The organism is Pseudomonas halotolerans (assembly GCF_039581215.1).
Lineage (GTDB): Bacteria > Pseudomonadota > Gammaproteobacteria > Pseudomonadales > Pseudomonadaceae > Aquipseudomonas > Aquipseudomonas tehranensis.
The window spans coordinates 56,810-170,279 of sequence record NZ_JBCNTJ010000015.1 but is presented as its reverse complement, the minus strand read 5'-3'; the positions used below and the strand labels follow the sequence as shown (position 1 = coordinate 170,279).

The following is a 113,470-nucleotide window of genomic DNA, read 5'->3' as shown; positions in this document are numbered from 1 at the left end:
GGGGTGGGTTCTCAAGCCTGGCTCATGTGTGGCGAGGGGGATTTATCCCCGCTGGGCTGCGTAGCAGCCCAAGTCATTGCTGGCTGATAAGTCGGGGCCACTGCGCGACCCAGCGGGGATAAATCCCCTCGCCACCAGTGCTTCGTCGACAGCTCACAGCCTGAAATGCCCCACCATTCCCTTGAGCTCAACCCCCAACTGCGCCAACTCAATGCTCGACGCGGCATTGCCCTGCATCGCCAGGGAAGATTGATCGGCACTGGCGCGGATGCTGGTGACACTGCGGTTGATCTCTTCAGCCACCGAACTCTGTTGCTCAGCCGCCGCCGCGATCTGCTGGTTCATTTGCTGGATCAGCGACACCGCCGCCGCAATGCTCCCCAGGGCGCTTTCGGTTTGCAGTGCATCACTGACCGCCATCTTCACCAGCTCGCCACTGCTCTGGATCTGCTGCACGGAGGTCTGGGCTGCTGAACGCAAAGCGCTCACCAGTCGTTCGATTTCCTCGGTGGACTGTTGCGTGCGCTTGGCCAGTGCCCGCACTTCGTCGGCCACCACCGCAAAGCCCCTGCCCTGCTCACCGGCCCTGGCGGCTTCGATGGCCGCATTGAGCGCCAGCAAGTTGGTCTGTTCTGCCACACTCTTGATCACGCTCAACACCGTGCCAATGTTCTGGATCTCAGCGCTGAGGCTTTCAATACTGGTGCTGGCTGAAGTGGCCGAGTCGGCCAATTGCTCAATGCGTACCATGCTCTGACGCACCACCTGCTGACCGCTTTCAACCTTGTCATCGGCGGTCTGGGCGGCCTGGGCCGCTTCCTCGGCATTGCGCGCCACGTCGTGCACGGTGGCGGTCATCTGGTTCATGGCCGTGGCGACCTGCTCGGTCTCCTCCTTCTGGCTGCTGACTTCCAGGTTGGTCTGCTCGGTCACGGCCGACAGCGATTGGGCGGAGTTGGCCAACTGTTCGATACCGGCCTGCAAACCGCTGACGATGCTGCTCAGGCCTGCCCCCATCTGTTGCATGGCGAGCATCAGTTGACCGATCTCATCCTGGCGCGTCACCTGCACCGTGGCACTCAAGTCGCCCGAGGCAATCTGCTGTGCAACGCGGATGACGCTACGCAACGGCCCGACGATCAGCCGGGTAATGACCCAGGCTGCAATCAGTCCCACCAACAGCGCAAGGGCCGACGAGCCAATGATCAGCAGCGAATTCTTCTTCAGTTCCGCCTGCATGGCCGCGTCTTCGGCGGTGTAAGCCTGGTCAACCCGCTCCACGACTTGGGAGGCACGCTCGTGCAGTTGCTGGTAGACGATTTTCTCCTGGGCCAGCAGGCCGGTGTATTCAGCAAGTTTTTCGTTGAAACCGGCGATGTGCCCGGCCACTTCGTTAAGCACCGTCTGGTATCCGGGGTCCTTGACGGTAGTCTTGAGCACCTCGGCCTGCTTCATGGCTTGCTCGGCCTGTTCGATCGTGCCCTGTCCGCCCTCTTCAGAGCCTTTGCGGCTTTGATCCAGGCGTACCCGCGCTTCATTCATCGCCTGTAACATCAACCGTGACACTTCGCTGACCTGATTGGCCTGCTCAATGAACTCGGCGCCCTCCTTGCCTTCGGATTCTTTCAGGGTATAAGCGCCATCATCCGCCAACCCCGCTTGCAGCACATCCAGGTTGTTGGCAACGCTGGACACTGACCAACTGGCCATTTCCAGTGCCAGGTCTTTGCTCTGGCTCAGCTCGACGAATTCGTCGAACGCCTTGCGATAGGCCCCCAGGGCCTGCTCCACATCATTCATCACTGGCACGTTGGCCGCCGATTGCGCCTTGAGTGCGGTGGCCTGGGCAATCAACCCGTCCACGCCCAGCCGTAAGGCATCGACCGTTTTCGGGTCGGAACGCAAGGCGTACTCCTGTTCAAGCAGCCGGACCTTGAGCAAGCCGCTGTTGAGGGATGACATCTGCTTCAGACCATCGAAACGATGACTGATGGTCTGCAGGGACCAGACACCGATGGCCGCCACCACGGCGGTAAGCAGCAGCACCAGGACAAACCCCAGGCCCAGTTTCTTTGCCATACCCAGGTTGGCAAAACGTCTTTGCACGGCCGAAATCATTGCGCCCAGTCCTCTGCCAGTGTGTGTTGATTGCAGATTCGCAACGAGACACCCTGTAGCACAAGATGCTGGCGTCGGAATAATGGCAAAAAGCTACAGCGCCGTCGTTTTCAGGACAATTGAGGTCGATCCAGAGCCGCTGCCCGGAAGAATGCCAGGGCCCTCGAATCGCAGGCGTGGGCCACATTGATCCGTAGCCAGTCGCTGACAGCCCCCGACGGGCTGAAGGCTGTACGGGAAGAAAGCACCACACCGAACCGCTTGGCCAGGCGCTGCAATGCAGCGTAGTCGCACAAGGGTGGACGCGCCCAAATGAACAGACCGCCGGCGGGTCGGCCAAAGACCTCCCAATCCGCATCCTCCAGCACCTGCAACACCGCTGCCATGTCGACACTCAAACGTTGCCGCTGACGCTGGACCAGTTTGCGATAGGCGCCGCTGGCCAAAAGGTTGGCCAGCACTGACTCACAGAACCGTGAGCTGCCCATGCTGGTAATGCCCTTGACGTCCCTCAGGCGCGTGATGACAGAGGAGCCGGCCAGGATGAAACCGACTCGCAATGAACTGCTCAGGGTTTTCGAGAAGCTGCCCACATACACCACGTCGGTATCCAGCGCTGCCAGCCGGGTCCGGGTTGAACTCTGAAAATCGGCATAGACATCATCTTCGACCACCAAAATGGCGTGTTTTTTCGCCAGTTGCAGCAGTTGCTGAGCCACGGCCGGGGCCAGGCTGCTGCCGGTCGGGTTGTGACAGGCGCTGTTGACGAACAGGGCGCGGGGCTGGCGCGTCGCCAAGAGGCATTGAAGTGCCTCGACATCCGGGCCGCGCGGAGTCCTGGGCAGTTCAATCATCTCGATTTTATGCAACCTGAGCAGGTCGAACAGCTTCGAATAGCCCGGACTCTCCACCACGACGCAGCATCCTGGCTCAAGCAGCGTGCGCACAATCAGGTCCAGACCGTGGGTCGCGCCCGAGGTGGTCAGGATCAGGTTTGCATCGGCCTGGATGTTGAATTGTTTCAGGCGCCTGGACAGTTGCTCCCGCAGAGCGGGCAGCCCCATCGGCGTACTGTAATTGAACAGCCCTGCCATGTCGGTGCGGGTGACCTGACGGATCGCATAGCCCAGATCATCGCTTTCGCGCCAACTTTCGGGCAGCCCGCCACAGCCCAACTTCAGTTCCCACTGTGAGCTCCGGGGCACACTGTCCTGAGTGATCTGCGCGTCTTCCAGCCAGTCTTTGTCGGAAGGCTCGTACCTGGACAATGGCCGCGGCGCGACGAAAAAACCCGAACCATGGCGCGACGCCAACACCCCTTGGGCCACCAGGCGTTCACACGCCTCATTGACGCTGGACTGACTGAGCAAATTCTCCCGAGCCAATTGGCGAATGGAGGGCAGTCGGGTTCCCGGTTGCACCGCATCCTGTCGAATCCAGCCGGCAAGGGCGTCGACAATTTGCTGCACGACAGGCACCAGGGCCTGCCGGTCGATTCTCAACTCCATGAGTAACCAAGCTCCTAAGCAACTGTTTTAACTCTGGAAACAGTTAAGCACAGGCTGCCTCGGGAGGATGTACGACAACGCCACCAAAACGGCCGATTCTCACCCTTTGAAACACATTCAGAGGCTGACACGGGGGGACTCTCAAACTCCAAAGAAAAAGCCCACAACAAGTGCGGGCCTAGTCCTACGAGCTAAACACTAGTTTCTTTAGAAAGCGGTGACGCCGCCGTCCACCGCCAACGAATGACCCGTGGTGAATGCAGCGCCATCGCTGCACAGATACAGCACCGCGCTGGCGATTTCCTCGACCTTGCCGATGCGTCCTACCGGGTGCATGGCGTTGGCGAACTCAGCTTTTTTCGGATCCGCTTCATAGGCACGACGGAACATGTCGGTGTCGATCACCGCCGGGCAAACCGCGTTCACGCGGATTTTCTTCTTGGCGTATTCGATGGCCGCCGACTTGGTCAAACCGATCACCGCGTGCTTGGACGCCGCATAGATACTCATCTTCGGCGCCGCCCCCAGACCCGCCACCGAGGCGGTATTGACGATGGCTCCGCCCCCCTGGGCCAGCAGCAACGGCAACTGGTATTTCATGCACAGCCAGACGCCCTTTACATTGACGCCCATGATTGCGTCGAACTCATCCAGGGTGCCGTCGGCCAGCTTGCCCTTTTCGATTTCGATTCCGGCGTTATTGAACGCGTAATCGAGGCGGCCGTAGGCATTGATCACTTCGTTCATCAGGTTCTGCACATCGCTTTCCAGCGTTACGTCGCAGCGCACGAACAGCGCTTCACCGCCCGCCTCACGAATCGACTGCACCGTGCCCTCGCCACCCGCCACGTCCAGGTCGGCCGCCACCACTTTCAGGCCCTGCGCCGCGAATGCCTGGGCCGTCGCACGGCCAATGCCGGCGGCTGCGCCCGTGACCACGGCGACCTGTCCGGAAAACGTCATGCTCATTATTAATTCCTCGAAGAATGCGGGAGATGGCGCCAGTCTAGTCACAGGTCCGGACGATGCGGCAGCACTATCCAATTGCCGTTTGGGCATTCATGGGCGCCAGTGATAACGGCCCCGGCGTCATTATCACTGGCTTCGATCGAACTGCATTCGCTGCATCAGCAAACCTTGCGACAAACGCGTCGAAGGTCTATCAACAAGGCTTCATTCATCTTGAGTGCCAGCCATGACTGCCCAGACCAATCGCCAGTTCCTGCTCGCCAAACGCCCGGTGGGCGCTGCGACCCGCGAGACGTTCACCTATCAACAAGTACCGGTCGGCGAGCCGGCAGCCGGCCAGATTCTGGTGAAGAACGAATATCTGTCCCTGGATCCGGCCATGCGCGGCTGGATGAACGAAGGCAAGTCTTACATCCCGCCGGTAGGCATTGGAGAAGTGATGCGCGCCCTGGGCGTCGGCCAGGTCATCGCCTCGAACAACCCGGGCTTCGCGGTCGGTGACTACGTCAACGGTGCGCTGGGTGTGCAGGATTATTTCCTCGGCGAGCCGCGAGGTTTCTACAAGGTCGATCCGAAACTGGCGCCATTGCCGCGCTACTTGTCAGCATTGGGCATGACCGGCATGACCGCCTATTTCGCCCTGCTGGACGTGGGCGCGCCCAAGGCTGGCGAGACGGTAGTGCTCTCGGGGGCCGCCGGTGCGGTGGGCAGCATCGCCGGGCAGATCGCCAAGATCAAAGGTTGCCGTGTGGTGGGCATCGCCGGCGGGGCCGACAAATGCAAATTCCTGATCGATGAGCTGGGCTTCGACGGTGCCATCGATTACAAGAGCGAAGACGTCCATGCCGGTCTCAAGCGCGAATGCCCCAAAGGCGTGGATGTGTACTTCGATAACGTCGGCGGCGACATCCTCGACGCGGTGCTCAGCCGCTTGAACCTCAAGGCCCGCGTAGTGATCTGCGGTGCCATCAGCCAATACAACAACAAAGAAGCGGTGAAAGGCCCGGCCAACTACCTGTCGCTGCTGGTCAACCGGGCGCGCATGGAAGGCTTCGTGGTCATGGACTACGCCTCCCAGTTCGCCGCCGCCGGGCAGGAAATGGCCGGCTGGATGGCCAAGGGGCAGCTCAAGAGCAAGGAAGACATCGTTGAAGGGCTGGAGACATTCCCCGAGACACTGACCAAGTTGTTCAGTGGGGAGAATTTCGGGAAGTTGGTACTTAAGGTCTAGTCACAAAAACACCTGTGGGAGCGGGCTTGCTCGCGAAAGCGGTATGTCAGTTGGCATAAATGGCGCCTGACACTCCGCTTTCGTGAGCAAGCCCGCTCCCACAAGGGATCTTCAGGCCAGTTCGGCGACTACGGCCGCCAGTGCCTTGGCCGGATCAGCCGCCTGGCTGATCGGGCGGCCGATCACCAGGTAATCGGAACCAGCATCCAGTGCCTGACGCGGGGTCAGGATGCGGCGCTGGTCATCCTGGGCACTGCCCGCCGGACGAATCCCCGGGGTCACCAGTTGCAGCGAAGGGTGCGCGGTTTTCAGGGCCTGGGCTTCCAGGGCCGAACAGACCAGGCCGTCCATGCCGGCTTTTTCGGCCAGCGCCGCCAGGCGCAGCACCTGTTCCTGGGGCTCGATATCCAGGCCGATGCCGGCCAGGTCCTCGCGCTCCATGCTGGTCAGCACGGTCACGCCGATCAGCAACGGTTTCGGGCCGCTGCGCTGATCCAGCACTTCGCGGCAGGCCGCCATCATGCGCAGGCCGCCGGAGCAATGCACGTTGACCATCCACACGCCCATTTCAGCAGCCGCCTTGACGGCCATGGCGGTGGTATTGGGAATATCGTGGAATTTCAAATCCAGGAATACTTCAAAACCCTTGTCACGCAGGGTCCCGACAATTTCCGAAGCACAACTGGTGAACAGCTCCTTGCCGACTTTGACCCGGCACAGCTTGGGGTCCAACTGATCGGCCAGCTTCAGGGCGGCGTCACGGGTAGGGAAATCCAAGGCAACGATGATGGGCGTCTGGCAGGCGGACATGAGCGGGCTCTCAGGCAAGTCGAAATCGGCGCGCAGTGTAGCGCAAGCAGCGCCCGTGCGGGACCCGGTGATCGGTAAATCATCAGCGAGCCCGCACAGCACGGACGATGCCGGCCTTTGTGTCGAAGCCGATACATTCATGACATGTGTGCAACACGCCGGCACGCTACCGTGCGCGGCCGCACCCCGTCCTTTCAGCGCTTCCCGCCTCGCGGCCCGAAGCCTATGCTGAAGCCACTACCTCGCCGCCTTCTTTGTGGTTGGCAGCTTACCTGGCAGATGATGCACCCATGCAGAACACCCCTGATGCCCCTTCTGACGATCTAAAAACCTGCGTCGATGAAAAGCGCTGGAGCACCCGGGCGTTGATCGTCGATGACGACGTGCCGATCCGCGAGCTGCTGATCGACTACCTGGCCCGTTTCAACATACGCGCCAGCGGCGTAAACGATGGCGCGGCCATGCGCCGGGCGATGCAGGCCGAGCGCTTCGACGTGGTTGTGCTCGACCTGATGCTGCCGGGTGAAGACGGCTTGCAATTGTGTCGCTGGCTGCGAGCCGAATCGGACATCCCGATCCTGATGCTCACCGCCCGTTGCGAACCCACCGACCGTATCATCGGTCTGGAACTGGGCGCCGACGACTATATGGCCAAGCCCTTCGAACCCAGGGAGCTGGTGGCGCGGATCCAGACGATCCTGCGCAGGGTACGCGACGACCGCACCGAGCAACGGGCCAATATTCGCTTCGATAACTGGCGACTCAACAGCGTACTGCGCCAACTGATCTCCGTCGATGGGTTGGTGGTGCCGCTGTCCAATGCCGAGTTCCGGCTGCTTTGGGTGTTCATCGAACGACCGCGCCGGGTACTGAGCCGCGAACAATTGCTGGACGCCGCGCGTGGGCGCTCCATCGAGGCGTTCGACCGCAGCATCGATCTGCTGGTCTCGCGCCTGCGCCAGAAACTGGGTGACGACCCCAAGGCGCCGCAACTGATCAAGACCGTTCGCGGTGAAGGCTACCTGTTTGATGCCAGGGACATCGGCTGATGCGCTTGCGCCTCGACACCTTGTTCGGCCGCCTGTTTGGCGTGCTGTTATTGGCGATCGTCCTGGCACACCTGTTGGCCTTTGCCTGGTTTTCTCAATACGACAAACCGCCTTTGGGGGGCCCCCCCGAATTTTCCCGGCAAGGCCAGCAAAATCCGCCCATGGGTCCCCCACCCAACCGCCCTCCGCGCCCTTGGTTCGGTGGGCCGGTGGTACCGCTGACGTTTCAGTTTGTGTGCCTGATCGTCGCCGCCTGGTACGGTGCCAAACTGCTGACCCGGCCTATCCAGCGCCTGAGCGATGCCGCCGAACGCCTGAGCGAAAACCTCGACAGCCCACCGCTGGAGGAAACCGGCCCCCGGGAGGCCCGCCAGGCTGCCCATACGTTCAACCTCATGCAACAGCGAATTCGCGAGCAGGTGCAGCAGCGTTCGCGCATGCTCGGCGCGGTATCCCATGACCTGCGCACTCCGCTTTCGCGGCTCAAGCTGCGCCTGGAACAGATCGATGACATCAAGCTGCAGGGCCAGATGCGCCAGGACCTGAACGATATGATTGGCATGCTCGACGCCACCCTCACCTACCTGCACGAGCAACGGACCAGCGAAGCGCTGCAATGGATGGACGTGCAGGCATTGGTGGAATCGCTGAGCGAAAACGCCCAGGACCAGGGTGCCGACGTGCAAACCAGCGGTGCCTGCGCGCCCTTACCGGTCATGCCGATGGCGTTGCGCTCGTGTATCAACAACCTCATGGACAATGCCTTGCGCTACGCCGGCCATGCGTTGATTGCGCTGCAAGACCAGCCCCATCAGGTCGTGATTCGAGTGATCGACCACGGCCCCGGGATTGCAGCGGATAAACGCGAAGCGGTGTTCGAACCCTTCTATCGCCTGGAAGGCTCACGCAACCGCAACTCCGGCGGCGTCGGCCTGGGCATGACCATCGCCCGGGAAGCCGCCGAACGCCTGGGCGGGCAGTTGAGCCTGGAAGAAACGCCGGGGGGTGGGTTGACGGCAGTGATCCGCTTGCCGCGCGCCTGAAACAACCTCAATCCCATGTGGGAGCCGCGCCGGAGGCTGAGTTTGTACACCCGCTGGTACAAACTCCACACACCCACGACAACTGCCCCGCCGACGCTGCATAAGCCGGTGCACCCACCGGCATTCCAGCCCAAGGAGAGCGCCCATGATCGGCAGCGTCAGCAATTACTCGCCCTATACCAGTACCAGCAGCACCACGACCAGCAGTGCCCGTAGCCAGCAGTTTCAAAAGGAGTTGCTCAGCAAGCTCGACAGCAACGCCGACGGCTCGGTCGATCAGGATGAATTGAGCACTGCCCTGTCGCAAAAGAGTGACGACGGCATCCTGGTCAGCCTGAGCGATAATTTCAGCGACCTGGACAGCGACAGCAGCGGGGACCTGAGCAGTGATGAGTTGGCCGCGATGGCACCACCGCCTCCGCCACCGCCACAACAGGCCTCCGGTGAGGCATTGCTCAGCCTGCTCGACGCCGATGCGCAGAACAGCCTCGACACCCGCGAACAGACCAGCGCTTTGCAGGCCAACCGCAACAGCGACAGCTCCACCGAGCAGCCCCATGTCAGTGAAGCGTTGAACAGGATGATCGCCAACCTCAGCCGACAATACTCACTGGATGATGTAGCCCCCGTGGGGAAATACCTGAACGTGGCCACTTGATTGACCCGCAAGCCTGGCCTTTCGGAGCCGGGCTTGCCTGCCTGGATCAAAGCCCGTTTGTGCTGGACTCAGGCGTGGGATTATCGCGCCTGACTCTTGCTCCAGTCCGTCAGCAAGCTGTAGGCCACCGCCAGCAGGGTCGGGCCGATGAACAACCCGATGAAACCGAAGGCAATCAAGCCACCGAACACCCCCAGCAACACGATCACCAACGGCAGGTTTCCGCCACGGCTGATCAGGTAGGGTTTGAGCACGTTGTCCACACCGCTGATGATGAAGGTGCCCCAGATCCCCAGGAACACCGCCATCCCGTATTCGCCCTTCCAGGCCAGCCACGCCGTGGCTGGGATCCAGACCAGAGGCGGCCCCATGGGAATCAGGCTGAGCAGGAAAGTGACAATGCCCAGTACCAACGCCCCCGGTACGCCGGCGATCAGGAAACCGATCAGCGCCAGCACCGCCTGGGCCGCTGCGGTGCCGATCACGCCGTTGACCACACGCTGCACCGTACCGGCCACCAGTTCAATGTAGTAACCGGCACGGTCGCCAATCAGGCGTTCCAGCAACTTGTGCACGAACACCGCCAGGCGTGGGCCGTCGCGATAAAAAAAGAATACGAACACAATGCTCAGGGTCAGCTCGAGAATGCCACCGCCGATTTGGGCACTACGGGCCAGCAGCCAGTTACCGACCTGTCCCAGGTACGGCCTGACGGAGACCATCATGGCCGCACCCTGCTGATCGATGCTGTTCCAGATGCCCACCAACCGCCCGCCCACCAGCGGTACACCCGCCAGCCATACCGGGGCATCGGGCAGCCCATCGACCTGCACATTCTTGATAAATGCCGTGGCATCGCGCACATGGTCGGCCAGGTTGAAGCCCAGCCACACCAGCGGCACCGCCACCAGCACCATCCAGCCCACGGTCAGCAAAGCCGCCGCCAGCGATTCGCGACCATTGACCCAGCGGGTCAGCAGGCGCATCAGCGGCCAACTGGCAAACGCCAGCACCGCGCCCCAGAACAGCGCCGACCAGAACGGAGCCATCACCCAGAAGCTTGCACCGAACAACACCAGGAGCAGGATCTGCACCAACAGCCGATCGTTATTGAGCATGTCAGGTCTCGAAATAAAAACAGGGCCGGGATGACGGCGTGAAGCGCGTCACCCGAAACAGCTTAACGCAGCAACTCAAGATGCAGGCCCGCCGCATCGCCCCTGGCGGCTTCCATTCGCGCCGCCCGGACACCCTGGTCAATCAATGCTTGCCGCCAGGCCTCGGCCTGGGGTCCGGCGACAGTGACCCGAAGGCCCGTGTCCAGGTTCAGCGCCCGGGACAGCAGGCGCAACCAGGTGTCGTCCGGTTCGCCGACCAGACGCGGCAAGTCCAGCACGCCGGTATCCTTGAGCTGGCGCAACAGCGTGGCCGATGTGGGCAGCAGGTTCCCCAGCGACGCGTTTGCCTCGAACTGTTCGACGTGCAGGTAGGCCTTGCGATTGCCGCGAGTAATGCCATACAGCGCAATCAGCGTGTTGTCCGCCGGGGGCGCCAGGCGCAGCAGCAGGTAAGCCTGGCCGTTGTCGGCGCCATAGAGCTTGGCATTGCCGAAGACCTCATTGGCCCACAGGCTGCTTTCGCCGCAATCACGGGCCTGGCACCAGAACAATAGCTGCGCGTCCTGCTTCTGCAAGGCTTCGCGCGCGGCGGTGAAGGCCTGGGTGGCGGAGTGCTCCGGCGGCAGTTCGTAGGTCACCGAGGTCGTGTTGCCACGGGCATCGACCTGGCCATCGAAGCGCAACTGGCCGCTGATCTTGCGGATCGAACCCAGGGGATAAATCCGCTCCAGGTCAGTGGTTTGTCGGTAATCGACTATTTGCGCGTCAGGCATGCGAGGCACCCGCTCCAGGTCCCGACTGCCGGGAACATCGGCGGCAAATGATGCCGGGCTGACGCAGGCCAGCGTAAGCAAGGCGAGTGAATGAATGGATAATTTCATCGGATCGGCATGGCCTGGGTCTCTGGGGTGAGGCCGGTGTCATCGATGCATTGCGAGGCCGCTAAACAGAGATCTGTCATGGTTGTCTCCCTTTTTCAACCCGCCCAGCCTCGACAGTTGCCAGACGCAAGTCAAGAAACGGTGAAGAACCGATTGAAACAGTCTGCTACAAGCGCCGCGCCGACCTCGTCGTTCAGGTGCAAATGATGGCCGCCGGGCAAGCGTTCATGACTGAAGGGTAGACGCTCCAACAACTCAGGGTGGCGGGCAAGCATGCCGTCGGCTGCCACCACCAGATGCGCAGGGCACGCGACCCGCGCCACGAAGGCCATGGCCTGCTCATCGGTCAGGCGCAGCGGCGAGGGCAAGGTCAGGCGATTGTCGGTGCGCCAAGTGTACCCCCCCGGCACCGGCATCAGGCCGCGCTGGGCCAGTAACTCGGCTGCTTCACGGCTGACCGCCACCAACCCTTTCATGCGGGCCTCAATGGCCCGGTCGAGGGTTTTGTAGACCGGTTTTCGTTTCTGTTGCAAATCCAGCTGTGCCTGCAGAGCCATGCCCATGCGTTCGGCGGCGTTTTCGCCTTTGTCCGTTGGAGGGATCACCCCGTCGATCAGCCCCAGGTGCGTGACCCGTTCGGGCAAGGCGCCGGCGAGCACCAGCGAGACGATCGCGCCCATCGAATGCCCCAGCAGGGCGAAACGCGCCAGGCCCAGTTGTTCGGCGACTTGCAGCACATCATGGGCATAGTCCCACAAGGCATAGCCGGCACCGGGCGGACGATGCCCGGAGTGACCGTGACCGGCCATGTCCAAGGCAATGACCCGCAGGCCCTCAAGCCGGGGGGCCAGCCGGGCGAAGCTGTTGGCGTTGTCCAGCCAGCCGTGCAAGGCGATCACCGGCCGGCCATCCTCCGGCCCGAACAGGTGGGCCGCCAGTTCAATGTGCGGCAGGCTCAGACGGACTTCTTCAACCCCACTCATAAGCTGCGCCCTTCCCAGCGCTGAAAGAGATCCTTGAGCAACATGGCCGTGTCCTGCGGACGTTCCAGGGGGAACATATGGCCGCCGGGCATGCTCAGGGATTCGCCATGGGGCATACGGCTCACCGAACGGGTGTGATGGCGCATCACCACGCGACTCTGCCGGCCGCGCACCACCGCCAGCGGCACTTTGAGCATACGGGCCCGGCCGGGACTGGTGTGCGGCACGCCGCGGTAAATACTGATTTCCGTGGCCGGATCGAAGCGCAGTCGCAAGCGGTCGCCGACTGGCTGCAAACCATGTTGCAGGTAGGCGTCGAAGCATTCCGGGTCAAACCCGCGGAACAGCGTCTTGGCGGAAAAATATTGCCGGGCAGACGCCAGGTCAGCGAACTCCTCACGCCGCCCCAACGTCCGTCCCGCCGGAGTCAGACGATCAATGAACCCCAGGCGCTTGGCCGCCAGAATCACCCACTGATCGGCGCGGGTCAGCACCGGCGAATCGAGCATGACCACGCCACGATATAACTGGGGGCAGCGCAATGCGGCATGCAGATGCAGAACGCCACCCAGGGAATGGCCGACGCCCCACACCGGTTCAGGTTGTTGTTCCAGGTGATGGATGAGTTCGTCCACGAGGTTGTGCCAGTTATCGTCCGCCGGAAACCGCGGGTCATGGCCGTGCAGTTCCAGATGCGCGACCTCGTACTGCGGCGCCAGCGCGGCGAACAGCTTGCCGTAAGTGGCCGAGGGAAAACCATTGGCGTGGGCGAAAAACACCTGTTGCGACATGACGGTGGATCCATGGGGAAACTCGGACCGATTGTCCGCACATCCCGACGGCGCGGCAATGACCGTAACTGACAGCAATGGTGACAGGCACGGTTGGGTTATGAACCCGGCCCCATGCAAGAAGACGCGGCCCTCTGTAGGAGCTGCCGAGTGCAGCGAGGCTGCGATCTTTTCCCAGGCAACTGAGGCGAGAGTGAACGCTCATGGGTCAGGATCAAAAGATCGCAGCCTGCGGCAGCTCCTACAGGGACGGCGCCGCATGGTTCAACCAGGCTTCAGCGCGCCGGCGGCTGTTCGCCCAGCGGCACCACGGCCATGGTCAGGCGCGACACACAGTTGACCTTGCCCTCGTCGTTGGTCAGGCGGATGTCCCAGACCTGGGTGGTACGGCCCAGGTGAACCATCCGGGCCGTGGCCGTGACCCGACCGCTGCGCACACCGCGCAGGTGGTTGGCATTGATTTCCAGGCCCACGCAATAGAACTTGCTGGTGTCCACGCACAGATAGGCCGCCATGGACCCGACCGTTTCAGCCAGCACCACCGATGCGCCGCCATGCAACAGGCCAAATGGCTGATGGGTGCGGTGATCGACCACCATGCTGGCGGTCAGGGACTCGTCGTCGAAAGATTCGAAACGAATGTCCAGCACTTCGCTGATGGTGTTTTTACCAGCGGCGTTCAACTGCTCGATGTTGGGGGTGGTGCGCCACAGACTCATCGTTGCCTTTCCTTTGAGATTTTCAGGGTGCTCAATCTTATGGGCGCTTGATGCCCTTGAGCGTCATAGACCCAGCCAAGGGCAGATCGCCCTCCAGCTCCGCCAGCCCGGCCGTTTGTACCTGCTCCGGTTGTTGCAAGTGCCCATGCTGCAGAAAGCCCAAGAGACTGCCCACCAGCGGGTTATGGCTGACCAGCAGCACATCATCCTGGTCCTTGAGGTGTTCCAGGACGGTTTGCGGCCGGGTTTCTGGCGTAAGCCAGTCAACCGTGATCAGCGCCGGCTCGAAACCCAGCGCTTCACGCACCAGTTGCGCAGTCTGCTGTGCTCGCACATACGGGCTGGCGTAGATGGCCCGTAAAGGCTCACCCATCAACCGGCCGGCGCTGCGCAGCACCTCTTCACGGCCATGGAGGGTCAGGGTTCGCTCGGGATCAGGCCGGGCGCCATGGGGCTCTGCCTCACCATGACGCAATACCCAAAGTTTCATAGTTTCGGCTCCTCGTCCCGAACCGGATGCGGGGCCGGAGCCACGGCGTGCGGTGCTTCACCTTCCGGCGTGCGCGGGGTGGGCCAGTCCGCGAATGGCCAGGGTTTCTGGTCGCTGTGAAAAGTGCCGAAACGGCCGATCTGCGCCAGGAACTGGCTCAGGCTGTCACCAAAGTTCATCAGGCTGGCACTGGGCGCGCCATAGATCAGCCGGTAGATCAGTTGCACCAGCACCACGGCGCCCAGGATGAATTGCGCCACCTGCCACACCAGCAGGTAAATCACCATCCACAACACACGCAGCAGGATGGACTCGTATCGGGCCTGCTCTTTTGGATCGTTCATGGTTTGCTCCCGCTTCTGATCAATAGAGGCTCAGTTGAAGCCACTGGTGGAAATGAAATCGACGTCGGTCTTGGGTTCGCCGCGCATCAACAGTTCGATCACCTGTTCCAGCGTGCGCCCTTCGAACAGAATCGCATGCAGCCCCGCGACCAGTGGCATGTAGACCCCGGACTCCTGAGACTTGGCCTTGAGCACCTTGAGCGTATTGACCCCTTCGGCCACTTCACCCAGGCGCGACACAGCCTCGTCCAGGCTCAAGCCCTGACCGAGGGCGAAGCCAACCTGATAGTTGCGGCTCTTGGGCGAGGAACAGGTGACGATCAGATCGCCAACCCCGGCCAACCCCAGGAAAGTCATGGGATTGGCGCCTTGACTGACGGCAAAACGGGTCATTTCCGCCAGCGCCCGGGTGATCAGCATGCTCTTGGTGTTCTCCCCCATGCCCAGCGCCACCGCCATGCCGGCGATGATGGCATAGACGTTCTTCAGCGCCCCGCCCAGTTCCACCCCGAAACGGTCGGCACTGGCGTAGACCCGAAACGTGCGGCCATGCAGCGCGGCCTGGACCCGCTGGCACAGTTCTTCGTCTTCACTGGCGACCACGGTGGCGGTCAGGGCATGCTCGGCGATCTCACGCGCCAGATTCGGCCCGGAAATCACGCCGATTCGAGCCTTTGGGGCGATTTCTTCGAGAATCTCGCTCATCAGCTTGAAGGTCTGGGCTTCGATCCCCTTGGTCAGGCTCACCAGCAGTTTGCCGCTCAAGCGTTCGGCATGGGGCGCCAGGACCGAACGCAGGGCGCTGGACGGCAAGGCGACGAAAAACAGGTCGCAGTCCTGCAAGGTGGCCTGCAAGTCAGTCACCGGTTCAACTTCAGGGCGGATCTTGATGCCCTTGAGGTAACGCGGGTTCTCGCGATTGACCCGGATGGCCTCGGCCTGCTCCGGGTCACGCATCCATTGGCGCACCGGGTGGCCGTTCTCGGCCAGCAGATTGGCCACGGCGGTACCGAAACTCCCGCCCCCCAGGACCGCAATCGGGCGCTGTTCAGTCATATGCAATCCGTTCATCCATACCAAGTGGCAATGCCGGGCATTATACGGAGCGGCCACACCGCGACCAGCCCCGACTACAATTACCGGCAGTTGTAGGAAGCTGACCATCAATTCCTAGGAAAATGCTGTCAACGTGAATGGAAAAGTCGCTCACCTCGGTTAACATGCCCGCCATCCTTTCCCTAATCAAAGGCTGTGTCGTGTCCGTTGGCCCCTCCCGTTCAGGCTCGTCGCTACTATTGGCGCTGTTCATCAGCCCGCCAGTGCTGGCCGACGACCTGTTTGTCGACAGCCAGCCCCTGCCCCAAGTGTTGACCGCTACGCGCCTGAAGCAATCGCCGGCGGCGGTCCCCGGCAGCATGACCGTGCTGGACAGCGAATTGATCAAGGCCAGCGGCGCCCGGGACATCAGCGAACTGCTGCGCCTGGTGCCAGGCATGATGGTCGGCAATATCAGCGGTAACCAGGCCGCCGTGAACTACCACGGCACCAACGCCACCGAAGCCCGGCGCATGCAGGTGCTGATCGATGGCCGTTCGGTGTATCGCGCCGGCCTGGCCACGGTGGACTGGAGCGATATTCCAGTGGCCATGGAGGACATCGAGCGGATCGAAGTTTTCCGCGGCCCCAACACCGTCAGCTACGGCGCCAATGCACTGATGGCGGTGGTCAATATCATCACCCGCGCGCCGGCCGACAGCCACGGCACCCGCCTGAAAATCACCCGGGGCCAGCGTGGCATCAGCGACTGGTACGCCAGCCAGGGCAGCGGTTGGGAGGGCGGTGACCTGCGGCTGTCACTGTCCGGCCAGGAAGACGACGGCTTTGACAGTAACCGCAACGGCGCCGATTACCGCGACAGTCGACGCTTGAACCGTTTCAACCTGTCTGTCAGCCAGACCCTGAACGAACAGCAGAGCATCGACTGGCAACTGAACGCCAAAGACGGGACCAATCAGCGGCCTTATACCTACCGCCCAGTGTTCGCCGGGATTACGGCTGCCGGGGATAACTCCGATGTCGTCGCCAAGGACTACGCCGGTTCGTTGCGCTGGAACCTGGACCTGAACCCCAACCACAGCCTTTATGTACAAGGCTCGGTCCAGCACTGGGATCGCCAGCAGACCTGGCGCGCCTGCGATGCCGAGGTCTCCTTCAGCCCGCAGTTGACCGATCTGTGGTTGCTCAACCCTAACTACGCCGAGAAGCTGGCGCGCAATATTCCCAGTTTCACCGGCACCGGTGCGCCGCCCGGCACCCCGCAGGAACAGGCGCTGGCCAATCAGGTGCTCGATCAATGGCGCAACGGCGCCTCGCAAACCTTGTGCGGCGATATCGACCAGAGCGCCCGCGAGTCGCGCTACGACCTGGAAATCCAGGACACCCTGAGCCTGTCCGACAGCCTGCGACTGGTCACCGGGGCAAACTACCGCTACGACCGGGCCGACTCCGAGACGTACTTCAACGGCACGCTGGACGACACCACCTGGCGGTTGTTCGGCCAGTTGGAGTGGCGGGCCAGCGAGCATTGGCTGGTACAGGGCGGCGCGATGTTCGAAGACACCCACCTGACCGGCAGTTCACTGACGCCGCGGGTGGCGGTCAACTACCTGATCACCCCCCGCCATGGCCTGCGGGCGGTGTACTCCGAGGCGGTGCGCTCGCCGGACATGTTCGAGAACAATGTCAATTGGAGTTATCAGGTCACCAACCTCAAGCCCACCGCCTTCGGCCAGAGCAGTGCCCGTTATTTTGTCCAGACCAGAGGGCCGGGGAACCTGGACCAGGAGCACATGCGCTCCCGGGAACTGGGCTACAACGGTTATTTCATGAACCTGGGGCTGACCGTCGATGTGAAGCTGTTCCATGACGAGATCACCGGCATGATCAGCGAACCCCTGCGCAACAATCAGTACATTGCCAGCAACGCCAATGAGTCACAGTTTTCCGGGGCCGAAACCCAGTTCGACTGGCGCATCAGCAGTGCCGACCGCCTGCGCCTGACCTATGCCTACGTCGATGCCCAGGCCAGCAACGCCCTCGACGAACAGCCGACCGCACGCAATAGCGGTTCGGCCGGCTGGCTGCGGGACTGGGGCCGAGGCTGGAACAGTGCGGTGTTCTATTATGGCGCCGACGACCTTAACGGCTATCGCTTTGAACGAATCGACACCCGCCTGGCCAAGCGCATTGCTTTGGGCAAGGCCAACCTGGAACTGGCGGGCATCCTGCAACAGCGCCTCGACAATCAGCCCACCACGTTTGTCGACAACCGCTACGACTCCCGTCATGTGCTGTATTTCACTGCGGAGCTGTCGTTCTAGATGTTCCGGGGTCGATCGCGCAAGACGCCCTTTCGTGGCCGCCTGCCGCTGGCGCTGTGCCTGGTGTTTGCCGGTTGGCTGGCAACGATCCAGGTCCGGGCGGCCGAGATTGTACTGACCGGCGTTCATAACAGCCCTGGGGTGCAGTCTTTCACTCAGGCCCTCAAGGCCCTGCGTCCCGAGGACGAGGTCAGGTTTACTCCGCTGGCCAGCCTGCCGGCACCTGGCAAACTACCGCACAATGTCCGCCTGGTCTTGCTTGACCTGCCCAGCCTCGACTGGCGCCTGCAGGAAACCCATGGGCCGGCCACCCTGGTATTGCGCATCAGCCGCCAACAAGCTCGGGACCGCCTGGGCGAGACAACCCCCGATCACCTGAGCCTGTTGTGGAGCGATCCGCCGCTGGCGCGGCAATTGCGCCTGATTCACGCAATCCTTCCGCAAATGCGCAGGGTCGGCGTGCTGTTTGACGGGCACAGCGAGTTCCTGCTCAAGGAAATCCGCCAGGCAGCAACCCCGTTGGGACTGGAAATCGTGAGTGAACGCTGGGACGACACCAGTGACAGCCGCCCTCTGCAGAAACTGCTGAGCCGCAGCGAAGTGTTGTTGGGGCTCGACGACCCCGATCTGTACAACCCCAAGACGGTAAAGAATCTGTTGCTCAGCAGCTACGCCCGGCAACGTGCGCTGATCGGGCCCAACGCCGCCTTCGTCAAGGCCGGCAGCCTGGCCAGCACCTACAGCGACCAGGAGGATTGGCTGGCAATTCTCGACGATTTGCTTGACCGCCCCGCCACCACCTGGCCCCGCACCCTGTATCCGGCCCGCTTCAAAGTCCTGAGCAACCAGCAGGTCGCCCGTTCACTGGGAATCGAGCCGATTGACGCCGAATCCGTCGCTGCACAGCTGGCCGAAGGAGAACCACGCCCATGACCTTGCGTCGCCGCTGGGACATCAATACCCGCACCCAGCTTATCGCCCTCGGCCCGGCCTTGCTGCTGACGGTGCTGTTGATCAGCTTCTTTACCTTCGTGCGAATCCAGGACCTGCGCCAGGAACTCAACCACACCGGGCAGTTGATCGCCAACCAACTGGCCCCAGCCACGGAATATGGGGTGATCTCGGGCAATAACGAGGTGCTGGAAAGCCTGCTCACCGCCACCCTGGCCACACCTCATGTGCGTTTCCTGGAGGTGCAGGACAGCTCGGACCGGGTAGTGGTGTATGTCGAACAGCCCGCGCAAAGCCGCAATCACTCCCAGCAAATCGAGGTATTCCAGGCGCCGGTTCGCCTGCAGCGCATTGCCTTGAACAATGATTTCCTGCAAGGCAACAGCACGACCATCGAGGCCCCCAGTGAGGATTACCTGGGCCGGGTGATCGTCGGCATGTCCAGTGACGCCTTCAGCCAGCGGCAGCAGGAAATCCTCCTCAAGGCCGCGATCCTGGCGCTGTTCGCCCTGCTGTTCACCTTTCTGGTGGCCCGTCGCCTGGCGTCCAACCTGTCCCGACCGATCCGCGACATCGGCAACGCAGTCATGGCGATCCAGCAGGGCGACTACGGCACGCCGCTACCCATCGTCGACGATGCCGAACTGGGCGCCTTGTCGCGGCATATCAACAATCTGGCCGACGGTCTCGAGCAAGCCAGTCGTGAACAGCACCAGGCCATGGCGCAGTTGATCAAAACCCGGGAAGAGGCGGAGAAGGCCAACAGCGCCAAGTCCGAGTTCCTGGCGATGATGAGCCATGAACTGCGCACCCCCATGAACGGTGTACTGGGCATGCTGCAACTGCTGGAAACCACCGACATGACGGAGGAGCAATTCGAGTACACGGCGCTGGCCAGCGAGTCCACTGAGCACCTGCTGAAGGTCATCAACGACATCCTCGACTTCTCGCGCATCGAACGCTCGGCCCTGGAGTTGGAACACATCCCGTTCAATCTGGCGGAGCTGGTTGCCAGTTGCGCCCAGTCGTTCCAGCACAGCGCCGCGCAACGCAAGTTGGGCCTGGACCTGCTGATCCCGGATGACATGCAGGCTTTGCAGGTGCAAGGCGATCCGACGCGGATCCGGCAGATCCTGGTCAACCTGATCGGCAATGCCCTGAAATTTACTGAGCAAGGCCGCGTCACCGTGCAATGCCAGTGGCAGGCGCTGGATCACGAACTCCTGTGGTTTACCTGCACAGTGCGCGACAGTGGCATCGGGATTGCGACCGAAAGCCTGGAGCGCATGTTCGATGCCTTCCAGCAGGCCGACAGTTCGATTTCCCGGCGCTACGGTGGCACCGGCCTGGGGCTGCCGATTGCCCGCACCCTGGCTGAGCGCATGGGGGGCACCTTGCGCGCCCAGAGCGAAGAAGGCCGCGGTTCGGTGTTCACCCTGGAAATCCCTTTGGCCCTGTCGCAAAAGGCACCGATAGCCCTGGCGCCAAGGCTTCCCGAGCACAGCGGCAGTGGTAACGGTCATGGCGAAGGTCGCAATGTGCTGCTGGTGGAAGACAACCCGGTGAACCAGACCGTGATCGAAGCCATGTTGCGCAGCCTGGGGTTCACCGTCAGCATCGCCGCCGACGGTGCCCAGGCCATCCGCAGTGCCGAAAGTCTGATTTTCGAGGCGATTCTGATGGATTGCCGGCTGCCCATCATCGATGGCTACGAAGCCACGCGACAGATCCGCCAGTTACCCGGCTGCGCCGAGGTGCCCATCATCGCCCTGACGGCCAATGCGCTGCAGGGCGACCGCGAAGCCTGCCTCGCGGCGGGCATGAACGATTACCTGGCCAAACCGTTCAAAAGAGTTGATCTGCAGCAGATTCTGCAGCGCTGGGTGCGTTAGTGCAGGCGTTTAGACCATCTGCGACTGGCGTGAAAGGCGAAAGTGCGGCAGTCTTAAGCACCCGAACAAGTCCCGATTGGGGCTTGAATAAAAATTTCAGTGCACAGGTGTACATTCATTTCCCGTGTGCTGTGACTTTCACTACAACGCAATAGTCTATGAGTAGGCTGTCGATTCGAGGCATGAACGCTTCGATCGGCCGGGAAGATTTGCCCCACCCTGCCGCATGGGACTATTGAGGAGCTCGCATGACCAAACAAAACGCCTTTACTCGGGAAGACCTGCTGCGCTGCAGTCGCGGTGAGCTGTTCGGCCCAGGTAACGCGCAACTGCCCGCCCCGAACATGCTGATGGTGGATCGCATCACCCATATCAGCGAAGAGGGTGGCAAGTACGGCAAAGGTGAATTGGTCGCCGAGCTGGACATCACTCCTGACCTGTGGTTTTTCGCCTGCCACTTCGAAGGTGATCCGGTGATGCCGGGCTGCCTGGGCCTGGATGCCATGTGGCAATTGGTCGGTTTCTTCCTCGGCTGGCAAGGCCTGCCGGGTCGCGGTCGCGCCCTGGGTTCGGGCGAAGTGAAGTTCTTCGGTCAGGTTCTGCCGAGCGCGAAGAAGATTACCTATAACATTCATATCAAACGCGTCCTCAAGGGCAAGCTGAACATGGCCATTGCCGATGGTTCAGTGGCTGTGGATGGTCGCGAGATCTACACCGCCGAAGGCCTTCGGGTCGGCGTTTTCACCTCCACTGACAACTTCTAAGGGTTATCCGCATGCGCCGCGTCGTTATCACTGGTCTGGGCATCGTTTCGTGCCTGGGCAATGACAAAGAGACCGTCTCCGCTAACCTGCGTGCAAGTCGCCCTGGCATCCGGTTCAATCCGGAATATGCCGAAATGGGTCTGCGTAGCCAGGTTTCCGGCTCCATTGACCTTCCCCTCGAAGAGCTGATCGATCGCAAGATCTACCGTTTCGTCGGCCATGCGGCGGCTTACGCCTACCTGGCCATGAAGGACGCCATCGCTGACTCCGGCCTGACCGAAGAGCAGGTGTCCAACCCGCGCACCGGCCTGATCGCCGGTTCCGGTGGTGCCTCGACCTTGAACCAGATGGAAGCGCTGGACATCCTGCGCGAAAAAGGCGTCAAGCGCGTTGGCCCCTACCGCGTCACGCGGACCATGAGCAGCACCGTTTCCGCCTGCCTGGCCACCCCCTTCAAGATCAAGGGCCTGAACTACTCCATCGCCTCTGCCTGCGCCACCAGTGCACACTGCATCGGTACCGCCATGGAACAGATCCAGATGGGCAAGCAGGACATCGTGTTCGCCGGCGGCGGCGAAGAAGAACACTGGAGCCAGTCGTTCCTGTTCGACGCCATGGGCGCCCTGTCCAGCAAGCGCAACGACACCCCGGAAAAAGCCTCCCGTGCCTACGATGCCGACCGTGACGGCTTTGTCATTGCTGGCGGCGGCGGCATGGTGGTGGTCGAGGAGCTGGAACACGCTCTGGCCCGTGGCGCAAAAATCTACGCGGAAATCGTCGGCTACGGCGCTACGTCCGACGGCTACGACATGGTTGCCCCAAGCGGCGAAGGTGCCATCCGCTGCATGCAGATGGCCATGTCCACCGTTGACACGCCCATCGACTACCTGAACACCCACGGCACTTCGACTCCGGTCGGCGACGTCGCGGAAATGAAAGGCGTGCGCGAAGTGTTCGGTGCCAACGCCCCGGCCATCAGCTCCACCAAGAGCCTGTCGGGTCACTCCCTGGGCGCCGCCGGCGTTCACGAAGCGATCTACTGCATGCTGATGATGGAAGGCAACTTCATCGCCGGTTCGGCCAACATCGACGAGCTGGACCCGGAAGTGGCCGACCTGCCGATCCTGACCAAGACTCGCGAAGACGCCAAAATCGACACCGTAATGAGCAACAGCTTTGGCTTCGGCGGCACCAACGCCACGCTGGTATTGAAGCGCTGGCAGGGCGCGTAGGAGCTGCCGCAGGCTGCGATCTTTTAAAGCAAAAGATCGCAGGCTTGGCCAGCGCCTACCATCAATAAAAAACGCCCCGACTGGTTCGGGGCGTTTTTTTGCCTGGCAAATATACCTGAGTTCAATGTGGGAGCGGGCTTGCTCGCTCCCACATGAGGCCTTCAGTGGATGGAGTTCAGCGCACGACAAACCGCTGCTGCGCCAGCAGTCGATCGCCCTGGAACACCATGAACCGCCACTCCCCCGGCACCACTTCGTGGCTCTCGGTGAATTCGTAGGCCATCACATCCTGAGGCGCGCCGGGCACCAGTTTCTGGGTGACTTCGAATTTATCGTGGCGCACGCCATCGGGGGTGCGAATGCCGGGGGTGAAATACAACAGGGTCAATGGCTGGTCGTCAGCCACCTTGTCCGCCAAGCGGTAGCGCAGACCGAACTTGGTGCCGAGCTTGGCCGGTACACTTTCAGTCTGGCGGATCTGCTCGTTGCTGCGGCGCAGAACCCGCTCCCCCGATTGCAGTTCGGCTTGAGGCCCTTCGAAGATACCGTACTCCACCGGGCCTTCGACACGGACTTCTGCCTGGGCCAGGCCGCAGACCGACAACAGCGCGACCAGTGCGCTTGAACGGGTGAGGTGCATAGTGCGCTCCTTGATTGTGATGAGCGCGAGGGTATGACGCGGGGGTGACAGGCTGATGACAAACCCTGCACACCAATACGCTCCCGCTCGATTCTGTAGGAGCTGGCGAAGGCTCGGGCCGCGTTCGGACGATCTTTTGATCTTTCCCTTGAGACTCAATTGGCTGGGGAAAGATCGCAGCCTCGTTGCACTCGACAGCTCCTACAGCCACAAAAGCAGACTTAGCGGGCGACTGAACGAGGCAATACCGCTAGGAAATTATCCCGCGCCACCTTCCTGGCCACCTCTTCCGGCAATGCATCCAGGAACGGATCGAAGCTGCGCAATTCCTTACCGACCTTGTCGAAACGCCCCACTACATCCGACCCCAACATGAAGCGTTCCGGAAAACGCTCCACCAGCTTGATCCACGCCTCGCGGGGTTTGCCCGCCTCGTCCAGCAAGTACGGCGTGAGCACGCTCCAGGACAGGTCTATGTACAGGTTCGGATAGGTCTCCAGCATCCGGGTCAGTGTCGGCAACAGAAAATCCAGCCGCGTCTGGTGACGATGGATCTCCATGCTGGTGCCGGCATGGGCCCAAATAAACCGCGTGTGGGGATGGTTGCGCAGTGGCTCTTCAATTTCCGGCAAATACAGCGCGTTTTTCTCACGCTTGGAGGTGATGTTGGAATGCAGCATCACCGGCAGGTCGTTCTCCGCCGCCAGGTGATAGATCCGCGTCATGGCCTCGTTGTTGGCCCGCGGGGTGTCCCCCGACGTCAGTGCCGTCAGGTCGTCATGGCGGGTGAACACCTCACCAATGCCTTGCCACAAACCCGGATACAGATCGAGCATGCGCTGGATATGCATGGCGGAGTTCTTGTCGTTGGGGTTGAAGCCGGACAAAAAAGGATGAAAGTGCTGGCGTTGTTCAGCGGTCAACTTGCTCACCGCCGCCGCGACAATCACATCGGTGGCGCTGTACCAATAGGCGTCCGCATCGTCACCGGCGTAGTAACGCGGGCGCTTGGGCTCATCCTCATGCCATTTCTTGGCCACCGGTATGCCTGAAATCATCACATGCTCGATGCGATTGTCGGCCATGGCCTTCAATAACTCGGGCATGCCGGCAGTTTCCTGAAAGAAGTCGACGTAATGCAGGTGCGCATCGCTGTAGGCATATTCGCGGGCCATGACGCCGCTGCTCGAAACGACCAGCAGCCAGGCGAAGATCAGACGGGTCAAGGGCACGGGTGGACTCCAGAAGATTATGAACAGGATAGACCCCGACCGTCGCGTCCGGGTTCACGGCGCATGTGCCGCCAGTTGTCACGGCGGGTTATGCTTTGCCCCTCCGTTGCTCAACCTGGAAGACATCATGATCACGCCCCTGACCATTCGCCCGCGCGCAGAAGATGTGGAAGGCCAGCCGATTCTTCGTCCGCTGCCGTCCGCCAAGTGTCGCAGCGTCGGACCGTTCGTGTTTTTCGACCACATGCTGAAAACCTCCTACAAAGCCGGTCAAGGCATGAACATTCGTCAGCATCCCCACATCGGGCTGTCCACCCTCACCTACCTGTTCGAAGGGAAACTCCAGCACAAGGACAGCCTCGGCTCCGATCAAGTGGTGGACGCTGGGGATGTCAGCTGGATGACTGCGGGCAGCGCCATCGCCCATGTCGAGCGCACGCCCGAATCACTGCTGGGCCGCGATTTCGTCATGCACGGCTTGCAAGTCTGGCTGGCCTCGCCCAAATCCCACGAACAGGGGCCTGGGCACTACAGCCATCATCCGGCGCACACCCTGCCGGTCAGCGATAACCTGGGGGTAAAGATCCGGATGATCGCCGGGGCGGGTTTTTGCCTGGAATCGCCAGTCCCGACACTCTCTCCGACCCTGTACGCGGAGCTGAACCTGCAAACCGCGACGACCCTGCTGATTCCCACCGAGCATGAAGAGCGGGCACTGTATGTGCTCAGCGGTGAGGCGCAACTGGACGGTGAACCACTGGAACCCCACTCGTTGGTGGTGCTCCCGGCCGGGGAGCAAATGACGCTGTTCGCCGACAGCGACTGCCATGCGGTGTTGTTCGGCGGTGCGCCACTGGATGGGCCACGTCGGATCAACTGGAATTTCGTCTCCAGCGATCCGGCGCGAATAGATGAAGCCCGCCAACGCTGGGCGGCCGGGGACTGGCCGAGCGTGCCGGGGGAAAGCGAGCGGATCGAGTTGCCCTGAATTCAAGAATGTCTGGGCTGGCCCATTCGCGAGCAAGCCCGCTCCCACAATCGATCGCGTCGTCTACAGATGCTGTGTTCGCCAGAGATTAAATGTGGGAGCGGGCTTGCTCGCGAATGGGCCAGCCCAGAGAACAGGAAAATCAGATCCCCACCGATCTCAACCCCTTAGCACTTCATCCAGCAAATTATGCATCGACCTGAAAGCCCGTGCGGCAACCTTGGCGTCGTACATCATCTTGCCCGGAACATTGGCCTGCGGATCGGTAAACGAATGCACCGCGCCACCATAGCTCAGCAGTTGCCAATCCACCCCGGCGGCATTCATTTCGTCTTCGAAGGCCGGCAGTTGCTCCTTGGGCACCAAGGGGTCCGAGGCACCATGCATGACCAGCACCGCCCCCTTGATGTTCTGCGCATCCGCAGGATTGGGTGTATCCAGGGTGCCATGGAACGAAATAGCGGCCTTCAACGGTGCGCCTGTGCGCGCCAGCTCCAGGGAGCAGCAGCCGCCGAAGCAGAAACCGAACGTGGCCAGTCTCGACGCATCGACCTGCGCCTCACCCTGACTTTGCAGTTGCTCGAATGCCGCCTGCATGCGCTTGCGCAACAAGGCACGATCATTCTTGAGCGGCATCATCGCAGCCCCGGCTTCATCGGCATTGGTCGGGCGCACGTCCTGGCCGTAAAGATCGGCGATCAACACAACATAGCCGTTGGCCGCCACCGACTTGGCGATTTCCTCGGCCCCCGCCCCTACGCCCATCCAATTGGGCGCCATCAGCAAACCTGGGCGCGAGCCCTGTTGGCTAACGTCGAAGGCCAGGCGGCCCTCATAGGTTTGACCATCGATCTGATACACCAGCGAACGAACCGTAACCTGACTCATGACGGACTCCTCTTGAAACGGAACACCAGAAATGAAAAAAACCCGCCGAAGCGGGTTTTTCCTGCACTTGATTAAGCTGACAGTTCAACCAACAGCTTGTTCAGGCGGCGTACGTAGGCCGCCGGGTCCTTCAGGCTGTCACCCGCCGCCAGGGCGGCTTGATCGAACAGGATGTGCGACAGGTCGCCGAAACGCTCTTCGCTCTGCTCATTGTCGAGCTTATCCACCAGCGGGTGGGCCGGGTTGAATTCGAAGATCGGCTTGGAGTCCGGGACTTTCTGGCCGCTGGCTTCAAGGATCTGGCGCATCTGCAGGCCCAGGTCCTGTTCACCGATGGCCAGGATCGCCGGGGAGTCCGTCAGGCGGTGAGAAACCCGCACTTCGCTGACGGCATCACCCAGGGCCGTCTTGATCCGCTCAACCAGGCCTTCCTTGCTCTTGGCGACTTCTTCGGCAGCTTTCTTGTCTTCTTCCGAATCCAGGTTGCCCAAGTCCAGATCACCACGGGCCACGTCGACAAAGCTCTTGCCGTCGAACTCGCTGAGGTAGCTCATCAGCCATTCGTCGATGCGGTCGGTCAGCAGCAGCACTTCGATGCCTTTCTTGCGGAAGACTTCCAGGTGCGGACTGTTCTTGACCTGTGCATACGTTTCACCGGTCAGGTAGTAGATCTTGTCCTGGCCTTCCTTGGCGCGGGCCAGGTAGTCGGCCAGGCCAACGATCTGTTCGCCATCGTCACCCTGTGTGGAAGCAAAGCGCAGCAGGCCAGCGATTTTTTCTTTGTTGGCGAAGTCCTCGGCAGGGCCTTCTTTCATCACCTGGCCGAAGTTCTTCCAGAAGCCCTTGTACTGCTCGGGCTCGTTTTTCGCCAGTTTCTCCAGCATGTCCAGGACACGCTTGGTCAGCGCCGACTTCATGGAGTCGATGATCGGGTCTTTCTGCAGGATTTCCCGCGAGACGTTCAGGGACAGGTCATTGGAATCCACCACGCCCTTGATGAAGCGCAGGTACAGCGGCAGGAACGATTCGGCCTGGTCCATCACGAACACACGCTGCACGTACAGCTTCAGGCCGCGTGGAGCTTCGCGCTGGTACAAGTCAAATGGCGCACGGGCCGGCACGTACAACAGCGAGTTGTACTCCAGCTTGCCTTCGACCTTGTTGTGGCTCCAGCTCAGCGGATTCTCGTAATCGTGGGCAATGTGCTTGTAGAACTCCTGGTATTCCTCGTCTTTCACTTCAGTACGTGGACGGGTCCACAGGGCACTGGCGCGGTTGACGGTTTCCCATTCCACTTCCGGTTTTTCCTCGCCTTCGGCCGCGGTCACTTCCTTCGGCAGCTCGATCGGCAAAGCGATATGGTCGGAGTACTTCTTGATGATGTTGCGCAGACGCCAGCCATCGGCGAATTCATCTTCACCCGACTTGAGGTGCAAGACGATGCGGGTACCGCGATCAGCCTTGTCGACGGTGGCGACTTCAAACTCGCCCTCGCCCTTGGACGACCAATGCACGCCTTCGCTCGCAGCGAGGCCGGCACGGCGGCTGAATACTTCAACCTGCTCAGCGACGATGAACGCGGAATAGAAACCGACACCGAACTGGCCGATGAGGTGGGAGTCTTTTTTCTGGTCGCCGGAGAGGTTCTTCATGAAATCGGCGGTGCCGGACTTGGCGATGGTGCCCAGGTGAGTGATCACCTCTTCGCGGCTCATGCCGATGCCGTTGTCTTCGAGGGTGACGGTCTTGGCGTCCTTGTCGAAGCTCACGCGGATTTTCAGTTCGGCGCCGCCTTCCAGCAACTCTGGCTTGGACAGGGCTTCGAAACGTAATTTGTCGACAGCGTCAGAGGCGTTCGAAATCAGCTCGCGAAGGAAAATTTCCTTATTCGAATACAGCGAGTGAATCATCAGGTGCAGCAGTTGCTTCACCTCGGTCTGGAAGCCCAGGGTTTCCTTTTGAGTTTCCACGCTCATGGTCATCAAACTCCAAGTGGATGGTGGTGTCCGCCTCGCTGAGATTGGCGGCGGGATGTCCTCAAGGTGGGGGCAACGCTGATGATTTCAAGGGCAATGCTTTTTTGAAGACTCCTGAATCTTGAAATGCGCCCGGGCGGTGGCAATGGGCTGGGCCTCGGCGTCCTGCCAGGCGGTGATCGCCACATTGGCTACCCGGCGCCCCTGGCGCCAGACCTGGCATCGGGCATACGTGTCGCGAAACTGCCCGGCGCGCAGGTAATCCAGGGAGAAATCGATGATTTTCGGCACGCCCGTCGCGCGGGTGGCAATCAGCAGATACACCGCCGCCGACAACTCCATGAAACCGGCGATAACGCCACCGTGGATGGCCGGCAATAAAGGGTTACCAATGTTGTCCTTGTTGGCCGGCAGGCGAAACAGCAGCTCCTCACCCTGACGCGAGCATTCGACGCCGATCAGCCGCGCATAGGGGATCGAGGCCAGTAGCAGCGCGTAGTCACCCCGCTCGCAGGCGTTGCGCAGTTGTTCCTGAGTGATATCGGTCATGGCGTGTCCACGGCAGTCAGCGGGCCGGTTCTTCTGATTCCCCTGGCGTGCGGGCCCAGGCGCATGAAGGTGCCCACCACATGGGCGATGGGTTGCTCAGGGTCGTCCTGATAGGCAAAACCACGGCTGAAGATCACGTCCTGAGTGACCCGATAGCATTGGGCGAAACCATAGATATCCTTGTTCGGCTCAGCGGCGTGCATGTAGTCGATGCGCAGGTCCAGGGTCGGACAGACCTCGAACTGCGGCAACACGCACAACGTCGACATGCCGCACGCCGTGTCCATCAACGAGGTCAACGCGCCACCATGGATGATGCCCGTGAGGGGGTTGCCGACGATCTGGGGGCTGTAAGGCAGGATCACGGTCAGCCCTTGGCGACTGGCGCTGTGCAACTTCAAGCCCAATACCTGGCAATGCCGCAGCGCGGACAAAAAACGTGTCGCACGCTCAAAAACGGAGTCTTCAGCCATTGAATCAACGCCTTTATGAGTGAGTAGACGCGATAACTGGCACGCCCTATAAAGTTCCGTTTCCATGCAAAGTTATATATCTGTAGCAAAAGAGGAACTTAATCCAAAGGACGGCGTTCAAAAGGCCAGTAGTTATTTCCATAAGGAGAAACACCCCATGCGTAAGACTTTAGCTATTGCCTTGATGTTGGCCGCCTCCCTCGGTCTCGCTGCCTGCGATAAAAAATCCGAGGACAAAGCTCAAGATGCCGCCGAACACTCTGAGCAAGCTCAGGAAAAAATGAACGAAGCACAGGATAAAGTGAACGACGCAGCGAAAGAAAACGCCGAAGCCGCCAAAGATCAGGCCGAATCGAACGAAGCTGCTACACAGGAACAAGCACCTGCAACAGCGCCCGCCACTGCACCGGCCACCAACTAATACGGTTTGAGCTTAAAAGAAACCCGCCTGGTGCGGGTTTTCTTTTGTCTGCCATTTGATAGTGACTGCTCTGTCACGCCAGGTCCTTGCCTGCATCAGGCAATGGCGCTTCGGTGGGGGTGTAAACCATGACCTGCAGCACATCGGAATGAAACTCCCGGCGATACAGCACCAACACCACTCCTGCACTCATCAACATGAATAACCAGGGGCTGACGAACCACGCCAACATGGTCATGCCGAAATAATAAGCGCGCAGGCCAAAATTGAACTGGTTGGCCGCCATGGAGATCACCCGCGCCGCCCTGAGCGCGAAGGCCTTGCGCTCCTGCGCCGATACATGGCGCTCGCCGATCATCGGAGCCGATCCCACCAGAACCGCCGCAAAGTTGTATTGGCGCATGCACCAACTGAAGGTGAAGAAGGCATACACAAACACCAGCGCCAGGCACAGCAACTTGGCCTCCGACATGCCCTGGGATGCCTGCTGCACCATCGGCAAGTCCGCCAGCAACGACACCGCACGGTCGGACGCCCCGAGCACCGTCAGGATGCCTGCCAGGATGATCAGCGTGCTGGAGGCGAAGAATGACGCGTTGCGCTCCAGATTGCCGATCACGCTGGCGTCGGCGATACGGTTTTCGCGCAGCAACATGCGGCGCATCCAGTCTTCGCGATACAAGTGCATGACGCTGGCCAGACAGGCCGTATCGCGGGCTTTCAACGAGGCATAACGGGTGTAGCCGCCCCAGCAGACGACGAACCAGACAGCGGCCAGAAGATGGATCAGATTGGCTTGGATGAATGACATTCGATTTCCTGTATGACGACAAACATAAGCTCAAGCAATACTCGCAGTGCCCCTGTGGGAGCGGGCTTGCTCGCGAATGCGGGGTTTCAGCTAGTCACTATGTCGCCTGACACACCGCATTCGCGAGCAAGCCCGCTCCCACAGGTCCTGCAAGACAATGCTTCGACGTTAGTCCAAGGAAAAAGACACTGCACCGGCGCCATAAAAAATGCCCCGTATCGATGGATACGGGGCATTTGTTTTTCTACCGGCGGCCTCGCTTGTGGCTGGCCGCGGCCACCTAGGCCAAGGCTTCGCTGCGCTTGCCCAGCAGACGATCGCACACCAGCGCAACCGCCAGGGTCATCACCGACGGAACGAGCCAGGCCAGGCCCTGCTCGCTCAATGGCAGGTGGGCCATTTGCGTCGGCATCCAATCCGCCAGTCCGGCGCCTTTGAGCGCATCGATCAGGCCAAACAGGAACGACACCAGCATGACCGGGCCGACAATGCGCCCCTGCTCATGCCAAAAGTCCTTGCAGAAGCTCAAGGCCACCAAGGCAATGCACGGTGGGTAAATCGCGGTCAGGACCGGGATCGAGAAAGCGATCAGCTTGGTCAGTCCGAGGTTCGACACCAGCAGCGAAAACGCCGCCAGGATGACCACCAGTGTTTTGTACGACAGCGGCAAGACACGGCTGAAGTACTCGGCACAGGCGCACGTCAGGCCCACTGCAGTGACCAGGCAGGCCAGGGAAATCAGCACCGCCAGGAAACCGCTGCCCAGGCTGCCGAACGTGTGTTGCACATAGGCATGCAGCACCGCCGCGCCGTTGCTCGCGCCCGCGGCCACTTCATGGCTGCCAGAACCCAGGCGGAACAGACTGACATAGACCAGCGCCAGGCCAACCCCGGCGATCAGCCCGGCGATGATGGCGTAGCGGGTGATCAAGGCGGGCGATTCAACGCCCCGGGAACGGATCGCATTGACGATGACGATGCCAAACACCAATGCGCCCAAGGTATCCATGGTCAGGTAACCATTGATGAAGCCTTGGGAGAACGGCGCCGCGACGTATTCAGGTGTCGCCACGCCGATATCGCCGGCGGGCAAGGCAAACGCGGCAATGCCCAGTACGGCCAGAGCGATGATTTTCAGCGGTGCGAGGAATCGCCCGACGGTGTCCAGCAAGCGGCCCGGATAGAGCGAGATGAAGAACACCAACAGGAAATACACCGCGCTGTAGAGAAACAACGCCAGCGGGCTTTCACCGGTCAACGGCGCCAACCCGACTTCGAACGAGACGGTGGCGGTACGAGGCGTGGCGAACAGCGGCCCGACGGCCAGGTAGCACACGGCCGCCAACAGGCCACCGGCAACCTTGCCGATAGGACTGCTCAAGGCATCCATCGCCCCACCGACCTTGGCCAGCGCAACGACGGTGATGACCGGTAGCCCGACCGCCGTGACCAGGAAGCCCAACGCAGCCATCCAGACATGGGGCCCGGACTGCAAACCGACGATGGGCGGGAAGATGATGTTGCCGGCCCCAACGAACAGGGCAAATGTCATGAAACCAAGCGCCAGGATGTCCTGGCCTTTCAACACTTTCATTTTAAGGAAACCACACTGCTGAATCGGAATTTAGAGAGGGATTTCCCTTGAGGGTGGAGGGAAATGCTGCCGATCCGTATAAGACCAACCCGTTTAGCGCACCGCTTCCTTGTGGGCAGCGGTCGCAAAAATGGCGGCTAGCCTAACGAATTAGTGTGAATAACGCACTGTTAGGGGGCAAACTATCCGATGCACGACGTTTTCGTGTCGCGTTTACGTATCTTTTTTACCTTGCAGATCAAAAGATCGCAGCCTTTGGCAGCTCCTACATGGGATTGCATTCCAACCGTAGGAGCTGCCGAAGGCTGCGATCTTTTGATTTTCAGAAACGACAAAGGCCACCCGAAGGTGGCCTTTGTTGCTGGAACAAAAAGTCAGCCGAAGCTTACTTCTTCATTTCCCAGCCAGTCAGCTCGGCCAGGGCCTTGCCGATGTCTGCCAGCGAACGCACGGTTTTCACGCCTGCGTCTTGCAGAGCGGCGAATTTCTCGTCCGCAGTGCCTTTGCCGCCAGAGATGATTGCGCCAGCATGGCCCATGCGCTTGCCCGGAGGAGCAGTCACACCTGCGATGTAGGAAACAACCGGCTTGGTCACGTTAGCCTTGATGTAGGCAGCCGCTTCTTCTTCAGCCGAACCGCCGATCTCACCGATCATGACGATCGCTTCGGTCTTCGGGTCTTCCTGGAACAGCTTCAGGATGTCGATGAAGTTGGAGCCTGGGATCGGGTCACCGCCGATGCCGACGCAAGTCGACTGACCGAAACCGGCGTCAGTGGTCTGCTTGACGGCTTCGTAAGTCAGGGTGCCGGAACGGGAAACGATACCGACCTTGCCTGGCAAGTGAATGTGACCTGGCATGATGCCGATCTTGCATTCGCCTGGAGTGATCACGCCTGGGCAGTTAGGGCCGATCAGGGTGATACCCAGCTCGTCGCACTTGACCTTGGCTTCCAGCATGTCGATGGTCGGGATGCCTTCGGTGATGCAGACGATCAGCTTGATGCCGCCGAACGCTGCTTCAAGGATGGAATCCTTGCAGAAAGGCGCTGGAACGTAGATCACGCTGGCGGTGGCGCCAGTGGCAGCAACAGCGTCTTTGACAGTGTTGAAGACAGGCAGGCCCAGGTGCTCGGTGCCGCCTTTGCCCGGTGTTACGCCGCCAACCATCTTGGTGCCGTATTCCAGAGCTTGCTGGGTGTGGAAACTACCTTGCGAACCGGTAATACCCTGGCAGATAACCTTGGTGTCTTTATTGATCAGGACGCTCATTATTTGCCCTCCGCAGCTTTAACAACTTGTTGAGCAGCGTCGGTCAGGCTGGTAGCAGCGATGATGTTCAAACCGCTTTCTGCCAGTACTTTAGCGCCCAGCTCAGCGTTGTTGCCTTCGAGGCGAACAACAACCGGGATTTTCACGCCGACTTCTTTCACGGCGCCGATGATGCCTTCGGCAATCATGTCGCAACGAACGATGCCGCCGAAGATGTTGACCAGTACTGCAGCGACGTTAGTGTCGGACAGGATGATCTTGAACGCTTCGGTTACGCGTTCCTTGGTAGCACCACCACCCACGTCGAGGAAGTTGGCTGGTTTGCCGCCATGCAGGTTGACGATGTCCATGGTACCCATGGCCAGGCCAGCACCGTTGACCATGCAGCCGATGTTGCCTTCCAGGGCCACGTAGTTCAGTTCGAACTTGGCAGCGTGCGCTTCGCGCGGATCGTCTTGCGACGGATCGTGGAAAGTCTTCAGCTTAGGCTGACGGTACATGGCGTTGGCGTCGATGTTGATCTTGGCATCGAGGCAGTGCAGATCGCCATCGGCCTTGATCACCAGCGGGTTCACTTCCAGCAGCGCCAGGTCGTGGTCCTGGAACAGCTTGGCCAGGCCTACGAAGATCTTGGCGAACTGAGTGACCTGCTTGCCTTCCAGGCCCAGCTGGAATGCCAGCTCGCGCCCCTGGAATGGCTGGGCGCCAACCAGTGGATCGATGGTGGCCTTGAGGATTTTCTCAGGGGTATCGTGAGCGATTTTCTCGATGTCCACGCCACCTTCGGTGGAAGCCATGAACACGATACGGCGGCTCGAACGGTCAACGACAGCGCCCAGGTACAGCTCTTTAGCGATATCAGTGCACGATTCAACCAGGATCTTGGTGACTGGCTGACCGTTGGCGTCAGTCTGGTAGGTCACCAGACGCTTGCCCAGCCACTGCTGTGCGAAGGCTTTGGCGTCTTCTTTGCTGCGAACCAGCTTGACGCCGCCCGCTTTACCGCGACCACCGGCGTGAACCTGGGCTTTGACCACCCATTCGCTGCCGCCGATTTTGTCGCAAGCTTCTGCTGCCGCTTCCGGGGTGTCTACCGCGTAGCCGGTGGATACTGGCAGGCCGTACTCAGCGAACAGCTGCTTACCCTGATACTCGTGAAGATTCATGCTTATTACCGTCTTCGTTAGGTACTGCGCATTCGGTGCTGCACCGTTATGGTGCCGCACCACCTGTGACTGCTGCTTGCGTAGCGTTCCAGATAACCGGTGCCACTACGCAAGGCTGCGTCCAGCGGATATTCCGCGGTGAGTCTTGCTCGCAAGGCTCACGACGGGCCATACCGCCGTGGTTTCTTATTGTCTATTAACGCTTTTTGCGGTTGGCCACGTGGATGGCGCCGCCATTTACGGCCAGAGCCGCTTCGTGCAAGGCTTCGGACAGGGTCGGATGGGAGAAGACCATCATGCCCAGATCTTCAGCGCTGGTGCCGAATTCCATACCGATCGCGCCTTGCTGTACCAGCTCGGCAGCGCTTGGGCCAATGACGTGAACGCCCAATACGCGATCTGTCTTGGCATCGGCGATAACTTTCACGAAACCACCGGTATCGTTGGCTGCCATGGCACGGCCACTGGCGGCGAACGGGAAGGTGCCGACGTTAACTTCAACGCCCTCGGCTTTCAAGGCCTGCTCGGTTTTACCGACCCATGCGATTTCCGGGTGGGTGTAGATAACCGACGGGATCAGGTCGTAGTTGATCTGGGCTTTGTGGCCCTTGATGCGCTCAACGACCATGATGCCTTCTTCGGACGCCTTGTGCGCCAGCATCATGCCGCGTACCACGTCACCGATGGCGAAGACGCCCGGTACGTCGGTTGCGCACTGATCATCGACCGCGATGAAGCCGCGCTCGTCGAGGGTCACACCGCAATCGGCAGCCAGCAGGTCGGTGGTCACTGGGCGACGGCCAACCGCAACGATCAGTTTGTCGAAGGTGATGGTCTGCTCGCCGTTGGCGTCGGTGTAGTTCACCACGACTTCTTCGCCGTTGACCTTGGAACCGGTCACACGAGCGCCCAGCTTGATGTCCAGACCCTGTTTGGTCAGGGTTTTCAGCGCTTCCTTGGAAACCGCGGTGTCGGCGGCCATCAGGAAGGTGTCCAGTGCTTCCAGGACGGTCACTTGCGCGCCCAGGCGCGACCATACCGAACCCAGCTCCAGGCCGATCACGCCAGCGCCGATCACGCCCAGACGTTTTGGCACGGATTGGAATTCCAGAGCGCCAGTGGAATCGACGATCACGTTCTGGTCGACCGGAGCCGGCGGAATGTCGATCGGACGCGAGCCAGGTGCCAGGATGACGTTCTCGGCTTCGATCACTTCAACCGAGCCATCAGGCTTGGTCACTTCGACTTTCTTGCCCATCAGCAGCTTGCCGTGGCCCTGGATCGAGGTCACACCGTTGGCCTTGAACAGCGTGGCAACACCGGAGGTCAGGCCTTTGACGATATTGGCTTTGCGGCCAACCATCGCAGGCACGTCAATGGTGACGCTTTCGCGGTTGACACCGCCAATGCCGTGAATGGCCAGGCCATCCTGCGCTTCATGGAACTTCCAGGAGCTGTCCAGCAGCGCCTTGGATGGAATGCAACCGACGTTCAGGCAAGTACCGCCGAGGGCCAGTTTGCCCTCCTTGTCGGTGTATTTCTCGATGCAGGCAGTGGTGAGGCCCAGTTGCGCTGCCTTGATGGCCGCTACGTAGCCGCCAGGGCCCGCACCAATCACTACCACGTCGAATTTCTGAGTCATAAAAGATTCCTTTTAGCTGCAAGCTACAAGCCGCAAGCTGCAAGTTGAAAGCCCGCACAGCTCACCTGAGCGTGTGGCTTGTCACTTGCAGTTTGCAGCTGCTTTTTAAATATCCAGGAGCAGACGAGCCGGATCTTCAAGCAGGTTCTTGATGGTAACCAGGAAAGTCACGGCTTCTTTACCGTCGATCAGGCGGTGATCGTAAGACAATGCCAGATACATCATAGGACGAATCACGACCTGACCATTGATCGCCATCGGACGTTGCAGGATGTTGTGCATGCCCAGGATCGCCGCTTGTGGCGGGTTGACGATCGGGGTCGACATCATCGAACCGAATGTACCACCGTTGGTGATGGTGAACGTACCGCCGGTCATCTCTTCGATGGACAGCTTGCCGTCACGGGCCTTCTTGCCGAAGGTGGCGATGCCGCCTTCGATTTCAGCCAGGCTCATCAGTTCGGCGTTACGCAGGACCGGAACCACCAGGCCACGGTCGCTGGAGACCGCGACACCGATGTCGGCGTAACCGTGGTAAACGATGTCGGAACCGTCGATCGACGCGTTGACGGCTGGGAAGCGCTTGAGTGCTTCAGTGGCAGCCTTGACGAAGAACGACATGAAGCCCAGGCGTACGCCGTTGTGGCTCTTCTCGAACAGGTCCTTGTACTTCGAACGCAGGGCCATGACTTCGGTCATGTCGACTTCGTTGAAAGTGGTCAGCATCGCCATGTTCGACTGGGCTTCAACCAGACGCTCGGCAACCTTGGCGCGCAGGCGGGTCATCGGAACGCGTTTTTCAACGCGATCACCGGCAGCGAACACCGGAGCGGCAGCGGCAGGTGCGGCAGCCTTGGCGGGCGCAGCGGCCGGCGCGGCTTTCTTGGCGGCAACGGCTGCAACCACGTCTTCCTTGGTCACACGACCACCCTTGCCGGTGCCGGCAACGGAAGCGATGTTGATGCCATTCTCTTCGGCGATCTTGCGCGCGGCAGGCGCGGCGACTGGATCGTCTTCGCCATCGGCAGCAGGAGCAGCGGCCTGGGCAGCGGCAGGCGCAGCAGCGGCGGCCGGAGCAGCGGCAGCAGCGCCGCCCTCTTCGATCGAGCCCAGTACCTGGTTGGACAGGACGGTAGCGCCCTCTTCGGCAACGATTGCGCCGAGCACGCCGTCAGCTTCGGCCAACACTTCCAGAACGACTTTGTCGGTCTCGATGTCGACGATCAGGTCGTCACGCTTTACAGCGTCGCCTGGTTTCTTGTGCCAGGTGGCAACGGTGCCATCGGCAACCGATTCCGGGAATGACGGGGCTTTGATTTCGATAGCCATTATCTGTGGGTCCTTAAAATTCGGTTTCAGTCAGCACGAAGGCTTAAACAGTGAAAGCATCTTGCAGCAGTTTTTCCTGCTGCTCGGCGTGCATCGACGCATAACCACACGCAGGTGCAGCGGAAGCATCACGGCCGGCATATTCCAGGCCCAGGGCCTTGTTATGGTTGCCGATGCTGCGACGCAGGTGATGCTGGCTGCTGTACCACGCGCCCTGGTTCATCGGTTCTTCCTGACACCACACCACATGGGTGAGGTTGGTGTAAGGCGCGATGGCCTCCATCAGGTCTTCTTCCGGGAACGGGTACAACTGCTCGATACGCACGATGGCGATGTCTTCGCGGCCTTCGGCACGACGTTTTTCCAGCAGGTCGTAGTAAACCTTGCCACTGCACAGGACCAGGCGAGTCACCTTGGCCGCGTCCAGCGTATCGATTTCCGAAATAACGGTCTGGAAGGAGCCTTCGGCCAGGTCCTCGAGCGTGGAGATCGCCAGTTTGTGACGCAGCAGCGACTTCGGTGTCAGCACGATCAGCGGCTTGCGTAGCGGACGGATGACCTGACGACGCAGCAGGTGGTAGATCTGCGCCGGAGTCGTCGGCACGCAAACCTGGACGTTGTGCTCGGCACACAGCTGCAGGTAACGCTCCAGACGTGCCGAAGAGTGCTCCGGTCCCTGCCCTTCATAACCGTGTGGCAACAGCATGGTCAGACCGCAGAGACGGCCCCACTTGTGTTCGCCGCTGGTGATGAACTGGTCGACAACCACCTGGGCACCGTTGGCGAAGTCGCCGAATTGGGCTTCCCAGATCACCAGCGCATTGGGCTCGGTGGTGGAGTAGCCATATTCGAACGCCAGGACGGCTTCCTCGGACAGCAGCGAATCGTACAAGTCGAAACGTGGCTGGCCTTTGTACAGGTGTTGCAGCGGGATGTAGGTGCTGGCGTCTTTCTGGTTGTGCAGCGCCGCGTGGCGGTGCGAGAAAGTGCCGCGGCCGACGTCCTGGCCAGTGATGCGGATCGGGTGACCTTCGAACGCCAGGGTCGCGTACGCCATGGTTTCGGCGTAACCCCAGTTGATCGGCAGGCCGCCGGCTTGCATCTTCTGCCGGTCTTCGTAGATTTTCGCGACCTGGCGCTGAACCACGAAGCCTTCCGGAATTTCCAGCAGCTTGGCGGACAGTTCCTGCAAGGTCTTGAGGTCGAAGCGGGTGTCGTGACGAGCGGTCCAGGCATGACCCAGGTACGGGCGCCAGTCCACGAACAGCTCTTTGTTCGGCTCTTTGACCAGGCTTTTTACAACGTGCAGGCCGTTGTCCAGGGCATTGCGATATTCATCGACTTTTTCCTGGACGCGCTCTGCATCCAGTACACCGCTCTGGGTCAGGCGCTCGGCATACTGCTCACGGGTGGTGCGCTGCTTGGCGATCTGCTGGTACATCAGAGGCTGGGTGCCGCTTGGCTCGTCGGCCTCGTTGTGGCCGCGACGACGGTAGCAGACCAGGTCGATTACCACATCACGCTTGTACTGCATGCGGTAGTCAATGGCCAACTGGGTCACGAACAGCACCGCTTCCGGATCATCGCCATTCACATGGAGAATCGGCGCCTGGATCATCTTCGCGACGTCGGTGGCGTACTCGGTGGAGCGCGAGTCTTCCGGGTTGCTGATGGTGAAACCGACCTGGTTGTTGATCACGATGTGCACGGTACCGCCGGTCTTGAAACCGCGGGTCTGCGACATCTGGAAGGTTTCCATGACCACGCCTTGACCGGCGAATGCCGCGTCACCGTGGATGGAGATCGGCAGCACCTTCTCGCCGGTCGGGTCGTTGCGGCGATCCTGACGGGCACGGACCGAACCCTCGACCACCGGGGAAACGATTTCCAGGTGGGACGGGTTGAAAGCCATCGCCAAGTGGACTTCGCCACCGGTGGTCATCACGTTGGACGAGAAACCCTGGTGGTATTTCACGTCACCGGAGCCCAGCTCGACCTTCTTCTTGCCTTCGAACTCGTCGAACAGCTCCCGCGGGTTTTTACCGAAGGTGTTGACCAGTACGTTCAGACGACCACGGTGGGCCATGCCGATGACGACTTCCTTGGTGCCGTAGGAACCCGAACGCTGGATCAGCTCGTCGAGCATCGGAATCAGGCTTTCGCCGCCTTCCAGGCCAAAACGCTTGGTACCCGGGTACTTGGTGCCCAGGTATTTCTCCAGGCCTTCACCGGCGGTGACGCGCTCGAGCAAGTGGCTCTTGATGTCGGCGGAGTACGTCGGACGGCCACGAACGCTTTCCAGACGCTGCTGGAACCACTGGCGCTGCTCGGAATCGGTGATGTGCGTAAATTCAGCGCCGATGGTGCGGCAATATGTCTGCTGCAACGCTTCGTGAATTTCGCGTAGGCTCGCTTCCTCTTTGCCGATGAACAGGTCGCCGGCACGGAAGGTCGTATCAAGATCGGCATTGGTCAAGCCGTAGTGAGTGATCGACAGGTCTGCAGGTGCAGGACGCTGCCACAGCCCCAGCGGGTCCAGCTGGGCTGCCTGGTGGCCGCGCATCCGGTAGGCCTGGATCAGTCGCAGCACTTCAACTTGCTTCTTCTCGTGCTCACTGCTCACGCTGCCGGCAGACACCGGTTGAGCGCGGCGCTGGTTCTTTGCCAGCAGCACGAAATGATCGCGAATTGTCGAGTGCGAAACATCAGTGGCAGAGTTACCGTCAGCCGGCAACTTCTGAAAGTAGGTGCGCCACTCTTCTGGCACAGCGTTAGGGTCGTGCAGGTAGAGCTCGTAGAGCTCTTCCACATAGGCAGCGTTACCACCGGAGAGGTGGGCACTGTTCCACATGCGCTGCATCACGCTTTCTTGCATGCTTGGTCACCCTCGATTTGGGGAACACCATCGGCGAAAACACCGAGCAAACTTGCAGAAGTCCGAGTGCAGCGACTAAAACAAGCCACTTAGGATCACGCTGATAGTCCGGGTACCAGCCCGGATGCCCCTGCTTGTCTCATTTCTTCAAAATAAGAACTGCCGCTTTGTGAGCGGCGGTTCTGGTTATAGCCAGGACGCGGGTTGAAGCCCGCGCCATGGCCTCTGCGGGTACAGCGGTTCTACGGGTACAGCAGCTGAATCACACGCCGCTTTGCAGCAGCATGTTACGTACGTGACCGATGGCCTTAGTCGGGTTCAGGCCTTTCGGGCAGACGTTGACGCAGTTCATGATCCCGCGGCAGCGGAATACGCTGAACGGGTCATCCAGTGCAGCCAGACGCTCGGACGTCTTGGTGTCGCGGCTGTCTGCCAGGAAGCGATACGCTTGCAGCAGAGCGGCCGGGCCCAGGAATTTGTCCGGGTTCCACCAGAAGGATGGGCACGAGGTCGAGCAGCAGGCGCACAGGATGCACTCGTACAGACCGTCGAGCTTTTCACGCTCTTCCGGGGACTGCAGACGTTCGATGGCCGGAGCCGGCGAATCGTTCTGCAGGAATGGCTTCACCTTCTCGTATTGCTTGTAGAAGATGCTCATATCGACGACCAGGTCACGAATAACCGGCAAACCTGGCAGCGGACGAACGATCAGCTTGTTGCCCTTGACCACGGCGGACAGCGGCGTGATACAGGCCAGGCCGTTCTTGCCGTTGATGTTCATGCCGTCGGAGCCGCAAACGCCCTCGCGGCAAGAGCGACGGTAGGAAAAACCTTCGTCCTGCTCTTTGATCAAGGCCAGCACGTCCAGCACCATCAGGTCTTTGCCGTCGGTTTCAACCTGGAAATCCTGCATGAACGGTGCAGCGTCCTGATCAGGGTTGTAGCGATAAACACTGACTTGCAACATGGCGGCCACCCTTAATAAGTCCGAATCTTAGGTTCAAAAGTCGGAACAGTCTTCGGCGAGAAGTTCACCGCACGCTTGGCGACGCGCTTGTCACCCGGGAAATACAGGGTGTGGCACAGCCAGTTTTCGTCGTCACGGTCTTCGTAGTCTTCGCGGGCGTGGGCACCACGGGACTCTTTGCGCACTTCGGCCGCGATGGCGGTGGCTTCGGCCACTTCCAGCAGGTTCTGCAATTCCAGCGCTTCGATACGTGCAGTGTTGAACGCCTGCGACTTATCGTTGATCTTCACGTTGGCGATTCGTTCACGCAACTGCGCCAGCTGAGCGATACCCTTCTGCATGTATTCGCCGGTACGGAACACACCGAAGTAGTTCTGCATGCAGTTTTGCAGCTCGCGACGCAAGGTTGCCACGTCTTCGCCTTCGGTACGCGCATTCAGAGCGGACAGACGCGCGAGTGCAGCTTCGATGTTGGCGTCGGTGGCATCGTCATACTCGATACCGTCGGTCAGCGCCTTTTCCAGGTGCAGGCCGGCAGCGCGACCGAAGACCACCAAGTCGAGCAGCGAGTTGCCGCCCAGACGGTTGGCACCGTGAACCGATACGCACGCCACTTCACCCACTGCGAACAGGCCAGGGATGATTTCGTCCACGCCTTCGGCGTTCTGGGTGATCGCCTGGCCGTGAATGTTGGTGGCAACGCCGCCCATCATATAGTGGCAGGTTGGAACCACTGGAACCGGCGCGACGACCGGGTCGACGTGAGCGAAGGTCTTGGACAGCTCGCAAATGCCTGGCAGACGGCTGTGCAGCACTTCCTCGCCCAGGTGGTCGAGCTTGAGCATCACGTGGTCGCCATTGGGACCGCAACCGTTGCCGGCGATGATTTCTTTCACCATCGAACGGGCAACCACGTCACGACCGGCAAGGTCTTTGGCGTTCGGCGCATAACGCTCCATGAAACGCTCGCCGTGCTTGTTGATCAGGTAACCGCCTTCACCGCGGCAACCTTCGGTGACCAGTACACCGGCGCCGGCGATGCCGGTCGGGTGGAACTGCCACATTTCGATGTCCTGTACCGGCACGCCAGCACGCAGCGCCATGCCGACACCGTCACCGGTGTTGATCAGGGCGTTGGTGGTGGAAGCGTAGATACGGCCGGCACCGCCGGTGGCCAACACGGTAGCCTTGGCGCGGATGTAGGTGGTTTCGCCGGTTTCGATGCAGATCGCGATCACACCGACGAAAGCGCCATCCTGGTTTTTCACCAGGTCAACGGCGTAGTACTCGTTCAGGAACGTGGTACCGGCCTTCAGGTTGCCCTGATAAAGAGTGTGCAGCAGTGCGTGACCGGTACGGTCGGACGCCGCGCAAGTGCGCGCAGCCTGGCCGCCCTTGCCGTAGTCCTTGGACTGACCGCCGAACGGACGCTGGTAGATGCGGCCGGTTTCGGTCCGCGAGAACGGCAGGCCCATGTGGTCCAGCTCGAACACTGCGGCCGGACCTTCCTGACACATGTATTCGATAGCGTCCTGGTCACCGATGTAGTCGGAACCCTTGACGGTATCGTACATGTGCCAGCGCCAGTCATCGTTCGGGTCAGCCGAAGCGATGGCACAGGTGATGCCGCCCTGGGCGGAAACGGTGTGCGAACGGGTCGGAAAAACCTTGGTGATCACGGCAGTCTTGTGACCGCCCTGTGCCAGTTGCAGCGCTGCGCGCATGCCGGCACCGCCGCCACCAATAATGATGGCGTCGAAAGAAATCGTAGGAATGTTAGCCATGAATCAGATACCCCAAAGAATCTGCACACCCCAGACGAAGTACGCAAACATCGCGACGCCGCATACAGCCTGGAAGAGGAAACGTACGGCAGTCGCCGACTTGCCGAACGCCATCGGCGTCAGGTAGTCGGTCGCGATGGTCCACATGCCGACCCAGGCGTGAGCGCCCAGTGCGACAAGCGACAGCAGACTGAAGATACGCATCCAGTTGTTTGCGAACAGTTCGTGCCATTGGGCATAGCCAAGGCCGGGGTTTGCTACGACATATCCGATCAGGAAAATAAAGTAAGCCGCGAGAACGACCGCAGACACACGCTGCGCCATCCAGTCATAGAGGCCCGAACGGGAAAGGTTCGTGACGTTGGTTACCATATCCAGACTCCTGCCAGAACGATTACCACCACGGAAACGGCGATAACGATTTTCGAGCCCAGCTTGCCGCCTTCCAGCGTCTCACCGATGCCCATGTCCATGATCAAGTGGCGCACACCGGCAACCAGGTGATACAGCAAGGCGGACAGGATGCCCCAAATCACTAGCTTGGCTAGCGGACTGGTCAGACACGCTTTCACCTGACCGAAGCCTTCTTCCGAATCGAGCGACTTGTCCAATGCATAAAGCATGATGGCCAGGCTGACGAAGAGGATGACACCGGAAATACGGTGAAGAATGGACGTGTAAGCAGTGACTGGGAGTTTGATGGTCCTTAGGTCTAGGTTTACAGGTCGTTGGCTTTTCACGGCTTTTTTTCACACTGAAGAGCCCCTAACAATCAGGGCAAAGTTGTTGGGGCGCGCACTGGTCAGGTACTCACCACCCAGGGAGTGACGACCCCCAAGAAAGCAGGCCCAAAAGCCCCTGGCGGTCGGTGGCCGAGTATAGACAGTTAGGCTACTAATGACAACGCGTTCACCTTCCCCTAATAGCGCATTGCACATATGAAGCAAAAGGCGTAAACGGCAGGCAATTTCGCGGAAAAAGTCCGGTTAAAGCCTTCTGGAGCAAGACTTTAGGCAAATTGACATTCGAATTTATCTCACTATAGTGGTGCGGGCCCTGCGTGGGGGGTCTGTCTGATGATTCCAAGCATTAATAGGAGGCCACATGGCTGACAAAAAAGCGCAGTTGATCATCGAGGGCGCAGCCCCCGTCGAGCTGCCCATTTTAACCGGCACCGTTGGTCCCGATGTAATCGACGTACGGGGCCTGACGGCCACAGGCCGTTTCACCTTTGACCCAGGTTTCATGTCGACCGCTTCGTGCGAGTCGAAAATCACCTATATCGACGGCGACAACGGCATCCTGCTGCACCGCGGCTACCCGATCGAACAACTGGCCGAAAAGTCGGACTACCTGGAAACCTGCTACCTGCTGCTCAACGGCGAGCTGCCAACCGCAGAGCAAAAGGCCCAGTTCGTCAGCACCGTGAAGAACCACACCATGGTTCACGAACAGTTGAAGACCTTCTTCAACGGCTTCCGTCGCGATGCCCACCCGATGGCCGTCATGTGCGGTGTTGTCGGCGCCCTCTCGGCCTTCTACCACGACTCCCTGGACATCAATAACCCCCAGCATCGCGAAATCTCCGCGATCCGCCTGGTGGCGAAGATGCCAACCCTGGCAGCCATGGTTTACAAGTACTCCATGGGCCAGCCCATGATGTACCCGCGCAACGACCTGACTTATGCAGAAAACTTCCTGCACATGATGTTCAACACCCCGTGCGAGATCAAACCGATCAGCCCGGTGCTCGCCAAGGCCATGGACCGGATCTTCATCCTCCACGCCGACCACGAGCAGAACGCCTCCACGTCCACCGTGCGCCTGGCAGGCTCCTCGGGTGCCAACCCGTTCGCCTGTATCGCCGCCGGTATCGCCGCGCTCTGGGGCCCGGCCCACGGCGGTGCCAACGAAGCAGTACTGACCATGCTCGATGAAATCGGCGATGTTTCGAACATCGACAAGTTCATCGCCAAGGCCAAGGACAAGAACGATCCGTTCAAGCTGATGGGCTTCGGTCACCGGGTCTACAAGAACCGCGACCCGCGCGCCACCGTCATGAAGCAGACCTGCGACGAAGTGCTCAAGGAACTGGGGATCAAGAACGATCCGCAACTCGAACTGGCCATGCGCCTGGAAGAGATCGCCCTGACCGACCCGTACTTCATCGAACGCTCGCTGTACCCGAACGTCGACTTCTACTCGGGGATCATCCTCAAGGCGATCGGCATTCCAACCAGCATGTTCACCGTGATCTTCGCCCTGGCGCGGACCGTGGGCTGGATCTCCCACTGGAAGGAAATGCTCTCCAGCCCGTACAAGATCGGCCGTCCGCGCCAGTTGTACACCGGCTACGAGTCGCGTGACATCACTCGACTGGAAGACCGCAAGTAAGACCTGCCTTGCGCTAGGTCCCAAGCTGCACCGAAACGGCCTCCGCTTCTTAATATAAGAGCGGGGGCCGTTTTGTTTATGCCTTTAACTTACTCACCAGCAGGACTGACGCCTTCGCGAGCAAGCCCGCTCCCACGGGATGAATGCATTCCAATGTGGGAGCGGGCTTGCTCGCGAAGGCGCCCTCATTCACACCACAATTATCGCGCACAAAAAAATACCCCAGCCTCTCGACCGGGGTATCTCTTCAAGCGCACCGCGTTAACTGGAAGCTTTCAACTTGCAGCTTGCCGCTGCTTTAGTGGTTTACCGCCCCACTCGCCCCCAGGCCAGTCTGCGAACGCACGAACTGCGGGAAGAACAGAGCCCGTTCGTTTGCGCCTTCAGCCGACTTGTCGGTGATGGAGAAGAACCAGATACCGGTGAAGGCAATGATCATCGAGAACAGTGCCGGGTATTCGTACGGGAAGATCGCCTTCTCGTGACCCAGGATCTGCACCCAGATGGTCGGACCGAGCACCATCAAGCCCACGGCACTGACCAGGCCCAGCCAGCCGCCAATCATGGCGCCGCGAGTGGTCAGTTTCTTCCAGTACATCGAAAGCAGCAGTACCGGGAAGTTGCAGCTTGCCGCGATGGAGAACGCCAGGCCCACCATGAACGCGATGTTCTGCTTCTCGAACAGGATGCCCAGGCCGATCGCCAGCACCGCCAGGGCGATGGTGGTGATCTTCGAGACGCGAATCTCGTCCTTTTCGTTGGCCTTGCCCTTCTTGATCACACTGGCATACAGGTCATGGGACACCGCCGAGGCACCGGCCAGGGTCAAGCCCGCGACCACCGCCAGGATGGTGGCAAAGGCCACGGCCGAGATGAAGCCCAGGAAGATGCTGCCACCCACCGCGTTAGCCAGGTGCACCGCCGCCATGTTGCTGCCACCGAGCAAGGCACCTGCCGCGTCCTTGAAGGCCGGGTTGGTGCTGACCAGCAGGATCGCGCCGAAGCCGATGATGAAGGTCAGGATGTAGAAGTAACCAATGAAGCCAGTGGCGTACAGCACGCTCTTGCGAGCTTCCTTGGCATCACTCACGGTGAAGAAGCGCATCAGAATGTGCGGCAGGCCAGCGGTACCGAACATCAGCGCCAGACCCAGGGAGAACGCCGAGATCGGATCCTTGACCAGGCCACCAGGGCTCATGATCGCTTCACCCTTGGCGTGAACCTTGACCGCCTCGGAGAACAGCATGTTGAAGTCGAAGTTGACGTGTTTCATGACCATCAGCGCCATGAACGAAGCGCCCGACAGCAACAGGACCGCCTTGATGATCTGCACCCAGGTTGTAGCCAGCATGCCGCCGAACAACACGTAAAGGCACATCAGGATACCAACCAGAATCACCGCAACGTGATAATCCAGGCCGAACAGCAACTGGATCAGCTTGCCGGCACCCACCATTTGCGCGATCAGGTAGAACGCTACTACCACCAGCGAGCCGCAGGCGGACAGACTGCGGATCTGGGTTTGCCCGAGGCGATAGGAGGCCACGTCGGCAAAGGTATATTTACCCAGGTTACGCAGGCGCTCGGCGATCAGGAACAGAATGATCGGCCAGCCCACCAGGAAACCGATGGAGTAGATCAGACCGTCATAACCGGACGTGAACACCAGCGCGGAAATGCCCAGGAAGGACGCCGCCGACATGTAGTCGCCCGCAATTGCCAGGCCGTTCTGGAAACCGGTGATCTTGCCGCCAGCCGCATAGTAGTCGGCCGCCGAATTGTTTTTCTTGGACGCCCAGTACGTGATGTACAGGGTCGCACCGACGAAGGCCACGAACATCAGGATAGCCGCGACGTTAAGCGGTTGTTTCTGCACGGCACCGGTCAGGGCGTCAGCCGCCCAGGCGCCCGGTGCGAAAGCTGCGACGCTCAACAGAGCCATTAGACGCCGGATCATTGCTGAGCCTCCTTGAGAATCGCATTGTTCAGGTCGTCGAACTCGCCGTTGGCGCGTCGCACATAGATACCGGTCAGGACGAAGGCCGAAAGAATCAGGCCGACACCGATGGGGATACCCCAGGTAATGGTGGACTCGGGCGAAATCTTGGCCCCGAGAACATGCGGCCCGTAGGCGATCAGAAGAATGAAGCCGGAATACAGCCCAAGCATGATCGCCGAGAGAATCCAGGCGAACTTTTCTCGTTTTCTCACCAGCTCCTTGAAGCGCGGGCTGTTTTGAATCGAGAGGTAAATGCTGTCGTTCATTGTTTTTATCCTCGCAGCACAGATTAAATTGGAACAGCTCTACTCTATGCGGCTGAAGGCCAGGTTCCAGACGACCTTAGTATTAGAACGACATGACGTTTATCGATTGCCCCTGCAAACCTTCATATTTCCCTTGTGGGAGCGGGCTTGCTCGCGAAGGCGGTGTGTCAGCCTATGAATTGCTAACAGACAGATCGCTTTCGCGAGCAAGCCCGCTCCCACAGGGACTTGGGCCAGGCTGAAAAACGGCAGGCACAAAAAAACCGCATGACGCCAGGCCATGCGGTTTCGAGGATGTTAAACCAGGCGAATTACTTGCCGGTCCACTCTTTTACACGGTCCGGGTGTTTGGCGACCCAGTCCTTGGCTGCAGCGTCCGGCTTGGCGCCTTCCTGAATCGCCAGCATGACCTCGCCGATTTCGTCTTTCGAATTCCACTGGAACTTCTTCAGGAACGCGACCACTTCCGGCGCCTTGGCTTCCAATTCCTTGCTGCCGATGCTGTTCACGGTTTCAGCTGCGCCGTAAACGCCTTTCGGGTCTTCCAGGAAGCGCAGTTTCCACTTGGCGAACATCCAGTGCGGCACCCAACCGGTGACGGCAATGGATTCTTTTTTCTTCTCGGCACGGGTCAGCTCGGCAATCATGCCGGCGCCGGAACTGGCCTTGAGTTGGTACCCGGTCAGGTCGTAATCCTTGATGGCCTGCTCGGTCTTGATCATGACACCTGAACCGGCGTCGATACCGACAATGCGGTTCTTGAAGCTGTCATCGGTCTTGAGGTCGGCCACGGACTGGGCCTTGACGTACTCCGGCACGATCAGGCCGATTTTCGCATCCTTGAAGTTCGGACCGTAGTCGACTACCTGATCCTTGTTTTTGGTCCAGTAGTCGCCATGGGTCACCGGCAGCCAGGCCGAAAGCATCGCGTCGAGTTTGCCGGTGGCTACGCCTTGCCACATGATCCCGGTCGCGACCGCTTGCAGCTTCACGTCATAGCCGAGTTTCTGCTTGATGACTTCGGCCGCCACATGGGTGGTCGCGACGCTGTCGGACCAACCGTCGACATAACCGATGCTCAGGGTTTTGGTTTCGGCGCTGGCCAGTGTGGAGCTGATCGCCAGTACCAGTGCGGCACCTGCGCCCAAGAGTCGTCGCATTCTCATCGTTACTTCCCCGAAAGTGCTGCGCCCGACGGATGCCGAGCGGCGTCAACGTATTGTTATGGTGCACAGCGCCCCCATCACGCTCGCCTGCAAAACCGGCTCGAACGTCAGTGGAGTACTGACTCGTTGATCATCAACCTGCGCCGATCTGGAACCTGCTCTGCCTGCGACGTTGAGGCAACGAGAAACGACATCAGAACGCCAGCTATCTGCCTCAGCCATTCGGCCCCGCAAAAATGCCGTCCCGCCGACCCTGTCAGAATCCGGCAAGCCGCCAGATAACTAGCCGCTCCCCCACGCAAACGTGTATCGTCCCGCTACTATCGCGCCCCGTTTGTGCTTCTTTTGTGTGCGTCATGGCACTTGGCTTCACTTCGGCGGTCATAGCCTGCGAACTTCATTCGGCATCTTCCTCTAAGGGATCCAGTCATGCTCCATTCCTTGCGCTTCGCTGCCCTCGTCGGCGGCCTTATTCTGAGTGCGTCCGCGCTGGCGGTGGATATCGATGCCGCCAGCTATGGCTACCCCTTGACCAACCCGTTCGAGGCGACCATCGCCACTACGCCTCCGGATCTGCGCCCGGAGCTGCCCCCGATCGAAGACATCAACCAGGCCGACCATAGCCTGACCCTGCGCCCGGAACGCGAGTTCATCCTGCCGGACAATTTCTGGCCGGTGAAAAGCCTCACCTACCGCATGGCGACCCAGGACAAGCCCGCACCGCTGATCTTCCTGATCGCGGGCACCGGTGCGCGATACGACAGCAGCCTCAACGAATACCTCAAGCGCCTCTATTACAAGGCCGGTTACCACGTGGTGCAGCTGTCGTCGCCCACCAGCTTTGACTTCATGAGCGCCGCTTCACGCTTCGCCACACCCGGCATCACCAAGGAAGACGCCGAAGACATGTACCGGGTGATGCAGGCCGTGCGTGCGCAGAACCCCAAGTTGCCCGTGACCGAGTATTACCTCACTGGCTACAGCCTCGGTGCCCTGGACGCGGCCTTCGTCGCCCATCTGGACGAAACCCGACGCAGCTTCAACTTCAAGAAAGTGCTGCTGCTCAACCCGCCGGTCAACCTCTACACCTCGATCACCAACCTGGACAAACTGGTCCAGACCGAGGTCAAGGGCATCAACAACACCACCACTTTTTATGAACTGGTGCTCAACAAGCTGACCCGCTACTTCCAGCAGAAAGGCTACATCGATCTCAACGATGCCCTGCTCTATGACTTCCAGCAGTCCAAGCAACACCTGACCAACGAGCAGATGGCGATGCTGATCGGCACCTCGTTCCGCTTCTCGGCGGCCGACATTGCATTCACCTCGGACCTGATCAACCGTCGCGGCCTGATCATCCCGCCCAAATTCCCGATTACCGAAAGCACCAGCCTGACGCCGTTCCTCAAGCGCGCGCTGCAATGCGACTTCGACTGTTACCTCACCGAGCAAGTGATTCCAATGTGGCGCGCACGCACCGACGGCGGCAGCCTATTGCAACTGATCGATCAGGTCAGCCTGTATGCGCTCAAGGATTACCTGCACGACAGTCCGAAGATTGCCGTCATGCATAACGCCGACGACGTTATCCTCGGCCCGGGCGATCTGGGCTTCTTGCGCAAGACCTTTGGCGACCGGCTGACGGTTTATCCATTGGGCGGCCACTGCGGCAACCTTAACTACCGCGTCAACAGCGACGCCATGCTGGAGTTCTTCCGTGGCTAAATATCTCCTGCTTATCGCTGCGTTAATGAGTGCCGGCATGGTCCACGCCGATAACAGCAAGGCCAACGCGCCTGTGGTGGTGGACTCCGACGGTTTCAAGGAGCCGTTGAGCAAGCTCAAGTTCAACCCCGGACTGGACCAGCGCGAGTTCGAGCGCTCGACCCTCAACGCCCTGAACGTCTACGACCCGCTGGAGTCCTGGAACCGCCGTGTCTACCACTTCAATTATCGATTCGACCAGTGGGTGTTCCTGCCAGTCGTCGATGGTTACCGTTACATCACGCCGAGTTTTCTGCGCACAGGGGTGAGCAACTTCTTCAATAACCTGGGAGACGTGCCGAACCTGATGAACAGTTTGCTGCAATTCAAGGGCAAACGTTCGATGGAAACCACGGCACGCCTGCTGCTCAACACCACCGTCGGCATCGCCGGCCTGTGGGATCCGGCCACCGCCATGGGCCTGCCGCGCCAGAGTGAAGACTTCGGCCAGACCCTGGGGTTCTATGGCGTGCCCGGCGGCGCGTACTTCGTACTCCCGATCTTCGGCCCTTCGAACCTTCGCGACACCTCGGGATTGCTGGTGGATTACACGGCTGAATCGGCGATCAACTTCCTCAACGTTTCAGAAGTCAGCGCCAACCACCCGGAACTGCTGCTCCTGCGCGCCGTGGACAGGCGCCACCAGACCAGCTTCCGCTATGGCCAACTGAACTCGCCATTCGAATATGAGAAGGTGCGTTACGTGTATACCGAGTCGCGCAAGTTGCAGATTGCCGAGTAACCTGCGGCCAACATAAATACCCATTGTGGGAGCGGGCTTGCTCGCGAAGACGGTGTATCAGACAACATGTTTGTTAACTGACACACCGTCTTCGCGAGCAAGCCCGCTCCCACAGTTGTTTTGTATTGTCAGATTCAGCCTTTCAGCGCTTTCCAGACCTTGCCAACCACCATCACACCCGCCAACACCAAGGCCCCCGCGACAATCCCCGCCACCGCATTAAGCAGCAACGGCACAATGAACCCGGCGCCCCCGGCACTGGCCGTCACACCTTCGATCCAGTGATGCACCACCGGCACGCCATGGGTCAGGATGCCGCCGCCCACCAGGAACATCGCCGCCGTGCCGATCACCGACAGGCCTTTCATCATGTAGGGCGCGGCGCGCAGGATGGCGCCACCGATGCGCTTGGCGAGTTGCCCCGGCTTCTGCGTCAGCCACAACCCCAGGTCATCGAGCTTGACGATGCCGGCTACCAGACCATAGACGCCGACGGTCATGACGATGGCGATGCCCGACAGCACGATCACTTGTTGGGTCAGCGGTGCATCCGCAACAGTGCCAAGGGTGATGGCGATGATTTCCGCCGAGAGGATGAAATCGGTGCGTATGGCGCCTTTGATCTTGTCCTTCTCAAAGGCCACCAGATCGACCGCCGGGTTGGCAACGGCCTCGACCAATTGCGCATGCTCGGCCTGGTCTTGCGCCTTGCTGTGAAGGAACTTGTGGGCGAGTTTCTCGAACCCTTCGAAACACAGGTAGGCGCCCCCCACCATCAGCAATGGCGTGACCAGCCAAGGTACGAAAGCGCTGATGGCCAACGCCGACGGCACCAGGATCAGTTTATTGATGAACGATCCCTTGGCCACCGCCCAGACCACCGGTATTTCCCGCTCGGCACGCACGCCTGAGACCTGCTGGGCATTGAGCGCCAGGTCATCGCCGAGCACGCCGGCGGTTTTCTTGGCGGCCATTTTGGTCATCAAAGCAACATCGTCGAGCACCGTGGCGATATCGTCGATCAGTAACAACAAACTGCTTCCGGCCATGGAAGAACTCCTTGAACAATAATGCTGCGCAGCATAGCGCGCCCGACGTCGCCTCGGGGCATTCTTGAGCGCTTCGCGAGGCCGGTGCTACCATGCGCCACCGCCAGAACAGGCAAGGAACCCCTGGGTTTATGAGCACTATCCGCGAGCGCAACAAAGAACTGATCCTGCGTGCCGCCAGCGAAGAATTTGCCGACAAGGGCTTCGCGGCGACCAAAACCAGCGATATCGCGGCCAAGGCGGGCCTGCCCAAACCCAATGTCTACTACTATTTCAAATCCAAGGAAAACCTCTACCGCGAGGTCCTGGAAAGTATCATCGAGCCCATCCTCCAGGCCTCGACCCCGTTCAACGCCGACGGCGTGCCTAGCGAAGTGCTGAGCCACTATATCCGCTCCAAGATCCGCATCTCCCGCGACCTGCCTTTCGCCTCAAAAGTGTTCGCCAGCGAAATCATGCACGGCGCCCCGCACCTGAGCGCCGACCTGGTGGAACAGCTCAACGCCCAGGCCCGGCACAACATCGACTGCATCCAGACCTGGATCGACCGAGGCCAAATCGCCCCCATCGACCCCAACCACCTGATGTTCAGCATCTGGGCGGCCACCCAGACCTACGCCGACTTCGACTGGCAAATCTCCGCAGTGACCGGCAAGGCGAAGCTGGACGAAGCGGATTATGAGGCCGCGGCGCAAACGATTATTCGGTTGGTGTTGAAGGGGTGTGAGGTGGATCGCTAGGCTTGGGACCGCATCGCCGCCATCGCGAGCAGGATAGCTCCTTGGATATCCGTTGTTAGTCACCAGCCCCCTGTGGGAGCGAGCTTGCTCGCGATGAAGGCCGCTCGGTTATGGATCCACCAAGATCGCATCCCACAACGGGTAATCACCCAGTCGCTTCACCAGACCTGCGCGCAACGGGTTGGCAACAACATACCGAGCCAGTTTTACCAAGTCTTCATCCCGCCGCAATGCTCGATCATGGTATCCCTGCTGCCACAGGCTACCGCTGCGCCCGGCAGATAAGTTCACTGCCCGAGCACTCAAGGACTTAGTTTTCTGCATCAGTTCATTCAGCGAGCTCTCCTGCAATTCGATCAACCAATGGAAATGATCGGGCATAACAACCCAGGCCAATGACTTGGCCCACCTTTGATCCTGGGCATACCGCAGTTGGTCAACAACCAATCTACCTAAGGCAAAACTCTCGAAAACAGGCTCGCGGTCAGCGGTGTTAGTGGTCAGCAGATATATTCGATTCAACTCACCATAGCGGTCGATGCGTAAACGATGGGAGGCGGGTAAATCAGACATCCATGGTCTCTCCAATGATCAGGTCATAAAAGGCTAGGCCACGAAATGTCTGAGCGAGCGGAAGACTTTTTAGCAGTATGTGTCTGGTAGATCGCCATCGCGAGCAAGCTCGCTCCCACAGGGGGGTTGTGTGTTCAGCACATTCCCATTGCGGGCTTGCTCGCGAAAGCGGCAGTCGCGTCACCGCAGCATCAAGCCACCCCCGCATCCGCCTTCAACCCCACCCCCTCCACAGCCCTGATCGCCACTTGCTCATCAATGTCCGAGGTGTCGCCACTGATGCCGATGGCACCCAGCACCCGCCCATCCTCACCTTTGATTAACACCCCGCCCGGTGCCGGCACGACGTTGCCCTGACCCAGGCCGTTCAACGCGGCGAAAAAGGCCGGGCGTTGGTGGGCGTCCTGGGCGAGCAGGCGCGAGCCCTTGCCCAGGGCGATGGCACCCCAGGCCTTGCCGATAGCGATCTGAGGACGAAGCAGGCTGGCGCCGTCTTCGCGCTGCAAGGCAATCAGGTGGCCGCCGCTGTCCAGAACCGCAACGGTCAACGGCGCAGCGCTGATTTCACGGCCTGCGGCAAGGGCTTGCCCCGTCAGGTTGATGGCGGCTTTCAAGGTTAAAGCGCTCATGAGTGCTGTCCTCTTTTTGTGGTGGGAAGCGTTTCAGGTAATGCCCTCGGCAAAACCGAACGCAAACAATAGAACACAATGATTGTATTTTTTGTATACAATAAATCCATAAAAGCATCCTAAGCGACGAAAAGCCGCAGCATCTTCGGCCTTCCGACGAATGAAACAGGTGCTTGAGGAAATGGATTGACCTGCGCCGTCCGCCGTGAATACACTCTGCGCAAAGCCACTTGTATACAATTACAAAACGTAAGAGGCACAAAACCATGAGCAAAATGAGAGCAATCGAAGCCGCCGTTCTGGTGATGCGCCGTGAAGGCGTAGACACCGCCTTCGGCATCCCGGGTGCAGCGATCAACCCGCTGTACTCTGCCCTGCAAAAGGTGGGTGGCATCGATCATGTCCTCGCTCGCCACGTTGAAGGCGCCTCCCACATGGCCGAGGGCTACACCCGCACCAAGGCCGGCAACATTGGCGTGTGCATCGGCACCTCGGGCCCGGCGGGGACCGACATGGTGACGGGGCTCTACAGCGCTTCGGCCGACTCGATCCCGATCCTGTGCATCACCGGCCAAGCGCCCCGCGCCCGCCTGCACAAGGAAGATTTCCAAGCGGTGGATATCACCAGCATCGTCAAGCCGGTGACCAAGTGGGCCACCACCGTCCTGGAGCCGGGTCAGGTGCCGTACGCGTTCCAGAAGGCTTTCTATGAAATGCGTTCCGGCCGGCCGGGCCCGGTGCTGATCGACTTGCCGTTCGACGTGCAGATGGCCGAGATCGAGTTCGACATCGACGCCTACCAACCGCTGCCGCTGGCCAAACCCGCCGCCAATCGCGTGCAGATCGAAAAGGCCCTGGCCATGCTCGATCAGGCTGAGCGCCCATTGCTGGTGGCCGGCGGCGGCATCATCAACGCCGATGCCAGCGAGCTGCTGGTGGAATTCGCTGAACTGACCGGTATCCCGGTGATTCCCACACTCATGGGCTGGGGCACGATTCCAGACGATCACCCATTGATGGTCGGCATGGTCGGCCTGCAAACCTCCCACCGTTATGGCAATGCGACGCTGCTCAAATCGGACGTGGTACTGGGCATTGGCAACCGCTGGGCTAACCGCCACACCGGTTCGGTGGATGTCTACACCGAAGGGCGCACCTTCATTCATGTGGACATCGAACCGACCCAGATCGGCCGCGTGTTCACCCCGGACCTGGGCATCGTTTCCGACGCTGCCTCGGCACTGACAGCGTTCATCGAAGTCGCCCGCGAATGGCAAGCGGCCGGCAAACTGAAAAACCGCAGCGCCTGGTTGCAGGACTGCCAGCAGCGCAAGGCCAGCCTGCAGCGCAAGACGCACTTCGACAACGTGCCGGTCAAACCCCAGCGTGTGTACGAAGAAATGAACCAGGTGTTCGGCAAGGACACTTGCTACGTCAGCACCATTGGGTTGTCACAAATCGCCGGGGCGCAGTTCCTGCACGTCTACAAACCGCGCCACTGGATCAACTGCGGCCAGGCCGGCCCGTTGGGCTGGACCATCCCGGCGGCGCTGGGGGTGGTCAAGGCCGACCCGAGCCGCAAGGTCGTGGCGTTGTCGGGGGACTATGACTTCCAGTTCATGATCGAAGAGCTGGCGGTGGGGGCGCAGTTCAAGCTGCCGTACATCCACGTGGTGGTGAACAACTCCTACCTGGGGTTGATCCGCCAGGCCCAGCGCGGGTTCGACATGGACTACTGCGTACAACTGTCCTTCGACAACCTCAACGCGCCGGAACTCAACGGGTATGGCGTGGACCACGTCGCCGTGGCCGAGGGCCTGGGTTGCAAGGCGCTGCGGGTTTTCGAACCGTCCGGCATCCAGCCGGCATTGCGCAAAGCCCAGGCGTTGATCGAGGAATTCAAGGTGCCGGTGATCGTCGAGATCATCCTGGAACGGGTGACCAACATTTCCATGGGTACCGAGATCAACGCCGTCAACGAATTCGAAGACCTGGCGCTGGTGGGTAACGATGCGCCGACCGCCATTTCGTTGCTCGACTGAGTACCTGTGGGAGCGGGCTTGCTCGCGAAGACGGCTTCAAATCCAACAACGATGTTGGCTGACACAGTGCTTTCGCGAGCAAGCCCGCTCCCACAGGGATCTACAAACATTTACAGGAGACCACCATGCCGCGTTTCGCAGCCAACCTGTCCATGCTGTTCACCGAGCAGGATTTCCTCGCCCGTTTCGAAGCAGCCGCCAAGGCCGGTTTCACGGGTGTCGAATACCTGTTCCCGTATGACTACAGCAGCGCCGAGCTCAAGGCGCTGCTCCAGGCCAATGGCCTGACCCAAGTGTTGTTCAACTTGCCGGCCGGCGACTGGGCCAAGGGCGAGCGCGGCATTGCCTGCCTGCCGGACCGGGTTGAAGAGTTCCGCTCGGGCGTTGACCTGGCAATCGCTTATGCCCAGGTGCTGGGCAACACCCAGGTCAACTGCCTGGCCGGGATTTGTCCGCAGAACTGCGACAAAGCCCTGGTGGAAAAAACCTTTGTCGCCAACCTGAAATACGCAGCCGAGAAGCTGCAAGCCAAAGGCATCAAGCTGGTGATGGAAGCCATCAACACCCGCGACATTCCCGGCTTCTACTTGAACAACACCGCCCAAGCCTTGTCGATCCGCGAGCAAGTCGGCAGCGCCAACCTGTTCCTGCAATACGACATCTACCACATGCAAATCATGGAAGGCGACCTGGCCCGGACCCTCTCGGCGCACCTGGATCAGATCAACCATGTGCAACTGGCGGACAACCCGGGACGCAACGAGCCGGGAACTGGCGAGATCAACTACCGCTTCCTGTTCGAACACCTGGACCGCATCGGTTACCAAGGCTGGGTCGGCTGCGAATACAAGCCGCTGACCAGCACCGAAGCGGGCCTTGGCTGGCTGAAAAGCCATAACGCGGTTTGACCCGATACGGCCTTTGTGGCGAGGGAGCTTGCTCCCGCTCGGCTGCGAAGCAGACGCATGATTTTTTCACCCAACATGGATTTCTGGGGCCGCTTCGCGACCCAGCGGGAGCAAGCTCCCTCGCCACAGAGACCCGGGACATCTAAATAAGAGAGGATTTTCTCATGGCTAAAATCGGATTCATCGGCACCGGCATCATGGGTCTGCCCATGGCATTGAACCTGCAAAAGGCCGGGCACAGCCTGTTTCTGAGCCAGCACCACGACCCGGCCCCCGCCGATCTGCTGGCCGGTGGCGCGGTGGCGCTGGCCAACCCGAAAGAAGTCGCCCAGGAAGCCGAGTTCATCATCGTCATGGTCCCGGACACCCCGCAGGTCGATGACGTGCTGTTTCGCGCCGATGGCGTGGCGGCGGGCGTGGGCGCGGGCAAGGTTGTCATCGACATGAGCTCGATCTCCCCTACCGCCACCAAGGCCTTCGCGGCCAAGATCAATGAAAAAGGCGCGCAGTACCTGGATGCCCCCGTGTCCGGTGGTGAAGTCGGCGCCAAGGCTGCCACGCTGAGCATCATGGTCGGCGGCGACAGCGCCGCTTTCGAGCGCGCCCTGCCGCTGTTCCAGGCCATGGGCAAGAACATCACCCTGGTGGGTGGCAATGGCGACGGCCAGACCGCAAAAGTGGCGAACCAGATCATCGTCGCGCTGAACATCCAGGCGGTGGCCGAAGCCCTGCTGTTCGCGTCGAAAAACGGCGCCGATCCGGCCAAGGTTCGCGAAGCGCTGATGGGTGGTTTTGCCTCCTCGAAGATTCTGGAAGTACATGGCGAGCGGATGATCAAAGGCACCTTCGATCCGGGCTTCCGCATCAGCCTGCACCAGAAGGATCTGAACCTGGCCCTGCAAGGCGCCAAGGAGCTGAACATCAACCTGCCCAACACCGCCAACGCCCAGCAAGTGTTCAGCACCTGCGCGGCCATCGGCGGCAGCCACTGGGATCACTCGGCGCTGATCAAGGGCCTGGAGCACATGGCGAATTTCTCCATCCGCGATAACTGACACGCCCAATCCCCTGTGGGAGCGAGCTTGCTCGCGAAAGCAATCGACCTGTCATTGAAGTATTGACTGACCCACCGCTTTCGCGAGCAAGCCCGCTCCCACAAAAGGGATCGCGTTGTCTTTCAAATAACAAGAATTCCGGGAGCCCGCCATGTCGGTCGATCCGCAACATTTGCTCCGCGAGCTGTTTGCCACAGCCATCGACGCCGCCCATCCGCAGCATGTCCTTGAACAGTATCTGCCCAGCGACCGCAGCGGCCGAGTGATCGTCATCGGCGCCGGCAAGGCCGCCGCCGCCATGGCGCAGGTGGTCGAGCGCTGCTGGCAGGGCGAAGTCACCGGTTTGGTGGTGACCCGCTACGGCCATGGCGCGCCCTGCCAGAAGATCGAAGTGGTGGAAGCCGCGCACCCGGTGCCTGATGCAGCGGGCCTGGCGGTGGCGCAACGGGTGCTGGAGCTGGTCAGCCACCTTAACGAAGACGACCGGGTGATTTTCCTGCTGTCCGGCGGTGGCTCGGCGCTGCTGGCGCTACCGGCCGCTGGCATCACCCTGGCCGACAAGCAATCGATCAACAAGGCGTTGCTCAAGTCCGGCGCCACCATCGGCGAGATGAATTGCGTACGCAAACATCTTTCGGCGATCAAGGGCGGGAGACTGGGCAAGGCTTGCTGGCCGGCGACGGTCTACACCTACGCGATTTCCGATGTGCCCGGCGACCTCGCCACGGTCATCGCCTCCGGCCCCACCGTGGCCGACCCCAGCACATCGGCCGAAGCCTTGGCGATCCTCAAGCGCTACAACATTGAAGTACCGACCTCGGTGCGCAACTGGTTGCAAAGCCCGGAATCGGAAACCGTCAAACCCGGCGACCCGAGCCTGGCCCGCAGCCACTTCCAATTGATCGCCCGCCCCCAACAATCACTGGAAGCGGCGGCGGTGAAAGCCCGCCAAGCCGGTTTCAGCCCGTTGATCCTCGGCGACCTGGAAGGCGAATCCCGGGAAGTGGCCAAAGTCCACGCCGGTATCGCCCGGCAAATCGCCCTGCACGGTCAGCCCCTGGCGGCGCCCTGCGTGATCCTCTCCGGCGGCGAAACCACGGTCACCGTGCGCGGCAATGGCCGGGGCGGACGCAACGCAGAGTTCCTGCTCAGCCTGACCGACAGCCTCAAGGGTCATCCCGGCATCTACGCCCTGGCCGGCGACACGGACGGCATCGACGGTTCCGAAGACAACGCTGGCGCCATCATGACCCCGGACAGCTATCGCCGTGCCGTCGAACTGGGCCTGAGCGCCAGCGACGAGTTGGACAACAACAACGGCTACGGCTACTTCGCCGCGCTGGAGGCGTTGATCGTCACCGAACCGACGCGTACCAACGTCAACGACTTTCGCGCCATTCTGATTCTTGAGAACCCCAAACATGACGCCTGATAAAAAGGTCAAGATCCTCGCGACCCTTGGCCCCGCTACCCGTGGGATCGATGACATCCGTGAATTGGTGCAGGCCGGTGTGAATATTTTTCGCCTGAACTTCAGCCACGGCGAGCATGCCGACCACGCCCAGCGCTACCAGTGGATTCGTGAGGTCGAGCAGCAGCTCAACTACCCACTGGGCATTCTGATGGACTTGCAGGGCCCGAAACTGCGCGTGGGCACCTTCGCCGACGGCAAAGTGCTGCTGCGACGCGGCCAGGCCCTGCGCCTGGATCTGGACGCCACGCCCGGCGATGAACAGCGGGTCAACCTGCCCCACCCACAGATCATCGCTGCCCTGGAGCCCGGCATGGACCTGCTGCTGGACGACGGCAAGCTGCGCCTGCGTGTGACCGCCAAGCACGCCGATGCCATCGACACCCAAGTGCTCAACGGCGGCGAACTGTCAGACCGCAAAGGCGTGAATGTGCCCCAGGCCGTGCTCGACATGAGTCCGCTGACCACCAAGGATCGTCGCGACTTGAGCTTTGGCCTGGCGTTGGGCGTGGACTGGGTGGCGCTGTCGTTCGTGCAGCGCCCCGAGGACATTCGCGAGGCGCGTGCGTTGATTGGCGACAAGGCATTTTTGATGGCCAAGATCGAGAAACCGTCGGCGGTGACCCGGCTTCGGGAGATCGCCGAACTGAGCGACGCGATTATGGTTGCCCGGGGTGACCTGGGTGTCGAAGTGCCGGCCGAAAGCGTGCCGCAGATCCAGAAGAACATCATCGGCACCTGCCGCGCCCTCGGTAAACCGGTGGTGGTGGCCACGCAGATGCTCGAATCCATGCGTTTTTCTCCCGCGCCCACCCGGGCCGAAGTCACCGACGTGGCCAACGCCGTGGCTGAAGGCGCCGATGCGGTGATGCTGTCGGCGGAAACCGCTTCCGGCGATTACCCCCTCGAAGCCGTGCAGATGATGAGCAAGATCATCCGCCAGGTGGAGAACGGCCCGGACTATCAGGCGCAATTGGATGTCAGCCGGCCGAAGGCCGAAGCCACAGCGTCGGACGCCATCAGTTGCGCAATCCGGCGTATCAGCAATGTGCTGCCAGTGGCGGTGCTGGTGAACTACAGCGAATCGGGCAGTTCCAGCCTGCGGGCGGCGCGGGAGCGGCCAACGGTGCCGATCCTCAACCTCACGCCCAACCTGCAGGCGGCCCGCCGTCTGACGGTGGCCTGGGGCGTGCATTCGGTGGTCAACGATCGGCTGCGCCAGGTGGACGAAGTGTGCTCCACCGCCCTGGAAATCGCCCAGGCCCAGGGCATGGCCCAGCGCGGCGATACCCTGCTGATCACCGCCGGCGTGCCGTTCGGGCAGCCGGGGTCCACCAATTCGTTGCGCATCGAGACGTTGATTTAGCGCCTGCACTGGCCCCTTCGCGAGCAAGCCCGCTCCCACATTTGATCTGTGTTGCCACAAATTTACGGTTCATACACAGATTCATTGTGGGAGCGGGCTTGCTCGCGAAGAGGGCGACCCGGTTTATCAGAAAAACATCTCTACCTTATGCCCAACCACTCTTTTGACACCCACTGCCCCGACTGGGCCACCGCCCTGCTCAACGGCTTCAGCCAGATTTTCCTCCAACGGCATCCGCTGTGTGGCCTGTTGTGCCTGCTGGCGATTCTCTGCACCGCACCCGCTTTGTTGGGTGGCGCGTTGCTGGGTGGGGTGGCCGGGTTGCTCACCGCCCAGCGACGCGGTTATGCCAAGGTTGACCGACAGGCTGGGCTGTTCAGCTACAACGGTATCCTGCTGGGCTTGCTATTGAGCCTCGCGTTACCTTGGTCAGCCGTGTTGCCGCCCTTGATTATTGCCAGCGGCGGCCTCGGCGCGATGTTGACTCAGCAGTGGCTCAAGCGCAGCCGTGGCCCTCAGTGCCTGCCCGCCTACACCGCGCCCTTCGTGGCACTGGCCTGGTTGCTGCTGAGTTTTGCCCCGGCACAGCCATCGCCCATTTCGATTGAAATGACGGTGGCCAACCTTATGGCCGCTTACTGGAGGGGACTGGGCCAAGTCATGCTTCTCGACCAGCCATTGGCCGGCGCGCTGATCGCTGTGGGCTTGTTGATTGCCAACCCACGCGCCGCCGGGTGGGCGCTGCTGGGTTGCGCCGCAGGCTTGGCATTCTCCCTGCTGCATCACGACACGACCCAAGCCCTGTCGGGGCTCGGCGGCTATAACCCGGCCCTGGTGGCGCTGGCTCTCAGCCAACAACGCCGCCAGCGATGGTTGCCGCTGGCGGGTATTGTGCTGGCGGTCATGCTCACACCGGGCTTTCTCGCCCTGGGTCTGGCGCCGCTGACTGCGCCCTTCATCCTGGCCTGCTGGCTGGTTCATGCCACGGCCCGGATGTGGCAACCTGCCAGTCTCGACACTGCGCCTTGCGCTTTGCGGGACAATCACCCTAGGCTTCGCTGACTATTGGTTCAGGCGAAAGTTATGGATAGCAACAACTGGCGTGAACGCCTCTACGTGATCATTTTCCAGACCGACACCGTGGCCGGCCGGCGCTTCGACAGCACCCTGCTGTTGATCATCCTCGCCAGCCTGGTGATCGTGATGCTCGACAGCATCGACAGCGTGCACCAGAACTACGCGTCCCTGCTGGCCGCCATCGAGTGGGGGTTCACCTTCATCTTCATCGTCGAATACGGCCTGCGCCTGTACTGCTCGCCCAAGCCCCTGCGCTACGCGTTCAGCTTCTACGGCCTGGTGGACTTGCTGGCGATCGTGCCCGGGATCCTGGCGCTGTACTACAGCGACGCCCAGTATCTGTTGATCGTTCGCATCATTCGCATGCTGCGGATTTTCCGCGTGCTCAAGCTCAGCCCTTACCTCAAGCAAGCCAACTACCTGATGGCGGCGTTGCGGGGGAGCAAGCAGAAAATCATCGTATTCCTGGTCAGCGTATCGACCCTGGTGACCGTGTTCGGCACCTTGATGTACGTCATCGAAGGCCCCCAAAACGGTTTCACCAGCATTCCCAAGGGCATCTATTGGGCCATCGTGACGCTGACAACCGTGGGGTTTGGCGACATCGTGCCCAAGACGCCATTGGGCCAGGTGGTTTCGTCCCTGGTGATGATCACCGGTTACTCGATCATCGCCGTGCCGACGGGTATTTTCACCGCAGAACTGGCCACGGCCATGCGCGGTGACCAGCTCAAGCATGATTGTCCGGTCTGCAGTAAAAACAACCACGATCATGGCGCTGCTTTCTGCTCCCGTTGCGGCAATGCGCTGTTCAAGAAACTGGAATAGAAGGCATTTTCAATGTTAACAGCCCCTTGAGACGGCCTCATCATCAATGGCAAGCATGTCCGATATCAGCCACAGAGCCTGTTCCAGAGCCTGCTAAGTCTTTAGCCTCACGCCACTCTTCCCATTCACTGACGAGATTGCCATGAGTGCCCACTCACCCACCGTATCCGCCAGCACCAGCCTGACCCGCGGCATGGTTCTGCTGTTTGCCTTTTGCTGCGGCGCCATCGTTGCCAATCTTTACTACGCCCAGCCCATCATCGAACTGATCGCGCCCGATGTCGGCCTGAGCAGCACCATGGCCAGCCTGATCGTCTCGCTGACCCAGATCGGTTATGCCCTGGGCCTGTTTTTCCTGGTGCCGCTGGGGGACCTGCTGGAAAACCGTCGCCTGATGATCATCACCACCGTCGTGGCGATTGCCAGCCTGTTGGCGGCGGCGTTCACCGACCAGCCCAACGTGTTCCTGCTGGTTTCGCTGCTGGTGGGGTTCAGTTCGGTATCGGTGCAAGTCCTGATCCCGCTGGCGGCGCACTTGGCCCCGGAGGAGTCCAGAGGGCGGGTGGTGGGCGGGATCATGGGCGGCCTGCTGCTGGGGATCCTGCTGGCGCGGCCAGTCTCAAGCGTGGTGGCCGATCACTTCGGCTGGCGGGCGATGTTCATGATCGCCGCGGCCTTGATGGCGGCGATCAGCATCGTGCTGGCATTGACCGTGCCCAAGCGCCAACCCGATCACAGCGCCTCTTATGGCCAACTGCTGGGCTCGCTCGGCACCCTGTTGCGCCAGCAGCCGCTGTTACGGCAACGGGCGTTTTACCAGGCCTGTATGTTCGCCACCTTCAGCCTGTTCTGGACCGCCGTGCCGCTGGAGCTGTCGCGCAATCATGGCCTGTCGCAAACTGAAATCGCCCTGTTCGCCCTGGTCGGTGCCATTGGTGCAATTGCCGCGCCCATCGCCGGGCGCCTGGCGGATGCCGGCCATACCCGCATGGCTTCGCTGCTGGCAATGTTGTTGGCCAGCCTGAGTTTTCTGCCAGCGTTCATCCATCCGCTCTACAGCGTCATTGGCCTGGCGGTGACCGGTGTGGTGCTGGATTTCTGTGTGCAGATGAACATGGTCCTGGGCCAGCGAACCATCTATGCCCTGGATGCCAAAAGCCGCAGCCGTCTCAATGCGCTGTACATGACCAGCATTTTCGTCGGCGGCGCCTTCGGTTCATCGATTGCCAGCGCGGTATATGAGCACGGCGGCTGGTTGTGGGTGGTGATCGTCGGCAGTGCCTTCCCGCTGATGGCCTTGCTGGGTTTCCTGAAGGCCTCGAAAAAACACGCGTTGGCGGCGGCCTGATACCGTCGCGGCAGGGTCGCAATGCCCGGCGGCAAAGCCTGCCGGGCAACGTCAAAGAGCGGTCAGATGCGCACGTTGCCTCGCGGCCCGGCAACTGCCCAGATGATCAGGCCCAGCACTGGCAACAGCAGGATCAACAGCACCCACAGGACTTTTGCCCCCGTTCCCGCGCCACTCTTGAGCACATTGATGATCGCCCAGATATCGAGCGCCAGGATGATCAGGCCAATCAGACCGTTGAAGGTGGAACCCATGGTGTCGCTCCCAGATGATGATTTGCACACTTAGGATAGCGGGAGCCCGACGAGGGTTCCGTTTTATTGCTCAGACGTGGATCGCAACCTTCAAGGCTTCCAGGGCCGGCGCGGCGGCAATGCCGACGTCGGCGCACAGCTCGAGCACACGCGGCACGTCGTTGCCGTACACCAGAACCATCTGCAGTTCATCGTCGAGCAACTGGCTGAAATTCATCAGCACATAGCCGCCGTTTTCCTTGTTCAGGCTGCTCATCTGGATCTGGATGCGATTGAGCGCCGTCAAGGCTTCGGTTTTCGCCAGTTGCTTGGGCTTGAGATTGAAGGCCACGCCAGGGCCGAACGAGGCGACGATCTGTTCGAACAGGTCTACATAAGTATCGGCCTGGAACAACACGGTGTCCGGCAGACTCCCCACCACCACCCATTCGCCCAATGGAATCGGGAAGCTGTCGTCGTAGTTGATGTCCGGGTTGGCCGCCAGAAAAGCCGCCGGGTCGGCGTAGGCCTGGGCCGCTTCGTCAGCAATTTTCGCAACGTCGGCATCGCCCAGGCAGCCGGAGCTTATTTTGCTGATGAGTTCGACGAGTGCGGCTTTCATGGGGAAATCCTGTGGCGATTGGGTTTTGAGGGCGCGCAGGATAGCGCATCACATTGATTGAGTCAGGCACCTGTGGCGAGGGCGCTTTTGTGGCGAGGGGATTTATCCCCGCTGGGCTGCAAAGCAGCCCCAAAAAATAACCTGACACAACGGATTGGTTGTAGGGCCGCTTCGCGCCCCAACGGGGATAAATCCCCTCGCCACAGAAGCAGCGTCAGACTTCAGGTACTTCCCAGCAGATAGAGATCAGCCCAGCAACTTTTCCAACTGCGCCGTGGTATCCACCGCGCCCATGGTCCGGGCTGCATCCAGGGCCGAGACGCCGTTGGCGTCCTTGGCCTTGGGGTCGGCACCCTTGCTGATCAGGTAATCGACGATCTCCACACGATTGAACATCGCCGCCATCATCAATGCGGTGCGACCATCGAAGGAAGCGCCTTCCACCTGCGCCCCGCCGTCCACCAGCGCGCTGACCACGGCCAGGTCGCCCTTGAACGCTGCGCCGGCAATCGGGCTCTGGCCGTTGTCGTTGCGGATTTCCGGATCGGCCTTGTTTTCCAGCAGCACTTTCACCGTCTCCACATGCCCGTGGTAAGCGGCCAGCATCAGCAAGGTGTCGCCTTTGTGATTACGCAGGTTGGGCGGCAGGCCTTTGCTCAGCAAGGCGGCCATCATGGCAGCGTCGCCCTGGCGGGCGACATTGAACACCTGTTCGGCAAACTCCGCAGCCTCTTCCGGGGTCATCTGGCGGCTTGTATCGGACATGGGGAACTCCACTTAAGTCTTCGCAAAGCGGCTAGTTTCCCGAGGGACTCCAGGCCTGTCATCCCTTTTTTCTCTGCACCGTGCATAGCCAGAATCAATAACGGTACTGTCCTTGCTGAATCTGCGCTACCAATTGCCGGTCGACCCGCACATAGGTCGCGGTGCCGGGCAGCCAGGCATAGACCGGCTCATCGCCCGTGGCGCACGGGTCGAAGGCTTCGCTCCTGAGACGGTTTTTCTGGTATTTGAAGGTGCCGGTGGTGTCCATCTTCACCTTGATGCGCAGGAACAACGGCACCGCATAGGCCGGCAATTTGCACTGCAAAAACTGCAACAGCTCAGCAAAATCCAGGGTCGCCAGGGATTCGGACGGGGTAATCGCCGCCATGCCGGCGCGGCCATTGGTACCATTGATCTCGACGCCATACGCCACTGCCTCGGCCACCTGCGGGTGCTGCAGCAATACATTTTCAACTTCGGTGGTGGAGACGTTCTCGCCTTTCCAGCGATAGGTGTCACCGAGGCGATCAACGAACTGCCCATGGCCGAAACCGATATTGCGCAACAGGTCACCGGTATTGAAGTAACGGTCGCCAGGCACGAAGACATCTTTGAAGATGGTTTTTTCGGTCTTGGCCGGATCGGTGTAGCCGTCCAGCGGTGCCTTGTCGTCGATGCGCGCCATCAGCAGGCCGGCTTCGCCCTTGGGCACTTTCTGCATTCGGCCTTGCAGATTGCGCAACGGCGCCCCGCTGTCATGGTCGTACTGCACCAGCTCCCAGCCCATCAGCGAAAACCCGACGGTGTTGTCGAAATTCAGCACATTGGTGAAACCGATATTGCCGTCGCTGGCCGCGTACAGCTCGCAGATATGATCGACACCAAAACGCGTCTTGAACGCCGCCCAGGCCCCGGGGCGCAAGCCGTTGCCGATCATCTTCCGGACCTCATGCCGCCGGTCCTCGGCACTGGCGGGCTGGTCGACCAGGTAGCGACACAACTCACCGACATAGCCCAGGGTGGTGGCCCGGTAACGGCGAACGTCACTCCAGAACTGGCTGGCGCTGAACTTGCGCCGGATCGCAAACCCCGAGGCGCCGCAGATCGCCGCCCCCCAGCACACGCACAGCCCCGTGGCGTGGTACAGCGGCAGCGTGCAATACAAAACATCCGCGGGCTGCATGTCCAGGGCGATCAGGCCGAAACTGGTGGAAGTGCGCATCCAGCGCCCGTGGCGGAACACCCCTGCCTTGGGCAAGCCGGTCGTGCCCGAAGTGTAGAGATAAAAACATGGGTCGTTGAAAAAAACCTGCTGGCTGCTGGCCGGGTTTTCGCCTGGGTAACTGGCGCTGCTGCTTATCAGGTCGATGAAACCGCAAGGCACGGCAGCGCTGTCCTGGTCGGCGATCCACCAGGTTCGCTCGCCTGACAGCGAAGTGCGGGCTCGCACGTCGTTGAACGCCGCGACCCGTTCTTCCCCGACCACCACCGCGACAGGGGCGACCAACGCCAGGCTGTGCACCAGCGCATCCCCGGTCTGTGAAGTGTTGACCATGGCGCTGACCGCACCCACTTTCGCCACCGCCAGCACCGTCACCAACAACTGTGGCCGGTTCTCGATGAAAATCGCCACGCAATCGCCCTTGCCGATGCCCTGCGCCAACAGGTAATGAGCGATGCGATTAGCCTGTTCGTTGGCCTGTGCATAACTCAATACCGTGTCGCCACACAGCAATGCCGGCCCTTGGGGATTGCGCTGCGTGGCCTGTTCGAAACACCAGCCCAGGCCACAGGGCTGGGTCGGGTCCTGGACGTTGGCCAGCTTCATGCCTCTGACGATACGGGGAATGGCCCTGGCAATCGTGGGTAGCTTGCGCAGCATCTTGCCCCAGGTAATGGCGTCGCTGGATGTACGACTCATGGTCACTCCCGTTTGACCTCGTGGGTCTCGGTTCTTGTTGTCGGGCTGGAGCTCAATTGCGGTCGAAATTACGCCAGCGATTCCGGCGCTGTACATGCGGTTTTTGCAATGTTTTGTATCCACCCTCGCAGACAGGCGGAGCAAGAGCGTCAGAAATTCAATTGGTTCAACAAAAAATCGCCCGACCACGCAAAATGCAGGATGCACGGTGGCCATTCATGCAAGTTGCACGAAAGCAAAAATGAAGGGAAATGTTAAATGATTGTTTTATAACGACTTTTATTCAAGCCCAACGCTGGCACAGACACTGCAACACCCTCTCCACGGTTTGCCACCACCCTGGAGCAGTCAAATATGAACATGATTCAAGAAAAGTTTGCGTCCCTGTTTTCCAACTACGAAGTGACCACCCAGGCCCGCCCGGATGGCGGTATCCTGCTGACCTTGCGCAACAGCGAAGGCAAACTGTTTAAACGCACAATTTCCTACGCTCAGTTGCACGCCGGGGACCAACTGTCCTGGGCAATCAGCGCCATCCGTCGCGACCTGGCGGAACAAGCCAGCGAATTGCCACAGATCGCCATGCTGCAGAGCCAGCATCGTTTTGCGCTGCCGACCTATCACAGCGCCTGATTCTCTTTACAGAATCGTGTGGGAGCGGAGTTGCTCGTAAAGGCGGTGTGTCAGCTAACCGACATGCCGCCTGACACGCAGCCTTCGCGAGCAAGCCCGCGCCCTCAGGTATCAAAAGGCTGAAGGTTCGATCCGGGCAAAACTGTCCACCGTGACATGCCCTTGCAGCTCACCGCCCTCGCGCGCCAATCCGCACGTTGCCATGCCGGCATCACGAGCCGCGTCCAGCTCCTGGACGATATCCGACAGAAACAGAATCTCCTCCGGCGATACGCCCACCGCCGCGCTGATGCGCTGGTAGGACTGCGCCTCCCGCTTGGGCCCCGAGGTGGTGTCGAAATAACCATTGAACAAAGGCGACAGATCGCCCGCTTCGGAACAGCCGAAAATCAGCTTCTGTGCCTGAATCGAGCCCGAGGAATAAACGAACAGTTGGAAACCTTCCTGATGCCAGCGCTGTAGCGCCTGAACCGCATCCGGGTAGACGTGCCCTTTCAACTGCCCCGCCTGATACCCCTGCTCCCAGACCATGCCCTGCAACGCCTTGAGCGGCGTGGCCTTGCGGTCTTCGGCGATCCACTCCAGCAGGATCGCGATGACGCGCTCCAGGTCAGCCCCCGGCTCACCGGTGTCCTGACGCACCGCTGCCAATTGCTCGGCCACGTCGGCGCGGTCGGCATGCTGGCGAACGAAATCCGGGAGATGTCTGGCGGCATAGGGGAACAACACATCGAACACGAAACTCACCGCGCTGGTGGTGCCTTCGATGTCAGTGAGAATGGCTTTGATCGGCACAGGCTCAGTCCTCCAGGCGCGGGAAACGGCTGGCGATGTCGTCGCCAGTGAACTTCGCGACCCAACCTTCCGGGTTGTTGAACAGGCGAATGGCAACGAAATGCGGATGCTCGCCCATGTCGAACCAGTGCGGCGTGCCCGCGGGCACCGAGATCAGGTCGTTCTTTTCGCACAGTACGGCGTAGACGTAATCGTCGATGTGCAGGGTAAACAGGCCACGACCGGCGACGAAAAATCGTACTTCGTCTTCCGCATGGCGATGTTCATCGAGGAATTTGGCCCGCAGTTCGGCTTTTTGCGGGTGGTCGCTGTTGAGGCTGATGACGTCGACCGTGACGTAGCCACGCTCGGTCATCAACCGGTCGATCTGGGTCTGGTAGGCAGCAATCACTTCGTCCTGGCCGGCGCCGGGCTGGATTTTGGTCGCCGCTTCCCAGCGGTCGAAACGAACACCTTTATCGGCCAGGGTCACGGCGATGTCTTCGAAGTGGGTCAGCACCTTGTTCGGAATGTCGGGGCTTGAGACGTGGTAGACGGACAGGCTGCTCATGGTTAGGGCTCCAGCAAATTAACGGTTCAGGAGTGCGCGGGTCTTGAGCTCACACTCAAACAGGAACTCGAACGCTTCGATCTGGCGCAGGGCATCGTTCATGCTCGGCCCCCAGGTATACAGGCCATGACCGCGAATCAGGTAACCGACGCAATCGGGGTGAGCCTCGAGCCACGGTTGCACCTGGCCGGCCAGGCGCGCGATGTCCTGGTCGTTGTCGAAAATCGGCACGCGGACACAGGACTCGTGGGTCGACACACCGCTGAAAGCCTTTTGCAATTCGTAGTCTTCAAAGTCGATGAAGGCTTCGTTTGTCAGGCGCGACAACACCGTAGCGTTCACCGAATGGGTGTGCAACACCGCGCCGATCTCCGGGCGCCAGCGGTACAGCTGGGTATGCAGCAAGGTTTCGGCGGAGGGTTTCTTGCCGCGTTCCAGGCTGTTGCCGTCCAGGTCGGTGGCGAGCACATCGTCGAGGCCCAGTTGCCCCTTGTGCTTGCCGGACACGGTGAGCAAGGCCTGGTCAGGCGCAAGCCGGGTCGAATAGTTGCTGCTGGTGGCCGGGGACCAGCCGCGGCCATACAAAAAACGCCCGGCGTCGATGATTTCCCGGGCGAGCTGTTCACGGGTAAGGCTCATGGCCTGTCCTCTTGCATACGTGTGGCAATGATAACGGCTGCAGCGAAGGCTGCGAGGCTGGCGATGCTGAAAGTCCAACTGGCACCCAGGGCGCTCCAGCTGTAGCCGGAATACAACGCGCCCAACGCCCCGCCCATGCCGGCCAGGGCGGCGTACAACGCCTGGCCCTGACCTTGCTGGCGAGGGCCGAAGCTACGTTGCACGAAATGGATGGCAGCGGCGTGAAAACTGCCGAAGGTCGCCGCGTGCAGCACCTGGGCAAACAACAAAACCCAGAGAAACTCGGCCAGTGAGCCCAATAGCAGCCAACGCAACGCCGCCAGCAGGAAACTCACCAGCAGCACCCGACGCACGGAAAACCGCGCCAGGATCCGGCTCATCAGCAGGAAGATCAGGACCTCCGCCACCACCCCAATGGCCCAGAGCATACCGATCAACCCGCGGCTGTAGCCCAGGCCTTCCAGGTGCAACGTCAGAAAGGTGTAATACGGCCCATGACTGACCTGCATCAGCCCCACGCAGCCATAGAACGCCAGCACGCCAGGGTTGCGCAGTTGCCGCAGAAACCCCTCCCCCGCCACTCGCGGTCCCTGGGTCGGCTGGGCGTTGGGGACCCAGAAACTGGCGAGCACGATGCCGCCCATGATCAACACCAGTGCCACCGGATAGATGTCCAGGCTCAGCCATTCAAACAGCCGGCCGAGCGCGACCACGGTGATGATGAAACCGATGGAACCCCACAGGCGAATCTGGCTGTAGCGCGACGTCTGCCCGCTCAAGTGGGCCAGGGTAATGACTTCGAACTGCGGCAATACCGCGTGCCAGAAGAACGCGTGCAGCGCCATGACCAAGGCCAGCCAGGCGTAGCTCTGGTCGATGAAGATCAGCGAGAACGTCAGCAGCGTGCAAATGGCACCAAAGCGCACGATCGCCAGGCGCTGGCCGGTGTAATCCCCCAGCCAGCCCCAGATATTCGGTGCCACACAGCGCATCAGCATGGGGATCGCCACCAGCTCGCCGATGCGCGCCGCGTTGAACCCCAGGTGATCGAAATACAACGCCAAAAACGGCGCCGTCGAACCGAGCAGCGCGAAATAGAACAGATAGAAACTGGAGAGCCGCCAGTACGGCAGAGCCGCCATGGTCGTCAGGCCACGGCGGTCGGCAGGTCAGCCATCAAAGCTGGCCCAGCACCGGGGTGCTGACCCGCACGTCGGCATTCTGGCCGCGATGACGCAACAAGTGGTCCATCAGCACGATCGCCATCATCGCCTCGGCAATGGGCGTGGCGCGGATGCCGACGCACGGGTCATGGCGGCCCTTGGTAATGACGTCCACCGGGTTGCCATGGACGTCGATGGAGCGCCCCGGCGTGGTGATGCTGGAGGTTGGCTTCAAGGCCAGGTGCGCCACGATCGGCTGGCCCGAGGAAATGCCACCGAGGATGCCACCGGCGTTATTGCTCAGGAAACCTTGCGGGGTCAGCTCGTCGCGGTGCTCGGTGCCGCGCTGGGCGACACAGGCGAAACCGGCGCCGATTTCCACGCCCTTCACCGCGTTGATGCTCATCAGCGCGTGGGCCAGTTCGGCATCGAGCCGGTCGAAAATCGGCTCGCCCAGGCCCGGCATCACACCTTCGGCCACCACGGTGATCTTCGCGCCGACCGAATCCTGATCCCGGCGCAGCTGGTCCATGTAGGCCTCCAGCTCCGGCACCTTGTCTGGATCGGGGCAGAAAAAAGCGTTCTGCTCCACCGACTCCCAGGTCTTGAACGGGATTTCGATGGGACCCAACTGGCTCATGTAGCCACGAATCACGATGCCCTGGCTGGCCAGGTACTTCTTGGCAATCGCACCGGCCGCCACGCGCATGGCGGTTTCCCGGGCCGAACTGCGACCACCGCCACGGTAATCACGCTCGCCGTACTTATGGTGGTAGGTGTAGTCGGCGTGGGCCGGGCGGAACAGATCCTTGATGGCCGAGTAGTCCTTGGACTTCTGGTCGGTGTTGCGGATCAGCAGGCCGATGGCGCAGCCAGTGGTGCGTCCTTCGAACACACCGGACAGGATTTCGACTTCATCGGCTTCCTGGCGCTGGGTGGTGTGGCGGCTGGTGCCCGGCTTGCGCCGGTCCAGGTCACGCTGCAGATCGTCCAGGGAAATCTCCAGGCCCGGCGGGCAGCCGTCGACAATGGCGACCAACGCCGGGCCATGGCTTTCGCCCGCGGTGGTGACGGTGAACAGCTTGCCGTAGGTATTGCCGGACATGCAGGGTGCTCCGTGAAATCGCTGAATTCGTGATGGGCGCCAGTATACGCAGGCTCCCTCAGTAGTTCATCCTCGAACCTTATCGGTGGCCGTCAGTCCAACCGGCACCTTCGTAACCAATGGCGTAATGATGTTAAAGCTGCTTGCCTTAAGCCTTGCCCTGTTTACCGGCCTGCTTTCCAGCCTGGCCCAGGCCACCGTCCTGCAACGACCGATCAGCCTTGACACGGGTAACGGCGAGCTTTTCGGCTCGCTGCTGTTGCCCAAGTCCGACGCACCTGTGCCGGTTGTCCTGATCATTTCCGGGTCGGGTCCTACAGACCGTGATGGAAACAACCCCGACGGCGGGCGCAACGATAGCCTCAAACGCTTGGCCTGGGTGCTGGCCAAACACAACATCGCCAGCGTGCGCTATGACAAACGCGGGGTAGCCGCCAGCCTTGCCGCGACCCCGGACGAACGCAACCTGAGCGTCGAAGCCTACGTGGCCGACGCCGTGGCCTGGAGCCGCAAACTGGCCGCCGATCCACGCATGGGTCCATTGATCCTGCTGGGTCACAGCGAAGGCGCCCTGATCGCCAGCCTCGCCGCCCCCCAGGCGAATGCAGCCGCGGTCATCTCGCTGTCCGGCAGTGCCCGGCCGATCGATCAGGTGCTGCGTCAACAACTGAGCAGCCGCCTGCCTCCCCCCCTGATGGCGCGCGCCAATGAGCTGCTGGACAGCCTCAAGGCCGGTCGCCTCGACCAGAACGTACCGCCGCAACTGCAGGTCATCTTTCGTCCCAGCGTGCAGCCCTACCTGATCTCGCTGTTCCGCCAAGCGCCGGCCCAGGCTTTCGCGGCGCTGAAGATGCCGGCGCTGATTATCCAAGGCAGCCATGACATTCAAGTCAGCGTCGATGACGCCAGGCAGTTGCAAGCCGCCAAACCCGATGCCGAGCTGGCGCTGATCAAGGGCATGAACCACGTCATGCGCATCGTTCCCAAGGACATGAAAGAGCAATTGGCTTCCTACAAAAATCCAAACCTGCCCCTGGCGGCCGAATTGGGCACGAAAATCCTCGGTTTTATTAGCTCATTACCCGCTCGATAGACGGTTTTCCCCCTCCAGTCCTGGCAAAAACGGCCGATAGACCGGTGTCGGACAGCGCTATGGCTGCCGATCAGCCGGCCTGGACAGGATTTTGCCGTTATGACTGACACTCAAACTTCACCCGACACCCCCGCCGAAACGCCCGCCGCTCCAGTGGCGGAGCTGCCTTGGGCGGATGTGCAGGCCGAGCACCATAAAATGCTCCGCCTGGCACCGCTCAAGACCGACCGTGCCACGGGTGCGCGGCCGCTGCGGTTTGTCGAATTCAGCTATGCCGAGCGCCACAGCAAGGAGCGCAGTTTGCTGCGCATGAGCGTTCAACTGCCGGGCCAGCGAGTGCGCAAGGAACAGAATCATCTGGACGTGTGGGCCGATCACGTCGAAAAACGCCTGTATTTTTCCCCGGACAGCTTGCAGGTCGAGCCGCTGAACCGCGGCATTGGCCGCTTCCTCGCCGCCCAGGGCATTACCTGGGCCAAGAAGCGCTGGTCGAGCTACCGGGTCGATGGCAGCGATCTGAATAACAAGGACGCGCTGAACGAAGACACCCGCCTGCGCCGCGACCACTTCTTGAAAGCCCATGGTTTTGAAGTGGTCTACGCCGACGCCCAGCACCTCAAAGGCAGCGTCAAGCCAGCGCAGGTGGGCAATCTGCTGGGGGACTGGAACACCGAAAAACTGCAGTTCGTGGAAATTCTCGAAGCCGCACAGATGCTCCAGCAAGCCGAGCAGAACCTGGCGGAGCAAGAGGTCAAACTCAAGCAGCAGGAAGAAAAGGTCGCCAAGTTCAAGCGCGAAGACAACGGCCTGCGTTTCACCATTACCTGCCTGGTGGCATTTGCCATGTTCCAGGCTGGGTTGTTGATCTGGATTGCGACGCGGCACTGATTGCCGGCTGCTTGACACATAATCCTGTGGCGAGGGGATTTATCCCCGCTGGGCTGCGCAGCAGCCCCCTGCAAGAATTCTGATACTCCGCAGGTGGCTGGTTTTAGGGGTGCTTCGCACCCCGCGGGGATAAATCCCCTCGCCACAAGGACAGTTCCGCCAGATCGATCAGGTCAAACCCGCGAAGCAAACAATGCCTGATGCTGGCGGCACTGTTCAGCACTGAGCATGAATACACCGTGCCCGCCACGTTCGAAGTCCAGCCAGGCAAAATCGACTTCCGGGTACAACGCCTCGACGTGAACCTGACTGTTACCGACCTCGACAATCAACAAGCCCTTCTCGGTCAGATGATCGGCGGCCTCGGCCAGCATCCGGCGCACCAGGTTCAGGCCATCATCGCCACAGGCCAGGCCCAGCTCCGGTTCGTGCTGGTACTCCTGCGGCATGTCGGCGAAATCTTCGGCATCGACGTAGGGCGGGTTCGACACGATCAGGTCGAAACGCTGGCCCGGCAAACCCTCGAAACCATCTCCCTGGACAGTGAACACACGCTCGTCGACGCCGTGGCGCTCGATGTTCTGGTTGGCCACTTCCAACGCTTCGAACGACAGGTCGGCCAGCACCACCTCCGCCTCCGGGAACTCAAAAGCGCACGCGATGCCGATGCAGCCGGAACCGGTGCAGAGGTCGAGAATCCGTGCCGGTTCCTGACCCAGCCAGGGCGCAAAACGGTTTTCGATCAGTTCACCAATGGGCGAGCGTGGAATGAGCACGCGTTCGTCGACGATGAAAGACATCCCGCAGAACCAGGCTTCACCCAGCAGGTAGGCCGCCGGGATGCGTTCGGCGATACGTCGGCGCAGCAGGCGCTGCACATGAACCAGCTCTTCGTCTTCGAGACGGCAGTCCAGGTAGCTATCGGCAATTTCCCATGGCAGATGCAGCGCGCCCAACACCAACTGACGGGCTTCATCCCACGCATTGTCGGTGCCATGGCCGAAAAACAGATCCTCTCCATGGAAACGGCTGACGGCCCAACGTATATGGTCGCGCAGGGTACGGAGACGGGAAGTGATCACGGCGGCAAACTCCAAAAAAACGACTGGCGAGTCTACCAGCCAATCACTCCCCCCACCAAAACACGGCTCAAACACGCGCGAATAAGGCCGCGACAGATGTAGGATTTATCCGTTTTTCGCGCTGACTATTGAACAAGACGGACATCTTGACAAGGCTGTAGGCCAGCAACGACGGCCCTTGCGATGGAAGCGATTCACAGAACCGCTCAGCCAGAGGAGAATGTCGCAAAAGCCCCACTCGAAGGAGCCCCAGAATGTCCGTTCCAAAAACGATGTTTCAACTCAGCGGTCGCGGTTACGCGGCGGCCAATCTGAGTCAAGCGACGCTGATCATCATCGATGCCCAGAAAGAATACCTCGCCGGCCCCCTGGCATTGAGTGGCATGGATGCAGCGGTCGCGAACATCAGGCAATTGCTCGGCGCGGCCCGTGCCGCCGGCCGGCCGATCGTGCATGTGCGTCACCTGGGCACCCATGGCGGGCTGTTCGATCCACAGGGCGAACGCGGGGAGTTCATCACCGGCCTGGAACCCCAGGGCGACGAAACCGTGGTGGAAAAACTGCTGCCCAGCGCGTTTCACGGCACCGAGTTGAAAAAACGCCTGGAGGACTTCGGCCCCCTGGACCTGATCGTTTGCGGTTTCATGAGCCATTCCAGCGTCAGCACCACCGTGCGCGCCGCCAAGAACCTGGGCTTTCGTTGCACCCTGGTCGAAGACGCCTGCGCCACTCGCGATCTGCCGCACAAGGGCGGTGTCCTGAGCGCCGAACACGTGCACCAGACCGAGATGGCGATCATGGCGGACAACTTCGCCACCCTGGCTCTGACCCGCGATTTCATCTGACACCCCTTCGATAAGCGGCCCGTTGCGCCGCTTATCCGCAAAAGCCTCTCATTTGCCGCAATTGCCGTAGTGTCAGGAACAACCCGAACATCTTCCGGTCGAAGGGCCGATACCCATTGAGGAAGGTCGGAATGAAGTTATCCGATGGTTTTGACGCACGTCGCTTGCGGCCCAAAGGCCCGAGCAACTGGCGCTTGCGTTTCGGTGCCGCGCTCGCGGCGCTCCTGGCAACGCTCGGTGTATTGCTGGCGATGGCCGGCGCCGCCAGCCTGCTGGGTCGCCCGCCCGCCCTGGGCGAGTTGAATGCAACCGCGCTCGGCTCAACGATCATTCTGGTGATCGGCTTGCTGGTACTGCTTTTGGGCGTCTGGCTGTGGCGTCTTTGCCGCCGTCGGGCCCGCCAATCCCTGGAGCTGGCCATGGCTCCTCACCTGATGAAAAAGCACGACTGACCCGCCGCCCGACGTTTTGTCGCGCCTGTTCCCGCAGGAGTTGGGTAAACTGGCCGGCCTTCGCGGAGGCTGACATGCAAGACGACGACTTTTCCCTGTTCAAAAGTGCGATCCAGGGCGTTAAACCGATCAAGCACGACCGTGCCGAGACCGGCAAACCCAAGGCGGATCGCGCACAAATCGCCAAGCTGCGCCAGGCCGCCACGGTGCGCACCGATGCCACGACGGTGGATGGCTTGTCCGACCAGTTCGTGATCGACGTAGGCCCTGAAGACGAGCTGATGTGGGCTCGCGACGGCGTTCAGGAAAGCCAGATGCGCAAGCTGAAGGTTGGCCAGATCCCCTTCGAAGGCAGTCTCGACCTGCACGGCATGACCGTGGAAAAGGCCCGGGAAACCCTCTGGGCCTTCCTGGCCGAAGCCACCCGCTTCGAGATTCGCTGCGTGCGCGTCACCCATGGCAAGGCCGTGCGACTGGACGGCAAGCGGCCGATGATCAAGAGCCACGTCAACACCTGGCTGCGCCAGCACCCGCAAGTGCTGGGCTTCACCTCCTGCCAGGCGAAACACGGTGGCGCCGGGGCGGTGTACGTGATGCTCAAGCGCACCATGATGGAAGGCCGCGACGAGTAGCGCCCGATTGCCGAGCTTGCAGCGCCGTGTCCGCCACCGTACCCTTGCCCTTTGCGTAAAATCCCACAGGTAGTTTCATGTCTCTGGAACAGAATTACACCGCTATGTAGAGTGGGTTTAGCTTGGTGTTCAGAGGTAATGAAATCGGGGACTTAGTACTTAGGGCCACCTGATTTTTCTTCCCAAAACGCAACAACTGGTACGGAAATTGGTACAAGAACTCGTGCATCCAAAAGCCCCGCGTCTGCAGAAACGACACGGGGCTTTTTCTTAGCCGGAGACACCCTTTTTCGCTCCCTCACTGCTGGCTTCGGCCAATAGGAGTCGTTCCGGTTAGGAAATCAGAAACAAATTCAGAGCGAGATAGCGGATTCCCTAGGTGTCATTCATCTGGCCAAGCGTCCAGTGTGGATGGAATAACAGTAGCAAGATGACATCCATGCGTAGTAGCGTTGCGCCCCTACGACCCCAATCGGGTGAACGTGCAACGGAGCAGGCAAATGGATTTTGTAGAACGCTTAAACGCAATGTCAGCGAAGGTTAATCAACTAGCGTCGACGATACAAACCGAGGAAGCAACAAAGACTGCTTTTGTCATGCCGTTCATTCATACCGTGCTGGGCTACGATGTTTTCGACCCCTCCGAAGTCGTCCCCGAATATGTATGCGATGTCGGCACCAAAAAAGGGGAAAAAATTGATTACGCGATCCTGAAAGGCGGACAAATCCAGATATTGATCGAAACAAAAAAAGTCGGCGAGCCGCTCCATATCAACCATGCGAGCCAACTGTTCCGATATTTCCATGTCACCACTGCGAGAATCTCCATCCTTACAAATGGCAGATTCTATCGGTTCTACACTGATCTTGATGCACCAAACAAAATGGATGAGAAGCCATTTCTAGAGATCGATCTGCTTAACATTGATGAGCACGTCATCCCTGAGCTTCAAAAACTTACGAAATCCGCTTTCGATGTTGATTCAATCATCAATGCTGCAGGTGAACTGAAGTATGTGGGAAATATAAAAAAGGAAATAGCTAAGCAGTTCACCCAGCCTGATGATGATTTCGTTCGTTTCTTCGCATCGCGAGTCTACGAGGGGGTTATCACCCAAAAAATTAGAGATCAGTTCACCCAACTCACAAGAAAAGCCGCTTCCCAGTTTCTTAGTGATCAGATCAACGACAGGTTGAAGTCAGCGATGAGCAAAGCCACGTTTCCCACGCTCGCCGAATCGGTCGTCGCTGAAAATCAGGCTGAAGCCCAAGAACAGCCTGAAGACCGCTTTCTAACTACGATGGAGGAGTTGGAAGGTTTCCATATTATCAAAGCGATCGTCCGGACCGTCATAGATGCAAAGCGAATAGCTAGCAGAGATACGCAGAGCTACTTCGGCGTCCTCCTAGACGACAACAACCGAAAACCTATCGCCAGACTTCACTTCAATCGTAGCCAAAAATATCTTGGGGTATTCGACAAGGACAAAGTCGAAACGCGCCATCCAATCACCTCGCTGGACGAAATCTACGAGTTTTCAGCCGCGCTGAAAGAGACGATTTCTTTCTACCAAGAAGTCTAAGCAGAAACTTCCCAGCCTTTGGCCTGCGAACATGAGGGCTGGGTTACGCTTTTTAGCAAACCGCAGCTTGGCGTATTTCAGCAGGACTACGTGGGCGAGGATTGCACCGCTATATAGGGTGGGTTCTGCTTGGGGTAGGGCCATGACCTTCCTTAGCAATCAACATCACTCGACAAGTCAAGTAGCCTGTAGCAAAGTACTATGATAATTTTTGGATAATAGCCAAGCGGTCAAATAAGGAGGTTTAATTGAAAGAATTCACTAGTCCTTTCTCTAGCATTCCATTAGGTCTTTCTCCTGAGCGACATTTCTCAGAGGCTCTGACAAGATGGAATTACTTCCCTAATCAGAAAGACTCAGCCAGCGAAATGCCTCCCTGTTTTACGACACGACGCTTTACGCCAGAAATCGCTGAGGAATTATTAAAACTTCCTATCCAGGAAGCGCGAAAACAACACTGGTTCGATCTCGTTGAATACCGCGTTACTAGATACAATAACATCTCTCGAACTCTAGCTCTATTACACCCGCTTGCTTATGCAAGATTGCATGCAAAAATTATGGCCAATTACAAGGAGATAACGGAGTTAACATTCAGCAATCAAGGCGCCATTAAGATAGAAGAACATATCGATGGGCGAATGATAATCATGAACTATGAAAGTCATGATGCACGCACCAGCGCCGCTCTTGAAGACACTTTTGGGAAAAGATTTCGCGCCCACACAGATATTTCTAACTGTTTCGGCTCCATTTATACGCACTCTTTGGAGTGGGCTATACAAGGATACGAACAAGCAAAGAACAATCTTTTTACAAAGCCGAAGCATTGGAGCAGTCTTTTAGACGCGGCATTCAGAAACACAAAAAGAAACGAAACCTCTGGCCTACCTATTGGGCCGGCAACTTCCAACATAGCCGTAGAGATAATCTTGTGTCGAATTGATAAAGTGCTTGAAGGGCATAATTTTATTTTTACACGATACATAGATGACTACACAGCATACTGCGAAAGCCATGATGAAGCACAAAACTTTATCCGTTTATTGGGACAAGAACTCGCGAGCTATAGATTATCCCTAAACTTAAATAAAACCACCATTAAAGAGTTGCCCGAACCTTTGCAGGACCCATGGACCTCCTTGCTAAACAATGCTCTACCGAAGCGCACAGATAGCGAAGGAGTCCTTGCGCTAAACACTAGCGAGGCAATCAACTTTCTAGACTTTGCCGTCCGCCTTAACAAAGAAACTCCAGATGGCAGCGTGCTCAGATATGCTATTGGCGCTATAGCTTGTCGAGGAACTGGTGATGCCGCGATCGCGATTTTTAACTATGCTTTAAATCTTGCATGGCATTTCCCTGCCTTACTGCCTCTACTTGAAAAAATTGATGCTCGTTCAGAAGCGTACGATGTAGATGCAACACATGAAAAATTAAACACAATCATCACAGTAAATGCTTTACACAGACGCTCAGATGGAATGTGTTGGGCGCTTTATTATTTAAATCAGCTAAATCGCGAGCCTGGCGAAGATCAAATCAAGGAGGTGATCAACTCAAAAGACTGCGCAGCGATTACTATGCTATGCAAATTCAATAAATCGATTACCTTCGCAAAGGAATATGCACTGAGCGTTATCGACAACGCAACCCTTTATGAGCTAGATCAAAACTGGCTATTGCTTTACGAACTATTTTTACATAATCACATTGATAACCCCTATACAACTGAAGGCACATTCGACATCCTAAAAAAACATGATGTATCTTTCTTTTACCCTGTTGAAAGGGCAAGTCATGCAGAACAATTTTGCCACGTACTTTCGAACCCGTTCCAAGTTCCCGGTCAAACGATGCCGTTCAATCAGTGGATGCAAAAACGTGTAGCACCACCACCTCCTCCTAACCCGCCATCTCTTTTTGGATGATGACTACAAAGGAATCGCCCTGGCACAGCTTGATAGACTGGCTTTCAATATAATGGTTAGGTAGTGACGCACCGGATCTCCGCGGCTTTTTTGAGCAAGTTTTAAGTCCGTTTGTGGCCGAAAGCGGCCTGCTTGCTTCTGCCTCCAAGCAAGCGGGCCAGCGCCGCCTGGCGCAGTACACCGCAAAGACTATGCTTTTTATTTTCTCGATGGTGCAGACATGATGTCAGATGATTACTCCTTGCCTGAAGTGATTGAGAGGATTTACAGCAATCAGTTGGCGCTAGAGGCCGCTTTGATGGAGCTGACGTTGTACGTCGAGCAACGAGGAGCTCAAGATGTGGGCAAAAACGTTAGGGGGGCCTTGCAGACCATTGGAGAGAACGCGGGCTACATTCGTCAAGGCGTAGCAAAGCTAAAGAGTTTAGGCTCTTAACCATTGCAAACGCCGATTGTGCTTGGGTATGCGGCGGCTTAGGGACCAAAGGCCCGTAATTACTGGCTGTAGCACCCGCAGCGACCTGCTTGCGTTAATGCATATTGGGCATTGAATGGCATGGTTTGGCGTACGGTTTGCCCCATTTTTGCCCCAAACCTCTCTCCTCTTTAACAACGAACCGTGGAGCCAGGAGATGCGAATGCAGCAGCTACGCGTTAGAAACCATTACGTTCCGGAGCTGTATTTAAAGCAATGGGAGTGTGAGGGCAGGATTTCTACTTTTCGATTGCTAGTCCCCCATGAAAGCTTTCCCCTCTGGGAAGAGCTGCCCTTGAAAAGTATCGCTTTTCGACGACATCTCTACACGTCCCTGATTGGGCAAGAGGAGACAGATGAGATTGAGCGCTGGCTCGATCGTGAATTTGAAAGCCCAGCACGGGAGGCGATATTCCGCGTCATCAATGAGCAGCGCCTCACACCCGATCACTGGCGGCATTTGGTGCGCTTTGCTGTAGCCCAAGACGTACGAACTCCAGCACGGTTAAAGGAGTTTCTGAGCCGCCAAAAAAAGACATTGAAGCCGTTGATGGACGAAACATTGGCTCGAGCTATTGATAACCTTGAGCGGAGCGCCCGTGAAAATAAGCCACTTCAAGTTAAAGAAACTGTCGGGGCTGGTGAATTCCCTCTTAAAATCAGTATTGGGAAGCCTCACGTCGGAAAATGGCAAGTGCATGCCGAGACTACAGTCGGACGAGGGTTATGGCTTTGGAATATAAAGCATCTTTTGACTAACACCCTTAAACGCATCCCCCAACAAAGGTGGACCGTCCTTCATGCACCGGCAGGCATATCTTGGCCTACATCCGACAACCCTCTTATCAGATTGAATTATCAGGATGTTAATAATTATAACTTTAACGGTGGATGGGGAGTGAACAACACGGACATACTCCTTCCGCTTAGCCCAAAACACCTTCTTCACACAAGCATTGGTAAGCGTTCATGGACGCGAGGCACGGTTTTAGAGGAGGGTATGGCGCGTTTTTTGCGAAAAATCATAATTCAACATGCGGATCGTTACATATTCTCGCTAGAGCCGAGCGACGTCCACTTGATTCAACCTCGGCTCGTATGTTCGGAAACCTACAAAGACGAAGAGGAAGCTTGGCAAAACTGGCACAATGATCAGTGCCAGGCTGAGGCGGATCTCAGAAAGTAACAGGATGAGCTGTAACTCAGAGTCAAGCCCTTAGGATTTGGCTGCGGAGAGGGAACAGATCAAAGTTTGCCCAGCAATCTTGAGCTAAGCCTGCCCCAAAATGTCTCAGTCCTATTTGAATCACCTTGATGCCCTTAGATCCTAGATGAGCAGCAGCTGGTGCCATATCAGAATCTTGGGTCACCAACAATGCGACTTCATAAGTCCCATCTAAACCTAAACAGAGCATGTCCGTAACAAGTAAAGTGTCGACACCTTTTTCCTGAGTTGCCTTAATCGCGTTCGTGCAATGTGGACAGACATCCATCTCTGCGAAGCAGTGCGCGCAGTCCGGGTTTCGTTTAGGTCGTCTGTCCTGACAGGACACTCGGATACCCGGTCTACGACCTAACGTATTGAGCGCAAAATGCTTGTAAGAGCCATCACCATTTGGGTCGCTGGACGTGTAGATTCGGGTCTCTTGATACGTCAATGGCAACGGCGTGCCAGGAGTAGGTGAGGCATGAATTGACGCCAGATTTGTGAGGATGGGCCCCAGGTTGAACCAATCCACATTGAAACGATGATCTCGCAACGCTTGGCCCGATAAGCCTAGATGCTTTCCGTTCTCCTTCTGAAGCGTCGCCTGCAGGTTCCAATAATCAACAAAAACCATTGTCTTCATGCAAAAAATCCCTATACTGGTCCTATTACTGCCTACCCATAGAAATCTCTTTGGGTTTATTGATGTCTAGGGATCCTTCGGGATCCCTTTATCGTTTCAGAAGGTCGTAATTTTAAAGTGAAAGCTTAGGCCCTAGCTGATGCGCGCCATCATAATGACATGAAAAAGCCAGAAGCGTAGCATCACTCGCATCTCACCTTCCAAAGCTCATCAAGCTTCGTCGTATAGCTCTGACTCAGCATTTCTCGGCGCATCCCCCAGCCCGGGCTGATCGGCACGCATGCAGAACGCAGCGTTCCCCTCCCCCACCTTTCGTTAATCTGATCCAGCACGGCCATCAGTTTCGTAGCGTCGGCAGGCTGAGATGTAGCAAACAGGTCGTCGGTGTACTCGCCCTGCTGACAAAGATTCATCAACAACACCTCAGCTTTGCTGTACTTGAATCCCGGCCGGAAGACACGGTCGAGCGCGTCCACCGCAACCTTGGTCAGAAACCGCACATCATCGGTGGGATACGGCAGGTCAATCAGTACGCCATTGGCATACTTCGCCTCTTCCGGATTGAACATACCGGTGCGGATACTGACGCGGATCTTCTTGCATAGCGACTTTTGGGCCCTGAGCTTTTCCGAGGCGCGCATCATGTAGGTGGCCACCGCCTCCTTGATCGGTGCCAGCTCCGTGAGCCGCTTACCAAACATCCGGCTACAGCAGATTTCCTGCTTCGGCGGGTCCGGCTCGTCCAGGTCCAGGCACGGCGTGCCGGCCAGCTCCCGGCCGGTCTTCTCGATCACCACGCTGAACTTCTTTCGCAGCGTCCAAGGGTCGGCCTTGGCCAAATCCATGGCCGTCCTGATTCCCATGGCGTCTAGGTGAAGTTTCATCTTGCGACCGACTCCCCAGACTTCGGACACGTCGGTATTGCGCAGCACCCAATCGCGCTTGAACGGGTCGCAGATGTCGACCACACCGCCGGTTTGTACCTGCAGGCGCTTGGCGGTGTGGTTCGCGAGCTTCGCCAAGGTCTTGGTGTGAGCGATCCCCACCCCGACTGGGATGCCAGTGCAGCGCAGCACGTGGCTGCGGATCCTGCGGCCGAGCGTATCCCGGCCGTCGATGCCGGTGAGATCCGCGAAGGCTTCGTCGATGCTGTAAACCTCGACTGCGGGCACCATTGATTCAATGAGGGTCATCACGCGTTCGCTCATGTCTCCATAGAGTGCGTAGTTCGACGAGAACGGAACGATGCCGTGTTTCTGCAGCTTGTGCTTGATCTGAAAATACGGCTCGCCCATCTTCACGTAGGGCTTGGCGTCGTAGCTGCGAGCGATCACACAGCCGTCGTTGTTGCTCAGCACCACAATGGGCACGCGGGTTAGGTCCGGACGGAACACTCTTTCGCAACTGGCGTAGAAGCTGTTGCAGTCGATCAGGGCGAAAACGGGCTGGGCTTTAGACATGGCTGCGCACGCTGCAGGTGATGACGCCCCAGATGACCAGCTCGTCGCCCTCGAGCACGTACCTCGGCGGGTACTTTGGGTTCTCCGACAGGAGAATCACCTCCTTCCCACGAATGCACAGGCGTTTGCATACGGGTTCGTTGTTCAGCAGCGCCACGACGATGTGGCCATGTGCAGGCTCCATCGCACGATCCACAACGGCTAGGTCCCCTTCAAAGATCCCAGCGCCCTGCATGCTCTCCCCGGCGATGGAAACCAGGTAGACATGCGGGGCGCGAATGTTCAGAACCTCATCCAATGAGATGTGCGCTTCGATGTGGTCCGCCGCTGGAGACGGAAAGCCGGCGGGCACTCGAAACGAACACAAGGGCAGCTTCAAGCCACCCTCAGCAATAGGGCCTAGAACTGAAAAGGTCATGACGCACGATCCAAAATACTGTACGAACATACAGTTAACTTTGTACAAGGTTCGCGGTCAATTTTGTATAGGAAAAATCTGACAGGCGGGACAGCTCACGTGCGCTAAATTGGGCAGTTCGATGGAATCGCGGCTGTTCATGAAAGGCGTCTTTAGGCCTCATTGGATCTGGCTGAGGAATGGGCAGACTCAGCAACACCGAACGTAGAAAAATGACGCTTACACACGGCGAACATCCGGAAGCCTTCGAATGGTTCCTGGTTGACAGAGCAATCGGAGATGTACGAAGCCGAGGTACACAGCTCATACGCCCATCACAACAACAGTACAACAGCAAACCTTTCGGTTTCCCTAAGCTTTTCACGGTACGAACGCTGACGATAATAACTATCTCAGTTTACCTAGGTGCTTTTCGATGCGTTACGCGTAACGATAATAACCATGTCGGTTTACCTAGCGCTTTTCGATGCGTTACGCGTAACGACAATAACTATATCGGTTTACCTAGCGCTTTCCGATGCGTTACGCGTAACGGCAATAACTATATCGATTTACCTAGCGTTTTCCGATGCGTTACGCGTAACGGCAATAATCATATCGGTTTACCTAGCGTTTCCCGATGCGTTACGCGTAACGGCAATAATTATATCGGTTTACCTAGCGCTTTCCGATGCGTTACGCGTAACGGCAATAACTATATCGGTTTACCTAGCAGTTTCCGATGCGTTACGCGTAACGGCAATAATTATCCAACCTTACAGTTCATCTCATGAAGACCTCTCAAAATTTATCGCAACTATATGTTTTTTAAGTATTTCTTATCAGCACCCTTAGAAGCACGCTAGTGTGAGACGCCCTCGTCAATTGCCCCAACACGTCGAATGCATTAATTTTCATTAAAACAGCTAATCCAATGCTTGACCAACACACATTAAAAGAACTAATTTAAAAAAACAGCGATATCCATGCCCACAAACACCGCCATCATTCAGAGCGGCATACTTTTGCGAGAGTGAAAAATGAATATAATTTCTCTTTTGGCGGCTACAGTTGAGCTCCTTATCAAGCTTACCGAGCTCTTACAGCTCTGGGGTATGGGCTGTCCTGGCTTCGTAGCTCTGTAGTTAAAACAGTCCGAGTAAGTCTTTAGGCTCCCAGTTCATGATCACCAGTTCACCACTGACCTCGACCTTGCCCTGACGCTGGTTCGTGTTGCTGTACCGAATGTCCAACGTCTCGGAGTGAAAGCCTTCAAACACACGACGGATGTCCGGGTGGTCGTTGATGCTGACCATTACTTTGCCCTTGCAGCGACGCATAAAGTCAGCCATCCGCTCGTAATTCTCGAACGGGAAGTCCACGCCATATCCAGCGGTCTGCCAGTACGGCGGGTCCATGTAGTGGAACGTATGAGCGCGGTCGTAGCGCTCAGCACAATCAAGCCAGGGGAGGTTTTCGACGTAGGTGCCGGACAGCCGCTGCCACGCGGCCGAGAGGTTCTCCTCGATCCGCAGCAGGTTGATGGCCGGGCCAGTGGTCGCGGTGCCGAACGTCTGCCCCGTGACCTTGCCGGCGAAGGCATGGTGCTGCAGGTAGAAGAACCGGGCGGCGCGCTGGATGTCGGTAAGGGTTTCGGGACGGGTCATTTTCTGCCACTCGAACACCTGGCGGGAGCTGAGCGCCCATTTGAACTGGCGCACGAATTCTTCCAGGTGGTTCTGCACGACGCGATAGAGCGTCACCAGGTCGCCGTTGATATCGTTCAAGACTTCAACCGGGGCGGCCTGGGGTCGCATGAAGTAAAGCGCGGCGCCGCCGGCAAAGACTTCGACATAGCATTCGTGAGGCGGAAAAAGCGGAATGAGGCGGTCGGCTAGGCGGCGTTTGCCGCCCATCCAAGGGATGATGGGTGAACTCATTGAAAGCAAGACCTTACTGTATGGATAAACAGGTGCTAGACTCGCCGCGCTTTGTGCACGGAGCAGGAGCCTTGGCTGGACTTGCAGGGACATCTGCAGGGACGGCGACCGGGTCAGATGTTGGCGCATCCGGCCCGGTCGCTCCTTTTCACTTCGGTGTTGAAACTTCTTTGGCGTAGGCCTGGCAGGCCGCCAGGGCTATTAGCCCCCGGTCGCCGGCATCGGTGATGCCGATAATTCGTTGAGCATGCGCCGGGTCAAGTTGGGCGCGTGTGGCTCCATGAACCACGCCGCCGGCGCTGGTGGCGGCTGGCACTGCACAGCCGTTGGTGGAATCGGTGGCGTCGAGTAGGACTGACAGCCGGACATCAGCAGTAGCGAGGCGATCACGCAGGCGATCCTGATCACGTTGGGCATCGGTTAGGGCTCGATAGTGGGTTTGGTCTTTGGCGGCCAGCCGCTGTTCCAGGGCCAGGCGCTTGTCCTGCTCGGTGCGCTGCAGCGCGGCCGAGGCCAGGGTGATTTGGTTGAGGGTTTCGGTGTGGAGCCGGGCTTGTTTTTCTAGCTGCTGAGCGTATCGCCAGCCCTGGACCGTCCAGGCGATAACCGCCGAAGTGGCGACCAGAGCGAACAGTAGAAGCCCGGCGGCCAGCACGCGGTATTGCAGGGGGATCAGGCCGACGAGACGCATAGCACCGCCCTCGCCCGCTCCCACAGCTGCAGACGATCTGCCAAGCCGTTGAGCCCGCCGTTGATTTTCCGGGTGATCATTTCGAACTCATCACGATCAGCCAGCACGTTCAGCTCCCTGACCCACCAGAACCATGCAGCCGACTCGGCCGCCCATTGGGGTAGCTCCAGCAGTTCGGGTGTGCGCAACAGGCGCTCGTCGCCGAACAGCGCCAAGCTGCAGCGGAGGTAGTTGTGGGCACCGGTAACCTGGATTAAGCCGCGACCGCGATAACGCTGGCCGTCTCCGTCGGGCTCCGGGGTGTTGCCGAGTTTCGAAGCCAGCGAACCGGTGTCGTACTTGCTGAAATATTGATCGCCTCCTAGCTCCCGCACGTACTGCAGTTGGCCGGACTCATGCCCAACCTGGGCCAGGAATGCAGCCTGCCGCTTGGGCGTATCGATTTGTCGGTGGGCCATAGCGGCGTTCAGGGCCGATACAAAAACGCCCGCTTGGCGGCGGGCGTTGGGCATGATGCGCTGTAGTTGCTGCTCAGTGAGTGGCATGGGGGCTCCAAAAAAAATCCCGTTCGATGGCGGGTTGCGGTTGTGTTTGAGGGTGGTGCTGAGTGCGCTTAAAGCTGGACGACCTTGACCGGCTTGGTTTCCTTCTTCTTTTTCTTCCCCTTGGCATTGGCCTTGCCCTTCTTGCCGCCGTTGCACTCGACGGTGGTGGTCCAGCCACTGGTGGTGAACAGTTGCTCAACCGCCTCAGCCAGGTATTCACCATCAAGCCCGGGCTTGATCCCCTGAACAATGATGGACCGTTCGGCAAATACATCGGCACGGCCGGCCATTTCCAGGCGAACCCCGGCGCTGCTGCGATTGAACGCAGCCAAGCGCGCCTTGGCGGCCTGCTCGGCGGCTGACTTGTTAGGGTAGATATGCCTGTCGGTATGGACGGCTGGCAGGCCGTTCGGCAGGTCGTCGTTGTCCAGCTCGACCACCTTAAGCGCGCCGGACTTTTTGTCCTGGTGCTTGGTGCGTACCGCCTTTTGCGTATTGCGGTCGCCGAGACGAAATTGATAGCGGCTCAAATCAGCGCGCCTCAGAACCACAGGACTCAGGTTCTTACCGCTGGCTGTCTGGCCACCTTGCCGAGGCATGACCAACAGCTTGCCGTCGGCCAGCTTGGCCGTGCAGTCGTATTGCTTGGCAAGGCGAGTGATGAAGTTGTAATCCGACTCGTTGAGTTGGTCGACTCGAGGCACTTTTGTTTGCACCGGACACACCGGCTGCCAACCATTGCGGGCTGCCACGTCGCGGACAATCTGCTGCAGGGGCACGTTTTCCCAGGACCCGCTGCGCACGGTCTTGCCGCTGCCACGCATGTCACTGGCTTTACCCCGGATCACCATCGTGTCAGGCGGCCCCGACAACTCGATCTCGTCGACGGTGTAGCGCCCCAAACGGGTCAGGGCCTGGCCGGTATACCCCAGGTAAACCTCGACACCCGCCCCACGTGTGGGCAGCGCAACCGCTTGATCACGATCATCGATCCGCAACTCGAAGTCGTCCGAGTCCATGCCCGGCTTATCCGAGGTGCGCAGACTCAATAACCGGTCATTGATCAACGCGGTGATGTCCTTACCGTCCGCAACGATGCGATAGGTCGGCTTCATGGCGATACTCCAAAAAAGAGAAACCCCGCACGGGGCGGGGCTGGTGACTTGCGACGGTGCTGGTTAATCCCACAGCTGGATATCCTCCAGCGTCTGCGCTGGCAGATCCGGCAGCAGGATGATCACCCCAGCGCGAAACGGTTGAGGCTCATCGGCCAGGCCTTGATTGGCGGCAAGCACGGCCTCCACCGTGCCATTCAGATGGCCGTAATAGTGATGACAGACGGTGTCCAGCAGATCCCCGTCAGACGTTCTGCAGGTCGTCGCCATAGCTCACAAACTCCAATGAAAAGGATTGCTTACGCGGAATGCCACCCGCGAGCAGGTTGCTTTGATCTTCCTCGATGTTGAGCAGGCACCAGGTGCCGAGCACTTCGCCGTAGCCGGTGGTCAGGTTCACCGGCTGCAGACGCCGACCGATGGTGCGCAGAGTGTCCAGCTGTTTGAGCCCACCTTTGAAGCCTGGAAAAATCGCGCCCTTGAGGCTGATCTTGTCCTCTCCCTGGCCGACCGCCTGCTGGGCGATGCTACGTGTCAGACGTTCCTGGCCTGCCCAGCGAAACGACGTCTGCCGCCGTAGCTCCTCGAAAGCCGCCGTATCCAGGTTGAAGTAGTACGGCTGAGCGTTCGGCTCCAGGGGCTGCATGATCAGCAGGTGCGGAAACGGCTTCACCGCCTCGGCCGCTGGTGTCAGCTGGGGGGCAAATGACCCCGTGGGCATGATGTTGCTCAGTGACGGGCTCACCTGGCCGGCGATGCGATTAATCGCTGCACCTGCCTTGCCTGCCTGTTCTTTGAGCGAACCCAGCCGCTCTTGAACTTGGCCGGCTGCGGTGACGGCTTGGTTGTACTTCGCCGCCACCTGGCCCACAGTGGACTGCGCCGCGTTGATTGCCCGCATGGTCCGTTGGACCTTGGCGCCGATGGCCGGCCCAATGAAGGGCACCCCCTCCAGCTCCGAGGCTGCGCCCGTCATGTCGCTGATTGCACCGTTGAGCGGGCCCAGCATGCCATCGAGACTGGTACGGCCAGCCTCCCCCGCTGCAAGCAGTGATTTGAACACCGATTGCAGTTGCTCCATGTAGGCCATGGCACCTCCTTAAACGTGAGGGGAATCGAACAACTGACTCGACGCTTGGCGGGCGGCCACGTCCCGGGAGAAGGACTCCATCAATTGGCGCAGATGCGGCTCTAGATCCCGGGCCAGCTGCGCCGGATCTTTTACATCGCCTTGCACGGTGATGGAGACTTGCGGCGCAAAGCTGAAAGCCTGCTCAACTTTTGGCGGCACAGGCGGCGTCGGCTCTACCACCTTCGCAACTTCGGGCGGCTTGGCCGGCGCGTCAGTAGAAGCTGCAGGTTTGCCGGCCTTTGCTTCCTCGGCCTTGTCTTCACTGCCAAACCAGGACTTGCCCAAGAAGCCACCGATACTCTCGCCACCCAGGCCGCCCAAAGCGGCACCAATTAATCCCCCAATAGCGGTGCCGACAATCGGCACCACCGATCCGATAGCGGCACCGGCAGCACCACCCGCAAGCGCGCCCGCAAGGCCGCCAGCCGCGCTGCCGTACCCTTCGGCTTTCTCATCCTGCGTTGTAGCATTGAGTGCGGTGTCCAGGGCACCCACTCCCGCATCAAGCACCGATCCACCAGGGAGACGTTTGGAAAGGCGCGTTACCCCTCTTATCGACTTCACAGTCTGACCGAGCGAACCGCTAGGGACGGCCTCTGCCACGGCAGCCAAAGGGAGAGCAGCCACCGCTGCGGCCTTGGGTAAGGCGGACACTGCAGACGCTTTGGGCAAGGATGGCATTGCCGGTGCGGCCACCGCCGGGAGACTCGGTGCCCGAACCGTCATCCGCTTGCGCGACATAGCCCCCATACCAGCACGACGACCACGGCGGCCACGTTGACGCTTGCGCGCAGCGCCTCCAGGATCCGTCCCCGGGCCGCTGGAACTGGCCCTGCCGATAGCCTCCGCATTGACGACAAAGACCCGCTGCGGCTCGCTGCCAGCGTCCGAGCTGCCTCCCATGAGTTTGCCGAGCACACCCAGGCCCTTGTCCACCGTTTTGATACCGGTTTTCGGAGCCTTGGCAGCGGCGTCACCGAGGGCGCCCGCGCCTCGTTCCATCGCTCGACCACGCGATATGTTGTAGAGCCCCTTGCCAATCTTCACCGCGCTGGCAGCCGTCTTGAGAGCCAACAGACCGGTGGTGATAGCAGCAATGCCAAGCACCACCGGTTGCGAGCCATCCGAAAGCTTGGTCAACCCACGCACAATTGAGGTCAGCCCCTGGGCGACCGCATCGGTCGCCGGGCGGATGGCGTCCCCCACACTGCGCATGCCATCGCTAACCGCCTGGCCCAGCTCGTCCCACATCTGCTTCGACGTTTCGCGCCGCTCGGCCAGGTTCTTATCGAGGATCCCGCCTGAAGACTGCGAATCTTTTTTGAGTTGCTCGTACAGCGACTTGTTTTGCGAGTAGGCCGTGAGCGCTGCCTTGACCTGCATATCGGCGAACAGGTCACCGGTACGCAGGGACTTCTCCAGCGCATCGAGCGCCGCCTTGGCCTTCTCCGGATCCGTCTCCTTGCTGATCTTGGCCTGGGCCTCGGCCATCTTCGCGGCTTTCGCCGGGTCGGTGGCCTGGATGTATTTCATCGCCAGGGCGAAGCTGGATTCCAGGGTCGACATGCCCTTCTGAATGCCAGTGTTCAGGGAGCCTTGATAATCAATGCCGGCGTCCTTGTACGCCTTGACCACGTCGCCCGATCCGATTTTCTCCATCCAGTTCTTGAGGTTGTTGGCCGCTTCGTCCGAGCCGCCGGCCGTTTTCATCTGCACCTGGAGCATTGCACCCAAGGAGCTGACCGCCTCCATGCCGGTGCTACCGTTCTTCTCCATGCTTGCCAGCAGTTGAGGAAACCACCGGGCCATGTCGCTGGCCTCGAAGCTCCCCGCCTGCCCTTGATAGGCGATGGCCTCCAGGGCCTGCTGCATCACCTTGGGATCGGTGATCTTGGCGTTCTGCTGCAGCGCCATGATCATGCTGGCCGTGTCGACGCCGGAGGCGCCCTGGCCGATGGCAAACTTCGCCGCCGTCGGCGCGTAAGCCATGGCCTGCTTGAGGTCCATGCCGGCACCGACCAGTTGGTTTACCAGGTCTGCCACGTCGTTACGGGCCATGCCCGTATCGCGAGAGGTCTGGATTACTGTCTGGCTAAGCTGTGTTTCTTGCGGCTTGTTGACCACATCCGCCTTGATCGCAATGTCGCGGATGATCGCCTGATAATCCGCGCTGACCTTGGTCGGAATCGCCGCAAGGCCGGTGGCGACGACACCCTGACCGATGCTCGACGTGAGTCCTTTCTTGCCGGCATCGAGCTGCTGGTGACCTTTAAGTTGCAGATCGGCGGCTTTGGCTGCGCGGCCGAGGCGCTGGTACTCCTGCCCCAGTCTGCCTACCTCCACGCCCTGCTTGCGCAAGGCGTCAAGGTTGCCGTTGAGCTTGCGCAACAGGCCATCGGCCGAAGCGGCGCCGCTGTCGTGCGCCCGCTTCCATTCATCGCGCAGGCGGATGGTTTCGCCAATGGTGCTCTTGAGCACCTTGGCCTTGTTGCCTTTGTCCTCCAGCTTTTTGATGTGGCCTTCGACCGTGCGAAAGGCGGACGCCATCGTCGAACTGACGGCGCCGCCAATCACCAGCGATAACGCCAGCTTATTTGCCATCGTCTACCCCTTGTTTCAGTCTGAGAGCCACCAGACCATGTCGGAGAACGGCATGGACAAGATTTCAGCGGCGGAAAAATTCAGCTCGGTGGCTAGACGCTTAGCCAGTTGCTTCTGCACCTTGGGGTTGAAGTTCATCATCTCGCACCAGGCGAAAATAGCCGGCCTGTATGCGGTTGTAGTCCTTCAGCGTCAAACCATCCAGATCCTTGGTACCGACTTCGGCCAGGGAGGCGAACAAATTCAAATCTTGCTGTTCTTCATCATTGGGCGCTGTTTGGCGGGCAACGCGAAGGTCACGCACGGTCGGCGCTCGGAGGCTCAGCGTATCGACACGCACGCCGTTGGCTTCAGAGGGCACAGTCAGTTTTACGGTGACGCGGTCAGCGGCGAGGGTCATCCAGCTTGGAATTGCGGTACTGCTCATAGAGGTGTCCTTAAAAAGAGGAACCGCCGCCCGGGCGACTCGCCAGGCGGGGTATCAAGAGGAGTTACAGGCCCAATGCGGAACGCTGGGCGGCCAGTTGATCAACGCCATTGATGACGCGGCGCATGCCGATGGGGTCGATTTCGTAGACGGTTCGGCCGTCCACTTCGAGCTTGTAGTACGTCAGCCCGATGGAGTGCTTGATCTCGGCCTTATCGCCCGGTTTCCAGTCGCCCATGTCGACTTCTTTCAACGTTCCGCGCAGGGTGACGATGACCGGCGTGACTTTGCCCTTGAGCCCTTTATAGGCCCCTCGGAACGTACCGTTGAACGCCGTGCCGTCGGCCAAGCCGAAGAACTTCAACGACTCACGGCGTACGCCAGTGGTAGTAAAGTTCGCTTCCTGTTTTTCCATGCCCATGTCCAGCTCGACCGGCGCATCCATGCCGCCGCCACGATGCTCTTCCATCTTGAGCGTGAGCTTGGGCAGCGTCAGGCTCGGCACATCGCCCTGGAAGCTGACGCCGTCAGCGAACAAGTTCAGGTTCGCCAGGGTTTCGGGAATCATTGCCATTGAGGTCGCTCCTTAAGCGGCGGTGTCGAGCACTTCGGTCAGCCATTGATTGGTGACCTCTACGCGGAAGTTGGGGTTTTCTGCCGGCGGAACGTCGGTGAAGCGGATGTTCCAATACACCTTGCCCTGCTCCAGCTGGCTGGCCGTGTTCAGCTCCGGGTCGGCAAACACCTCGAAGTTGATGATTGCGCCTTGGGCTTTCAGGTCGCGCATGAACGCTTGCAAACCTTCGGTCACGTCCTTGATGTAAGTCGCAGTGATGGAGCGGTCGACCGCCCATTTGTGGCCGTAGAGGATCGCGTCCATGACGATATCCATCGTCCGTACGCGAGTGACGAACGCCCACTTCGGATCGCTCGACAACGTGCGGTTACCCCACAAGCGGAAACCGTCATCACGGATAATCGTGGTGATGTTTGCGTTGTTGAGCAGGTTGGCCCGACAGGTTTCGTCACCGTCCAGGAACTCAATCGGGCGGGAGGTGCCGGTGATACCGACGAACTCTTTGTTCGAAGGCGAAGCCCAAAAGCCGTATTCGCTGTCGGTCCAGGCAAACAAGCCCGCCACCCAGGCGGAGCCCGGCGCGTCGACCGTGGCGTCCGCCGTGGTGTCCCAATACTGCACGCCTGGATCAACCAGATACGCCCGCTTGGCGCCGAAGTTTTCGGCGTAGGCCATCACTGCCTCATCGGTAGTATTCGGGCCGTCGAGGATGGCGAGCCCTCGCAACTTGTCGGCCAGCGCGACCAGGGCGGTACCGACTGCCTGTGTCGCGCTGTGCTTGGGAGTCACCAATAACCGCGGCTGCGCGTTGAACCGGCTCTTGCCGTCCAGCAGCGCCTGCAGGCCGGTACGCTTACCGTTGGCCTGCACGCCACCGATAATTGCCGAGGTTTGCTCGGCGGGATTCTCCAGCACGGCCACACCGCAGGCGACGATCACTGCCTTGGCTCGGGTGTAAATGGCTTTGCAGGCCTTGGTAATCGCCGAGTCGGCACCGAAGGCAGCCACCGCTTCACGCTCATTGGTGATCACCACCAGGTCATTGGGCTGCGCGCTGTAGGCCGGCGCCGGTACAAAGGTGTCAACGAGTCCAATGATCGAGGACGAAGGCAACGCAATGACACGAGCGCCGGTGTCGACGTTCGTGGTGGTAACGCCGTGAAAGAAGCTCATAGGTTCTCCAGATACGAAAAGACCCCGCAATGCAGGGCCTTGTTTGTGGTGAAGCGGAAAAGAAAACGCCCCGTCGGTGCGGGGCGTTTATTGGGTTTGTTCAGCGATCCAGGGCAGTACAACGGGACGGTATTGGCTGTCAGGGAAGTGCTCGGACTGAGGCCAGTCTCGAAGCGCCAACCGATACCCCAACAGTTCGGCAAACTGTTCCGTTGTCAGCGTGGTCTCTTGAGCCAGATCCTGCTCATCACGATGGCGGGTGACCAGCCACTCTGTGGATTGCAGCTCAGTGTTGCGCCACATCCGCTCAGCGTCGGCCTGTTCGGAGTCATTGATGGTCGGAGGTCCGAATTTGCCATCCGATACAAGCCAATCTGGCTTCACATCCGCAGGGCATGCTACCCACGACAGATCCGGATGGAAGCGCTCCGTAGGATCAACACTCGTCGTTTCGAGGACAACGTCCTCTTGAATCAATGCCCACATAACCTGTCCTCAGTAAGTGATTATTACTTGGCCGTCTACGCCAGGTTGTGATCGGGTCTTTAGACGCCCACCACCACCCATACCTGGTTGAGTCAGGATCGAGGTATCCAGCGCCGCAAAAGCACTTTCACCACCGCCGCCAGGGCCGCCCCAGTTCGTGTTGCCGCCTGAGCTGCGCACGGGCGGGAATCCCATGCCAAGCGAAGCATTGAAGTCTCCACCCGAGCCAACACCTCCGAGAGCGCCACCATTCATCACCCCACCGCGACCACCAGTGGCCGAGCAGAAGGAACCGAATGAGGACGTGCCACCAGGCAGTCCAGCTTCTCCTTCCGTGGAAACGAAGGCCCCACCCGCCCCGACTGTCACCGTGATGATGCTCCCGGGCACGACAGTACAGAGTCGATTGCTTATTCCTCCGCCACCACCACCTCCTGGCCCAGTGGTAGAGGATCCATCGCCACCGAACGCTCCGCTCCCGCCACCGCCGCGCACCTCAACGTAGACCTTCGAAACATTGGCCGGAACCGTCCACTGATATACGCCCGCACTTTTGTAGAGGACTTTTGCGCGATATGGCAAATGAGTGGTTTGGCCTAGCTCACTCCAATACGGCTGTGTTCCCGCTGCAGTCTTGTGCCCGATATAAACCCGCGTTGGACCGTTCGCCGTGTTGTTGAGGATCGCCAGAAACGTCTTGTACCCGGCAGAGATGTATCCACCGCTGACAAGCACAGTCATTGAAGTACCGCCTTGTGTACCGGCATCTGGCGGCCCACCAATAGCCGCATTCGGGTGCTCTAACGTGAACGCTCGGTAGAGGCCAGGCTTGATGTCAGCCGAAAAATCCGCGATCAGGGGGATTTTCGCGGCGTCCGATCCAAGCCCGAAAGTATCCAAGATTGAACGCACCCCACCGTTGAAAGCGGAAGACAATGCGTCCGGTATCGAACCGTTTTCGGCGTACCATGTTATGCCTGCACCGGTCGATAGAGTGATGGTGTCCGATGTCTTGAGCACGAGCTGATTCGCGGCGATGCCCGCGACGTAATCGGTGCCCTGTAGGATGATCGTTGCGGTTCCGGTTGACACGTTCGCCAACGTGATGGTCCCGCCGTTGAACCCTGCGCTTGCCTTGGGCAAGGTTATATTGACCGGGTTCGCGGAGTTAATGATGAAAGACTTCCCGAAAGCATCGGCCGTCAGCACGGTGCTGACGTCCAGCCCACCAACGCCTGAATGATTGCCAAGGGCTCGCTGTACAAACGCAGTATTCGCGAGCAATTGACTGTTGTTGCTGAGCGGCGCAGTCGGCGCCGTTGGGCTTCCAAGGAAGGCCGGGGAGTTGATGGTTGCAAACCCCTGAGTGATGTTCTGAAAAGCCAGCGACGTGGTGCCCAGGACAATCGCCCCATCTGTAACCAACTGCCAGCGAGTGTCGGCCAGCGTAGCGCCCTGCTCGACGGACAAGATCATCGCCGAGGTAACCTCAGCACCGCTATCTGCATCCGGTGCGCGTTGCCAAGCCGCTACGCCGACAATGTAAATGCCGTTGTCCTTGGAGGCCGCTTGATTCTTCACCAGTACCCGGTCGCCTGCGAGCAGGCTGATGCCGTCAACAGTCTGGAGTCCAGTCAACGCGATATTGGCCGTAGTCGCTACGCGCACTGACTGCTTGTTGTCGAGCTTGTACAGTTCTTCCTGAATGCGCCTTTCGACAAACTCCCGCGTTGCCAGCACCACCGACGGGTCAATTTTGAGTGTGATATTGCCCGTGCTGCTGACGATGAAGTTCATCCGCACGACCTGGGTCCGGCCCGAGCCCTGTGGCAATAGCGGCTTAAAACTCGGTGCGCAATTTGCGACCGCCACCAGATCTCCATCAGCATCATACAAGCCGAGTTCGCGAATCCAGTATCCGCCCTCGTCAGCCGGAATCACTTGCTCGGCGACAATGACCGCCGGGTTGGCCGGGTCAACAAAAAGCTGATTCAGCGGCCGACGCCGCCATTCGTTGATAAGCGACGTTTGCGCCGCGCTTGGAATCGGGTCGGTGCCGTTGGCATCACCCACGCCCATCTCAGTAAGTTTCCAGGGAACGCCAAGGGCATCGGCGTTCGCCTGCTTCGCCGCTCCCACGTTCGTGAGAATCGCGAAAAATTGCGAGGTCTGATCAATCATGAGTAAACGTCCAAGATGTCTATGGTGTGTTCGCGCCCTACTACGCCGAAGGACCCAGTGACTTCAATGTCACGCATGGTCGGCGGGTACACGTCGATTTCGTCACCCTCATAAAGGGCAACACCAATGTTTAGGTTTCCACGGGTTTCGAGGCTGATCGCCAGGCCCGTCATGTGACGACTGACCGGCCGGGCGTCATCGATCAGCCACGTCAGTTCCTGATAGGTTTCTTCGCTGATGCCTTCATCGGAAACGCCGATCTTCAGGGCGAACGTTCCAGGCACCCCAATGGGCTCAGTCTTGAACCACTCCACTACCTCAATCAGATAACCGAACGGCTCCACCACCCGGCGCAAGGCGCCGATGGTGCCCTTATGGGCATGGACATAGAACGAAGAGCGGATCACCGAGCGCTTGACCTCTTCGGGCCACGCCTCGTCCCAGCGATCCACGGACCAGGCCCAAGCCAATTGGTAAAGCAGGTGCGCCGGGCAGGTGTCCGGGTTGTACAAGGTACGAAGCGGTATCTCCGTTGTTTCGTCGATAGCCGCCTCAATGGCCCGCTCAAGCTGGGTGCTGTTTAGGGGAAGCAGGCTTTTCATTTACCACCCCGCTTTATGGTGAACCCCGTGCACCACGCCGCCTGGGCCTTGGTTGGACGAATGTCCACCCATCCAGGGATCTCGACTCGGGCCACGCCGCTGACGTGGATCTGTGCATCAATCGCCGAACGGGCCACCTCAACGCCTAAGCGGCGCCGTGGGTTGATCCAGGCCTGCAATCGCGCATTACACTCAGCCAGCGCTGCCTCGTTTTCCGGGCCATTACCGGCCATGTACACCACGGCGTCGATTCGATAGGGCAGGATCTGGGCGCCCTGCACCGTCAGCCGATCAGCAACAGGACGCCGATCTTCATCGTTGAGGTAAGCGTCCACCTCGGCCAACAGCTCGGAGCTGGCCGTACCATCTCCTTCCAGGGAAAGCACCGTCACGACCACCTCGGCCGGCGCCGGGCTTTCGGCCGTGGCGTCTGCCACCAGGCCCGAGGCGTTTCGGGCATGCAGGATGTAGCTGTTCCGTGGCCCGGCAGTGGTCAGCCCTTCGTACCTCAGCTGGATACGCTCGCGCAGTGCGTCGTAGCTTTCCAGCACCGCCGCCACTGGCGGCACGGCGGTCAAGTCCTCAGCCTGAATGACCAGGCGCTCAAGGTTCACGTTGGCAGCCAACTGCACCAGGTCAGCACCGGTAGCATGAGCCAGGAACAGCGCCTTGGCCGCGTCGTTGACCCTGGCCCGGTTCTGCATGCGTCGATAAGCACCCAGCTCCAGCAGCTTGGTCACCGGGTCGCTTTCAAGGAAAGCGGTCCAGTTATCGCCCATATACTCGCGGAACGTCGCCAGCTCGCCCTGATACAATTCTTCAAAATCCAAACTCTCCAGCACCTGTGGCGCCGGCAACGCCGAAAGGTCGATAGTGCTCATGCGTTCACCTCCAGCACTACGCCATCGCCAATGTAAGAGCCCGTCAGCTGCAAGGTGATTTGTCCATCCACCACCGCAACGACCCGGACACGCTCAAGCTTTAAACGGGGCTCCCAACGCCCGAGGGCACGAGCGACCTCGGCCTGTACCGCGCTTTTCCAGCCCTCGTTAACTGGCAGGTCGACATAGCGACGAATCTGGCTGCCGTACTCTGGGCGCATGCGGCGGCTGCCGACAGGCGTGCTCAGGATGTCCTCAATGGACTGCCGCAAATGCGCCTGGCCGGACAGCGGCTGCCCCGTGCGACGGTCCACTCCGATCATGTGATCACTCCGCCAGCTGTTGCATATCCGGGTGTGCCTTGAGGAAGGCGTACTGATCATCGCCGCCGGCTGTAACCTGGCCGGCAATGACCGGCAAGGTGCTGCCGTCTGGCATGATCAGCGTGCGTGAGGTGTACCGGGTGTCGCGGAACACTCGCGCCGGTCCGATGGGCGCCGGCGACTCTGTTTGGACTGGCTCAGGCAACGCCGCGACGGCAGTTGGCCGCTCGGTGTCTGTTCGCGTTTTGCTCATTTGGGTAGCTCCAGAAATGCGAAAGCCCGCACGTGGCGGGCTGTGGATAAATGTCGGAGTCAGTGTTTGTGGTTCGGCGTGTTGCCGGCTGTGTCGATGATTTTGCCGCCGCCGTTGATGTCGCCCGTGACCCGTAACGGGCCGTTGATCTGCACATTGCCGGTCAGGGTGATATCGCCTGCCGTGGCGTTGATCTCACTGTCCGTTACGACCACTTCGGTTCCGCCGACCTTGATGGTCACGGTACCGCTTGGCACCGTGATGCTGTAGGTGCCGGCCTTCCAGTCATAGACCAGCGAGCCACCATCATCGAAGCGCCACACCTCGACGTGGTCGCGGTTGTCCGGCGGCGCCCCGGCATCGCCATACAGACCGGGGATAAATGTGCCCTGCGCTACATCGCCGCTGGCACTTACCAGAGTTCCCTGCTCGCCCATGCTGGGCGCTCGCCAATGACGGGCTTTGCCGGCGGCGATGCTGTGCCAACGCACCCAGGCACTGACCCAGTCCCCATCCGACACCCGACATGCGGGCGGCGAAGCGGTCAGATCCAGCGCGACCACATAACAATCCTTGACCAGGCCTGCCAGCATGCGGTCATGCTGCGCGCTGGGGTAGCTCATGCCATATCCTCCGGCGGTTGATAGCTCCCTTCGCTGCCAGGACCAGTGTCAGGGCTGAAGCCCCAGAGCAAGGTACCTGGGGGCTGATTCGGCCACGGCCACTCTTCCTTGCCTAAGTAAATACCCTGGGTCCACTCAACGACCCACACCGCATAGCTGTCGAGCTCCGGCCGGGTCCAGTCCTGTGATGCCTGGATAAACTCTGCCGGCTCGACCGCCAATCCCCACGTCTGCATGCGCAGCAAAATAATCAACTGAGCCGCGATGAATGCTGCCACCTGCTGACAGCGTTCGTGATCGCTGCCGACAATGATGCGCGCTTCGAAACGTGCCTCGACTCCAACTTCACCAGTGCCAGGATCCCGACCGGGCTCCAGCTCGACCAACTCAAGCACAACAGCTGGAATGGGTACGTGCTGCAACATATCAGGCATGGTGCAGATGTATGCCAAGCCGGGGATGGCCTGGGCGATCTGTTCTTCAATGGCAGAGTAAAGCTCGTCGAGAGGAATGATGGATTCAGACATGGGCTGATTTCCTCAAGTATTTTTGCAGCTCGAAATTCATCTCCTGCTCCAGGATCTCAAGCAGTCGCTGATGCGCACGACGCGACCATTCCTCAAAGTGAGGTTGCACGTCATCGAGCGATATTTTGGCTTTGGCCAGCGGATAGCGGCTGCCGTTTTCGGCAATCCAACCCGAACTTGGCCCACCGCCGCCTGACACATCACTGTCGGAATAGTCGCTTGCTCTGAAGTGCTTACTGGCGGTACGAATCCAGATGTCAGGCGCGCCGCCATAAACGGTCTTATAGAACGCCCCCTGATATTTGCGACCCGCGACAGAGACGCCAGAGCGTCCCTGTCGTACCCGGCCAGCGCGACTGGCCTCAATGGGATTGACGCCAAACCACAACTTGGCTTGCTCGTTGGAGTTGACTGGGTAAGCCTTTAGTCGCTGACGCACAGCGGCGATGGCGATTCGAGCTTGCCGGCCTACCGCTCGTGCAATGTGAGTGCGCAACCAACGCAGCGTCTTGTTAAGGGCTCGCCGTTGAGCTGCACGGGCGGCTTGCGGAACAAGAGCGGCAAAGTCGGAGAACGCATCCTTATCGGCTTGAGCCAGTTGCAGCGTGAACAGACCGGAACTGGCCGAGGATTTGACATAACTGCCGACGCTCATCGCACCTCCCGAAGAATCAAGTTGACCCAACCGGTGCCATCCGGCTCACGTTTGACGATTACATAACGCCCGCCACCGTCTTCTGGCATCAGCTGGACAGTGATTAACTGGCCATCCGAAATGAGGTGGGCATCAACAATACGGACGGCGAACACTGGCTCGCGTATACCGGTATTGATCCTTCCCACCTTTGGTTGCAACCAGGGCGCCGAGAAGAATCCCGGCACTGGTAAGTCGCGACCGTCGACCAGAGCCTCGTCGCCCAGGACATCCAGTAACTGCGCATCCATCGCTGCCACCTGGTCACGGAAAGCCATCAGCTATCTCCGTCATCCGATGCGGCGGATCCGGACTCCAGCTTGCCGCGCTTGGCAATGACGCCTTCTTCGAGCAACAGATCCCGGATCTCAGTGCTGGGCGGAACGTACACTTCACCTTTTCGCACCAGCTTGGCACCGTCCTGCACACAGCCTTCGATCACTACGTACTCAACTTTCGCGGCCATCTCACACCACCTTTGCAAAGACGAAGGCATTCGGCTCCAGCATCCCGGCCAGGGCTGCGCTTTGCAGCTTCAACCACCGGGCGCTCGGATCCTGGGTGACCCAGCTTTTGGGGAAACGGGCCGCTTCAACCAGGCCACTTTCAATGGCTTCGATGTCCTTGATCGCGCCATACAGCATCGCGTTTCGAGTCGAGGTCGAGCCCAGCATCAAGCCGCCGCTTGGCACCATCTGCTGTTCGTCACCGTCATCGTCCAGGTACCACTCGTCGTAGACATACAGGTCGATGCCGGGGTCGTTCAGATAGCCAAGATAGGTCACGCCATCTGGCAGCTCTTCAGGCTTGATCACGCCCATGTCCACCCGGCGAGAGTTGAGCTGCTTCAACACTGTCTCGTTGCGCTGAAAAGCATCCTGGGCTTCGCCACTGAGCACAGCGACGTTGCCGGTGCGCCCGGAATCCTTGGCAATCTGGCGCTTCCACTGCCGCAAGTTGGCAATAGGGTCGGAGTCCGCCGTGTTCCAACGCCCGGCCCCCAGCACGATTTTGTGGCTGTCCTCCATCAGAAAATCGATGGTGTCATCCACGCCATCGCCCAGCACCCGAACGCGCCCAGTGCTCAGCGCCTGGGCGCACATCCACTCTTCACGGCGAGTGATCTCGTCGTCCAGGTCGATCAGGTCGCGCCCCAACTGCTCGCCCGCTCGCTCCAGGGGAGTTCGCGAGGAGAATGGGTTATCCCCGGCAGCACGCTTGAGGATTTGTTCTGCCCGCGTCTCGCGCTTGGGCTGGATGTAGGGCGGCTTGTACGTCTCAGAACTGAAGCCGTTACGCAGCGAGACACTGCCGGGCAGCGACGGGTGTACGAAAGGCGCCATCTTGCGCTGGCCCTTGATGATGTCGATGGTCACCGCCTCGGTGCCGAAGGTAACGGGGTTGCCGCCGTTGAAGAAAGTGTTCATCAAGAAGCGACGAGGCGTATTCATCTGCTCAACGGCTTCGAGCATGGTGAGGGTGTCAAAAATATCAGTCATCAGATGCTCCGGTCAGCGGATGAAAATGCAGAAATGTCGAAGGGCGGCTTTGGCCGCAGCCAAGGTCAGGCCCTCACCGAGGTGGAGCTGGGTGCCCAGCACTTGACCCGTCAAACGAACGGGCGCGCTCTTGGCCCCGCCCGTGGTGTCTACGTCCTCGTCGAGGATGGCCGTAGGCACCTGGGAGCCGTCTTCAGCAGCGGTTTTACACAGCACGAACTCTTTCGAACTGGTTACCTGCCCCAGGACAGAACCCCGCAGCAGGGTCTGGCCAGCGGCGATCAAGCCGGTGTCCATTGCAATGGGAAAGTCACCGGCAGAAAGGTGGCTCGGCTGGTAGGTTTTACGTTCCGGGTTGCTCATGAATGTCTCCTGTCAGCGGCGCGAAGCGCCCGCAACGATTGCACTGACGGCTGCCTGGCGTTCGCCCTGCTTGCCATCACCGCTTGGGGTTGTAGCCGTGACGCCCTGTGCATCGCTTTTGATCGCAGAAAGGGAAATCCCGCGATCCTGGGCGGCCTTGAACAATTGCAAGGCTGTGGCCTCGACCGTAGTGCCTGCATCAATCGCCGCTTCGATTTCCTTCTCGAAGCCTTTGCTGGCCAGGGCGTTAATGCCCTTGATGCGATCACGTTCTGCAGCGGCGCCTTCGGCTCGAATGGCGCCGAGGTCGGGCTGCTGGGCCTGGGCGATTTCGATGGAATTCGGATCAGTGCCGGCGGCCAGCGCAGTACGCAGCTCCGCCGTGGTGTGTACGGTGGTCATGGTGGTTTTCCTTGGGACAGTGATGGCCGGTTTGGCCAGTTCGGTGATGAGGGATTCAAGCGAGCCCAACCGATGAGCCAGGCCCGACTCAACAGCGGCGGCTCCGACGCGTAATCCGCCGAAGTCACCCATTGCGGGGACCTTGGCGGCGTCGGTGCTCAGGTTTCGCGCCACTTTGCCGACGAAGACTTCACCGAGGGCATTCACGGTTTCACCAATCTTGGCGCGCCCTTCTTCGGTTGCGAGATCGGGCCGCTTGTTCGGGGCGTTGCTGCTAACGATCTGATAGCGTTTGCGGCCGTTGGCAGCGTCACTTTCAACGACAGCCTCAACGACAACGCCGATGCTCCCGGCCAAACTGGCTTCATCGATGACGATCTCGTGCGCTGCCGAGGCGATCCAGTACGCAGCGCTCGCCCCAATGCCACCGATGTACGCCACGATCCGCTTGCGCTCTCGACCCGCGAATATCATCTCGGCCAGTTCATTGATGCCGGAGGCAACACCGCCAGGGCTGTCGATGTTGAGCACAATCGAACGGACTTTGGGATCGTCCAGCGCTCGCTGGATGTCCGTGCCCAGGACCTGAGTGCTGGTAGCGCCACTGATTTCAGTGAACATGTTTGCGTAGCGAAAGATTGGCCCAGTGATGGGAATCACCGCCACGCCGTTTCGCATCGTGACTTTACGGGTATCTTCAAGCCGCTCGCCGCGCCGGGTTGCCAGGGCCATCGGATCGCCCATGCGGTCGGCGATGGTCAGCAAGTTATCCAGGGCGTCAGGCAGCATTAGCCAGGGCTGCGACGCAGCCAGCTCAAGTGCTCGAGGCATATTCAGTCCTCTTCGGATTTAGGGTCGGGCGGGTTCTCCAGCCCGCCCTTGGGCAGGGCCTGCAGGTTTTTAGCGCGGCGTTGCTCCACTTCCCGTACACGCTGACGGAACACCTGCTGCCAGGGCTCGCCGGTCATGGCCGCTGTTTCGAGGGTTTCGTTGCTCACGCCAATTTCGATGCGCTTACCGGCCGCGTTAGCTTCCTTCAGCTCATCAATAGCCCCTCGGGCCGGACCGATCCAAATGGCCTGACAGTAGGCCTTGCGCTTGGCTGGGTCGCCGTAACCCGGTAGGTCAATCAAGCCCCTCGCCACGGCTTCGTCGATGATCAGCTCACGGCTTGGCTGGCAGAAATCACAGGCAAGCCACCAACGACGCAGACTGTAGAAACGCCAAGCCTGAAGCATGGCGGCGCGGGCCGCGCTGTAGCTGCTGCTGTAATGGAGCAAGAGCTCTTCAAGTGGCAGCTCCAAGGCAGCTCCGATCTCTTTCACCACGGCAGTGAAGAAGGGATCGAACTGGGCGTTGGGTCGGCCAGGGTTGGCCACGACTGGCTCTTCACCGACGCCGAGGTCAATCACGGCCCCCTCGCCTAGGGCCAGCTCGCCATCAGCGGTGTCATCGCCTTCAGGACGCTCGTCCGCCAGCGCAGTCATCGGCAGGTTGCCGGTTGGGAACTCAGAGCTCTTTTTGATGAACACCGTGAACATTGCGGAGATCACGGCGGCCATAAGCTCCGCACTGCTGTAGCGCTCCAGCTTTTGAAGTGGCTCCAACACAGGCGCCAAGTATGGAGCCCCACGCTTTTGACCTGGACGTTCCTTGTCCGCCAAAACATGCAACACCCGCCGCCGGCCCGTCTCCTCACCAAACGCGGTAAGTCGCTCCCAGCTCAGTGGCTTGCCGGCCAGATGCTCACCGGGATAGCCGGTGCAGACGTGATAGGCCACGGGCGCGCCCAGCGAATCGAACTCAACGCCATCAACCAGATTGACCCGGTCCATACCGCCGTTCGGATTGCCGACTCGATCCGACTCGATCAACTGTAGTCGCGTGCTGAAGACACAACCCGGTCGCTCCTGATCGGGGCTGGCCACCAACACATCACCGGCAACCAGCGACGACACCAAGACCAGGGCTTGCAGTTGGTAATGATTGAGGGTCGCTTCGGCATCACACTCCCTTGGATCATCGGCATACAACGACCAAAGCCGGTCCAACCGGCCATTGAGTTCGTCTGCCTGCTCTTCGGTGAGGCCCAGGGCCTCATGGTCCACCTGGGCCCGGCACACCAGCCCGGTGCCCACGACATTGGTGCGCAACCGGGCGATCGCAGCGCGGGCTATCAGATGGTTACGCATGGCGTCCCTGGACCTGGCCACCAGCATTCGCCGCTCGCTTTGATTGAAGTCTCGTCGCGGACTACCGAGGCCTGGAATCCAGCTGGCCATGCTGCGCAGCATGCGTGAAGCGCCTCGCCAGCGAGTTTCAACACCGCCGCCACCGCCCTGAGCAACAATCTGCTGGCCGCCCACCGAAGCCCTGGCCACCTTAATGGCCTCGCGCATCAGCAGATCGGCCGGGCCTTCACGCTTACTGAATGGCCACATGATCAGATCCCCAAGTACGAGACGCGATTGCGGCCTCGCCCACGCAGCGCCGCCTGTTCGTTGGCGACTTCTTGGGCATATTGTTTCTCCAGCAGGCGCAAGCTGTTGAGCTCTGCCAGCTGTACTTCACGATCAGCCCGGCGCAGGCGCTGACCTTTTTTCAGGACGTCAGAAATTGCCGCCCTAACTTCAGCTAGGCGCTGTTGTGCGTCAGTCATGGTTGATTTCCTTAATAGCCCGCTCGACTGCGGGTGCCCCGCCCACGAGCGACTACTCGGCGCGGTACCGGTGCGACCGGTTGTTCGGTGTTGAACAGCGTTGGCTGCATCAGTTGCTGTTCCAACTGGTCCCACTCGTGGTCACGTAGCAGATGCGTTTTAAGGCTACGTGCGGCGTGCAGGGCATACACCTCGCAGTCCAGGGCTTCGTTGCGGCGCCCGGCTTTTTTCTGCCAGACCATCTTGCTGGGGTTACGCGCATGCGGCGCCAGCACTTCGTTGGTGAGCTGTTCGTAGTAATCCGAACGAATCTCGCTGTACCAGTGCATGCGCCCCGGTCCGATACCCTTCAAGCGCAGACGGCCATCGATCAGCGTCTTGGCCTTGTGCGTGCCAACGATGTGCACCCGCAGGCCATATTTCGCCGCTTTGGTGTTGTCCTGCGATGTGTCCACAGACTGCGGTGGTTTGGTAAAGATTTCCTTATCGCGGCTGTCAATCGAAGCGCCCTTGATCGCCATGATGTTGAAGCGCTGCCGATCACGGACATAGCTGTAAACGGCATCGCTGGTATTACCGTCCGAGCTGTCGATGCTGACCGCCGACACCGCGAGGTGCGCGCCGCCTTCGGTAGGGATTGGCTGAGCGATGACCCGATCCAACTCCTGCCAGACGCTGTCGTGGGGGTCGATTGGGTTGCCGTGTAGCTCACCCCAATAGAGCCGCCAGGACTCTTCGCCGCGCCCCCATCCGGTGATGACCAAAGCCAGACGATCACCTTGCACATCCACACCCACGGTGACCAACAACACGCCCCTGGGCGCTGTCAGTTCGGCATATGGTTCGGCCCGCTTCTCCAGTTCGTCTGTTTTGGGCGCGTCGCTTTGGTACTCGTAGCTTTCGCCCTTGGAGCTGTTCACAAAGGCAATCATCGGGCCGATGTTGCCTTGCGCCGCTGCGTGTTCGGCCTGGAGCTTTTTCTCCATCAACGCCTGGAAGCGTGAGCCCCAAAAGGTAGCGTACAGCTCATTGAGGATGTAGCCGGCAATCCCGCGAAACTCAGCCGTGGCCTGCCAGCGCCCGTGCTTGAGGTTCGCGTTCTTCTGGTTGTCGTCCCAAATCGCGCCGCAATGTGGGCATGAATAGAACGCCTTCTCCGGCCGTTTTTTGCCGTAGACCTCGTGGTGATACTCGGGGTCTTCATCGCAGTGAAGGTTGTCAAAGCTCAACGCATGTTCCTGGCCGCATTCGTGGCATGTCACCAAACCGATGCGCTTGTCCGACAGTTCCAGCTCCGCATCAATGGCCGACAGGCCTTTGATCGTTGGGGTGCCGCCGATGATGATCTTGGAACGGCGAAAGGTTTTCAGACGCTCCTTGGCCAGCTTGATGCTGTCGCCCTGCCCGCGCAGGTTGAGGTTGCAGTCGTCGGGCTCTTCAATGGCTACACGCGGTACCGGTGTAGATTTCACGCTGGCCGGGCTGTTGGAGCCCACCATCTTGAGGAAACCGCCAGGGAAGCGCTTAAAGTCTTGGCGCTGCTGCAACTTGCGGCTACGCAAGTCGACCTTCTTGCGAAGCCGTGGAGTCGCCTCAATCATGGGTTCGAGCTTCTCACCCACGTACTGCTTGGCGGCTTCGGCCTTGGGAAACAGCACCAGGATCGGCGACGGATCAATGTCGATCCACTTGCCCAGGGCGTTACCCAGAACGCCCGATGTCCAGGCAACCTGTGCCGACTTGCGGCCTACGATCTCGGTGACCGCCGGATCGTCCAGCGCCTCCAGAGGGCCGCCGGGCCAAGTCAGGTGAGGCGTGACGTTGAAGCGATATTTGCCAGGGCGGGCTGACTCTTCTGGCGCCAGCCAGCGGTATTTTTCCGCCCATTCGATAATGCTCATGCGCGGCGGCGGTGCCCACTTACGGCAGGCGCCGCGCAGCGCGTTAATCGCCGTCTTTTTCAAGGCCCTCCGGATCGTCCGGTTCGTCAGAATCTCCATCTGACTGGGCATCATCCTTGTCATAGTCTGACAGCCTCCTCAGGATGGTTTCGATGGGGTCGGCGATCAGGCGCTCGTCAACTTCAACGCCGTAGCGCGCCGACAGTTGTTCCGCCAACTCATCCGGAAATGAGTTGAGCAGCTCGACTTTGGCTGCCGTGATCATTGCCTCGAAGCGTCCGATCAGATCCGCCGCGATTACGACCTCGCCCAAATCCTTGGCCAGCGCCAGCTCTTCACGATTGGCCCTGACCCGGTCGAGCCGGTCACGAGAGGATTCTTTTTTGCCGTTGAGGGCGGCCTGGTGCATCAGCCACTGGATCACCGCCTCGGTGTCGTATTGGTTTTCGTTGCCCCGGCCCAGGCCGAACTCGATTACAGGCATGCCGTCGTTCTGCCAACGGGTCAGCGTGCGTTCATCGCGGCCGACGATCTCGCTCAACTCGGCTTTGCTGACTGTTCTTCCCATCGCTAACTCCTTGAAAAGACGGACATCCCTGCAAAAAACTCAGCTGCAGGGAATCCGCGAGTTCGGTAACCCGTGTAGGGGGCGGGTCAAGGGGAGGACCCAGAAAATCCCCTCCCCCTACCCCTGCCCCGCGTTGCTTGAAGCCTCGGTGACACCTAAACGTTTCGCTACCCAGCGTTCGTACAGGCCAATCGCAACGTCGGCGCCAGCCATCGCCGTCAAACATCCCAAGGCGCCCGCCGTCCAGATCGACATACCGGCCGCGATCATCAACATCATCGCCGTCACCCCGCAGGCGATACAGGCACCGGATCGAAGGGCGAGGCGCCGCAGCAATGCCCAGCCCCGCGCCCCGTCCTTGTCGGCCCGCCACATCTCCCCCGATACGCCGCCAACCAAGGCCAGGAGAATCACTAACCAGATCGGCATCTCTGCCAGTGCTTGCTGTTCGTTCGTCATTGTCCCGCCCCTTAAACGCAAAAACCCGGCGCAAGGGCCGGGTTTGGTGTGTGATGCCTGCCGCTTTATGCGGTCGCACCTATCGAAGATGAGTACTTTTTACAGGTCGATTCCGGTGGCAGCAAGCCGGTTTTAATGCCACCCCATCAATAAGGGGTCAACGCAAGGTCAATGTAGGGGTAATGCACTGGTAATGCGCGGCGGGGCATAGTTATCGCGGCTTCCAGCGCCTTTGGCGCTGTCCTTCCTGTCCCACTATCCTTTGTCGAAGTAGGACAGCTACAGGCGCCTAGAATCGGGGCCTGCCCCACTGTCCTACCTTATTTTCTCTTCTCTCCCGTAAAGAGTAAAAGCTAAGAGCACGCTTGCGCGCCATGGGCGCGTATACGCTCCCGCTACGCTCACACATGGGCGGGACGTGCGGGAAGGTTGGACAGTAGGACAGCTCAACAACAGCGCGGCCCGCGCTTGTCCAACTGCATCAAGCAGCAGTGGGACAAGGCGAGCCGGTAGGACAGCCACGGACGCAAACGGGGTCAAGCAGCGCCCCCCATCAGCAGCCAATAGATGCACAGGTGCGCGTCATGCAGACGCTGGTAGTAGGTGTCACGTCCGCAGCCGCAATGGGCGTACTTCAAACGCATGCCGGAGTCCTGGTTGCAGTAGTGCTCTCGCACGATTTGCACATGCAGCGGATCGAGATGCTTAGTCACGATCAGCTCGATATCCAGCGAACCTTCCAAGGGCGCCCGGAACGCACGTCGACCACGAATCAGTTGCCCATTGCTCTCCATCATCATGGCGACCATGTTCCCACCGGCGAGCCCTCCGGCACTGAGGTCGCTGTGCAGCTCTTCAGCCCATTTGCGCAGCCGCGCATCGATCTCCTTAATCATCGAAACATGGCTCCTCGACCGGCTGCACTTTCAGGTTCGATGCCCTGCCCCAATCTTGCGGCTTCTTGTAACCCCAGGGCCGGACGCCACTCTTAGGCAAAGCAGGCAGCCGAACTTTCCGCCAACCAAGCCGGTGCATGATCGCCCCGACCCGCATCTGCTCTGGCTTGCCCCAGTGGCCGTAATCGAGCTTCAAAGCCCCCAGCAGAATGTCGGTGCCGGTCGCCGTCTCGCCAAGCTGGGACTCCTCGAGCCAAGACAGGATCGGGCCTTCCCATTCATCCACCACAAAGCGCTCTTCCTGCGCCTCGGCGAACAGCGGCGCCTCCTCCCGATTGACCCACCAGATATCGCCGGACTGATAGCAAAACATCGCCTCAGCCCATAGCTGGTCGCGGATCTCGCGCAATTGGTCCAGATCCACCTTGGTACAGGCGACCGGCCAATAACGCCGGTTGCCGGTGGCATCCTTCAGGTACTCATCCTGGTTCGTTGTCCCCACGAAAACACACTGGCGTGGCACGTCCATCGTCCTGCGGCCATAGCTCTCGCGGTAGGTGTCGGTCGAGGCCGAGAAGAACTGCTTTGCCTTGGTGGACTCGGCCTTGTTGAAGCTATCCAGCTCCCCCAGCTCAACGATCCACTTGCCGCGAATGGCCTGGAACCCATCCTTGTCGCCCAAGGCGAAGGGAGTGTCCATAAACCAAGCGCCGCCCAAGACCGACATGGCCGTGGACTTACCGGCACCTTGCGCGCCTTCGAGAATCATCACCGAGTCAGCCTTGCAGCCCGGCTGCATCACCCGGCCGACCGCAGACACCATCCAGCGCTTACCGACCTTGGAGCTGTAATCCGTCGGGGCTACGCCCATGATGTCTGTCAACCAGGTGTCGAGCCGGGGTATCCGATCCCACTCCAGGCCATTCAGGTAGTCGCGTACAGGGTGAAAAGCATGGTCATGCGCGACAACACTGACAGCCTCGATAACGCTGCTCGCCTTGACCCGCAGGTTGTACTGTTGCGCGAGCCACTTCATGACCAGCATGTCATCAATGTCAGCCCAATCGCCGACACCGCCGCCATACGGGGCAGCACGCAGCTTGACGATCTTGGAGCTGAACGCACTGAAGCCAATCACACCGGCCCAACGCTCGTCGTTGCCAAGGATCAGCTCGACGTTTTGCATGTGCGCGATCAACATGCCGTTTTCTGTGCGGGCCAGCAGGTCTTTCCAGCCACCCGCTGCAGGTGGCTTGACCACCGCCAGAACCTGGCGGCGCACCGCCTCCAATCCTTCAGCACAGTGCAGGTCGTTGAAGTCGGTCCACTTGTCCTCTCGTTCACCCGAAAAGATCGGGGCAACTACCTGGCCGCCAACAACCGTGGCCGCGTTGTTGGCCTTTTCTTCACCTGGGTTCCAGGGCTCGCCATTTGGGCGCTTGGTTTTCCAGTCATCATCCCGGCAGATGATTAGTGGACGCCCCGGGAACCGCTCGCGCATCGCCTTGGCGACCATCATCAGGTTGCCCGCATCAAAGGCAATGGCGACCGTCAACGAGGTCGCCATGTGCAGGCTTGCACCGGTGGCGTAGCCCTCACACACCAACACTGGCTCGCCCGGTTCAGGGTGCGGACCAACGAGGTGGAAGGCGCCTTCCTTCGCCATCCCATAGGGCCAGTAAGACTTGTCGCGGCCAGTGTCCTCTTGCTTCTCGGGGAATATCACTTGCAGCCCGACGATCTGGTCCCGAGCGTTTTGCATGGGCACCAAAACCGCGCCGGAGCGCGGGGCATAACGAACACCGAGGCCTACAATCTGCTTTCGATCCAGATAGGCGCTACGGCCCTTATCGGGCATCCGCTTGAATAAACCAGCGGCACG

The 113,470-nt window shown here is 59.7% G+C and carries 112 protein-coding genes and 1 pseudogene (1 of these 113 only partly in view); 33 read left to right on the top strand and 80 right to left on the bottom strand.

The features are described from left to right. Positions 1-153: 153 nt before the first annotated feature. The 4 genes and pseudogenes from AAIS01_RS25735 to AAIS01_RS19975 form a co-directional block, all read right to left on the bottom strand. Positions 154-1,017, bottom strand: a complete 864-nt coding sequence (locus AAIS01_RS25735; RefSeq protein ID WP_431191936.1) for a methyl-accepting chemotaxis protein — start codon at positions 1,015-1,017, stop codon at positions 154-156. Then, positions 1,015-1,239, bottom strand: a pseudogene (locus tag AAIS01_RS25730) (HAMP domain-containing protein); the annotation flags it as partial. The gene AAIS01_RS25735 and the pseudogene AAIS01_RS25730, both read right to left, overlap by 3 nt. Positions 1,240-2,228: 989 nt before the next feature. Beyond that, positions 2,229-3,626 carry an aminotransferase-like domain-containing protein gene (locus AAIS01_RS19980; RefSeq protein ID WP_343470378.1) on the bottom strand — a complete coding sequence of 466 codons (1,398 nt, stop codon included), beginning with the start codon at positions 3,624-3,626 and terminating at the stop codon, positions 2,229-2,231. A gap of 207 nt (positions 3,627-3,833) precedes the next feature. Then, positions 3,834-4,595, bottom strand: coding sequence for an SDR family oxidoreductase (locus tag AAIS01_RS19975; RefSeq protein WP_343470377.1), 762 nt, complete (start codon positions 4,593-4,595; stop codon positions 3,834-3,836). A 226-nt stretch (positions 4,596-4,821) separates the two neighbouring features. Between AAIS01_RS19975 and AAIS01_RS19970 the strand changes: the two genes are divergently transcribed. Further along, on the top strand, positions 4,822-5,826 hold the full coding sequence (locus AAIS01_RS19970; RefSeq protein WP_343470375.1) for an NADP-dependent oxidoreductase: 1,005 nt from the start codon (positions 4,822-4,824) through the stop codon (positions 5,824-5,826). Positions 5,827-5,937: 111 nt separating this feature from the next. On the opposite strand, the gene pyrF is transcribed toward AAIS01_RS19970, so the two are convergent. Next, the gene (gene pyrF, locus AAIS01_RS19965; RefSeq protein WP_162237386.1) at positions 5,938-6,636 is read right to left on the bottom strand and encodes an orotidine-5'-phosphate decarboxylase; all 699 of its coding nucleotides are present in this window, start codon (positions 6,634-6,636) and stop codon (positions 5,938-5,940) included. A 290-nt stretch (positions 6,637-6,926) separates the two neighbouring features. Here pyrF and AAIS01_RS19960 point away from each other — a divergent pair, with 290 nt between their 5' ends. From AAIS01_RS19960 to xopAW, 3 genes are all read left to right on the top strand, one after another. Next, positions 6,927-7,685 carry a response regulator gene (locus tag AAIS01_RS19960; RefSeq protein ID WP_343470373.1) on the top strand — a complete coding sequence of 253 codons (759 nt, stop codon included), beginning with the start codon at positions 6,927-6,929 and terminating at the stop codon, positions 7,683-7,685. Further along, positions 7,685-8,728, top strand: coding sequence for a sensor histidine kinase (locus AAIS01_RS19955; RefSeq protein WP_343470372.1), 1,044 nt, complete (start codon positions 7,685-7,687; stop codon positions 8,726-8,728). Before AAIS01_RS19960 ends, AAIS01_RS19955 begins: the two co-directional genes overlap by 1 nt. A gap of 145 nt (positions 8,729-8,873) precedes the next feature. Then, entirely contained in the window at positions 8,874-9,386 is a 513-nt protein-coding gene (xopAW, locus tag AAIS01_RS19950) for a XopAW family type III secretion system calcium-binding effector (protein ID WP_343470371.1), read from the top strand. A gap of 80 nt (positions 9,387-9,466) precedes the next feature. On the opposite strand, the gene AAIS01_RS19945 is transcribed toward xopAW, so the two are convergent. The 8 genes from AAIS01_RS19945 to AAIS01_RS19910 form a co-directional block, all read right to left on the bottom strand. Then, positions 9,467-10,504, bottom strand: coding sequence for an AI-2E family transporter (locus AAIS01_RS19945; RefSeq protein WP_092400127.1), 1,038 nt, complete (start codon positions 10,502-10,504; stop codon positions 9,467-9,469). Positions 10,505-10,566: 62 nt separating this feature from the next. Next, entirely contained in the window at positions 10,567-11,373 is an 807-nt protein-coding gene (locus tag AAIS01_RS19940; RefSeq protein WP_343470386.1) for a DUF4892 domain-containing protein, read from the bottom strand. 143 nt (positions 11,374-11,516) lie between these two features. Then, positions 11,517-12,368 carry an alpha/beta hydrolase gene (locus tag AAIS01_RS19935; RefSeq protein ID WP_214913400.1) on the bottom strand — a complete coding sequence of 284 codons (852 nt, stop codon included), beginning with the start codon at positions 12,366-12,368 and terminating at the stop codon, positions 11,517-11,519. Continuing rightward, positions 12,365-13,159 (bottom strand): alpha/beta fold hydrolase, encoded by a 795-nt coding sequence (locus AAIS01_RS19930; protein WP_343470368.1) that lies wholly within the window; start codon positions 13,157-13,159, stop codon positions 12,365-12,367. The genes AAIS01_RS19935 and AAIS01_RS19930 overlap by 4 nt, the downstream gene beginning before the upstream one ends. A gap of 275 nt (positions 13,160-13,434) precedes the next feature. Further along, complete coding sequence (locus AAIS01_RS19925) at positions 13,435-13,878, bottom strand: hotdog fold thioesterase (RefSeq protein WP_092400133.1); 444 nt, start codon at positions 13,876-13,878, stop codon at positions 13,435-13,437. Positions 13,879-13,915: 37 nt separating this feature from the next. Beyond that, positions 13,916-14,368 (bottom strand): phosphohistidine phosphatase SixA, encoded by a 453-nt coding sequence (gene sixA / locus AAIS01_RS19920; RefSeq protein WP_186656811.1) that lies wholly within the window; start codon positions 14,366-14,368, stop codon positions 13,916-13,918. Next, entirely contained in the window at positions 14,365-14,712 is a 348-nt protein-coding gene (locus AAIS01_RS19915) for a DUF4389 domain-containing protein (RefSeq protein ID WP_343470366.1), read from the bottom strand. Before AAIS01_RS19915 ends, sixA begins: the two co-directional genes overlap by 4 nt. Before the next feature lie 30 nt (positions 14,713-14,742). After that, on the bottom strand, positions 14,743-15,768 hold the full coding sequence (locus AAIS01_RS19910; RefSeq protein WP_047230341.1) for an NAD(P)H-dependent glycerol-3-phosphate dehydrogenase: 1,026 nt from the start codon (positions 15,766-15,768) through the stop codon (positions 14,743-14,745). Between the two features lie 200 nt (positions 15,769-15,968). Here AAIS01_RS19910 and AAIS01_RS19905 point away from each other — a divergent pair, with 200 nt between their 5' ends. From AAIS01_RS19905 to fabB, 5 genes are all read left to right on the top strand, one after another. Beyond that, entirely contained in the window at positions 15,969-18,092 is a 2,124-nt protein-coding gene (locus tag AAIS01_RS19905) for a TonB-dependent receptor plug domain-containing protein (protein ID WP_343470363.1), read from the top strand. Then, positions 18,093-19,025, top strand: a complete 933-nt coding sequence (locus AAIS01_RS19900) for an ABC transporter substrate-binding protein (RefSeq protein ID WP_343470362.1) — start codon at positions 18,093-18,095, stop codon at positions 19,023-19,025. Beyond that, on the top strand, positions 19,022-20,935 hold the full coding sequence (locus AAIS01_RS19895; RefSeq protein WP_343470361.1) for an ATP-binding protein: 1,914 nt from the start codon (positions 19,022-19,024) through the stop codon (positions 20,933-20,935). Before AAIS01_RS19900 ends, AAIS01_RS19895 begins: the two co-directional genes overlap by 4 nt. Positions 20,936-21,183: 248 nt before the next feature. Next, positions 21,184-21,699 (top strand): 3-hydroxyacyl-[acyl-carrier-protein] dehydratase FabA, encoded by a 516-nt coding sequence (gene fabA, locus AAIS01_RS19890; protein WP_047230338.1) that lies wholly within the window; start codon positions 21,184-21,186, stop codon positions 21,697-21,699. 11 nt (positions 21,700-21,710) lie between these two features. Continuing rightward, on the top strand, positions 21,711-22,931 hold the full coding sequence (gene fabB / locus AAIS01_RS19885) for a beta-ketoacyl-ACP synthase I (RefSeq protein WP_092400145.1): 1,221 nt from the start codon (positions 21,711-21,713) through the stop codon (positions 22,929-22,931). A 175-nt stretch (positions 22,932-23,106) separates the two neighbouring features. Here fabB and AAIS01_RS19880 read toward each other — a convergent pair whose 3' ends face one another. Together AAIS01_RS19880 and AAIS01_RS19875 are read right to left on the bottom strand one after the other, a co-directional pair. After that, entirely contained in the window at positions 23,107-23,571 is a 465-nt protein-coding gene (locus AAIS01_RS19880) for a DUF3859 domain-containing protein (protein WP_047230336.1), read from the bottom strand. A gap of 221 nt (positions 23,572-23,792) precedes the next feature. Beyond that, positions 23,793-24,746, bottom strand: coding sequence for an amidohydrolase family protein (locus AAIS01_RS19875; RefSeq protein WP_343470384.1), 954 nt, complete (start codon positions 24,744-24,746; stop codon positions 23,793-23,795). A gap of 184 nt (positions 24,747-24,930) precedes the next feature. On the opposite strand from AAIS01_RS19875, the gene AAIS01_RS19870 reads away from it, so the two are divergent. Continuing rightward, the gene (locus AAIS01_RS19870; RefSeq protein WP_343470359.1) at positions 24,931-25,791 is read left to right on the top strand and encodes a pirin family protein; all 861 of its coding nucleotides are present in this window, start codon (positions 24,931-24,933) and stop codon (positions 25,789-25,791) included. A gap of 159 nt (positions 25,792-25,950) precedes the next feature. On the opposite strand, the gene AAIS01_RS19865 is transcribed toward AAIS01_RS19870, so the two are convergent. The 4 genes from AAIS01_RS19865 to AAIS01_RS19850 form a co-directional block, all read right to left on the bottom strand. Further along, positions 25,951-26,679, bottom strand: a complete 729-nt coding sequence (locus AAIS01_RS19865) for a dienelactone hydrolase family protein (protein WP_092458657.1) — start codon at positions 26,677-26,679, stop codon at positions 25,951-25,953. A 71-nt stretch (positions 26,680-26,750) separates the two neighbouring features. Continuing rightward, entirely contained in the window at positions 26,751-28,655 is a 1,905-nt protein-coding gene (htpG, locus tag AAIS01_RS19860) for a molecular chaperone HtpG (protein WP_092400300.1), read from the bottom strand. A gap of 87 nt (positions 28,656-28,742) precedes the next feature. Next, positions 28,743-29,204: a PaaI family thioesterase gene (locus AAIS01_RS19855; RefSeq protein ID WP_343470357.1), complete on the bottom strand. Its 462-nt coding sequence runs from the start codon at positions 29,202-29,204 to the stop codon at positions 28,743-28,745. Beyond that, on the bottom strand, positions 29,201-29,677 hold the full coding sequence (locus AAIS01_RS19850) for a PaaI family thioesterase (protein ID WP_343470356.1): 477 nt from the start codon (positions 29,675-29,677) through the stop codon (positions 29,201-29,203). Before AAIS01_RS19850 ends, AAIS01_RS19855 begins: the two co-directional genes overlap by 4 nt. A 157-nt stretch (positions 29,678-29,834) precedes the next feature. Here AAIS01_RS19850 and AAIS01_RS19845 point away from each other — a divergent pair, with 157 nt between their 5' ends. Next, positions 29,835-30,098: a hypothetical protein gene (locus tag AAIS01_RS19845; RefSeq protein WP_139049437.1), complete on the top strand. Its 264-nt coding sequence runs from the start codon at positions 29,835-29,837 to the stop codon at positions 30,096-30,098. Between the two features lie 73 nt (positions 30,099-30,171). On the opposite strand, the gene AAIS01_RS19840 is transcribed toward AAIS01_RS19845, so the two are convergent. The 11 genes from AAIS01_RS19840 to sdhC all read right to left on the bottom strand — a co-directional run bounded on the left by AAIS01_RS19840 (position 30,172) and on the right by sdhC (position 44,276). Then, positions 30,172-30,909: a DUF599 domain-containing protein gene (locus tag AAIS01_RS19840; RefSeq protein ID WP_343470354.1), complete on the bottom strand. Its 738-nt coding sequence runs from the start codon at positions 30,907-30,909 to the stop codon at positions 30,172-30,174. A gap of 280 nt (positions 30,910-31,189) precedes the next feature. Continuing rightward, on the bottom strand, positions 31,190-32,503 hold the full coding sequence (brnQ, locus tag AAIS01_RS19835; RefSeq protein WP_343470353.1) for a branched-chain amino acid transport system II carrier protein: 1,314 nt from the start codon (positions 32,501-32,503) through the stop codon (positions 31,190-31,192). 385 nt (positions 32,504-32,888) lie between these two features. Next, positions 32,889-33,773 (bottom strand): succinate--CoA ligase subunit alpha, encoded by an 885-nt coding sequence (sucD, locus tag AAIS01_RS19830; protein WP_014339581.1) that lies wholly within the window; start codon positions 33,771-33,773, stop codon positions 32,889-32,891. Further along, positions 33,773-34,939: an ADP-forming succinate--CoA ligase subunit beta gene (gene sucC / locus AAIS01_RS19825; RefSeq protein WP_003179235.1), complete on the bottom strand. Its 1,167-nt coding sequence runs from the start codon at positions 34,937-34,939 to the stop codon at positions 33,773-33,775. Before sucC ends, sucD begins: the two co-directional genes overlap by 1 nt. Before the next feature lie 196 nt (positions 34,940-35,135). After that, positions 35,136-36,581, bottom strand: coding sequence for a dihydrolipoyl dehydrogenase (gene lpdA, locus AAIS01_RS19820; RefSeq protein WP_343470352.1), 1,446 nt, complete (start codon positions 36,579-36,581; stop codon positions 35,136-35,138). A gap of 105 nt (positions 36,582-36,686) precedes the next feature. After that, on the bottom strand, positions 36,687-37,910 hold the full coding sequence (gene odhB / locus AAIS01_RS19815; protein WP_214913416.1) for a 2-oxoglutarate dehydrogenase complex dihydrolipoyllysine-residue succinyltransferase: 1,224 nt from the start codon (positions 37,908-37,910) through the stop codon (positions 36,687-36,689). 43 nt (positions 37,911-37,953) lie between these two features. After that, positions 37,954-40,785, bottom strand: coding sequence for a 2-oxoglutarate dehydrogenase E1 component (locus tag AAIS01_RS19810; protein WP_343470351.1), 2,832 nt, complete (start codon positions 40,783-40,785; stop codon positions 37,954-37,956). Between the two features lie 262 nt (positions 40,786-41,047). After that, a complete protein-coding gene (locus AAIS01_RS19805; RefSeq protein ID WP_092400172.1) occupies positions 41,048-41,752 on the bottom strand; it encodes a succinate dehydrogenase iron-sulfur subunit in 705 nt (234 codons plus the stop codon). Positions 41,753-41,763: 11 nt separating this feature from the next. Further along, positions 41,764-43,536 carry a succinate dehydrogenase flavoprotein subunit gene (sdhA, locus tag AAIS01_RS19800; protein WP_092400174.1) on the bottom strand — a complete coding sequence of 591 codons (1,773 nt, stop codon included), beginning with the start codon at positions 43,534-43,536 and terminating at the stop codon, positions 41,764-41,766. Positions 43,537-43,539: 3 nt separating this feature from the next. Beyond that, positions 43,540-43,908 (bottom strand): succinate dehydrogenase, hydrophobic membrane anchor protein, encoded by a 369-nt coding sequence (sdhD, locus tag AAIS01_RS19795; RefSeq protein ID WP_047230490.1) that lies wholly within the window; start codon positions 43,906-43,908, stop codon positions 43,540-43,542. Further along, positions 43,902-44,276: a succinate dehydrogenase, cytochrome b556 subunit gene (gene sdhC / locus AAIS01_RS19790; RefSeq protein ID WP_024780620.1), complete on the bottom strand. Its 375-nt coding sequence runs from the start codon at positions 44,274-44,276 to the stop codon at positions 43,902-43,904. The genes sdhD and sdhC overlap by 7 nt, the downstream gene beginning before the upstream one ends. 364 nt (positions 44,277-44,640) lie before the next feature. On the opposite strand from sdhC, the gene gltA reads away from it, so the two are divergent. Next, complete coding sequence (gene gltA, locus AAIS01_RS19785) at positions 44,641-45,930, top strand: citrate synthase (RefSeq protein ID WP_092400176.1); 1,290 nt, start codon at positions 44,641-44,643, stop codon at positions 45,928-45,930. Positions 45,931-46,228: 298 nt separating this feature from the next. Here the strand turns inward: gltA and AAIS01_RS19780 are convergent, their stop codons facing one another. The 3 genes from AAIS01_RS19780 to AAIS01_RS19770 form a co-directional block, all read right to left on the bottom strand. Continuing rightward, a complete protein-coding gene (locus AAIS01_RS19780) occupies positions 46,229-47,887 on the bottom strand; it encodes a cation acetate symporter (RefSeq protein ID WP_343470349.1) in 1,659 nt (552 codons plus the stop codon). Then, positions 47,884-48,195, bottom strand: a complete 312-nt coding sequence (locus tag AAIS01_RS19775; protein WP_092400180.1) for a DUF485 domain-containing protein — start codon at positions 48,193-48,195, stop codon at positions 47,884-47,886. Before AAIS01_RS19775 ends, AAIS01_RS19780 begins: the two co-directional genes overlap by 4 nt. A gap of 311 nt (positions 48,196-48,506) precedes the next feature. Next, positions 48,507-49,361 (bottom strand): glycine betaine ABC transporter substrate-binding protein, encoded by an 855-nt coding sequence (locus AAIS01_RS19770; protein WP_343470348.1) that lies wholly within the window; start codon positions 49,359-49,361, stop codon positions 48,507-48,509. Between the two features lie 429 nt (positions 49,362-49,790). Here AAIS01_RS19770 and AAIS01_RS19765 point away from each other — a divergent pair, with 429 nt between their 5' ends. Continuing rightward, positions 49,791-51,089 carry an alpha/beta fold hydrolase gene (locus AAIS01_RS19765; RefSeq protein WP_214913420.1) on the top strand — a complete coding sequence of 433 codons (1,299 nt, stop codon included), beginning with the start codon at positions 49,791-49,793 and terminating at the stop codon, positions 51,087-51,089. Beyond that, positions 51,082-51,870: an MlaA family lipoprotein gene (locus AAIS01_RS19760; RefSeq protein WP_343470347.1), complete on the top strand. Its 789-nt coding sequence runs from the start codon at positions 51,082-51,084 to the stop codon at positions 51,868-51,870. The genes AAIS01_RS19765 and AAIS01_RS19760 overlap by 8 nt, the downstream gene beginning before the upstream one ends. 134 nt (positions 51,871-52,004) lie before the next feature. On the opposite strand, the gene AAIS01_RS19755 is transcribed toward AAIS01_RS19760, so the two are convergent. Continuing rightward, positions 52,005-52,919, bottom strand: coding sequence for a DUF808 domain-containing protein (locus tag AAIS01_RS19755; protein WP_343470346.1), 915 nt, complete (start codon positions 52,917-52,919; stop codon positions 52,005-52,007). A 131-nt stretch (positions 52,920-53,050) separates the two neighbouring features. On the opposite strand from AAIS01_RS19755, the gene AAIS01_RS19750 reads away from it, so the two are divergent. After that, positions 53,051-53,659, top strand: a complete 609-nt coding sequence (locus AAIS01_RS19750) for a TetR/AcrR family transcriptional regulator (RefSeq protein WP_343470345.1) — start codon at positions 53,051-53,053, stop codon at positions 53,657-53,659. 108 nt (positions 53,660-53,767) lie between these two features. Here AAIS01_RS19750 and AAIS01_RS19745 read toward each other — a convergent pair whose 3' ends face one another. Further along, positions 53,768-54,232, bottom strand: a complete 465-nt coding sequence (locus AAIS01_RS19745; RefSeq protein ID WP_343470344.1) for an REP-associated tyrosine transposase — start codon at positions 54,230-54,232, stop codon at positions 53,768-53,770. Between the two features lie 191 nt (positions 54,233-54,423). Next, positions 54,424-54,861: a GlcG/HbpS family heme-binding protein gene (locus tag AAIS01_RS19740; protein WP_343470343.1), complete on the bottom strand. Its 438-nt coding sequence runs from the start codon at positions 54,859-54,861 to the stop codon at positions 54,424-54,426. 266 nt (positions 54,862-55,127) lie between these two features. Here AAIS01_RS19740 and gcl point away from each other — a divergent pair, with 266 nt between their 5' ends. From gcl to AAIS01_RS19700, 8 genes are all read left to right on the top strand, one after another. After that, entirely contained in the window at positions 55,128-56,903 is a 1,776-nt protein-coding gene (gene gcl / locus AAIS01_RS19735; protein WP_343470341.1) for a glyoxylate carboligase, read from the top strand. A 125-nt stretch (positions 56,904-57,028) separates the two neighbouring features. Then, the gene (gene hyi / locus AAIS01_RS19730) at positions 57,029-57,811 is read left to right on the top strand and encodes a hydroxypyruvate isomerase (protein ID WP_092400196.1); all 783 of its coding nucleotides are present in this window, start codon (positions 57,029-57,031) and stop codon (positions 57,809-57,811) included. Positions 57,812-57,975: 164 nt separating this feature from the next. Next, on the top strand, positions 57,976-58,866 hold the full coding sequence (locus tag AAIS01_RS19725) for a 2-hydroxy-3-oxopropionate reductase (protein WP_343470340.1): 891 nt from the start codon (positions 57,976-57,978) through the stop codon (positions 58,864-58,866). A gap of 151 nt (positions 58,867-59,017) precedes the next feature. Beyond that, positions 59,018-60,298, top strand: coding sequence for a glycerate kinase type-2 family protein (locus tag AAIS01_RS19720; RefSeq protein ID WP_343470339.1), 1,281 nt, complete (start codon positions 59,018-59,020; stop codon positions 60,296-60,298). Continuing rightward, complete coding sequence (gene pyk / locus AAIS01_RS19715) at positions 60,288-61,703, top strand: pyruvate kinase (RefSeq protein ID WP_343470338.1); 1,416 nt, start codon at positions 60,288-60,290, stop codon at positions 61,701-61,703. Before AAIS01_RS19720 ends, pyk begins: the two co-directional genes overlap by 11 nt. Positions 61,704-61,850: 147 nt before the next feature. After that, on the top strand, positions 61,851-62,765 hold the full coding sequence (locus AAIS01_RS19710; RefSeq protein WP_343470337.1) for an urea transporter: 915 nt from the start codon (positions 61,851-61,853) through the stop codon (positions 62,763-62,765). Between the two features lie 21 nt (positions 62,766-62,786). Beyond that, the gene (locus AAIS01_RS19705; protein WP_343470336.1) at positions 62,787-63,608 is read left to right on the top strand and encodes an ion transporter; all 822 of its coding nucleotides are present in this window, start codon (positions 62,787-62,789) and stop codon (positions 63,606-63,608) included. A 142-nt stretch (positions 63,609-63,750) separates the two neighbouring features. Further along, positions 63,751-64,956, top strand: coding sequence for an MFS transporter (locus tag AAIS01_RS19700; protein ID WP_343470335.1), 1,206 nt, complete (start codon positions 63,751-63,753; stop codon positions 64,954-64,956). Between the two features lie 62 nt (positions 64,957-65,018). Here AAIS01_RS19700 and AAIS01_RS19695 read toward each other — a convergent pair whose 3' ends face one another. From AAIS01_RS19695 to AAIS01_RS19680, 4 genes are all read right to left on the bottom strand, one after another. Next, on the bottom strand, positions 65,019-65,210 hold the full coding sequence (locus AAIS01_RS19695) for a PLDc N-terminal domain-containing protein (RefSeq protein ID WP_343470333.1): 192 nt from the start codon (positions 65,208-65,210) through the stop codon (positions 65,019-65,021). A 70-nt stretch (positions 65,211-65,280) separates the two neighbouring features. Next, positions 65,281-65,811 (bottom strand): hypothetical protein, encoded by a 531-nt coding sequence (locus AAIS01_RS19690; protein ID WP_343470332.1) that lies wholly within the window; start codon positions 65,809-65,811, stop codon positions 65,281-65,283. A 246-nt stretch (positions 65,812-66,057) separates the two neighbouring features. Beyond that, a complete protein-coding gene (locus AAIS01_RS19685; protein WP_343470331.1) occupies positions 66,058-66,576 on the bottom strand; it encodes an ankyrin repeat domain-containing protein in 519 nt (172 codons plus the stop codon). A gap of 94 nt (positions 66,577-66,670) precedes the next feature. Further along, positions 66,671-68,497 carry a long-chain-acyl-CoA synthetase gene (locus AAIS01_RS19680; RefSeq protein ID WP_343470330.1) on the bottom strand — a complete coding sequence of 609 codons (1,827 nt, stop codon included), beginning with the start codon at positions 68,495-68,497 and terminating at the stop codon, positions 66,671-66,673. A 354-nt stretch (positions 68,498-68,851) separates the two neighbouring features. Here AAIS01_RS19680 and AAIS01_RS19675 point away from each other — a divergent pair, with 354 nt between their 5' ends. Beyond that, positions 68,852-69,130: a DUF3509 domain-containing protein gene (locus AAIS01_RS19675; RefSeq protein WP_042732342.1), complete on the top strand. Its 279-nt coding sequence runs from the start codon at positions 68,852-68,854 to the stop codon at positions 69,128-69,130. Positions 69,131-69,241: 111 nt separating this feature from the next. Here the strand turns inward: AAIS01_RS19675 and mtnC are convergent, their stop codons facing one another. From mtnC to aroC, 5 genes are read right to left on the bottom strand one after another with little or no spacing between them, the layout of a single operon-like run. After that, positions 69,242-69,925 (bottom strand): acireductone synthase, encoded by a 684-nt coding sequence (mtnC, locus tag AAIS01_RS19670; protein WP_343470328.1) that lies wholly within the window; start codon positions 69,923-69,925, stop codon positions 69,242-69,244. Between the two features lie 4 nt (positions 69,926-69,929). Next, positions 69,930-70,475 carry a 1,2-dihydroxy-3-keto-5-methylthiopentene dioxygenase gene (locus tag AAIS01_RS19665; RefSeq protein WP_343470327.1) on the bottom strand — a complete coding sequence of 182 codons (546 nt, stop codon included), beginning with the start codon at positions 70,473-70,475 and terminating at the stop codon, positions 69,930-69,932. Between the two features lie 18 nt (positions 70,476-70,493). Continuing rightward, positions 70,494-71,114, bottom strand: a complete 621-nt coding sequence (locus AAIS01_RS19660) for a methylthioribulose 1-phosphate dehydratase (protein ID WP_343470326.1) — start codon at positions 71,112-71,114, stop codon at positions 70,494-70,496. Then, positions 71,111-72,256: an MFS transporter gene (locus AAIS01_RS19655; RefSeq protein ID WP_343470325.1), complete on the bottom strand. Its 1,146-nt coding sequence runs from the start codon at positions 72,254-72,256 to the stop codon at positions 71,111-71,113. Before AAIS01_RS19655 ends, AAIS01_RS19660 begins: the two co-directional genes overlap by 4 nt. Positions 72,257-72,290: 34 nt before the next feature. Next, complete coding sequence (gene aroC / locus AAIS01_RS19650; RefSeq protein WP_343470324.1) at positions 72,291-73,382, bottom strand: chorismate synthase; 1,092 nt, start codon at positions 73,380-73,382, stop codon at positions 72,291-72,293. 127 nt (positions 73,383-73,509) lie between these two features. On the opposite strand from aroC, the gene AAIS01_RS19645 reads away from it, so the two are divergent. Together AAIS01_RS19645 and AAIS01_RS19640 are read left to right on the top strand one after the other, a co-directional pair. After that, positions 73,510-74,475, top strand: coding sequence for an alpha/beta hydrolase (locus AAIS01_RS19645; RefSeq protein ID WP_343470383.1), 966 nt, complete (start codon positions 73,510-73,512; stop codon positions 74,473-74,475). Positions 74,476-74,574: 99 nt separating this feature from the next. Continuing rightward, positions 74,575-75,363, top strand: coding sequence for a hypothetical protein (locus AAIS01_RS19640; protein WP_343470323.1), 789 nt, complete (start codon positions 74,575-74,577; stop codon positions 75,361-75,363). 173 nt (positions 75,364-75,536) lie between these two features. Here AAIS01_RS19640 and prmB read toward each other — a convergent pair whose 3' ends face one another. Beyond that, on the bottom strand, positions 75,537-76,445 hold the full coding sequence (gene prmB, locus AAIS01_RS19635; protein ID WP_047229625.1) for a 50S ribosomal protein L3 N(5)-glutamine methyltransferase: 909 nt from the start codon (positions 76,443-76,445) through the stop codon (positions 75,537-75,539). Positions 76,446-76,699: 254 nt separating this feature from the next. Here prmB and AAIS01_RS19630 point away from each other — a divergent pair, with 254 nt between their 5' ends. The 7 genes from AAIS01_RS19630 to AAIS01_RS19600 all read left to right on the top strand — a co-directional run bounded on the left by AAIS01_RS19630 (position 76,700) and on the right by AAIS01_RS19600 (position 83,549). Further along, on the top strand, positions 76,700-77,290 hold the full coding sequence (locus AAIS01_RS19630; RefSeq protein ID WP_343470322.1) for a cysteine hydrolase family protein: 591 nt from the start codon (positions 76,700-76,702) through the stop codon (positions 77,288-77,290). Positions 77,291-77,421: 131 nt separating this feature from the next. Then, a complete protein-coding gene (locus tag AAIS01_RS19625; protein ID WP_092400230.1) occupies positions 77,422-77,742 on the top strand; it encodes a hypothetical protein in 321 nt (106 codons plus the stop codon). 74 nt (positions 77,743-77,816) lie between these two features. Continuing rightward, complete coding sequence (locus AAIS01_RS19620; RefSeq protein WP_045156639.1) at positions 77,817-78,374, top strand: Smr/MutS family protein; 558 nt, start codon at positions 77,817-77,819, stop codon at positions 78,372-78,374. Between the two features lie 500 nt (positions 78,375-78,874). After that, positions 78,875-79,957, top strand: coding sequence for a type I restriction endonuclease (locus AAIS01_RS19615; protein WP_343470321.1), 1,083 nt, complete (start codon positions 78,875-78,877; stop codon positions 79,955-79,957). Between the two features lie 248 nt (positions 79,958-80,205). Continuing rightward, a complete protein-coding gene (gene drt4 / locus AAIS01_RS19610) occupies positions 80,206-81,888 on the top strand; it encodes an antiviral reverse transcriptase Drt4 (protein ID WP_343470320.1) in 1,683 nt (560 codons plus the stop codon). A 223-nt stretch (positions 81,889-82,111) separates the two neighbouring features. Further along, on the top strand, positions 82,112-82,324 hold the full coding sequence (locus AAIS01_RS19605; protein ID WP_343470382.1) for a hypothetical protein: 213 nt from the start codon (positions 82,112-82,114) through the stop codon (positions 82,322-82,324). 202 nt (positions 82,325-82,526) lie between these two features. After that, on the top strand, positions 82,527-83,549 hold the full coding sequence (locus AAIS01_RS19600) for a DUF4238 domain-containing protein (RefSeq protein WP_343470319.1): 1,023 nt from the start codon (positions 82,527-82,529) through the stop codon (positions 83,547-83,549). Between the two features lie 22 nt (positions 83,550-83,571). On the opposite strand, the gene AAIS01_RS19595 is transcribed toward AAIS01_RS19600, so the two are convergent. The 34 genes from AAIS01_RS19595 to AAIS01_RS19430 form a co-directional block, all read right to left on the bottom strand. Beyond that, entirely contained in the window at positions 83,572-84,213 is a 642-nt protein-coding gene (locus AAIS01_RS19595; protein ID WP_343470318.1) for an NYN domain-containing protein, read from the bottom strand. A 182-nt stretch (positions 84,214-84,395) separates the two neighbouring features. Beyond that, positions 84,396-85,673, bottom strand: coding sequence for a translesion error-prone DNA polymerase V subunit UmuC (gene umuC / locus AAIS01_RS19590; protein WP_343470316.1), 1,278 nt, complete (start codon positions 85,671-85,673; stop codon positions 84,396-84,398). After that, the gene (locus AAIS01_RS19585; protein ID WP_343470315.1) at positions 85,666-86,091 is read right to left on the bottom strand and encodes a LexA family protein; all 426 of its coding nucleotides are present in this window, start codon (positions 86,089-86,091) and stop codon (positions 85,666-85,668) included. The genes umuC and AAIS01_RS19585 overlap by 8 nt, the downstream gene beginning before the upstream one ends. 1,124 nt (positions 86,092-87,215) lie before the next feature. Next, on the bottom strand, positions 87,216-88,010 hold the full coding sequence (locus tag AAIS01_RS19580) for a DNA adenine methylase (protein WP_343470314.1): 795 nt from the start codon (positions 88,008-88,010) through the stop codon (positions 87,216-87,218). Between the two features lie 148 nt (positions 88,011-88,158). Then, a complete protein-coding gene (locus AAIS01_RS19575) occupies positions 88,159-88,701 on the bottom strand; it encodes a lysis system i-spanin subunit Rz (protein ID WP_343470313.1) in 543 nt (180 codons plus the stop codon). Continuing rightward, positions 88,683-89,246 carry a glycoside hydrolase family 19 protein gene (locus tag AAIS01_RS19570; RefSeq protein WP_343470311.1) on the bottom strand — a complete coding sequence of 188 codons (564 nt, stop codon included), beginning with the start codon at positions 89,244-89,246 and terminating at the stop codon, positions 88,683-88,685. The genes AAIS01_RS19575 and AAIS01_RS19570 overlap by 19 nt, the downstream gene beginning before the upstream one ends. Positions 89,247-89,314: 68 nt before the next feature. After that, on the bottom strand, positions 89,315-90,361 hold the full coding sequence (locus AAIS01_RS19565) for a phage late control D family protein (RefSeq protein ID WP_343470310.1): 1,047 nt from the start codon (positions 90,359-90,361) through the stop codon (positions 89,315-89,317). Positions 90,362-90,424: 63 nt separating this feature from the next. Further along, complete coding sequence (locus AAIS01_RS19560; protein ID WP_053124044.1) at positions 90,425-90,631, bottom strand: tail protein X; 207 nt, start codon at positions 90,629-90,631, stop codon at positions 90,425-90,427. Further along, complete coding sequence (locus AAIS01_RS19555; protein ID WP_043041980.1) at positions 90,606-91,451, bottom strand: phage tail protein; 846 nt, start codon at positions 91,449-91,451, stop codon at positions 90,606-90,608. The genes AAIS01_RS19560 and AAIS01_RS19555 overlap by 26 nt, the downstream gene beginning before the upstream one ends. 9 nt (positions 91,452-91,460) lie before the next feature. Beyond that, a complete protein-coding gene (locus tag AAIS01_RS19550; protein ID WP_343470308.1) occupies positions 91,461-94,094 on the bottom strand; it encodes a phage tail tape measure protein in 2,634 nt (877 codons plus the stop codon). A 100-nt stretch (positions 94,095-94,194) separates the two neighbouring features. Beyond that, positions 94,195-94,521: a phage tail assembly protein gene (locus tag AAIS01_RS19545; protein ID WP_343470307.1), complete on the bottom strand. Its 327-nt coding sequence runs from the start codon at positions 94,519-94,521 to the stop codon at positions 94,195-94,197. A gap of 64 nt (positions 94,522-94,585) precedes the next feature. Further along, positions 94,586-95,095 (bottom strand): phage major tail tube protein, encoded by a 510-nt coding sequence (locus AAIS01_RS19540; protein WP_043041982.1) that lies wholly within the window; start codon positions 95,093-95,095, stop codon positions 94,586-94,588. A 12-nt stretch (positions 95,096-95,107) separates the two neighbouring features. After that, positions 95,108-96,271, bottom strand: coding sequence for a phage tail sheath subtilisin-like domain-containing protein (locus AAIS01_RS19535; protein WP_343470306.1), 1,164 nt, complete (start codon positions 96,269-96,271; stop codon positions 95,108-95,110). Positions 96,272-96,358: 87 nt separating this feature from the next. Further along, positions 96,359-96,757, bottom strand: a complete 399-nt coding sequence (locus tag AAIS01_RS19530; protein WP_343470305.1) for a tail fiber assembly protein — start codon at positions 96,755-96,757, stop codon at positions 96,359-96,361. Between the two features lie 9 nt (positions 96,758-96,766). After that, the gene (locus tag AAIS01_RS19525; protein ID WP_343470304.1) at positions 96,767-98,938 is read right to left on the bottom strand and encodes a phage tail protein; all 2,172 of its coding nucleotides are present in this window, start codon (positions 98,936-98,938) and stop codon (positions 96,767-96,769) included. Next, positions 98,935-99,540: a phage tail protein I gene (locus AAIS01_RS19520; RefSeq protein WP_343470303.1), complete on the bottom strand. Its 606-nt coding sequence runs from the start codon at positions 99,538-99,540 to the stop codon at positions 98,935-98,937. The genes AAIS01_RS19525 and AAIS01_RS19520 overlap by 4 nt, the downstream gene beginning before the upstream one ends. Further along, a complete protein-coding gene (locus AAIS01_RS19515; RefSeq protein WP_343470302.1) occupies positions 99,537-100,421 on the bottom strand; it encodes a baseplate assembly protein in 885 nt (294 codons plus the stop codon). Before AAIS01_RS19515 ends, AAIS01_RS19520 begins: the two co-directional genes overlap by 4 nt. Then, positions 100,418-100,744 carry a GPW/gp25 family protein gene (locus AAIS01_RS19510; RefSeq protein WP_343470300.1) on the bottom strand — a complete coding sequence of 109 codons (327 nt, stop codon included), beginning with the start codon at positions 100,742-100,744 and terminating at the stop codon, positions 100,418-100,420. Before AAIS01_RS19510 ends, AAIS01_RS19515 begins: the two co-directional genes overlap by 4 nt. 4 nt (positions 100,745-100,748) lie before the next feature. Then, positions 100,749-100,997 (bottom strand): hypothetical protein, encoded by a 249-nt coding sequence (locus tag AAIS01_RS19505; protein ID WP_343470299.1) that lies wholly within the window; start codon positions 100,995-100,997, stop codon positions 100,749-100,751. Positions 100,998-101,056: 59 nt separating this feature from the next. Beyond that, positions 101,057-101,620, bottom strand: a complete 564-nt coding sequence (locus AAIS01_RS19500; RefSeq protein ID WP_343470297.1) for a phage baseplate assembly protein V — start codon at positions 101,618-101,620, stop codon at positions 101,057-101,059. Next, positions 101,617-102,147, bottom strand: a complete 531-nt coding sequence (locus AAIS01_RS19495; protein WP_343470296.1) for a hypothetical protein — start codon at positions 102,145-102,147, stop codon at positions 101,617-101,619. Before AAIS01_RS19495 ends, AAIS01_RS19500 begins: the two co-directional genes overlap by 4 nt. Beyond that, positions 102,140-102,802 carry a hypothetical protein gene (locus AAIS01_RS19490; RefSeq protein WP_343470295.1) on the bottom strand — a complete coding sequence of 221 codons (663 nt, stop codon included), beginning with the start codon at positions 102,800-102,802 and terminating at the stop codon, positions 102,140-102,142. The genes AAIS01_RS19495 and AAIS01_RS19490 overlap by 8 nt, the downstream gene beginning before the upstream one ends. Next, positions 102,799-103,119: a head-tail joining protein gene (locus AAIS01_RS19485; RefSeq protein WP_198724289.1), complete on the bottom strand. Its 321-nt coding sequence runs from the start codon at positions 103,117-103,119 to the stop codon at positions 102,799-102,801. The genes AAIS01_RS19490 and AAIS01_RS19485 overlap by 4 nt, the downstream gene beginning before the upstream one ends. Beyond that, positions 103,119-103,307, bottom strand: coding sequence for a hypothetical protein (locus AAIS01_RS19480; protein ID WP_316912881.1), 189 nt, complete (start codon positions 103,305-103,307; stop codon positions 103,119-103,121). The genes AAIS01_RS19485 and AAIS01_RS19480 overlap by 1 nt, the downstream gene beginning before the upstream one ends. 1 nt (position 103,308) lies before the next feature. Then, a complete protein-coding gene (locus AAIS01_RS19475) occupies positions 103,309-104,340 on the bottom strand; it encodes a major capsid protein (protein WP_176688289.1) in 1,032 nt (343 codons plus the stop codon). Between the two features lie 12 nt (positions 104,341-104,352). Beyond that, a complete protein-coding gene (locus AAIS01_RS19470; protein WP_343470293.1) occupies positions 104,353-104,703 on the bottom strand; it encodes a head decoration protein in 351 nt (116 codons plus the stop codon). A 12-nt stretch (positions 104,704-104,715) separates the two neighbouring features. Beyond that, the gene (locus AAIS01_RS19465) at positions 104,716-105,936 is read right to left on the bottom strand and encodes a S49 family peptidase (RefSeq protein WP_343470292.1); all 1,221 of its coding nucleotides are present in this window, start codon (positions 105,934-105,936) and stop codon (positions 104,716-104,718) included. A 2-nt stretch (positions 105,937-105,938) separates the two neighbouring features. After that, complete coding sequence (locus tag AAIS01_RS19460) at positions 105,939-107,546, bottom strand: phage portal protein (protein ID WP_343470290.1); 1,608 nt, start codon at positions 107,544-107,546, stop codon at positions 105,939-105,941. A 2-nt stretch (positions 107,547-107,548) separates the two neighbouring features. Beyond that, a complete protein-coding gene (locus tag AAIS01_RS19455) occupies positions 107,549-107,764 on the bottom strand; it encodes a hypothetical protein (RefSeq protein WP_135846607.1) in 216 nt (71 codons plus the stop codon). 11 nt (positions 107,765-107,775) lie between these two features. Continuing rightward, positions 107,776-109,728, bottom strand: coding sequence for a phage terminase large subunit family protein (locus tag AAIS01_RS19450; protein WP_343470289.1), 1,953 nt, complete (start codon positions 109,726-109,728; stop codon positions 107,776-107,778). After that, on the bottom strand, positions 109,709-110,233 hold the full coding sequence (locus tag AAIS01_RS19445) for a DUF1441 family protein (protein ID WP_343470288.1): 525 nt from the start codon (positions 110,231-110,233) through the stop codon (positions 109,709-109,711). Before AAIS01_RS19445 ends, AAIS01_RS19450 begins: the two co-directional genes overlap by 20 nt. A 117-nt stretch (positions 110,234-110,350) precedes the next feature. Continuing rightward, positions 110,351-110,692, bottom strand: a complete 342-nt coding sequence (locus AAIS01_RS19440) for a phage holin family protein (RefSeq protein WP_135846610.1) — start codon at positions 110,690-110,692, stop codon at positions 110,351-110,353. A gap of 536 nt (positions 110,693-111,228) precedes the next feature. Beyond that, positions 111,229-111,588: a PA0613 family protein gene (locus AAIS01_RS19435; protein ID WP_343470287.1), complete on the bottom strand. Its 360-nt coding sequence runs from the start codon at positions 111,586-111,588 to the stop codon at positions 111,229-111,231. Next, a protein-coding gene (locus tag AAIS01_RS19430; RefSeq protein WP_343470286.1) for a VapE domain-containing protein crosses the window boundary here: on the bottom strand, positions 111,581-113,470 show its 3' portion. Its footprint extends 330 nt past the window's final position; only the last 1,890 of its 2,220 coding nucleotides appear in the window; its start codon lies beyond the right edge, outside the window; the stop codon is at positions 111,581-111,583. Before AAIS01_RS19430 ends, AAIS01_RS19435 begins: the two co-directional genes overlap by 8 nt.

Bases quoted from the DNA above. Each gene is read 5' to 3' on its own strand.
- sdhA (WP_092400174.1), bottom strand. From the start codon at position 43,536: ATGGCTAACATTCCTACGATTTCTTTCGACGCCATCATTATTGGTGGC.
- sucC (WP_003179235.1), bottom strand. From the start codon at position 34,939: ATGAATCTTCACGAGTATCAGGGTAAGCAGCTGTTCGCTGAGTACGGC.
- AAIS01_RS19575 (WP_343470313.1), bottom strand. From the start codon at position 88,701: ATGCGTCTCGTCGGCCTGATCCCCCTGCAATACCGCGTGCTGGCCGCC.
- AAIS01_RS19495 (WP_343470296.1), bottom strand. From the start codon at position 102,147: ATGTCTGAATCCATCATTCCTCTCGACGAGCTTTACTCTGCCATTGAA.
- AAIS01_RS19710 (WP_343470337.1), top strand. From the start codon at position 61,851: ATGCCCAACCACTCTTTTGACACCCACTGCCCCGACTGGGCCACCGCC.
- AAIS01_RS19845 (WP_139049437.1), top strand. From the start codon at position 29,835: ATGCGTAAGACTTTAGCTATTGCCTTGATGTTGGCCGCCTCCCTCGGT.
- AAIS01_RS19565 (WP_343470310.1), bottom strand. From the start codon at position 90,361: ATGAAGCCGACCTATCGCATCGTTGCGGACGGTAAGGACATCACCGCG.
- AAIS01_RS19765 (WP_214913420.1), top strand. From the start codon at position 49,791: ATGCTCCATTCCTTGCGCTTCGCTGCCCTCGTCGGCGGCCTTATTCTG.
- AAIS01_RS19935 (WP_214913400.1), bottom strand. From the start codon at position 12,368: ATGAGTGGGGTTGAAGAAGTCCGTCTGAGCCTGCCGCACATTGAACTG.
- xopAW (WP_343470371.1), top strand. From the start codon at position 8,874: ATGATCGGCAGCGTCAGCAATTACTCGCCCTATACCAGTACCAGCAGC.
- AAIS01_RS25735 (WP_431191936.1), bottom strand. From the start codon at position 1,017: ATGGGGGCAGGCCTGAGCAGCATCGTCAGCGGTTTGCAGGCCGGTATC.
- sdhD (WP_047230490.1), bottom strand. From the start codon at position 43,908: ATGGTAACCAACGTCACGAACCTTTCCCGTTCGGGCCTCTATGACTGG.
- AAIS01_RS19895 (WP_343470361.1), top strand. From the start codon at position 19,022: ATGACCTTGCGTCGCCGCTGGGACATCAATACCCGCACCCAGCTTATC.
- AAIS01_RS19525 (WP_343470304.1), bottom strand. From the start codon at position 98,938: ATGATTGATCAGACCTCGCAATTTTTCGCGATTCTCACGAACGTGGGA.
- AAIS01_RS19470 (WP_343470293.1), bottom strand. From the start codon at position 104,703: ATGAGCAACCCGGAACGTAAAACCTACCAGCCGAGCCACCTTTCTGCC.
- AAIS01_RS19675 (WP_042732342.1), top strand. From the start codon at position 68,852: ATGAACATGATTCAAGAAAAGTTTGCGTCCCTGTTTTCCAACTACGAA.
- AAIS01_RS19910 (WP_047230341.1), bottom strand. From the start codon at position 15,768: ATGACTGAACAGCGCCCGATTGCGGTCCTGGGGGGCGGGAGTTTCGGT.
- AAIS01_RS19505 (WP_343470299.1), bottom strand. From the start codon at position 100,997: ATGAGCAAAACGCGAACAGACACCGAGCGGCCAACTGCCGTCGCGGCG.
- AAIS01_RS19745 (WP_343470344.1), bottom strand. From the start codon at position 54,232: ATGTCTGATTTACCCGCCTCCCATCGTTTACGCATCGACCGCTATGGT.
- AAIS01_RS19475 (WP_176688289.1), bottom strand. From the start codon at position 104,340: ATGACTGATATTTTTGACACCCTCACCATGCTCGAAGCCGTTGAGCAG.
- AAIS01_RS19500 (WP_343470297.1), bottom strand. From the start codon at position 101,620: ATGAGCTACCCCAGCGCGCAGCATGACCGCATGCTGGCAGGCCTGGTC.
- AAIS01_RS19705 (WP_343470336.1), top strand. From the start codon at position 62,787: ATGGATAGCAACAACTGGCGTGAACGCCTCTACGTGATCATTTTCCAG.
- AAIS01_RS19480 (WP_316912881.1), bottom strand. From the start codon at position 103,307: ATGGCCGCGAAAGTTGAGTACGTAGTGATCGAAGGCTGTGTGCAGGAC.
- AAIS01_RS19460 (WP_343470290.1), bottom strand. From the start codon at position 107,546: ATGTGGCCATTCAGTAAGCGTGAAGGCCCGGCCGATCTGCTGATGCGC.
- gltA (WP_092400176.1), top strand. From the start codon at position 44,641: ATGGCTGACAAAAAAGCGCAGTTGATCATCGAGGGCGCAGCCCCCGTC.
- AAIS01_RS19955 (WP_343470372.1), top strand. From the start codon at position 7,685: ATGCGCTTGCGCCTCGACACCTTGTTCGGCCGCCTGTTTGGCGTGCTG.
- AAIS01_RS19720 (WP_343470339.1), top strand. From the start codon at position 59,018: ATGTCGGTCGATCCGCAACATTTGCTCCGCGAGCTGTTTGCCACAGCC.
- lpdA (WP_343470352.1), bottom strand. From the start codon at position 36,581: ATGACTCAGAAATTCGACGTGGTAGTGATTGGTGCGGGCCCTGGCGGC.
- AAIS01_RS19440 (WP_135846610.1), bottom strand. From the start codon at position 110,692: ATGACGAACGAACAGCAAGCACTGGCAGAGATGCCGATCTGGTTAGTG.
- sucD (WP_014339581.1), bottom strand. From the start codon at position 33,773: ATGAGCGTCCTGATCAATAAAGACACCAAGGTTATCTGCCAGGGTATT.
- AAIS01_RS19640 (WP_343470323.1), top strand. From the start codon at position 74,575: ATGACTGACACTCAAACTTCACCCGACACCCCCGCCGAAACGCCCGCC.
- AAIS01_RS19975 (WP_343470377.1), bottom strand. From the start codon at position 4,595: ATGAGCATGACGTTTTCCGGACAGGTCGCCGTGGTCACGGGCGCAGCC.
- AAIS01_RS19585 (WP_343470315.1), bottom strand. From the start codon at position 86,091: ATGACCTTTTCAGTTCTAGGCCCTATTGCTGAGGGTGGCTTGAAGCTG.
- pyrF (WP_162237386.1), bottom strand. From the start codon at position 6,636: ATGTCCGCCTGCCAGACGCCCATCATCGTTGCCTTGGATTTCCCTACC.
- AAIS01_RS19925 (WP_092400133.1), bottom strand. From the start codon at position 13,878: ATGAGTCTGTGGCGCACCACCCCCAACATCGAGCAGTTGAACGCCGCT.
- AAIS01_RS19665 (WP_343470327.1), bottom strand. From the start codon at position 70,475: ATGAGCAGCCTGTCCGTCTACCACGTCTCAAGCCCCGACATTCCGAAC.
- AAIS01_RS19515 (WP_343470302.1), bottom strand. From the start codon at position 100,421: ATGAGCACTATCGACCTTTCGGCGTTGCCGGCGCCACAGGTGCTGGAG.
- AAIS01_RS19490 (WP_343470295.1), bottom strand. From the start codon at position 102,802: ATGAGCGTCGGCAGTTATGTCAAATCCTCGGCCAGTTCCGGTCTGTTC.
- AAIS01_RS19740 (WP_343470343.1), bottom strand. From the start codon at position 54,861: ATGAGCGCTTTAACCTTGAAAGCCGCCATCAACCTGACGGGGCAAGCC.
- AAIS01_RS19700 (WP_343470335.1), top strand. From the start codon at position 63,751: ATGAGTGCCCACTCACCCACCGTATCCGCCAGCACCAGCCTGACCCGC.
- AAIS01_RS19455 (WP_135846607.1), bottom strand. From the start codon at position 107,764: ATGACTGACGCACAACAGCGCCTAGCTGAAGTTAGGGCGGCAATTTCT.
- AAIS01_RS19775 (WP_092400180.1), bottom strand. From the start codon at position 48,195: ATGAACGACAGCATTTACCTCTCGATTCAAAACAGCCCGCGCTTCAAG.
- brnQ (WP_343470353.1), bottom strand. From the start codon at position 32,503: ATGAAAGTGTTGAAAGGCCAGGACATCCTGGCGCTTGGTTTCATGACA.
- AAIS01_RS19915 (WP_343470366.1), bottom strand. From the start codon at position 14,712: ATGAACGATCCAAAAGAGCAGGCCCGATACGAGTCCATCCTGCTGCGT.
- sixA (WP_186656811.1), bottom strand. From the start codon at position 14,368: ATGAAACTTTGGGTATTGCGTCATGGTGAGGCAGAGCCCCATGGCGCC.
- AAIS01_RS19900 (WP_343470362.1), top strand. From the start codon at position 18,093: ATGTTCCGGGGTCGATCGCGCAAGACGCCCTTTCGTGGCCGCCTGCCG.
- gcl (WP_343470341.1), top strand. From the start codon at position 55,128: ATGAGCAAAATGAGAGCAATCGAAGCCGCCGTTCTGGTGATGCGCCGT.
- fabB (WP_092400145.1), top strand. From the start codon at position 21,711: ATGCGCCGCGTCGTTATCACTGGTCTGGGCATCGTTTCGTGCCTGGGC.
- AAIS01_RS19465 (WP_343470292.1), bottom strand. From the start codon at position 105,936: ATGCCTCGAGCACTTGAGCTGGCTGCGTCGCAGCCCTGGCTAATGCTG.
- AAIS01_RS19560 (WP_053124044.1), bottom strand. From the start codon at position 90,631: ATGGCGACGACCTGCAGAACGTCTGACGGGGATCTGCTGGACACCGTC.
- AAIS01_RS19805 (WP_092400172.1), bottom strand. From the start codon at position 41,752: ATGTTGCAAGTCAGTGTTTATCGCTACAACCCTGATCAGGACGCTGCA.
- AAIS01_RS19695 (WP_343470333.1), bottom strand. From the start codon at position 65,210: ATGGGTTCCACCTTCAACGGTCTGATTGGCCTGATCATCCTGGCGCTC.
- AAIS01_RS19520 (WP_343470303.1), bottom strand. From the start codon at position 99,540: ATGAAAAGCCTGCTTCCCCTAAACAGCACCCAGCTTGAGCGGGCCATT.
- AAIS01_RS19595 (WP_343470318.1), bottom strand. From the start codon at position 84,213: ATGAAGACAATGGTTTTTGTTGATTATTGGAACCTGCAGGCGACGCTT.
- AAIS01_RS19605 (WP_343470382.1), top strand. From the start codon at position 82,112: ATGTCAGATGATTACTCCTTGCCTGAAGTGATTGAGAGGATTTACAGC.
- AAIS01_RS19865 (WP_092458657.1), bottom strand. From the start codon at position 26,679: ATGAGTCAGGTTACGGTTCGTTCGCTGGTGTATCAGATCGATGGTCAA.
- AAIS01_RS19435 (WP_343470287.1), bottom strand. From the start codon at position 111,588: ATGATTAAGGAGATCGATGCGCGGCTGCGCAAATGGGCTGAAGAGCTG.
- aroC (WP_343470324.1), bottom strand. From the start codon at position 73,382: ATGTCCGGCAATACCTACGGCAAGCTGTTCACCGTCACCACCGCGGGC.
- AAIS01_RS19555 (WP_043041980.1), bottom strand. From the start codon at position 91,451: ATGGCCTACATGGAGCAACTGCAATCGGTGTTCAAATCACTGCTTGCA.
- AAIS01_RS19780 (WP_343470349.1), bottom strand. From the start codon at position 47,887: ATGATCCGGCGTCTAATGGCTCTGTTGAGCGTCGCAGCTTTCGCACCG.
- AAIS01_RS19810 (WP_343470351.1), bottom strand. From the start codon at position 40,785: ATGCAAGAAAGCGTGATGCAGCGCATGTGGAACAGTGCCCACCTCTCC.
- AAIS01_RS19960 (WP_343470373.1), top strand. From the start codon at position 6,927: ATGCAGAACACCCCTGATGCCCCTTCTGACGATCTAAAAACCTGCGTC.
- AAIS01_RS19620 (WP_045156639.1), top strand. From the start codon at position 77,817: ATGCAAGACGACGACTTTTCCCTGTTCAAAAGTGCGATCCAGGGCGTT.
- AAIS01_RS19485 (WP_198724289.1), bottom strand. From the start codon at position 103,119: ATGGCTTTCCGTGACCAGGTGGCAGCGATGGATGCGCAGTTACTGGAT.
- AAIS01_RS19680 (WP_343470330.1), bottom strand. From the start codon at position 68,497: ATGAGTCGTACATCCAGCGACGCCATTACCTGGGGCAAGATGCTGCGC.
- AAIS01_RS19655 (WP_343470325.1), bottom strand. From the start codon at position 72,256: ATGGCGGCTCTGCCGTACTGGCGGCTCTCCAGTTTCTATCTGTTCTAT.
- AAIS01_RS19840 (WP_343470354.1), bottom strand. From the start codon at position 30,909: ATGTCATTCATCCAAGCCAATCTGATCCATCTTCTGGCCGCTGTCTGG.
- AAIS01_RS19545 (WP_343470307.1), bottom strand. From the start codon at position 94,521: ATGAGCAGTACCGCAATTCCAAGCTGGATGACCCTCGCCGCTGACCGC.
- AAIS01_RS19880 (WP_047230336.1), bottom strand. From the start codon at position 23,571: ATGCACCTCACCCGTTCAAGCGCACTGGTCGCGCTGTTGTCGGTCTGC.
- AAIS01_RS19615 (WP_343470321.1), top strand. From the start codon at position 78,875: ATGGATTTTGTAGAACGCTTAAACGCAATGTCAGCGAAGGTTAATCAA.
- AAIS01_RS19645 (WP_343470383.1), top strand. From the start codon at position 73,510: ATGATGTTAAAGCTGCTTGCCTTAAGCCTTGCCCTGTTTACCGGCCTG.
- AAIS01_RS19550 (WP_343470308.1), bottom strand. From the start codon at position 94,094: ATGGCAAATAAGCTGGCGTTATCGCTGGTGATTGGCGGCGCCGTCAGT.
- AAIS01_RS19875 (WP_343470384.1), bottom strand. From the start codon at position 24,746: ATGGCCCGCGAATATGCCTACAGCGATGCGCACCTGCATTACGTCGAC.
- AAIS01_RS19570 (WP_343470311.1), bottom strand. From the start codon at position 89,246: ATGCCACTCACTGAGCAGCAACTACAGCGCATCATGCCCAACGCCCGC.
- AAIS01_RS19970 (WP_343470375.1), top strand. From the start codon at position 4,822: ATGACTGCCCAGACCAATCGCCAGTTCCTGCTCGCCAAACGCCCGGTG.
- fabA (WP_047230338.1), top strand. From the start codon at position 21,184: ATGACCAAACAAAACGCCTTTACTCGGGAAGACCTGCTGCGCTGCAGT.
- AAIS01_RS19930 (WP_343470368.1), bottom strand. From the start codon at position 13,159: ATGTCGCAACAGGTGTTTTTCGCCCACGCCAATGGTTTTCCCTCGGCC.
- AAIS01_RS19535 (WP_343470306.1), bottom strand. From the start codon at position 96,271: ATGAGCTTCTTTCACGGCGTTACCACCACGAACGTCGACACCGGCGCT.
- AAIS01_RS19685 (WP_343470331.1), bottom strand. From the start codon at position 66,576: ATGTCCGATACAAGCCGCCAGATGACCCCGGAAGAGGCTGCGGAGTTT.
- AAIS01_RS19580 (WP_343470314.1), bottom strand. From the start codon at position 88,010: ATGAGTTCACCCATCATCCCTTGGATGGGCGGCAAACGCCGCCTAGCC.
- AAIS01_RS19690 (WP_343470332.1), bottom strand. From the start codon at position 65,811: ATGAAAGCCGCACTCGTCGAACTCATCAGCAAAATAAGCTCCGGCTGC.
- AAIS01_RS19630 (WP_343470322.1), top strand. From the start codon at position 76,700: ATGTCCGTTCCAAAAACGATGTTTCAACTCAGCGGTCGCGGTTACGCG.
- AAIS01_RS19510 (WP_343470300.1), bottom strand. From the start codon at position 100,744: ATGATCGGAGTGGACCGTCGCACGGGGCAGCCGCTGTCCGGCCAGGCG.
- odhB (WP_214913416.1), bottom strand. From the start codon at position 37,910: ATGGCTATCGAAATCAAAGCCCCGTCATTCCCGGAATCGGTTGCCGAT.
- AAIS01_RS19945 (WP_092400127.1), bottom strand. From the start codon at position 10,504: ATGCTCAATAACGATCGGCTGTTGGTGCAGATCCTGCTCCTGGTGTTG.
- AAIS01_RS19625 (WP_092400230.1), top strand. From the start codon at position 77,422: ATGAAGTTATCCGATGGTTTTGACGCACGTCGCTTGCGGCCCAAAGGC.
- hyi (WP_092400196.1), top strand. From the start codon at position 57,029: ATGCCGCGTTTCGCAGCCAACCTGTCCATGCTGTTCACCGAGCAGGAT.
- AAIS01_RS19660 (WP_343470326.1), bottom strand. From the start codon at position 71,114: ATGAGCCTTACCCGTGAACAGCTCGCCCGGGAAATCATCGACGCCGGG.
- umuC (WP_343470316.1), bottom strand. From the start codon at position 85,673: ATGTCTAAAGCCCAGCCCGTTTTCGCCCTGATCGACTGCAACAGCTTC.
- AAIS01_RS19855 (WP_343470357.1), bottom strand. From the start codon at position 29,204: ATGACCGATATCACTCAGGAACAACTGCGCAACGCCTGCGAGCGGGGT.
- AAIS01_RS19600 (WP_343470319.1), top strand. From the start codon at position 82,527: ATGCAGCAGCTACGCGTTAGAAACCATTACGTTCCGGAGCTGTATTTA.
- AAIS01_RS19755 (WP_343470346.1), bottom strand. From the start codon at position 52,919: ATGGCCGGAAGCAGTTTGTTGTTACTGATCGACGATATCGCCACGGTG.
- AAIS01_RS19540 (WP_043041982.1), bottom strand. From the start codon at position 95,095: ATGGCAATGATTCCCGAAACCCTGGCGAACCTGAACTTGTTCGCTGAC.
- AAIS01_RS19850 (WP_343470356.1), bottom strand. From the start codon at position 29,677: ATGGCTGAAGACTCCGTTTTTGAGCGTGCGACACGTTTTTTGTCCGCG.
- pyk (WP_343470338.1), top strand. From the start codon at position 60,288: ATGACGCCTGATAAAAAGGTCAAGATCCTCGCGACCCTTGGCCCCGCT.
- htpG (WP_092400300.1), bottom strand. From the start codon at position 28,655: ATGAGCGTGGAAACTCAAAAGGAAACCCTGGGCTTCCAGACCGAGGTG.
- AAIS01_RS19725 (WP_343470340.1), top strand. From the start codon at position 57,976: ATGGCTAAAATCGGATTCATCGGCACCGGCATCATGGGTCTGCCCATG.
- AAIS01_RS19870 (WP_343470359.1), top strand. From the start codon at position 24,931: ATGATCACGCCCCTGACCATTCGCCCGCGCGCAGAAGATGTGGAAGGC.
- AAIS01_RS19750 (WP_343470345.1), top strand. From the start codon at position 53,051: ATGAGCACTATCCGCGAGCGCAACAAAGAACTGATCCTGCGTGCCGCC.
- AAIS01_RS19530 (WP_343470305.1), bottom strand. From the start codon at position 96,757: ATGTGGGCATTGATTCAAGAGGACGTTGTCCTCGAAACGACGAGTGTT.
- AAIS01_RS19770 (WP_343470348.1), bottom strand. From the start codon at position 49,361: ATGAGAATGCGACGACTCTTGGGCGCAGGTGCCGCACTGGTACTGGCG.
- AAIS01_RS19445 (WP_343470288.1), bottom strand. From the start codon at position 110,233: ATGGGAAGAACAGTCAGCAAAGCCGAGTTGAGCGAGATCGTCGGCCGC.
- AAIS01_RS19980 (WP_343470378.1), bottom strand. From the start codon at position 3,626: ATGGAGTTGAGAATCGACCGGCAGGCCCTGGTGCCTGTCGTGCAGCAA.